The following is a 115,343-nucleotide window of genomic DNA, read 5'->3' on the forward strand; positions in this document are numbered from 1 at the left end:
ACCCGTGATCATGTTCTTGACATAATCAGCATGGCCCGGCGCATCCACGTGGGCGTAATGCCGATTGTCGGTCTCATACTCCACATGCGACACATTGATCGTGATGCCACGCTCCTTCTCCTCCGGAGCCTTATCAATGGCATCAAACGCCGAGGCCGTCACATTCGGGTTGTGCTTGGCCAACACCGTCGTGATCGCCGCCGTCAACGTCGTCTTCCCATGATCGACATGACCAATCGTGCCGATATTCATATGCGGCTTCGTACGCTCGAACTTTTCCTTACCCATGGTTCTCTCCTGTGGTGAAACGCGTAATCGTTGAGTCGTTGGGGGTTACTCGCCGCGAACCTTCGCGACGATCTCGGTTGCCAGTGCGCTCGGGACCTGTTCGAACCCGGAGAACTGCATCGTGTAGGTCGCACGACCTTGGGTCTTCGACCGCAGATCCCCGACGTAGCCGAACATCTCACTGAGGGGCACGGTTGCGTTGACGACCTGGCTGTTGCCGCGGGCGGTCATCGACGAGACCTGTCCGCGACGGGAGTTGAGGTCACCGATGACGTCTCCCATGTAGTCCTCGGGCGTGACGACCTCGACGTCCATCACGGGCTCGAGCAGGACGGGCTTGCCCTGCTTTGCGGCGGCCTTGAGGGCCATCGAGGCGGCGATCTTGAACGCCATCTCGGAGGAGTCGACGTCGTGGTAGGAGCCGTCGGTCAGTTCGGCGCGGATGTCGACCAGCGGGTAGCCGGCCATCACACCGCCCTCCATGGCCTCCTGGATGCCCTTGTCGACCGACCCGATGTACTCGCGCGGGATGGATCCACCCTTGATCGAGTCGTCGAAGCGGTAGCCGCCGACCTCGCCGGTCTCCTTGCCGTCCTCGTCCTCGACCTTGATCTGGTCCTCTTCCGAGGCGAACGCGCCGGTCGGGTACAGGCTGATGACGAGTTCGGCGAACATGCCGGACCCACCGGTCTGGCGCTTGAGGCGCTCGAGGTGACCCTCGACCGGTCGGGAGATGGTCTCGCGGTAGGCGACCTCGGGCTTGCCGACGTTGGCGTCGACCTTGAACTCACGCATCAGACGGCTCACGATGATCTCCAGGTGGAGCTCGCCCATGCCGCCGATGATGGTCTGGCCGGTCTCGTCGTCGGTGCGGACGGTGAAGGTCGGGTCCTCCTCGGCCAACTTCTGCAGGCCGGAGCCCATCTTCTGCTGGTCGGCCTTGGTCTTCGGCTCGATCGCGATGTGGATCACGGGCTTGGGGAAGTCCATGGTCTCGAGAATCACCGGGTGGTCGGGATCGCAGAGCGTGTCACCGGTGGTGGTGTGCTTCATCCCGACGGCGGCTGCGATGTCGCCGGTGAAGGCGGCTTCGCGGTCCTCCTGGGAGTTGGCGTGCATCTGCAGGATGCGGCCGAACCGCTCCTTCTTGTCCTTCGTGGAGTTGATCGCCGACGAGCCCTGCTCCACCTGACCGGAGTAGACCCGGAAGTAGGTGAGCTTCCCCACGTAGGGATCGGTCATGATCTTGAACGCCAGGGCACTGAACGGTGCGTCCTCGGAGGCCTCGCGCTCCATGGCATCGCCCGACTTGGGGTCGACGCCCTGGACCGGCGGGACGTCCTTGGGGGACGGCAGGTAGTTCACGACGGCGTCCAGGAGCATCTGGACGCCCTTGTTCTTGAACGCCGACCCGCAGAGCACCGGAGTGATGGCGCCGGAGATCGTGGCGTTGCGGATCCCCATCTGGAGGTCCATGCCGTCGAGATCGCCATCCTCGAAGTACTTCTCCATGAGGGACTCGTCGGTCTCGGCGACTGCCTCGACCATCTTGTCCCGGTACTCCTGGCAGAGGTCCTTGAGGTTCTCGGGGATGTCGGTGACGTTCCAGGTGGCGCCCATGTCGTCGCCGGTGCCGTCCCAAACGCGGGCCTGCATGTCGAGCAGGTCGACGATGCCGACGAAGGTCGACTCGGCGCCGATCGGGATCTGGAGCGGGACGGGGTTGGCGCCGAGGCGCTCCTCGATGGTCCCGGAGGCCATCAGGAAGTCGGCACCGATCTTGTCCATCTTGTTGATGAAGCAGATGCGGGGGACGCCGTACTTGTCCGCCTGACGCCACACGGTCTCGGACTGTGGCTCGACGCCGGTACCGGCATCGAAGACCGCAACCGCACCATCGAGGACGCGGAGGGACCGCTCCACCTCGACGGTGAAGTCGACGTGCCCCGGGGTGTCGATGATGTTGATGACGTGTTCGTTCCAGGAACAGGTCGTCGCGGCGGAGGTGATCGTGATGCCACGCTCCTGCTCGTCGACCATCCAGTCCATGGTGGCGCCGCCGTCGTGGACCTCACCGATCTTGTAGTTGACCCCGGTGTAGTACAGGATCCGCTCGGTGGTCGTGGTCTTCCCGGCGTCGATGTGGGCCATGATCCCGATGTTCCGGACCTTGCCCAAGGGGTGCGTGCGCTTAGCCAATGTCAGTCACCTACCAGCGGTAGTGCGCGAACGCCTTGTTGGCGTCGGCCATCTTGTGGGTGTCTTCGCGCCGCTTGACGGCGTTGCCGATGTTGTTGGAGGCGTCGAGGAGCTCGTTGGCGAGCCGCTCGGCCATGCTCTTCTCACGGCGGTTTCGTGCGAACTGGACCAGCCAGCGCAGAGCGAGGGTGGTGGCCCGGCTGGGCTTGACCTCGATCGGGACCTGGTAGGTGGCACCACCCACGCGGCGGGACTTCACCTCGAGAGCCGGCGAGACGTTCTCCAGGGCCTTCTTGAACACCTGGACCGGGTCGGCGCCGGTGCGGGCACCGATGGTCTCGAACGCGTCGTAGACGATGCGCTCGGCGGTCGAGCGCTTGCCATCGCTCATGATCCGGTTGATCAGCTGGGTGACCTGGACGTCGTGGTACTTCGGGTCCAGGACCTGCTTGCGCTTGGGCGCGGGGCCTTTGCGTGGCATGCGTTCCTACCCTTCCTTCTTCGCGCCGTACTTCGAGCGCGCCTGCTTGCGGTCACGGACGCCGCTGGCGTCGAGCGCCGCGCGGATCACCTTGTAGCGAACACCGGGGAGGTCCTTCACACGACCACCACGGACCAGCACGATCGAGTGCTCCTGCAGGTTGTGGCCCTCACCAGGGATGTAGGCGGTGACCTCGATGCCGGAGCTCAGGCGGACACGGCACACCTTGCGAAGCGCGGAGTTCGGCTTCTTCGGCGTGGTGGTGTACACACGGGTGCAGACCCCGCGACGCTGGGGGGATCCCTTGAGCGCAGGAGTCTTGGCCTTGACCGTCTTGGCTTGCCGCCCCTTGCGGACAAGCTGCTGGATGGTTGGCATGTGGTTCCTCTTGGTGGTGGCTTGCGGGCTGGATGGGCCCATCTCATGTGGCTCGCGTCCGACACACGGTGTCGGGCGTTTCGCCTCAGGTTCTGGATGGCACGCGTCTGGCTGGTGCGGCGGTCGGCATACAGCTTGGGTGCTGCACCAGCAGTGGTTCTGCCAGTTACGCCTGTGGGGGAGCTGATGTGCGCAGTCACACACGAATGCGCCCGTAAGCACGGACGCGGACCCAAGAGAGTAGGTGGAGGGTGCCGAGGTGTCAACGTCGGACGCGCAGCCCACACGGCCAGGTGGACAGCCAGTGTCACCGGCTGTTGCCATGATGGGGGCATGCATCACGAGGGCCGGCACACAACCGCCGACGCATGTCCCCACCCAGAGGCCCATCGCCGAACCGGTCCTCGGACGAGCGATCCAGCGCCACGGGCCAGCGTCGCTCTGGATGATGACGGCGTCTGGCGGGTCCGCGGCGTCGACCCGGCCCGTCAGGTGCTGCGGAGCACCGCCACCACCCAGGCAGGGTTCCAGGCGGACTCGATCCGGGCGAGTCTGACCATGATCGATGACCCGATGCTCTTCCTGGAGGGGCCGGCGCACCGGGAACTGCGAACGGCAACGGCGCGCTTCTTCACCCCGAAGGCCGTCGCGTCCTACGAGGACATGATCGCGGCATACGCGGAGGAGCTGATCGAGGATCTGAGAGCGGCCGGCAGCGCGGACCTGTCGGACCTCTCCATGCGACTCTCCGTCCGGGTCGCGGCTGAGGTGGTGGGCCTCACCAACTCCCCCACCGCCGGCCTGGCCCGGCGTCTGGACGCCTTCTTCTCGCTCGAGCCGATCAATCCGCGCACCCGGCTGCGACCGAGCAGTCTCAAGGCGCTGGCCGTCGCCCAACTCCACACCGCACGCTTCTTCATCCAGGACGTCCTGCCGGCCATCCGGGCTCGACGCCGCCAACCGCAGGACGACCTGATCTCCCACCTCATCAGTCGGGAGTACTCCAACCTTGCGATCCTGACCGAGTGCATCACCTTCGCGGCCGCCGGCATGGTGACGACCCGCGAGTTCATCTGTGCAGCGGCCTGGCACCTCCTGGAGGACCCCGAACTCCACGCGACCTACACCGGCGGCGACCAGGCAGCTCGGACCCGACTGCTGCACGAGATCCTGCGCGTCGAGCCGGTTGTGGGCACGCTGCATCGTCGGACGACCGCGCCGCTGTCAATCACGCTGGAGGGGTACTCGGTCACCATTCCAGCCGGTGATCTGGTGGAGGTCGACATCCACGCCTCAAACGACGACCCGACCTGCGTCGCGGCCCCGGCGGACGTGGTCTGGCCCGACCGCGCTCGCACGTCGGGCGTGAAGCCGTACGGGCTCAGCTTCGGCGACGGCATCCACATGTGCCCTGGCGCCTTCATCGCGATCGAGGAGACCGACATCTTCCTGACGCGGCTGCTCAGCCTCGAGCAGTTGCAGTTGGTCCAAGAGCCCGAACTCGGACGCAACGAGGTCGTCCAGGGGTATGAGATCCGAGACCTCCGCGTCATGGTCTGAGCTTCTGGCATCCCCGCAATGACGGAGAGTAGTCAGGTCGCGATTGCGACGACGTCGCCCTCCCGTTGCCCTCAGCAGGCATTTCTGTAACGTCCCGTTTACACAGCGGAACGCTGAGTGTCTTCTCGATGACAGTGTTGGCGGATTGTTATCGCAGGGGTTGTGACGCTGCGTGAATGGAGGTAGAAGTGTTTTCACGTCACCCCACCACGGCGGGAAGCGCAGTGCGTGTGTGCGGGAGACGTTGGGCCCTGCGGTCACCAGACCGAGAGGGGGCAGTCCCAGAACGTCCAGATTGAGGGATCATGGAGAACATAGAGGTTCGACTCTTCGGGTCGATGCGCGTCCGGCGGGCCGACGGCTCGTACGTCGAAACGGCTGATTGGCGAACGTCGATGACCCGGTCGCTGCTGGTGCTGCTCTCACTTGCGGCACCGGCACCCATTCCGGCCGAGCGGGCGCTCGAGGCCATCTGGCCCAACGTGGACCCGAAGAAATCGCGGGCACGACTGCGAACGGCGGCATCGCAGATTCGCAAGACGATCAACAGCGACTGCATCGACCGAGAGGGCGACTCGTTGGTCCTCAAAGACGTGTGGGTCGACACCCGCGCCTTCGAGTCGCTGGTCGGGCTGGCGCGCCGACAGTTCATGCTCGGCCACACCGAGCGGGGCATCAAGGCAGCACACGACGCGCTGGGCCTGTACGCAGGAGACCTCTACGACGACGGCTCATCCGCAGAGTGGATCACCCCCCGGCGCGCCCACTTCCGGCGGCTCCACCGGGACATCCTCATCGAGACGGCTGAGGCCGCACTGAGCGTCGGACGACACCAGGACGCCGTGGACGCCGCTGTACAGGTGGCTCGCACCGCGCCGGCCGACGAGCGCGCCTGCCGGGCACTGATGCGGGGCTACAGGCTCCTCGGTGAGACGCAGGCGGCCTTCGCCACCTACGACACGTGCAAGACGGCCCTGGCGGAGTTGGTCGGCGCCGACCCGTCCGCCGAGACGCAGGCCGTCCACATGAACCTGTTGGGCTCGTCCCGACGACGGCCGGCACCGCCGGCATTCACCGGACGGGACGACGTGATGGCCCGGCTGACCGACATCACCGATGATGTCTTCGACAGGGCTGACGCCTGCCTGGTGCAACTGGTCGGCCCCGATGGCTCGGGGAAGAGCCGGGTCCTCGACGAGCTGATGCAGACCACTGCAGGTCAGACGTCGCTCATCCGGGTCGGAACCACGACCGGCGACCACGATCACACCCTGCTGGAGCGGGTGTCGGCGGCACTCAGCCCGTCCGAGGACAGCGGCACCATCGCCGTCGACCGACCAACGCTCCTCTGCCTGGACGAGATGCAGTGGGCCCCCGCAGCACAGATCAAGGAACTCGGCGGCCGCATCGCGAAGCTGCAGGCCCCATTGGTGCTGGTGGCCGCGACAACCGCTCCGACCGAGGCGAAGTCGAAGGTCGTCGAGCTCCGCTCCTTGGACACCGCCAGCGTGACCGCCGTCACCGAGCACGTCGCGGGCGGCCGGCTGGCCCCCGAGACCATCGCCTACCTGGTCGACCATGCCGGCGGCCAACCCGGCCCGCTGATCGACGAGGCAGCGCGGCTGCGCGATGGGGGCCTCCTGCGCCGCACCAGTGCTGGTCTGGTGCGGGTGGACAGCCAGTGGGGTGTGGTCAACACCACCACACCTCACGCCCAGGTAGAGGCGGCACGCTCGACCCTGCCAACCACGGCGCTGGACGTGTTGGACGTCCTCGCCGTCCTCGACGAGCCGATCAGCCTGGCGAAGCTGGAGCAGCTCCACGTCGTCGACGGCCCCGCGGCTGCACTCGATACGCTCCTCGACGTCGGGCTGCTCGTCCTCGAGGAGAACCGCTACGCCTTCTGCAGCCAAGAGGTGCGAGACGCGGCGTACCACTGGCTGCGCGAGAGCACACGACGACGGTTGCACGAGCACATCGGGAACGAGACGTCGGGGATGCTGTCCCACGCCAGTCGACTGCGCCACTGGGTGGCCGCCGGCTCGCCTCGTTCCGAGCAGCCCGGCCCGACGCCGATCACCCCCGTCAGCGCGGACACTCCCCTGGAGCTCGAGGTCCAGCTCGACGAGTTCGCCGCACCCCTCGACGCCGTCAACCAGGTGACCGCCTTCGTCGACCGTCTCTCCACGCTGGTCACGATCATGCAGCAGGCCAGGGGCAACGGTGAGGTCGAGACCGCCCGACACGCCTCGGACCTGGCGATCACGCTCGCCGAGACCCATCACCGTGGCAGCCTCCCCGAGCTGTACCGCTGGCGCGCCGAGATGTTGCTGTCCGACGAAGACGCGCTGTCCTGGTTGAGCAGAGCCGAGGAGGTCGTCGAGCCGAGCGATCTGATCGAGCGATCGGAGATCTCCAGCGCCCGAGGACGCGTGTGTTGTCAGTGGTCCACCCGACTGGCCGTCGAGGCCCACCGCAACGCGGTCAGCCTGGCGGATCAGTCCGAGCAGCTCGGGCGACGCGTGCGTGCCCGGGCGTGGCTGGTCGAATCCCTGCTCGCCGGCCGGGCCTTCGCCGAGGCGGACGAGGTCTCCCGGACCATGGCCGATCTGGCCGACACCGCCGACGACGACGTCCTGCGGGCGATCGCGCTCCGCACCATCACGAGGCCGCGACTGGCCATGCTCATGGGCTCGTCAACACGGCGGACGCTCAGTCGGGCCTGGCCAGCATCCCGAGAGGACCGGGACGTCCACGCCTCCATCGGCGCGGCCCTGGCCCATGCGGCGCACGATGCGGGTGACGAGGACGCGAGGGAGGCAGCCCATCTGGCTGAGGTGCTCTGCGAGGGCACACCCCGCGAGCCGTCGTGGCACCTGCTGGCCGCCCACCTGGCCATTGAACGAGGGGACATCACCGCCTGCCTCGGGAGCCTCGAGGCGATCGGCCCAGACCCGAAGTGGGCCGCCGTGCACGCCACCTGGCAACACCTGACCGCCGGCCGGTGCCTGGCCGCGCAGAACGACCACCAGGCCGCAGTCGAGCAGTTCCGGCACGCGGCCGAGTTGGCTCGCAACAGCGGTGCGACGCTCCACCTGGGCGAAATCACCGCGCGGCTGGCCCTCTCACTTTCCTCAACCGATTCGCAGGCGGCCCACCAACTGCTGGAGGAGGTCACGGCACGCATCGGCCCGGGCGGCCACCCCCGGGAGCAGGCGCTGCTGATGCTTGCCCGGGCACACCTCGTCGCCAGGGCCGGTCACGCCGCTCAAGCACGGGTGATCGCGCTGACCGCACGTCGTGTCGTCGACAAGGCAGGGCTCCCTCGCCTGGCGGACGAGATCAACGGCTTCGTCCGAGAACAGCTGACCCCCGAGCCACCCGACGCGATCATCGATCTGGCGAGTTTGCAGTCTTCTGACACCTCCGGGGCAGCGTCCACGCTATGGAATTCGAGGACCTTGTGACCTTAGACGTGCGATCGAGTGATGGGGAGGCACCACGCGCGACCGTGTACTTCAGCCCGGACCTGGCACTCGGCCCGGTCCCCCTCGCCAAAGTCGGAGCGATGATCGAGGACCTGGCCGCGGTCCGAGGCTCGCTCCGAGACGTCCCAGACGCCGATGCCAGCCCCGTTCCCGACACCCGTTTGCATTCCTTTGATACGCCGCTGGGACCATCCGATGGCATGAGGGACGCACGATTGCGATTGGTTCTTGAACTGACCGACGATGCCGGTGGAGGCACCTACGCCCGGCTCCGTCAATTCGATCAGACGGTCGACTACGGTCCGATCAACGTGCAGGACCTGCCGTTCCTGATCGAAGCGTTGCTCGACGAGCCGGTGCAGGTCGGCTCGCCGCTCGACGGGTGATCCGGCCGCTGGCGGCGGCACCAGCGGCCGTGGCCACGGCTCCGTCGACACGCCGCCTCGGCGTGGTCATCGTCACCTACAACAGCGCGGCCGTCATCGAGCAACTGCTCGACACGCTGCCGGCTGCGCTGTCGGGCATTGCGACGCATCGGGTCATGGTCGTCGACAACAACTCGGCCGATGCCACGCCCCACATCGTCGCCCGTCGTGACGACGTCACCCTCGTCCGCAACCCGCGCAACCTCGGCTACGCCGCTGCCTGCAACGTCGGCGCCGCCCACCTGGACGACGATGACGACCTCCTCCTCCTGAACGCCGACCTTCGCCCGGAGCCGGGATCGATTGCCCGAATGCTGGCGGTCGCCGACGAGCACGACCAGATCGCGGTCGTGGTACCGCGACTGGTTGACGACCACGGCGGGACCGCCCTGTCCCAGCGACGTGAACCCACGGTCAGCCGGGCCGTCGGCGAGGCCGTCCTGGGGCGCCGCGCCCGTCGCTTCTCACTGAGCAGCGAGGTGGTGGCCGATGCTGGACGCTACGAGACCTCCGGTCCGACGGACTGGGCCACCGGGGCGGCCATGCTCATCACGAGTGGCGGCCGTCGACGCGTAGGACGGTGGGACGAGCGCTTCTTCCTATACTCCGAGGAGACGGACTACTGCCTTCGGGTGGCAGACGCCGGAATGCTCACCTGGTACGAGCCGACCGCCACGATGCAGCACAGCGGGGGCGCCGCACACACCGATCCCCGTCTGTGGAGCCTGCTGACGGTCAACCGGGTGAAGCTGTTCGGCAAGCGCAACGGACCCGCAGCGGCCCGGCTGTTCTGGGCTGCGGCCTTCCTCGGCGAGGTCCTCCGACTGCCGCGGCACCCCCGTCACCGGGCTGCCTCCGGCGCCCTGCTGCGGCTGGCGCTGTCCCGCACGATCCCCTTCCGCACCGTGCGGTGGAGCTGATGGCCACCCGCCGGCCGCGCATCTGCCTGTTCGGCGCGTCGGACGACACCGGCAACCTCGGCGTCTCGGCGTTGATGACGGGCACGCTGCTGGGTCTGGCCAAGCGGCATCCCATGATGCACATGACCGTCTTCGATCACGGGCTTGGACACCGCGACGGCGAGTTGACCGCTCCCGATGGACAGACGGTGCCGTTCGACCGTCGCGGTGCGCGGATCGGACGCCGATACCACCGCGCGGAGAACCTGTGGACCATGAGCCTCGCCGCCCGGATCGGGGGGTGGGGGAACGCCGGGGCGCGGGCGGTGACCGACGCCGATGTCGTGCTGGACATCAGCGGCGGCGACAGCTTCACCGATCTCTATGGCCAACGTCGCTTCGATCAGGTGATCAAGTCAAAGCTGCTGGCCCTTCGGTGCGGCACGCCGCTGGTGCTGCTCCCCCAGACCTACGGGCCGTTCAGGCAGGAGCGCAACCGCAACGCAGCCGCAGACGTCCTGCGGCGCTCGACGCTGGCCTACGCCCGCGGCGCCGACGGGTTCCGGGCGCTGCAGGACCTGCTCGGCAACGACTTCGACCCGACCCGCCACCGCCAGGGCGTCGATGTTGCACTCACGATGCCGCCCCGACCGGTGAACAACGTCGTGGGCCAGCTGGTCCGCCGGGACGGTCGGCCGATCATCGGCCTGAACGTGAGCGGGCTGCTCTTCGGCAGGACGACCCGCCGCTACGACCTGACCATCGCCTACGACCGGGCCATCCTCGAGCTGGTCCAGCGTCTGCTGGCGAACTCAGACGCACGGATCGTGCTGATCCCGCACGTGACCGGTCAGGGGGAGTCCGATGCCGGAGCCAATCGACGCGTGGCCGACGTCATCGCCGATCCGGCCAGGGTGGTGGCTGCCCCGCCGGGCCTCGATGCCCAGTCCACCAAGTGGCTCATCAGCCAGACCGACTGGTTCTGCGGGACCCGGATGCATGCCACCATCGCAGCGCTGTCGACCGGCACCCCGGTCGCTGCGATCGCCTACAGCCACAAGACTCGCGAGGTCTTCGAGACCTGCGGAATCCCGGACGAGGTCGCCGACGCCCGTGAGCTGTCCACGACGGAGCTGGTGGACCAGTTGTGGGGGTCGTGGACGCGCCGGGACCTCGTGACGGCCCAACTCGCTGCGGCCCGCGCGACCCTCCTGGGGGCCGCCGAGCGTCAGCTGGACGAGATCGCGGCGGCGTGCGGCGTTCGGGTGTCCGGGTCTGCAGCCCTGCCGCGCTGAGACGGCCTGCCCGACAGAGAGTCCGCTGCCCCGCTGAGGGCTCCTACGCCGCAGCCGTGCGCTCTGCAGACGCGTGGGTCCGCGGAGTCCTACCAACGGCACGCTTGGCTACATCGACCAGGCTCCGCACGCCACGGTGCATCACCACGGGGACGGTCGTCACCATGATCACGAAGTCGAGCCGCAGCGACCAGTTGTCCACGTAGTACAGGTCCAGCATCTCGTAGCTGAAGAAGCTGGGGTTGTCACGGGCCTCGACCTGCCACAGACCAGTCAGCCCGGGCAAGACCCGATTGCGGTCGACCAGACGGCCTTCGAACGCCGCAGCTTCCTCGGGGAGGGCCGGGCGGGGCCCGACGAGGCTCATCTCACCGCGAAGGACGTTCACGAGCTGGGGCAGTTCGTCGATGCTCGACGCGCGGAGGAAGCGACCCAGACGCGTGACCCGTGGGTCGTGGGCGATCTTGAACAGTGGCCCCGTTCGCTCGTTCTGCTGCGCGAGCGTGGCCTTGCGCTGCTCCGCATCGCAGACCATGGTCCGGAACTTCAGCAAGGTGAACGATCGGCCGTCTTGGCCGATCCGGCTCTGCCGGAACAGGACCGGCCCGTCGCCACCTGCGCGGATCCCCACGGCGGCCAGGGCGATGAGCGGTGAGGCCAGAGCCAGCACAACGGCGGAACCGACGATGTCGACGGAACGCTTCACGGCCGCCTGCCAGGTGCGCGCATGGCGGGTTCGCACACGGACCATCGAGCCGACACCGAGCGTCGACAGCTTGATGGCGCTGGGATCAAGCCCGCCGAGACCAGCCGACACGTTGATGTCGACCCGCTCCGACTGCAACTCGCGGAGCGCGGTTCCGAGCGCATCCGGCCCCAACCCGCCGCCCGCGATCACGATCGAGGTGGCGCCAGCCGATTGCGTGATCCTGCGGATGTGGTGCAGGGTGCCGAGCCACGGCAGGCCGCGCAGGCCGGGGTGAATGTCGAGTGGGTGGCCGACCCGCCCGACGACGGTGAGCGCCAATTCGGGGTACTCGCTCATCAGTCGGTACAGCCAGGTGGCCTCTTCATCGTCACCAACCAGGACGACGCGCTGCGGGCTGGTCCAGTGCTCCGGCAGCCGTCGTGCCACAACCCGGGTGAGTGCACGTCCGATCGCCAAGCCGAACACCAGGACCACGCTGAACACCGCAACACGGGTCAGGTGGAGCGGAGGCAGCAAGGTCGCCTGCACCAGCAGGAGGGCCAGTCCGACCTCCAACGAAACCGCCGCGAGCTCCATGGTCTCGACGGTCCGGGCCTTGCCCAGGGAGACGCTCTGCCGGCGGCCGACACCCAAGCGGAGCAGCGCTACCGCGACGGCCACCCCGACGATCTGCAGGGTCTGCACTGCGGACTGACCGCTACCGAGGACGCCGAACCCGACCGCACCGACAGCGCTCAGGTCAACCAGACGAGCCACCACACGCCAGTGGCGAGGACTGCGTAGCCCCGCATCCGGCAGGGACGGCTCACGTGCTGCCGGCGACGTGGACTCGACGCGGACGTCGGTCTCGACGTTCCGTGTCGCCGAGCCGGTATCCCGCAGGTTGATGACGACGTGATTGCCCTGGGTCATGCTGCCCTCGTCAGCGGTCGCGTGCGCTCGGTGCTCCGCGGTTCCTCGTCCAGCTCGAATGGTTGGACACCGGAACGCATGCATCCGCGGCTCGCCGCCGCCGTCAGGGTGGCCCGGTCGAGCTGATCGGGGTCCGACACCGTCGCCAACCCGAGACGCTCGACCTCGGTTGCGGTGATCCGCTGGTGGTTGTCCACGTGTTCGTCGTGGTCGGGGTCGCGGGGTAGGACGACCGGATGCTTTCCCGCCTGGAGGCAGCTCAGGATCACGCCGGTCCCCGCGTGTGCAACGACCACGTCGGCCCACTCGAAGAGCATCGACATCTCGTCCGCCGGGATGAGTGCCTCGCAGCGACCCGGCAGCGACTCCTCTGACGTGGTCACACCGAGCTGCCAGACGACGGTGTCGGCTCGGCCGAGATTCCGCCGCACGGCCTGCACCAACCGAGGAAAGGTGTAGGAGGGGTGGGTTCCGAGGCTCACCAACACCTTCAGGCCCCTCGTGGGCTCAGGTCGTGGTCGCGAGGGCATGAAGCCCTCGTAGATCGACCCGACGAACTGCCAGCGCCCACCCGCCCAGTCTGGATACTGGGTGTACAGCTTGACGCCGGGAGCCAGGGCTTCGAGCAGTCGACCGCTCAGTGACGGCCCGGTCACCCGTGACGCGCTCTCGATGTAGTGCGTGGGGATGCCCAGCTGGGCCGACTGCATGAGATAGGGAACCGCGATGCCGGCGCCGGTGCTGATGACGCGTTCGATGTGACCACCTGCGAGGACTCGATTGGCTCCACGCCAGTTCCGGGCGGCGTTGCCCAGATGGCGGGTCGACGGCCCGTAGCCGCGGACGAAGTGATCGTGGGCCAGCGTGCTCTCGGCGTGGAGATCGTCGTAAGACACCCAACTCGATGGCCCGAGTGCCGGCTGCAGCCGCCGGGACAACATCCGAAGCTGTGTCAGGTGACCGCCGGCCGAGGCCACCATCAGGGTCGTTGCCTGTCTCATGTCAGACTCCTCCGATTGCTGTCGAACCCAGCATCGGAGCGGGCTGTCAAGACCTCGCAAAACGCAGCAATGGACCCAGCGGACCCCGTCCTCAGCCGCTCCTGGAACCTGCGACGTGTGGAGCCCAGCCCGAGAGGTCGAGTCCTGTCAGCGCTGCCAACTCACGATTGTCGGCGGCGAACTGATCGTCGATCTCTCGGAGGACGCTGCGATCGGACGGATCCAGGACCTCCTTCGAGGAGAACTGCCAGCGGTCGTAGAGGCGCTTCACAGGCCGGGCCATCGTTCGGTAGCCGGGCAGTCGCCTCAGTGATGGAAGCACCGACCGGAGCGCCGTGTCGCCTGCGGCGACTCGGGGTGCGCGACTGGTGTTGTGGGCTCGGAGTGAGTGGTTGTCGTAGAAGGCCGGATCGATGCCGACGTGTCTGGCTATGCCCGCGACCACAGCGATCGGGCTTTCGACCAGATCCTCGAAGAGCACCGTGTGGATGCGGTCGCGCCCAAGCCGGTCGTACCACGATGACAGGTAGGTGACGTACCGCGAGTGGTCGAGGGTGCCCGCGAGGATGGTCATGCTGCCCGGTATTTCCCGCCCTTGGAGCCGTTCGACGAATTCGGCGAAGGAGACGCGTCGATCCAGGGCTCCCTGGCGGTTGCGGGCGTAGTTGTACATCGAGTACACGCGGTCGGATGGGCGCCGGAGGCTGAAGACGACCTTGACGTCCTCGAGTCGCTCCAGCACCTGGAGAGGCGTGTGCTGATACATGTAGTCCGGCGTTGCGTCCATCACGACGCGGTGCCGGTCGGCCCGGTACTCGGGGAAGAACTGGCGGTAGCCCGCCATCCCGTGAACCGACACGTTCGCTGCCTGCCGGGCCAGCGAGTGGTCCCGATCGAACAGGAATCGGGTCTCCTTCGGCTGGGCCGGACAGACAGCAGGGTGCAGTGCCAGGTACTCGTACAGCGAGGTGGTGCCGCACCGTGCCGCGCCCGCGATGACGAGGTTCGGGTACAGGCTGTCGCGGTCACGGTGCATGTGCGTCCACCGTGTTGTGACGGGTGGGGGCGACGGTTGGGGGAACGGCGAGGGGTCTGATGCCCAGCTCTCGTTCACGCTGCCGCATCCGCTCCAGTCGAACGATCGTGTACAGGGCGCCCGCGCATCCCATCAGCACGAACAGCGTGCCGTACAGGATGCGGTAGAAGAAGGCGTCGAATGTCGCCAGGCTGCTGGTGATCGCCAGGATCGAACTGGCGAGTGCCTGCCCGAGATGGCGTGTCTCGGCAGCCTGGGAGAGCACGCCCGCTCGATGTGCCAGCGCGGCAGCGCCGAGCAGCAGCAGAAGGGTGAGGCCAAGACCCAGAAGCCCGTTCTGAATGGCAGTGCGATACAGCTCGTTGTCCAGCAGGAAGTAGTCCTCCTGGTTGTAGGTCCCGAACCCGATGCCAACCACGGGTGACTCCCGGACCAGCTCGACGACGCGCGGGAACCGCTCGGTGCGTGCCGTGATGCTCGGGTCGCTACCGGCATTGAGGATCAGGCTGCGGATGGTGCCGAGCAGGCCAGGAACCACTGCCCACATCGCACAACAGAAGACGCCACCCATCACCGCCATGTGGAGCCGTCGACGCGCGGACCACGCAAGGCTGAGCGTCAGCAGACCGACGACCGCGGCCACCATGGCAGAGCGGCTCAACGACATGGCGCCTCCAGCACCGAGGAGGAGGACGGCGGTGGTCGCCAGACGGCGTACACGCCGGGACGGCCCGTAGAAGGCGTGATGCAAGGCGATCGGGATCAAGCCGACGCACACGACGCCGTACTCGATGGGATGAAGCGCCGTACCGAAGGGGCGATTGAAGATGGACCGAGAACCGACGCCGAACAACTCGCTCTTGAGCGTCAAGCCAGGAACGCGGATGAACTGGACCGGGTCGAAGCCGGTGGTGAACTGGATAACGCCGATCAATGCCATCAGCGCGCCGACGGCTGTCAGCCGACGCGTGAAGGTGTCCAGACGATCACGCTCGCGGACACCCTCGGCGATCAGCATGGCGACGCCGCTGCCCGCGATGAGCGCGGCGAAGCTCCGGAGTGAACTGTTGGCCTCCACATCCGACAGATGGCGAAGCCAGGCAAAGCACAAGCTGACCCCGCAGAACCAGACGTAGGCACCCATCAGCCACCGCAGCGGCTGCGGCTCCTGGGGGAGCGCCAGCGCAGGGTTGATTCGTGAGAGGAACCACCACAGTGCGCAGACCAGCGCGAGCATCACGGCGGGTGTTCCGATGTCGCTCAGTGGGCCGACGACCAGCCGCGCCGGCAGGACGTAGAGGAAGCCGAGATAGACGGTGAGGACGGCTACCGGGTCCCGACGACTCATCTGGGACGCCAGGAAGAGACCGACCAAGCCCACCCCCGCGACTGCCAGGAGCAGCAGCAACGTGACCATCAGGCAGCGGCGTCGGTCCGGGGCCGGCGCCGCCGCAGGCGCTGGCGGGAAGCCTCTCGCGACTCCGGACGCTCTGTGTTCGTGGTCGGCGTCGTCTCAGCGTCCTTCACCGCAGGTGGGGGTGGAACGTTCGTGGCGACGAAGCCCGACGCACCCGCGTGCGAGGCCTGGTTCGAGCGACGCCGGGCGATCCCGTCGACTGCCAGCGCCAGCATGACGGACGCGAGGACGCCGAGTGCAGCCAGCGTGACCAGAGGCCGTGTCAGATTGGTCGAGAGCAGCGCTGCCTCGCGAGGCGTGACGAGCCCTAGGAGTTGCAGGCGTTCCGTCGAAGCCACGCCCGCGGCGTCCTGCAATTCGTCGAGTCGAGCAGACAGTGCCGAGTTCAGCCGTTCGTACACGGCGATGGTCTCGTCGGCCGATGTTCCGGTCACCTGGAGCGCGATGATGGGAGCGCTGTCGCGTCCCTCGGCACCGACCGCGAACTCGACCTCCTCCCCGAGGCCAAGCGCATCGATGAACCCCGGATCCTGCATGCCGGCGGTGAGGACTCGCACGGTGTAGGCATTGGCCCCGTACGGGTTGCTGCCCACAGCGAAGTTGGAGATGATGGCAGACCCACGGGCAACGTAGTGGATGAGCGCTGGAGACTCGGCTGTCGTGATGGTGAGGTACTCGGCCGCAGCCATGGTTGGTTCGGACAGGACCACGAATGCATCGGAGCCGGTGCCGAGGTCATCTGCCTGCTGACGTTGCAGCAGCTCAGCCTCAGCACGTTCGAGGAGGACCGCCACCGTGTCGGACAGACCGTCAGGGGCCGTGCCTGAGGCCTCGATGTTGATGATGCCACCGTTCTCCTGAGGCTGGATGCTGTACTGCGTCGGCAGACCACGGGCCTCCAGATCTTGGACGACCTCGTCGCTGCGGAGGATCTCCGCAACAATGAAGTTGTTGACGGTGCGCGCCTGGCTGGATGCCCCCTCTTCCTGACCGACAGCCCGCTGCAGGAGGACCGAGCCAACAGCCTCATACTCGGGTTCGATGCGCTCCGACAGTTGCCACAGCCCGACGCCTGTGAGCACGAGGACAGGCAGGACGATCATCCAACGGCGAAGGGTGATCTTGGCCACGGTGAAGATGTCCATCCCCATGGTCTGGTCTTGCGTGGTCATACCGTCTCCTGAGTGATGAGGGACTCGCTCTTGGTGGTCCTGCGTCCTGGGCGACCAACGGCCACCAGAGTCGGGTGGGTCAGGTCGAATGCGGGTCGTCGCAGATGCGTGCCGAGGCGACGCAGCCGTCTGCCATCGACCCGCTCGATGTCAAGGCCGGCCAGCTCCATCCACGCCGACAGCCGTCTCCAGTTCGACCGATGAATCCCACAGCGCGCGAACCCTGCCCGAGCGGGCGGGAGCGGATGCGACGTTCGGCGGAGGCGCAGTTGCAGCGCGTGCTGGCGCATGTTGGGGGCCGTCACGATGATCTGGCCGTCCGCCGAGAGCAGTCCGCGGAGCTCGGCCAGCAACGCCGGCGGATTGGGCACCCGATGGATCAGGTCGTGGATCCAGATGGCGTCAAAGCGCTCGCCGGCCAGCCGAGCCAGTGCATCGTCGAAGTTGGGGGCGACGGTCTGCAGGCCTCGATGCCGTGCGAGGGCGCCGACGATGTCATCGACGGGAACGCCGACGACTCGGGCCGCATCGGGAAACAGTGCAAGCTCGACCTCACCCGTCGTACTCCCGACGCTCAGGACCTGTCCGGTGGTCATGGCGGCATGGCGCCAGAGATGCTCAGGGATCTCCTGGTCGAAGTACCGGCGATTCCACCGCGTCGTTTCAACGTCGGTCTCGGTCTGTACCAGGGTCCGACCGTCGAGTTGCCCATCGCGAAGGCGACGGAGCGCGCTGACCTGCAACCGGAAGTCCTCGGCACCGATCCCGTCACCGCCACGATTGCTGTCGGACAGGTGGCAGACGACGAACTCGTCCACCCGATCGAGGCAGATCAGCCACTCGAGGCCACCACGTGTGTAGAAGTTGCTGGTTGCCGAGGCGCCCTCAGCCACCTCATCGACTGGCAGCGTCGTCAGACGACCGGCATCGATTGCGCAGGTCAATTGCTTCGCCGACACCACGTACATCGCCGAGTGCATGTCGGTGAAGGCCGCGAACCCCAGCCCGTCGATGGTACGGAGCGAGGAGGGCTGCCAGTGGTGGACCGTACGAAAGGACCGGTGCGTGCAGTCGCCGGAGGGCCGGGGCTGGCACCGGAGAAAGCCTGGCACGATCTCGACGGGGAGTCGCTCGTTCAGCTCGCTGAAGGACGACAGGTTCTGCTCAGTCACGAGTATGTCGCCCGCGCTGTAGACGAACAGGTCATAGCGGTCGACTCGCTCGGCGAAGAGCTGTGCGTGGCCAAGCGGAAGCGATCCCACACCATGCAGCGGCACCACCGTTGCGTTCAAGCCCGATGTGAGGCCTGGCTCGTTCGATAGCACGACCACATCGACATCGAAGTCGGTCATCGCCTCGTACGACCGAATGATCCGGTCGAGGAACGCCGCCTCGGGTCTTCCGGGGCTGGCAATCGCCACTAGCACTCGCAACGATCAATCCTCCGCGGTGTCGTCTGCTGAGTCGCCACAGTGCGGTCGTCCCGTCAATCGGGCGCAAAATGGCGCGCGCTCCATGTCCCGACCGACTTGACCCGTCCGCGGCCGCCATGATCAGATGAGGCGGTGTCTGATCACAGACCGCCAGGGCACGCAGTCGCCCTCACGGTGGGGCTATCCCGCCATTCAGGAGTCTCCCTCGACCGGTGGACGCGCGTCATCGATCAGTTGGGCGACCTCCTGCGGTCACTGGGGGGAGCCGATACCGAGGTGCAACGGTCGATCGGAGCCACCTCGGCACTGCTCGATCTCGGTCCTGGACTGATTCGGCATGGAACGGACCGCAACGGGCAGGCTCTGGCTGCGTCGGTGGATCCCATGGTGGGCGGGGACGGGACCGTGGTCAGCCATGCCTCCGTCCTCGGAGGTAGTCCCGCAGTGGCTCGGCGGCGACTGGGCGCGGTCGTGCCGCCGTTTCGATACGTGTTGCACGACCGCGCGAGCGACACCGTCTCGGCTGGGGCCGACGGGCTCGGCCTTGCGCACATCTATGTCGCCAAGGCTGACGGCATCGTGCTGGCCTCCACCTCGGCGACGCTTCTGGCGCTGGCGACGGCCACCAGCGTCGACCAGTCGGCGCTCAAGGTCTACTCGCTGCTGGGCTGCTTCTTGGGCGAGCAGACGTTGTACTCCGGTGTCCGGAAGCTCGCTGCGGGGGAGCACGTCGAGCTGAACTCGGGGAAGCTCCTATTCCACCAGCAACCCGATTCTGTCCCCGTCGCCGTTCGTGAGGAGGGCTTCTTCCCCGACCTGGCCACCGCCGCTCAGGCCGGAGTCGAGGTGCTGGACGAGGTGTTCGCGGGCTACGCCATCACCCACCCATCACCTCTCTTCGAGCTGAGCGGCGGCATGGACAGCAGGTTGTTGCTGGCCTTCTCGTCCCGTCACGAATGGCGTGATCGGCGGGGACTGACCATCGGTCCGCAGGCATCGGCTGACGTCCAGCTGGCAGTCCAACTGGCCGAACGGCGGGACGTGCCGCTCACCGTCGTCCCATACGCCGTCTTCGGCGACTGGGACCCTGCGGCGACCCTTCACCGCGTGACGACGGCGGCCCGACATCGCGACTTTGCCTCGAACGGGTTGACCGGCGCCATCTTCGATGATGTCTCGGCACGCACCGAGGCCTCTGCGCAGATCAGCGGACAGGGTGGCGAGCTGGGCCGTGGGAGCTACTACGCCGGACAGGCCGAGCGACGCGGTGTCACAGCGCAGGATGCCCTTCGGATCGTGCAGTGGCGTCTCGCTGTGAACCAGGCCGCCGCGGCTGATGTGCTGAGTGCCAGCGTCCTGGAGGACCGCGAGGCTGTGCTCCGCGATGCATCATGGGGCTACGTCAGGGATCTGCCGGACGTCTGGCCGGGTGCAACTGACCAGATCTACCTCTTCGGGCGCATGCAGCGCTGGGCCGGGATCGCCTACTCCAAGTGGACGAGCGATCGTCCTCGCCTACTGCCCTTCTTCCATCCCGCGTACGTCGAGTGGGCGGCTCAGGTGCCAGTCCACCTGAAACGCGAGTCACGGACGTTCGTCGAGATGATGTCCCGCGTTGACTTGGAGCTCGCGAAGACGCCGTTGACCTCGGGGCTGACACCACAACAGACGGTCAGCCCATCACTGGCCGGACGCGTTCGACGGGCGCGTCGCGATACCCGTCGTGCAGCGCGCAAGATCGGCCAACGACTCGGCGGCGGCCGACACGCTCCCGCGGGAGCGGCGCAGTTGGCGGCGACGGTGCAAAGCGCGTGGCGGCAGGAGTGGCCCGAGTCGCTGGACGAATCGGGGTTCTTCGACGAGCAGGCTTTGGCCGAGGTCAGGTCCGGCGCTCGGGCATTGGACGCGGTCACCGTGGCGTTCATGGTCAACGTCAGCCAGGCGACGGCGATGCTACAAGCCGGCCACCCTCACGGTGCGGCCGCGTGACCGGCTAGTCGATGACCTCGCCGTCCAGGTAGCTGTTGTTCGACCAGACGTTGCCGGGGCAGTCGTCGCACCAGTTGGTGACCGGGCCGAACGAGTGGTTCCTGGTGAAGCGGTTGTCGGTGAAGCGGATGTTGTTGAGTGAGTCGCCGGCGGCCTTGTTGTCCCCTCCGTTGAAGCTGTAGCCACCGCCATCGAACACCACCTCGGACACATCGACGTAGGAGATGGTTGCGTCGGAGTAGAGGGCGAGTGCACTCGAGGTCGACCCTTCGAGGAAGCTCCGCGAGATGGCGTAGTCGGTGCCGCCCCGGGTGGACATCGCCGTGTTGTGGCTTCCGGCGTAGGTCTGGATGTCCTGGACGGAGGTGTAGGTGATGCGAGCCCCGCCGTTGAGCCTGATGCCTCCGGAGTGGCCTCGGATGTTCACTCGGTCAGCGGTCAGCTGGTTGCCAGGCCACGTGAGAATCGCCGTCTCGCACTTGGGGTCTGACCCACCAGCACAGCCGAAGCCCTCGATCGACACGTTCTCGACGGTCAGTGAGTTGACGAGTTCGCGGTCTGCGGCCGCGACGTAGATCGCGTACCAGTCACCGGATCCGGTGATCTTGGTGTTGCGGATCGTCACGTCGTCGTGCATCACGCGGATGTTGCCGCGCACGAGCATGCCGTCGATCACCTGGCCGTCACGGCTGGTCGTCATCGTCGACGTGAGCGTGAGGTCGGCTTCGGTCAGCCCGGCGTGGGCGATACCCGTGTTCTGGCCGAACCACGCCCGGATCACGTCCAGATCGCCTGACTGGTAGGCCTCCTCCCAGGTCGCGTCCAGCGGCGGCGGAGGGGCCGGGTCGCCTCCGGGCGGGGGCTCGGTCGCGGGCGGGGGCTCCGTCGGCGCGGCGGTCTGGGGGGGTGTCGACTCACCGCTGTCGGCCGCGACGAGCGACGCGTTGTCGACCAGGTGCACGTCGCCATATGACGCCCCCTGGATGAAGACACGCAGACCGACGTGGGTCGTGTCCGAGGGCGCCACCCCCGAGCAGGTGTGGGTGGTCCACCCCGTGTCCGCCTGCTGGGTCAGTGGGCCGGAGTCGTTCGTCGCCAGGATGGAGCCATCGGCTGCATACCACCGCAACTCACACCGAACGGTTGTGGCGGTGCCGAGCGGTGTCGTCTGCACGGAGCCGCTGTACTCGACCCCTGCGGTGGCGGAGGGACTACCCGACCCGGCAGCCGTTCCGACTCGTGCGGTGCCCGACGCGTCGGGGAAGGGACCGTCCGCTGAGACGTCCACGCGAAGCACGCGGTCGCCCACGACCGCTGGACCGTCGCTGGTTCGTATCTCGGTGTTGCCCTGCGGTATCCAGCCGCTGGTACCGGCTCCGTCGAACCGGTGCTGCTCCTGACTGAGCAGGTTGTCGTCCGCCGTGACCAGTGCCTGACGGACGAAGTGCGTGGTCTGATCGGCTTCCGGGAGCGGTTGCCGCGCCGGTGCGGGCCGACTGAACACGACCGCGGCCGCGACGAGCAGGACGACCATTATCCCGTAGAGCGCCCAGCGCTCACTCGCCCCCTGCTTGTCAGCCGCCGTGGCTGACGCTGGAACGCGTGTCACGGGATTCGATCCTGACACGTCGTGCTCGTCAGTCATGTTGTCCCTTCGGGCGGTATGGGACGACCGGTCTCCGCCGCCGAAGCTGCTTGCGGCGCACCCGTGAGATCGTGCCGACGGTCGATCGAAGCTTCCCGCGGACGTCCAGCGCCCCCCACCAGGCGGCCACCGTCGGCATCCCCTCGAACCGTGGTGCTGGGAGGCCGAGCAGCCGGAGGGAGGTGATGCGGCCGCCAACCGATCCTCGGACCCGCTCCAATCCCGGCTGGGAGGCAGGGAGCAGTTGCGGATCCACCACTTCGGCGACGATCGCGCCGGACGCCACCGCTGCGTGCATGATCCTGCGACCACGTTCGGTCCTGACCACGATCAGGCTGCGGCCGGGCTCGCCCTCCTCGATCTCGCGGTACCACGGGTCGCCGACGGCGATGTCTGCAATCTCGCCCGTGTGGTCCGCGCAGACGTAGCAGCGCCACTGCCGGTGGCGCTGGAGGATGGCACCCCACGACTCCTCGTAGGAGAGCGCCGGAGGTGACTCCGACGGTTTCGACGTGGTGGCGATTGCCTGGCCGGGCCAGCCATCCCCGCGATACCGGACACCGGTCAGGTCCGCGGGATCAACGCCCATGACCTCGAGCATCTCGAGCGTTCCGCGCGTCGTCGGGGTGCCAGCGCAGAAGATGCCGATCGTCAGGCCCAGGTTCCGGTCGAGCGCGGGATCGCGTCGCCGCGCCTTCGCCGTGGCTGCCACGTCGCACGGCTTGCCGATGAAGACACACGGAGCGGGCGCGCTGACGACCTTGTCGAGTCCGTCGCAGGGGCTTGCCGGCGCGTAGCGCGACCCGGTGGCAGCGGCCACCTCCTCCGGCGTGGTGCTCAACACGGTCTCGTTCAGGTACGGCACGTCGGCTCGACCGCGGATGTGCAGCGCCCCGTGCATGCCCTCGTGCTCGAGACAGTGGATCGCCAGGGCAGTGGCCGCTCCGCCGCTGGAGCCGGCAACGCGCACATCGTGGTCACCTGCCCACCCCTCCCAGACCTCGAGGACCGGGCCCCAGGTATTGCGAAGCGCCGGAATCAAGCCATCCGTGGGCCCGTCCTCGTGCGCAACCCCGATCCCCGGACAGACCGCCAGGGCGGCTTCCGTCGGCGCCTCGACGCCATCGACCATCTTCACGAGTGGCCGGCGGCCCTGGTCCAGGTCGTCAACCATCTGGACCACGTCAGGTTGGGCGAAGGCGCACGCACCACAGCCGGCGCACAGCTGTCGTTCGGCGACGTCGGTGATGCTGGCGATCAACCGAGCGGCCACGGCTAGTCGACCTCCGAGGACGTCAGAGCGAGGAGGATGATGATCATCGGTGCGCCTCTCCGGCCAGTGATGTTGACCGCGTTGACATCATCGACTGAGATCCTGTGGTCTTGAGGCCTCGCGCCACGAGTTCGCGCAGTTCCGGGAGGAGGAGGCCACCCAACACCACGGCAACAACGCCGGCCGTGAGACCCACCAGTGGCAGCTGTGCCAGCGCAGGGAGGCCGAGCGCGACCCTGTCGACACCGGCGCCGATCAGCCCGGCGGCGACGCCGACCACAGCGGGCCGGACCAGCGGCCGGACCTGGTCGGCAAGGCGTCGGATTCCTCCGAACCGTCGGAGGATGAAGACGTGGAGCGCGCAGATGATGAGGCCGTAGACCAGCGCCCGCGCCGCGGCCATCCCGACCGCCTGCTGCGACGGGTCCAGTGCCCCGAGCGTCAGGCCTGCGGCGACGAAGCTGCCGGCGCTCACCAGCGCAGCCACGATCGAGAGTCCCGCCTGGACGAAGGGTCTGCCGACCGCCTGCAGGAGCGGCCCGTCGAGGAGGATCACCACCCGGATCGCGCCGACGACACAGAGCACCTGCGCCACGCGAGCAGCGCTCTCCCAGTCTCCACCGAGCAGTTGGGTCAGCGGGTCGGCAACGGCGACGAGGATCCCCAACAGCGGCAGCCCGGCCACGCCGGCCAGGCGCATGAGTCGGATGAGACGTCGCGTGAGCTCAACGGGATCACGCTGGTGCGGAGACAGCTCCGGAAGCGCCAGCGAGCGGATCGGCCCAACGGCACCAGCGATCACGGTCTCGACCAGTCGGGCTCCCAACCGATAGATGCCGACGACCGTCGGCCCGAAGAAGAGACCGATGAGGAGGGCATCCGCTCGGTTGTTGACGAAGACCGCGATGCTGGTCAGGAAGGCCCCCGATGAGAAGCCGAGCAGATCTCTCGCAGCCCCCCGGGAGAAGCGGAGTGTCGGCCGCCAGGAGCTGACGGACCACAGCACCACCATGGAGGTCGCCCCCACGACGAGTTGCTGGGCGACCAGTGCGTAGACCCCCCAGCCGTTGAGGGCACCGACGAGGCCGACCGCCGCCCCGGCGATCTGGGCGCCGAGCGTGCGGTGGGCCAGCGTCTTGAACGCCATCTGCCGGCGCAGCAGGGCTTCCTGCACGACGGAGAGGCCCTTGATCACCACCAGCGGCGACAGGGCGATGATGACCCCGCGCAGTTGCGGCGTGCTGTTCGCATCGGCCCACCACCCGGCTCCGGCGACGCCGATGCCGGTGACCACGAGGCTCGTGCCCATGACCAGCCAGAATCCGGAGTCCCGATGGGCGTCCGTCAGGTCATCACGCTGGATGAGCGCGGACACCATCCCCTGGCGTTGGAGCAGGTCGATGAACGTCACGTACACGCTGGCCATGGCCGCGACCCCGAATGCCTCGGGCCCGAGCAGCGCGGCCAGCACGAACATGACCACCACGGTGAGAAGCTGCTGCCCACCGTCCATGACGTACGTCCACACGGTCATGAGGATGAAGCCACGCCGTGTGGCGGTGACGCGACCCCGAGCCGCGTCGCGCTCGTCTGCCGTCACAGCCCCTTCTCCGCGGTCGCGGATGGATCAGTCATCGTGGCCGACCGGCGAGGCTCGGCGTGGACCGCGACGAGTCGTCTCGGTCCCATCCGGCGCTGCGGCCCGTGAGTTGCCGCAGCCGTGTCACCAATCGGGCATGGGCATTCACCAGGACGTACACCGGCACGGCCGGCAACAGCGAGAGGTCGTTGCGCACGACCGTCAGCCACTGACGGCCTCGACGCGTCGAGCGATCCCGACCCTCGGGACCTGCCTGGTCCAACTCCCGGTTGCCCGCGACCGTCCGTGGCTTGCGGCGGAGCAGTCCCCGGAGATTGCCCGATGCAGCCACCGTTGATTGCGCTCCGTCGACGACGACCCGGCGATGGCTCGGGACCAGATCACGGACGAAGTGATCGTCGCCCGTGATGTCAGGGAACCGCGTGAACGACGCTCGCGCAGTTCGTGACAGCGCATAGACCCCCCTGCCGACTGTGTCATCGCGGACGGATGGAAGCTGGGACCAGATCCTCATGTACAGCCGGACGGATCGCGTGGCTCCACGGGTGTCGATCAGCAACCGGGGTGAGGCCACGTCGACGTCTCCGCTCGCCAGTGCGTGTGCGATCGCGTCGATCGATCCCGGTGACAGCACGACGTCGGAGTCGATGTAGAGCCGGGGAAAGGCGGTGACCATCCCGTCGCCGTGGTTGAGCGCCGCGATCTTCGAGGGCTCCTCGAGCTCGGCGACCATGACGCGATCGCCGAACGTGGTCCGGGCGACGTGGGCCGTGTCGTCCGTGCAGCCATTGCAGACCACCACGATCTGGTCCGTGACGTGCAGCTGCGACACGATCGATCGCAGCGTGTCCTCGATGCCGCGCTCCTCGTTGTGAGCGGGCACGATGACGGCCACGGGATCACGATGGCCGCCACTCGCGGAATCCGACTGGACGCTTGACACCTGTTCTCGCTTCTGCTGACGTGGGGTGCTCGGGTGGACCCACACGGTCCGCGTGTGGTGTCAACGCGTCGCAAAAGCGCAACGCGTCACCGGTGGGCCGCAAGTTGACGAAGCGTTGACGGCACCATGCCTCCATGGAGCGTGGCAACGTCTGTCAATGCAACTCACGGCGACCAAGGAATCCTCTCCGTGCACCTCTCCACCCGCAGTCGGCGACTTGCGCCTGCGCATCGAATCCTCGTCCTGCTCATGGGCCTCGCGCTCGTGCTCGCCACACTGCCCGCGGCGATGGCGCAGACGACGACGTTCACCTCCGATGACTTCCACGATGGCATCGACAGCAACCGGTGGCGGACAGCGGACCTGATCGGAGACGGATCGGTCCAAGCGGTCGGCACCGGGACCAGTTCAGCGCAGGCGGCACTGTCGGTTCCGGCCGGTGTGTCACACGATCCATGGGACGTCAACCGGGCCGTGCGGCTGCTCCAGGACGTCGCCGACACGGACCTCACGGTGGACGTGGGCTTCGACTCGATCCCCTCCGAGCAGTTCCAGATGCAGGGTTTGATGCTCGAACAGGACGCGGACAACTGGCTCCGGATCGAGGTCTACTCCGACGGGTCGACCCTGAACCTTCTCGCTGTCGCGACGATCGCTGGACAGAGCTCGGTCGAGATGACCTCAGCCATCGCCGCCGAGCAGACGGTCGCCTTGCGCGTCGAACGCGACGGCGACGTCTGGGCGCTGTGGTGGGCGGGCGACGGCAATGCGTTCCAGGAGATCGGCACCTTCACCGCTGCGCTGACCCTCGCCGAGGCAGGACCGTACGTGGCCAACCACGGGCCGTCGCCGGCCTACACGGCGTTGGTGGACTACGTGTTCGACACGGCGAACCCGATCGATCCCGAGGATACGCCGGTACCCGCTGCAGGCGTCATCGTGCCGGACGACTTCTCCGACGGCCTGGATCCGGTCTGGACGGTGGTCGACCCACTCGGTGACGGCAACGTCGCCACGAACGGTCAGGGCAGCGCCGATGCCACGCTTGATCTGTCGGTGCCGGCGGGTGTGTCGCACGATCCGTGGGACACCAACCTTGGGCTTCGGGTGACCCAGCCAGTGGACGACGTGGACGTCGACATCGAGGTGAAGTTCGAGTCGGTGCCGTCTTCCAGGTACCAGATCCAGGGGCTGCTCTTCGAGCAGGACGAGCAGAACTGGCTGCGCTTCGATGTGTACTCGAGCGGTTCGAAGCTCTGGGCGTTCGCTGCAGAGACAATCGCCGGGGACTCCGATCAGCGCATTCGGCGGAGGGTCGCCCTCGACGGCCCCATGTGGCTCCGCGTGTCGCGACTCGGGAACGTCTTCACGCTGTCCTACAGCGACGATGGGGTCGAGTTCTTCGAGGCCGGCAGCTTCGCCAGCGACCTGTCGATCACGGCGATGGGGCCGGTGGTCGGCAATCACACACCGTCGCCCGCCTTCACATCCTCGGTGGACTACGTCGCGCTGAGTGCCGATCCGATCGATCCAGAAGACCCCATAGCCGTCGACCCCACCCCGACCCCGACGCCCACACCCACTCCGACACCCACCCCGACACCCACGCCAACCCCAACTCCGACACCCACGCCAACCCCAACTCCGACACCCACGCCAACCCCAACTCCGACACCCACGCCCACCCCCACTCCGACACCCACCCCCACGCCGACACCCACCCCCACGCCGACACCCACCCCCACGTCGACACCCACCCCCACGCCGACACCGACACCCACGCCGACTCCGACACCCGCGTCGTTCCTGGTCCGCGACGACTTCTCCGATGGCGTTGATCCGGTGTGGACCGTCGTGGATCACGTCGGCGATGGCATAGCAGCCGAAGCCGGGCAGGGCACGGCCGATGCAAGCCTCGATCTGACCGTCCCGGCGGGTGTGTCCCATGACCCCTGGCAGGTCAACCGGTCACTGCGGCTCGTCCAACCAGTTGCCGACACCGACTTCGACGTGGAGGTCAAGTTCGACTCCATTCCAACTGAGCGCTATCAGGCCCAGGGCTTGCTGGTGGAGCAGGATGCGGACAACTGGTTGCGCTTCGACGTGTACTCCAGCGGGTCGGCCGAACGGATCTTCGCTGCTGCCACCACCGATGGGCAGAGCAGGGTGAAGATCTCGGCCGCGATCGACCTCGACGGCCCCATCTGGCTGCGGGTCGCCCGGGCAGGGGATGATTACACGCTCTCCTACAGCCACGACGGCGTCGACTTCTCGATTGCGGGGACGTTTGCAGCCGACTTGGACGTCTCGTGGATCGGCCCGTTCGCCTCGAACCACGACCCGGCGCCGGAGTTCACGGCAGTCGTCGACTACGTGACCGACACGCTTCGCCCCTTCGACCCCGAGGACCCCATCGATCCGGGTGCAACACCGACACCGACGCCCACACCCACACCGACACCGACACCGACACCAACATCCACCCCGACACCGACCCCGACGCCCACGCCCACGGAACCGTGGACCCCGACGTCTGACGGTTCTTGGTGGAGCACCGAACACGACTATCGGATCCCGCTCTCGGTGACCGTGCAGTCGCCGGGCGTCGACGATCTCGTCACCGAGGTCGCGGTCGACCTGGATGCCGCACTCCAGGCCGCAGGTGCCGACCCCATCGATGTCGACCTGTCGTCGCTCCGCGTGGTCGAGGTCGACTCGAACGACCTCGTCATCGACGACGACGTGGCCTTCCAGTTCGATGCATTGACCCAGCCCACGGCCGGAGAGTTGGTGCTGCGCGTGACCGGCGCGACCCCGCAGGACACGACCCGCGACTACCACCTCTACGTCAGCAGTGGACCCTCCCAGATCCCGGCTGCCGACATACCCGTGATGGTGACGACGTCGACCGCGACGGATGAGGGTCAGTCAAGTGCCGAGATCTCGACCCCCAACGGAGCGTGGTCCTACCAGCTGGATGCCGGTGCTTTCTCAAGCCTCGTCGACGCCGACCAGAGCGACTGGATCAACTACAGCACCGCTCCTGGAGCGGCCGGGGCGTACCGCGGCATCCCGAACCTGGTCTTCCCGGAGCAGCACTTCCACCCGGGCGCCACGAGCGCCACGACCACCATCGAGGCGTCCGGCCCCATCCGCACGACCTTGCTGTCCACGACCGCCGATGGCTGGCAGGCCCGGTGGGACCTGACACCAACACACGCGACCATGACGGTGCTGTCGGCACCGGATGACTACTGGTTCCTCTACGAGGGGACCCCCGGCGGCGAGTTGGACCTGACGGAGGACACCGTGACCAGGGCGGGCGGCGTCACCACTGACGCGGGAACCGCCTGGACGGAGGACTTGCCGGACCAGGAGTGGGTCGTCGTCACCGACGGGCCCACAGATCGCTCGCTCTTCGTCGTCTCGCACGAGGGCGACGCCGCCATTGACTCCTATCGGGACATGAACGGCCAGATGACGGTGCTCGGCCTCGGGCGGGATGGGCTGTCCACAGGCCTGGAGGGCGCGCCCCGGTCCTTCTCCGTCGGACTGGCCGACGCCGACCCGGCCACACGCATCTCAACGGCCGTGGCGGTGGTCAGCTCAACGGCGGGGGCCGCGGTCCCCCAGAACCCGGATCCGTCGGACACCGAACCTCCCTCGATCTCAGACCTGACCGCCATCGTTCAGGGCAGCGAGGCCGTGGTCACCTGGACCACCGACGAACCCGCCACCTCCGCCGTCTCCTACGGCGAGACGACTGCCTACGAACTGGGGACAGTGTCGAGCTCCGCCTTGGTGACCACGCACGACGTCCGAATAGACGGGCTGTCGCCGGGGACGACGTATCACCTGCAGGCGGCGTCGTCGGACGCCGCGGGCAACTCGACCACGTCGGCCGACCAGACGGTTGCGGTCCCTGCCGGCACCGGCGGCCCCACCATCGACGTCTGGTACGGCGACACACAACAGATCGGTGCCCAGGGCACCCCGCAGCCGATATTCAATCTTCTCGGCAACGTCGACGACCCCGATGGCGTCTCTGCGCTCTCCTATCAGGTCAACGGCGGCGCCTCGCGTCAGCTGAGCGTGGGACCGAACCTCCGGAGACTGCAGTTCGCCGGCGACTTCAACGCCGACATCCCACTGGACCAATTGGACGTCGGAGCCAATGATGTCGCCCTCACGGCCACCGACGGCCTCGGCAACACCTCGACGCACACGGTCGTCGTGACCCGGTCGAACGGAAGCGGCCCAGGCGTGCCGCAGGTGATCGACTGGTCCGAGCCTTCGGCCGCAGATCTTCACCAGCCGGTTGATGGCCTGTGGTCCGTCGGCGACGTCCTCCGGACCGTCGAGGTGGGCTATGACCGGATCATCGCGGTCGGAGATGACTCGTGGACCGACGTCGATGTCACGGTTCCCTTCACCGTCCATGCGATGGGTCCGGACAGCGGAACGCCGCAGAGCGGGGCTCCGCTCGTCGGTCTTGGCTTGCGCTGGCAGGGACATACGGCGATCAATAGCCAGCAGCCGAGCTACGGCTACTACCCGATCGGCGCCTACGGCTGGTACCGCTGGCAGAACGGCGGACGTCTGGAGTTGAGCGGAACCGACTTCACTCCACTCGACCGGCAGGGGAACGTGCCACTGGTCCTCGGGACCGAGTACGTCATGCGCGCCTCCGCCGAGACGCTCACCTCCGGCACGCGGTATCGGTACAAGATGTGGCCTGCCGGCACGGCCGAGCCTGACTGGCAGATGGAGATCAACACAGCGACCGGGCTGCAGTCGGGCGGCGTCGTACTCATCGCCCACCACGTCGATGTGTCCTTCGGCGACGTCCAGGTCACCACTCCCTGATCCTGCGGCGCCACGAAACGACCCGGCCCACCTCGCGGCGGGCCGGGTCGTCGGTAGACTGGGTCAGTTTGTGCGCAACTGAGCGCGGTGGGTGATCAGCGCTCGCAACTCCCGCTTCTTCCGACCGCCGAACACGCGGAGTCTCCTGCTGTAGTGCGCGGCAAGCGCCGCAGCTGTGACCTGACCCTTCTGGGCCACCGCCAGCTCGCTCCGAGTTATCGCCTTCAGCAGTCCCCACACCATCTGTTCCCAGATGGGAAGCACCAGTGCCGCGCGAACCGCATCCGGGTTGTACCAAGCGGTGCGGTCGCGGGTCGACGTGTTGGCCGTGTTCGAGCGCTGCGCGTGCTTCCGGAGTCGGAAGAGCGGTTCCTCCACCTCCCGGATCTTGCCCATCATGGCCATCTCGGCCATCAGCACGTAATCAGCGCCGCAGAAGCTTCCGATGAGTCCGGACTGGCGAAGAGCGTCCGTTCGATAGACACCGAATACCGGATCACACATGCTGAGCGACCGCAAGAGCTTCTGGATCCGCTTGGCCGGCCGCGGATCGTCAGAGGCGATCCGGTCCAGCGGGGACCGGACGCTCAGACCCCGATCATCGATCAGTTCGCCGAGTGGATAGACCATCACGACATCGTCGTCTGATTCCTGGAACGCCTGCAGGCAAGCCTCCAGCATCCTCGGGTGACACTCGTCGTCGTGAGCCGCCCACTTGAAGAATTCGCCCCGGGCCAGTTCGAAAGCTCGGTTGTAGTTCCTGGAAGCGCCGATGTTGCGTTCGTTTCGGTGATAGGACACGCGGTCATCGCGCCTGGCCAGCGACCGGCAGATCTCTTCCGTGCGATCCGTAGACGCGTTGTCGACGATGATCAATTCGAAATCGGTGAAGGTCTGCTCCAGCAACGACATGGCGGAGCTCTCGAGGTAGTTCTCGCCGTTGTACACGGGCAGGCCGATGCTGAGGACGGGCGGCATGATCAGTCCACAAGCCCTGCACACTGGAGGTAGTCGGGGGATGCGAACAGGAACCCCTGATCCAGCAGGTCCTCCGCGGCGTCGAACTCGCGGGCCGTGTCCGTCCGTATCCGGTGATCCGGCTTGGACTCGATCAGCTTCATGAGGTCCTCGTATCCCTGTCGGGTTGCGGGGAATGCCTCGTGATTGAGCACCGATGTCTCGTAGCAGTTGCTGACGAGTTTGTAGTGGAGGATGGCTGCTGAGACGTCAGCGACGGATGCCCTGTTGACGAAGTGCACCTGACTGAAGAGCTCCAGGTCCCGGTCCGTTCGGAACAGCGAGTGCTTGGTCAACAGGCAGTCGAGACCGAAGAGTTCACCACGGATCCCACCGAAGAAGAGTTCTGATTCCGGGTTGCCCAACTGATTCCTGGCGGCAAAGCGCTCAGCGAGGGTGCTCGCGCGATACGGCTCGGATCGGGCAGCGGACAGATCGTAGTAGCGATACCTGGTCTGGAAGTCATCGTTCGACGAGGACGCCGCAAGGCTCGCGATCCGCTCGTCGGAGAACATGTCGACCATCTGGGTGAGTACTGCCGTGAAGTCGCGCTCGTCCAGATAGCGGAGGAACTCGTCCAGCTTCAAGCGATTGCTGTGCGGATACTCGAAGAACTCGTCGATATCAACATCGAGGCACCACCCGCCGTGCACTGCCCGCTGCGCGATCGCACGCTTGAGAGCGCCCTGATAGCTCCCGACTGGCAGGAGGCAGCGGTAGACGGAGACGTCCTCGAAGCCGCGTGCGATGTCGACCGTTGCATCATCCGAGCCGTTGTCGAGCAGGAATATGTGTCGGAATCCAGCACTGAGATAGTGCTCGATGAACGCCTGCGCGTAGTAGTCACCGTTCTTGACCAGACACGTGACCGCCGCCTGCCCTGCTTCGAGTTCCACGTCCGGCGCCCCATGGAGAAGCTCGAACGCCTGCCGGACCCGTGTGGTGCTGATCCGTTGCCGGACGGTCCGTGGCATCAGCTGCCGGGCCTTGGACCGAACGCTCACCCGAGGAGGGGTCAACGGGCCACCACGATCTCTGCGTCCACACCGAGCCGCTCGAGCGACCCGCGGATCTCGCCCTCGTAGTTGCCGTTCATGATCACGACCAGCGAGGCGTCGAGGCCGATGAGCGCCTGCGGCGGCAACACGCTCTGACCGGTCACCGGCAGGCGCTTGCCGGCCTTCTTCTCGCTGACGTCGACGACCTGCGCCTGCATGGCGTGGGGGACGAGGTTGCAGTAGGTGACACCCTTCGAGCCGGCTCCCCAGATCACGATCGGGCCCGCATCCCGATGCTGATCCAACAGCTCGGCCTGCCGCTCGATCGCAGCGTTGAAGCGACGACCGAAGCCCCGGCAGGCGGTGACGAGGGCTTCCAGCTCCTCGCTCGATCGGATGCCCGGCGCCCCGTCCAGGTCCGTGACACCGCCCGTCGTGAACCCCTCGATCCAGGCGAACTGGTCACCGAAGGTCCGGCCGGTGCGCGTCACCTCGAAGCCGGCCTCGTCGAAGGTGGACCGCAGCGCGCTCTGATCGAAGTACAGCGGGTGTTCGTAGATGACGTCCCAGAAGGCGTCCCTCGTCACCATGTACGCGGCGTCCGGGACCTCGAGGTAGATCGGGACTCGCGAGCCGGGCTGACGCGGCCGGGTCCGGTCGGCGATGCTGCGCAGGAGCGCAACCGGGTCGGCGACGTGCTCCAGGACATGCCGGCAGACGACCAGATCCGCCGTCTCCTCACCCCACCCCAGGCCTGTCTCGACCCGCTCACCACCAGCCCGCTGTTCGTCGGGATCGTGGCTCGGGTCGAAGCCGACCCCGTCGCAGCCCGCCGCCTCGCACAGCAGCGCCAGGAACTCGCCGCTGCCAGCCCCGACCTCGAGGACCCGGCCGCCGGCCAGGTCGTGGTCGCCGGCCAGCCGGGCCGCCAGCCCCTCCGCCCAGACACCGAACACTCCGGAGCCGTGCAGGGAGTTCTCGTAGGCGGGGCTGTACTCCACCAGCCGCTCGTCGAACTGGGCATTGGCGATGAGCCCGCAGTGGTGACACACCACGAGGTCGATCTGGGCGGTGGGAGCAGCCCGCGCGGCGGAGTGATCGGTGTAGAGCACGTTGTTGAAGACCGGGACGGCGTCCAACTGCAGGAAGCTCTCCCGCTCGGTTCCACCACAGGCCGGGCAGCTCGCGTTCGACGCCGCGGGAGCCCACGGCGCAGGCCGTGTCAGCAGCTGGGCCATCAGACCGCGACCAGCCGCGCCGAGGACCCCATCGCGTCCAGCTCGGCCTGGATCTCCGCGGTGTAGACCGGGTTCATCGCGATCACCAGCGCGGGGTCGTACTCGCGGAGGAAGTCGGGAGCGACGATCTCCTGCCCGCCGCCGGCGATGAACTTGCCGTGCTTGTGGGGGTTGATGTCGACGGCGTAGCGGATCGGTGTGTCCTCGCCCAGGGCGCCCAGGTAGGACACCCCCTTGGACCCGGAGCCCCAGATGACCGTCCGACCACCCGTGGCTGCAACCTCATCCACCAGCGCTCGGGTCTCCTCCATTCGGGTCTCGAATGCCTCGGTGAACCCCCGGACGGCCTTGCGCAGCACATCGACGTCGTCCTCCAGTGGGAGCGCCGCGGGCGCGGCGACATCCGAGCCCGACGGGCGCGCCTCAAGCAGGATGTACTGGTCGTCGTACGCCAGGCTCACGTCGGTGACCTCGAAGCCGGTCTCACGGAACAGCCGCACCAGCGAGCCGGCGGTGAAGTAGGCGCAGTGCTCGTAGTAGAGGTCCCAGAAGGCCCCCTCCTCGAGCACGCGCAGCACGTCGGGGACCTCCCAGAGCACGGGGATGTCACGATCGCCGATGGCAGTACGTACGTCCTGCATGAACGCACGGACGTCGTGGATGTGCTCCAGCGTATGCCGGCACACGACCGCGTCCTCGGTGATCTGCCCATAGGTGTCGTCGAAGAACGCGCGCTGCCAACGGATCCGGTCGGTGTCCCGCCGCTCGGGGCGGACGCCAGGATCGATCCCGGTACCTCCCTCCAGGCCGGCTCGGACCATGAACTCGAGGAACTCGCCCTTGCCACAGCCGATCTCGATGGCCGTCTTGCCGGCCAGGTCGTGGTCAGCGACCCACCGAGCAGCCAACTCCTCGGCCCACCCCACGAAGCACTCCGAGAACGCCTGGGTCTCCTCGTACCGCTCGGAGTACTCCGTCAGCGTCGGGTCGAAGGCCCGGTTGGTGATGAAGCCGCAGGTCTCACACATGGCGAGCTGCAGGCGACCGGTGGGCAGCGCCTCCACGTCGGCCATGTCGTCGAGGAGCAGGCATGAGTTGGTCGGGACCGACTCCACCGCGTGGAAGTCGGTCAGAGACGATCCAAGACACGCCGGGCAGTGGTTGATCACGGGTGACCCGGTCACGACAGAGCCTCCGTCTGGGTGTCCTCAGCCGCGCCACCGACGTTCGAGCCGCCAGGGCTCTGGACCGCCTGCTGGAGCTCCGCCGGAGTCGGCACCGGCACGAGGAACGTCCCGCCGCGTCGGACGTACTCGGCCTGCTGAGCCACGATCTCGTCGGCGAAGTTCCACGCCAGGATCAGGACGTCGTCAGGCTGCTCCTCGAGCAGCGCCTCGGTGGGACGGACCGGGACGTGAACCCCGGGCATCATCAGCCCGTGCTTGTGGACGTTGCGGTCGACGACGAAGTCGAGCAGGTCGGTCCCGATGCCGGAGGCGTTGAGCAGGGTGCTCCCCTTCGCAGCGGCCCCATAGGCAGCGATGGTCCGCCCCGCGGCCCGTCGCTCGATCAGCAGTGCCCGGAGTGCGTCGATGTTGGCCTGCACCCGCTCGCCGAAGTCGGCGTAGTAGGCAAACCCGGTGACCCCCTCGGCCTCCTCGAGCGCCGTGAACTCCCGCACCCGGTCGCTGACATCCTCGACCGGGCCGCAGTGCCACCGCAGCGTTCCGCCGTGGAGGTCGGGGAAGTACTCGACGTCGTTGAGGAAGAGGCCGTGCCGTCGCATCAGGTTGTGGACCGACGTGCAGGAGTAGTAGCTGAAGTGCTCGTGGTAGATCGTGTCGAACTCGGCGTGTTGGACCAGATCGTGCACCCAGGGGTTCTCGACCGTGATCAGCCCGTCGTCCGCGATGAGCTCGGCCATGCCGCCGACGAAGCTGTCGAGGTCGGGCACGTGCGCCATCACGTTGTTGGCGATGATGACGTCGGCCTGCTTGCCCTCGGCGCGCAGCCGCTGTGCGACCTCGACGCCGAAGAACTCCACCAGGGTCGGGATGCCGTTCTCGATGGCCACCGCAGCCTGATCGGGCGCCGGGTCGATGCCGAGCACGGGGATCCCCTGCTCGGCGAAGTTCTTCAGCAGGTAGCCGTCGTTGCTGGCCAGTTCGACGACCAGGGAGTCCTCACCCAGTCCGCGACTGGTGATCAGGTTGGTCGCGTGCGCCCGGCTGTGCTCCAGCAGATGATCGCTGAAGGAGGAGAAGTACAGGTAGTTGTCCACGAACAACGTCTGCGGTGGGACGTCGTGCAGGATCTGGACCAGGGTGCACTCCTCGCAGAAGGCCACCTCGAGGGGAAAGCGCTGCTCCGCTGCGTCGATGTCGTCGGGGCGGACCAGGGCATCGGCCAGTGGCGTCTTGCCCAGTGACAGGAACGGCCGCAGGGTCTCGCCACCGCAGGCCCGGCAGGCCGTGATGGCGGCGGTCATGACGCCACCCTGCTCGCGCGGCTCAGCACCCAGCGCAAGGAGTCATCCAGTCGTCCTGCGCCCATCTCGGCTCGGACGTGCTTGAGCCGTTGCAGGCCGCCGCCCTCGAGCTGTTCGCGGGTCAGCCCGACCGCCTGGAAGAGGTCACGCAGCTGCTCAGCACCGGTCTCGACCGTCCACTGGGGGACGGCGTGCGGCAGCAGGGACGCCAACTTGTCGCAGTCCACGCGGTAGTTCCGCTTGTCGGGCCCGGCGTTCGGACCGAAGCCGATGATCGAGTCGGGCACGACGCCGTGGACGATCTCGGCGACGTCACGGATCCGGTAGTTCTCCGCGGTTGCGCCGACGTTGAACGCTTCGTTGTGCACCAGTTGGGTGGGCGCCTCCAGGATGGCGAGCGCCACCCGGGAGATGTCCTCGATGTGGACCAGCGGGCGCCACGGGGTGCCGTCGCTCTTCAGCAACACCTCGCCGATGGCGACGGCGTACCCGGTCAGGTTGTTGACCACCAGGTCCCCACGCAGCCGCGGCGAGACGCCGTAGGCCGTTGCGTTGCGCATGAACGTCGGGCTGAAGTTGTCATCCGCGAGGGCGGAGATGTCACGCTCGGAGAGGACCTTGGACTCACCGTACGGCGTCACGGGAAGGAAGTCGGCGGACTCGTCGATGTAGCTGTCGCCGTGGGCGCCGTAGAGGCTGCAGGAGGAGGAGTAGACGAACTTCGAGACGCCTGCCTCCTTCGCCAGAGCTGCCAACCGCGCCGGGGCACGGTGATTGATGGCATAGGTGGTGTCGGGGTTGAGGTCGCCCAAGGGGTCGTTGGAGATGGCGGCCAGGTCGACGACGGCGTCGAAGCCGCGCAGATCCTCCACCGTGACGTCCCGCGTGTCCTTGCGGATCGCGGGCGGCTCCGACGGGGCCGGCCCGATGCCGCAGTCCTCGTACAGGAACGAGTCGAGCCCGGTGACCTCGTGGCCTGCCCGCTGCAGCATCGGAACCAGGACGGTGCCGATGTAGCCGGCGTGGCCGGTGACCAGAACGCGCATCGTCACCACACCTTCCAGACGGGCCCGTCGACCCACAGCTGTTCGAGGCGCTTCTTGTCCCGGATCGTGTCCATGCACTGCCAGAACCCGTAGTGGCGGTAGGCCATCAGCTCGCCGTCCTTGGCCAGCTTGATCATGGGCTCGAGCTCGAACTGCGTGTCGTCCCCGTCGATGTAGTTGGCCACCTCGGGCTCCATCACGAAGAAGGCGCCGTTGATCCACCCCTCACCGGTCTGGGGCTTCTCGGAGAACTCGCTGACCGCGTCACCGTCGAAGGTCATGTGTCCGAAGCGGGCCGGTGGTCGGACGGCCGTCATGGTCACGAGCTTCCCGTGGGACCGGTGGAAGGCCAGCAGGTCGTCCAGGTCCACATCGCTGACACCATCACCCCAGGTGAGCATGAACGTGCCGTCCTGTGCCAGGTACGGCACCAGCTGCTTGATCCGGCCGCCGGTTGCCGTCGGGAGGCCGGTGTCGACCAAGGTGACCTCCCAGTCCTCGATCTCTCCCTCGTGTCGGGTCACCTTGCCGGCACCCAGGTTGACGGTCAGGTTGGAGGCCAGCGAGGCGTACTCGAGCAGCCACCGCTTGATCACGTCGCCCTTGTACCCCAGTGCCACGGCGAACTCGGTGTGATCGAAGGAGGCGTAGTACTTCATGATGTGCCACATGATCGGCCGGCCCCCGATCTCAACCATCGGCTTCGGCTTGACCTCGGTCTCCTCAGCCAGCCGGGTCCCGAGACCTCCGGCCAGAATGCCTACTCTCATGGATGTGCTCTCCCTCTAGATGACTCGCACGATGTTCGGCCCTCGCCGCTGCTGACGAGGTGTCGCCACCTTCGTGTCGGCCTGTCAAGGCGCCGTCAAATGGGAGAGCGCGCGCCTGGTGGCCTTACCGCGAGAGGGGGTTGCTGAGGAAGGTGGCGTCCTCGACCGGTGAGCCACCGACCAGGTGCTCGGCGACGATGCGCTTCGCCAAGCCGGTGTCCACGCCGCCGTACCAGACGCCGTCGGGGTAGACCACGACCACCGAGCCGCCACCCTTGCAGATGTTCATGCACGTGGTCTTGGTGACCGTGAGTTCCGCGCGAAGCCCGGCGTTGGCGATGCCGTGCTTCAGCGTCTTCGCGACGTCCTTGCCGGACTTGCAGTCAGACGCCGTGCACACGAAGACGTGCTGCTGCATGGTGGCCATCTTGGCCTTCTCGGCGCGCTTGCGAAGGCGCTTCAGGTCCGTTCCCACGGGTTGTCGTCCTGCTCGTCGGTGGTGCGGGGGTTCGCCTCGTCGGTCAGTACCGAAGGTGAGGTTAAGTGAAATCCAGCCCCGCACTGTAGTGCTCACCGATCCAGCCTGCGACCACCAATCGAGGACGACGTGTCGGGACGTGACGACGGCCGCCCTCCGGGGAGACGGAGGGTGGCCGCGGTGATGGTCGATGGCGTCAGTGAACAGCCCTAGTCGTCGTCCCCATCGTCATCGTCGTCATCCCCATCGTCGTCGTCCTCGTCGTCATCGTCATCGTCCTCGTCGTCATCGTCATCGTCGTCACGGTCGTCGTCATCGTGTGCCGCGGCGTCGGCGAGGACCTGGTCGCAGATGGCCCCTGGGCCTCCGAGCGCGACGACACGGTCCGGGTCGAGGCGATCGATCTCCTCGAGCACGACGCCCGGGATCTCGCCGCATGATGGCACCAGGAGGATCGGGCCGTCGGTCAGCACCCCGCCGGCGACGGCATCCGCGGAGTCATCGGCCCGCGCGAGGTAGGCGGTGTCGGCACCGTCGGAGAACTGGTCTGCGGAGATGGCCACTGCCGTGTGGAAGCGGGTGTCGCCGAACAGGCGGGCGGTGACGCGCGAGTCGTCGTCCCCGTTGTCGTCATCGTCGTCGCCTGGACCGTCGTCATCGCCCGGACCCTCATCATCGTCATCATCCCCCGGGCCGTCGTCGTCCCCGTTGTCGTCATCGTCGTCGCCAGGGCCGTCATCGTCGCCCGGGCCATCGTCCTCATCGTCGTCATCATCATCCCCCGGACCGTCGTCATCGTCGTCGCCCTCGCCATCGAAGGTGGGAAGTGCCGGCGCCTGGACGGTGGCCAGGGCTGCTGACGCGAGCCCCAGGCTCATCAGGACGGCCAAGACCATCGCCAGGTAGGTGTGTCTGCGCACGGTGTTCTCCTCGGTGTGATCGGTGCGGTTCGTGGCTCGAGCCGCGGTGATGTCACTGTGCGAGCCGGTCCTTGGACAGACGTGAGCCCTCCATGAGAGAACCCTTATGTATCAACCGCGGACGGCGACGGTCTCCACGTATGCCGGCGGGTGTCGAAACCTTGACGCGACCCCGCCGGCCGTTGATAGTCCATGGTCCAGCCAACGGCCCACTTTGTGAGGGAGTGCGATGCCGAATCCGTCAGAACTGCCGCCGCCATCTTTCGCGTTCGGACGCAGACGACTGCTGCAAGGCGGTCTCGTCCTGTTCTCCGCGACCATGCTCGACGCCACGCTACCGACCTCGGCATCGGGACAGGAGTTCGCTGGCTTCCAACTGCTGCGCCTGCGTCGGCGTGAGGACCAGCTCAACCTGAATCTGCAGCTCTTCGGTCTGAACTTCGACGGGCAGCAGCTGACGCGAGGCTCGGGCCGGGCATTCATCGTCGTGGAGTTCCCGCCGCAGCACGTGCTGGAGGAGGCGTTCCTCGAGAGCGACCCCGCTCTGGAACCGATCACGCCTGAGACCCGCGGCGGTCAGCAGGTGGGGCTGGGCGTGCGAGCTCGCCTCTCCGGTACCAGCCGACTGGCCTTCCGGATCCCCGACGACATCGACGCAATACCGCTGACACCGGAGGGCCTGTTCAACTGGGCGGCGTGGACCGCCTCCCTCGTCGGCGCCGCACAGGCGCCGGGGGCGGCACCGAGCCAGCCCTCCGGCACGCAGACGGCGATCGAGCTGCCCTGGTGGCTGCTGCTCAGTCCGGATGACACCTCCGGTTGGGCGCACTCGGCGACCCCGGTCGATCTGGGCGGACCGCGGACGGAGCTGTGGCACACCCGACTCGCGCGCCTGCAGGGCGGCGAGCTGAGCGAGGACTCCCCTCGCCCGGTCCGCGCGGTCTGGGCGCGTGATCAGGGGTTGGACGAGCACCTCCAGGGTGAGGAGCGGTTGACCGACAGCGGTGTCCCCTTCGCCGATGGTGGCCTGGTCCCCATGTACCCGGTGGATCGCGGGGACATCGTGATGTCGACCGCGGGCTGGCCCGGGACGACGGCCTACCGGCTGGACCCCGAGCCGGTCGAGGCCCACCGGTTGGCGCTGTCGCCCTTCGGTGGGTGGCTCGACTCCACGGGGAACTGGGCGGAGGAGCCCGAGGGGCAGCCGGCATCGACCTCGCTCGAGTCGTGGCGCCACATCGCCGCCGTGGGCCGCGACAACTACGTCCGTATCGTCCGTCGCGGGTTCCTGTTCCCCTTCGGTCACCGCGCCTCTCTGGTCCGAGTGACCGAGCGCCGCTTCACCCCCGTCCAGATCGACGGCCAGACGCGGCAGGTCGCCCTCCTGCGGCAGAAGTTCTTCATCATCGTCCGCGAGCCGGTGCAGACGTACGGCACCGGAGTGCCCTTCGGCGGTGCCGCCACACCGTTCGATCGGATCGAGGTGCTCACCCTCACGACACCATCCCTCGACGCGCCCCCGAACGACGTGGCTCCGGATGTCGGTGTGATCGATCTCCAGGGCGAGGGTCCTGGGGCACCGCCGGAGAACGCATCGGAGGTCTTCGTCCCGGCCATTGATGGAGAACCGTTCCGGTTCGTCGTGGATGCCCGTGACTACGACGGGGTCCATCACACCTTCACCAGCGCCGTCGCGTTCGTCGAGCTGACCTCCGCGGAGAACGCGGCAGTGATCGATCGGCTGATCGACCGGTGGGAGTCGCAGAACCCCGACGGACCACTGCGGCGCTCAGACCTGCAGGGACGCCGCGTCATGCTGAGCGAACCGTCGACCGACAAGCCCGGCAACTCCGAGGCCATCACGAACTCGCTGTCGTGGAGCGGCGTTCCCTTCCCCGGACAGCGCCCTGCCTTCTCCCCCTTCCTCTCGTTTGCCCGCATCGTCCCGGAAGCGGCGGAGGCGATGCTCGGCGGCGCCGTCGGCAGCGACATCCCGATGAGCTACACCGCCGCCTACCTCGACGCCGGCGGTTTCCTGGGCGGGCCACTGGAGGACGCGGGGGCGTTCATGGCCTTCGCCGACGATCTCGTCGACGAGGTCGCACCCGGGTTGGACTTCGCGGGCAGCGGCAAGTCCGACCGGAGCGGTGGCTCGGTCAGCCCGGGTCTTGTCATCAGGTCGCTGTCCCGGGCGGTCGGCATCGCCGGCGACCCATCGACGTTGCTGCCCACGGGTGGCATCGACCTCGCCGCGCTCTTCTCCGACCTGGGCGGCTTCCTCGGCAACATCCTGCTGGAGAACGTGCTCCCGACGGATGTGTCCTTGGAGGAGGGGCCGTTCGCCCTCGAGAGCCGCCGCGAGGGCGACATCGTGACCAGTCGGATGACGGTGAACTCCGGCCTGGTCGATTGGCCCAGCGACGATCCGGTCTTCCTGGCATCGGAGGGCACACCCGCCAAGCTGCTGATCGAGGTCACCAACGTCGTCCCGCTGACCAACCCGCAGGCGGCCACCACCGACATCGTCGGCGAGGTCACGAACTTCTCGATCATCCTCTTCGGCCCCGTCCCGTTCATCCAGGTCGACTTCTCCGCGCTGACCTTCGAGGCTCGGCCGGGCCAGAGCCCCACCGTCGATCCGGGCATCATCGACGTCTTCCCGCCGGACAACAGTCCGCTCAACTTCATCGATCAGGTCCTCAGCCTGCTGCCCACCGACACCTTCGGGTTCGACGTCGACATCTCCGCGGCCGGCGTCACGGCAGGGCTCGACACCACCTTCCCGACCATCACCATCGGGGCCCTGCAGATCCACCAGCCCAATCTGGGCGTGGCGGTCACGATCCCGTTCAACGGCGACCCGTTCGCTCTGCGCTTCAACCTGGGCCGGCGGGACCTGCCCATCGCGGTGACCTACCTCGCCCTGGGCGGCGGGTTCTGGTTCGAGGTCGAGGTCACGGGCAGCACCGTCATCCTGCTCACCGTCGGCATCGAGGTCCGCGCGTCCGCCGAGGTCGGGGTCGGCCCGTTCAAGGCCAAGGGCAGCATCGCCGTCGGCATCTTCTTCTCGATCGAGAACAAGGACGGCCAGGAATCGGCCATCCTCGGCGGCTACATCCGCGCCGAGGTCGAGGTCAACGTCCTGATCCTCGGTGTCCACATCACCTTCGAGCTGGTGATGACCTACGACTTCAACAGCAACCAGGCCACCGGCCGCGCAACCGTGGAGATCGAAGTCGAGATCGCCTTCATCGGCTTCTCCTGGTCGATCGAGGTGGAACGCAAGATCGGCGGCGGTGGCGGCGGAGGCGGCGGCCTCCGCCAAGGCCAGGCCGCGGGCTTCCTGGGACCCACCGCAACACCCCGGTTCGGTGACACCCTTGCCGAGGGGGACTGGGCGGCGTACTGCGACGCCTTCGCACCAGTGGCGTAGCACGGACACACGCAAGCAAAGGACAGAGGGATCCACCATGAGTCAACTGACCTGGACCGTCCTCCCGAACGGGATCACCGACGACGGCACCATCGCCCGGCTGAGCGTGCACCTCGACATCACCACCGTCGAGGGGAGCCTGGTCGACCACGAGGAGTTCCTGACGGGCGACTCCCCGTCCTGGCCCCCGGATGACATCACCTTCGATGTCGTGATCGGCCCACTCGGCGGTGCCGAGTCCGAGATCACGCGCCTGACGGCCACACCGGTGGAGCTGGCCGACTCCGCCACCTGGGGTGAGCTGTTCGAGCCGGACTCGCCGAGCAGTGACGAGCCGTTCGTGGACCGGACCGACGTCCCGATCCACACCTATCCCTCCGCCCAGTTGGCCGACTTCATCCGTGACGCCTACGTGGACGCGGCCGTGCGTGCGCCGGAGACCGGGCCCAAGCGCTGCGATCTGCTGGCGCGGGGATGGCGGAACCTGGCCTTCACCACGCCCGCCGGCAACCGGCTGGAACAGCCAGTCCGGGACGCGCTGGACACCATCCACGCCGGGGAGGCTGACGGCCCGCCGGTCGTCGACACCAGGTCCGGACAGACGTTCTCGCAGATCGACGCGCTGGTGGCGGCACCCCTCGAGACGGTGGCGTTCGCCCAACTGCGGGACTACTACACGCCGCCAGACCTGAACGACGAGCTCGTGGCTGCGGCGTACGCCCAGCCACTGGCGCCTCTGGGGCTCAACCTGCGGCGAGCCATCTCGGCCATCAACGCCCAACCCTTCCTCCAACGGCTCTTCGGGCTCGTGTTCGATCTGGAGATTCCACTGCCGGCGCCGCGGGGCGACCAGCCGGTGTACGTCGTGCCGCGCTCCTCCCGCCTGGCGACCTCACGGAACCGCCTCCCCGCGACCATGACGGACACCACCACGTGGCTGGCCCGGCCACGAGCGGGCAGCGACTACGCCGACGGCTACTTGCGGCTCGAGGAGCCCGAGACCGGCAAGGTCATCGACTTCGACCTGGACGGCGGCGCCCTGGGTGCCACCATCTTCGCCGGGACGCTGCTGACCGTCGAGCAGAACCTGACCATCGACACGCCGGAGACCACGAACCTCCCCGCCCTCCGCAATCAGGGACTGATGGTCACCCGGCCCGGCAACGCCGCGACACTCCACGCCGTGCTCGTGGCCGGATTGGCGGCCCAGGAGCCGTTGAACAACGGCCAGCTGATCCTGTTCGCGGACGACCTCGTCCGGGGCTTGCGGTTCGACGTCCGCCGGGACGAGGGTTCCTGGCAGTCGCTGATGCGTCGCTCCTCGACGTACGTCTTCCCCGGGACGCTGGGCGAGGTGACCATCGACGACGAAGAGGGGTACATCCCCCGGACGCCGAGTGCCAGGCCCGGCAGCCCGGACTGGTATCTATCGGAGACGCTCCTGTGGTGGGATGGCTGGAGCCCCATCCTTCCCAGGCCGGGTCGTGTCCTGAACGCCGACCTCGAGGACGCCGACGTGGCGGTGGAGCCGCCGACCAATGACGAGCCCGATCCGGACTTCCCGGTCTTGACCAGCCACGGCCTCGTTCCTGGGTCTCAGACGGCGCTGCGGGCCGGGAGTCAGTACACCTTCCGTGCCCGGATCGTCGACCTGGCCGGCAACTCCGTCCCGGTCGACGACAACGCAAGCCACGCCACCGAGCCGGTCATCTACCGCCGCTTCCAGCCTCTCAACCCGCCCGACCTTGCGCTGCGGACCTCTCCAGGTGCAGGCGAGGACGTCACCACGGTCGTCCTGCGAAGCGACGTGGACACCGACCCGAGCCCGGCGACGTCACAGCGGCACCTCGTTCCGCCGCGGTCGGAGTACACCCAAGCTGAGATCCTGGGTCTGCTGGATCGGCCGGACGGCACACCTGACCCGGCGCGGTACGCCGAGCTGGCCCAGCGGGATGCGGCAGACCTGTCAACCGTGCCCGGCGCCACCCCAGACCCTGACCGCCCCGGCGTCCTGCTGTACGGCCAGGAGACCATCACCATCGACTGGTTGGCCGACCCCTGGATCGGTGACATGAACCTGCGGGTGCTCGACGGCCCCTACGCCGACGCCATCGCCCAACTGCCCATCACGGGGATCAGCCGGCGCCTGATCGTCAACCAGGGGGATGCTGAGCCGACCGCCGGGGCCGCCGGCTTCACCGTGCCGCTCCGGAAGGCCGACATCGTTCACGTCAGGCTGACCTCGGTGCCGGTGGATGAGACCGTCGACCTCCTCGGCATCCAGGGGTGGATGCGGGACGACCTCGACCCCGCGCAGATCCAGGACACGCTGGCACTGATCGCAACCGGTCGACACGTGATGGTGTCCCCGCCCCGTGACCTGACGTTGGTGCACGCCGTCAGGCGTCCGCTGCTCGTGCCCGGCTTCGCCGACGGCTCGCCGACGATCTTTCGTCGTCCAGACGCCACCTGGGCGGGGCTGGGCGGCACCATCGAGTTCCACCGTCGCTCCACGGTGCAGTTGGAGATCGGGGCCTCATGGGAGGAGTACACCGACGCAGGGCCCGGGGGACCGCCACCCACGGACCCCGACGGCCCGGACGGCGTGGCGCCGATCGCCACGCGCGATGGGTCGGCGGTGGTGCTGGGCCAACTCGACTACGACGGGACCGACGAGATCGATCTGGCCTTCGACACCCGCCAGGAGTTCGGCGACACCCGTCATCGACAGGTCGCCTACGACATCACCGCCACCAGCCGATTCGTGGAGTACTTCGCCGAGCGCGTCAGCCCAGATCCCACCTGGCAGCCGGGAACGGAGATCGCCGATCTCGGTCCGCAACTCCAGGCGGATGAGGAAGTCGTGCCCGGGTCGATCACGGTCATCGCGCAGTTGCCCGGCGGGGCACCTGACCAGCCGCTTCGCGAGGTGAAGCTGGTCGAGCGCCGCGAACGCAGCGACGGCAGCGGCCCCACGCCAGGACACTATGTGGTCGATCGGGAGGACTGGATCGTGTCAGCGGTCAGCGCCGGGGAGGCAGCCGCACCGACCCTGGCAGCAATCCCCGACGGCACCCCGCTGAAGGTCCTCTACACCCTCCCTCCCGTGGTGCAGGAGTCGGGCCAGACGGAGCTCATCTCGGTGCCCGCCTCGGCCCGGCCACAGAGTCCGGTGGTCAAGTGGGTCGTCCCGGCCTTCGATCTGACTCACCAGCAGTCGGACAGCACGGTGGCCTCCGTCCGTGAGGGCGGCTGGCTTCGGGTCTATCTCGACCGACCGTGGTGGACCTCTGGCGAAAGCGAGATGCTCGGCGTGCTGACCTACCCCGCCGCCGAGCTGCAGGGCACGGCAGCAGTCGACCTCCCTGCTGACGACCCCCTACGGCCCTACGTGACCCAGTGGGGCGAGGACCCGGTCCTGTCCGGCGAGCCACTCCCACTGCGGTATCCGCCCATGGGTGCCTTTCCCGAGGCCCAGGTGACCGAGTACGGGGTGCGACTCGCCGAGGACCCCGGAGCCGCACCCCGGCCGCGTGGCCCGATTGCCTCCCTCGCGGCCCAGAGCCCCCCGCCACTGGCCGTGAACGTCGCCGGCCACGCTCCTGTCTATGACGCAGACCGAGATCTGTGGGCGGTCGACGTCAAGGTCCTCGGGGGACGGGCGTACCGGCCGTTCACCCGACTGGCGTTGGCCCGGTACCAGCCGGAGTCCCTCACGGGTCTGGAGCTCTCCGAGGTGGTCCTCGCCGACCTCATCCAGCTGGACCCCGACCGGTTCGTCAGCGTGACCCTACTCGAGGACTTCCGGTTGGCGGTTGCCCTCAGCGGCATCACCTACACCGAGGCCGCGCCGGGCACGCCGCTGATCGGGCGTGCCTACGCAACCGTCGAGGTCCTTCGGGACGGCTTCACGACCGAGGACCCCCAAGAGGTGGCGTACGACTCGCTGGCCGGATCCGGCCGTCAACTGCTGGAGAGCGGCCCAGCCGTAGATGGGGTTGCGGCGTGGACGGGGCAGCTCGGTGTTGCTGCCGGACAAGACATCCGGGTTGTCTTCGAGCAGTACGAGCTCATCCCGGTCCAAACATCGGCGGGCGGAATCGCCGAATTTCCTGGCGAACGGCTGGTGCACACCGACACCATCCGGCTGCGCATACCTGACGACGCCAGCGACCTGGTGATCGTCACACCGGACACACTGGAGGGACCCATCACTGGGCTGCCGGAGATCGTGGACCCCGTTCCGGCCCCGCCGCCCGCGACGGTTGTCCTGGTCGCGTTGGACTTCGGCCCCGATCCGTCGCAGCAACTCGTCGTGCCGCGCCAGGGATCGACATCGGGTGAGGGCGCCGGAAGCACCGGGCAGTTCGCGGGGCCCGCCGACGGCGCGGTGGCTGCGGTGCGGTTCAGCGACGCCTCTGGAGCCGGGAGCCTGACCGTCCGAACCATCGAGGAACGCCCCGGCGGCCTGGGCCTCGGGATCACACCCATCGGCCCGGCCGTGACCGTGATCGCCTCCGGGGTCACGCACGGCACCGTGGAGGTCGACCTGCCCGCGCCGGGCAACGGTCCCGAACGGGTCTACCAACAAGTCGGCCGCACCTGGGTTGACGTCACCCTCGCTCGTTCGGACGGCGTCGTCACGGCCTCGAGCAACTCCCTGTCGACCTTCGTGGTGGGCCTCCCCACCGGGTATCGCCGCTTCGCCGGGCCCGACCGGATCGCCACGGCCATCGCCATCTCCGAGGCGACGTTCGCACCGGGTGTGCGGCGCGCATATCTGGCGACGGCCGGCAACTTCCCGGATGCCCTGGCTGCCGGTCCTCCCGCGTCCATGGCCAACTCGCCGGTGCTGCTGGTCGGCGACTCGCTCTCGCCGCTCACGGGGGAGGAGCTGGTGCGCCTGGACCCCTGCGAGGTCGTGATCCTGGGCAGCACGGCGGCTGTCTCCGAGACGGTGGCCGAGCAGGTCCGCGCACTCGGCTTCGGCGTCCGGCGGGTCGCCGGCCCCGAGCGCTTCTCCACCGCGGCGGCCATCTCAGAGGACGCCTTCCCGAACGGGGCCAGCATCGCCTACATCGCCACGGGCGAGGCGTTCCCGGATGCGCTGGCCGGTGGCACAGCCGCAGCTCGCGATCGTGCCCCGATGCTGCTGGTCCAGCGCGATGGCCTCCCGGCCCCGACTGAGGCCGAGCTGAGGCGACTGTCTCCCTCCCGGATCGTGATCCTGGGCGGGGAGGCAGCCGTCTCGGCTGCCGTGGCCGACCAACTCGGGGCGCTGGGTGGGGCTCGGGTCGAGCGCTACGCCGGGCCTGACCGCTTCTCGACAGCCGCCGCGGTGGCGGCGTCGTTCGGGACCGCGAAGACCGTCTTCGTGGCGACTGGCAACGAGTTCCCCGATGCGCTGGCCGGTGTGCCGGCCGCTGGGATCGAGCGGGCCGCGCTGGTGCTGGTCCAGCCAGACGCCGTGCCCGATGTGGCCGCCACCCAGCTGTCGCGGCTGCGCCCGGACCAGATCGTGGTGTTGGGCGGGACCGCCGCCGTCGGTGCGGAGCTCGACGGCATCCTGCAGCAGTACTTGGCCACGGCCTAGTCCGCGAGCGTCCCAACGAGCAACGGTGTCCTCGGGCGCGTCCCGGCACACGCGGCGGTCATGCTCCGCGAATCCGGCCGAACCTAGGCGCTCTGGACGGTCTGGTTGCGGCCGCGCTCCTTGGCCTCGTAGAGCGCTCGATCGACCCGCTCGAGGCACTGCCCCACCGACTCGTCGGTCCCGAGGGTGCCGAATCCGATGGAGGCGGTGATGCCCAGGTCCGCCTCGGCCAGGGCCGTTCGCAGCCGCTCTGCCACGGCGTAGCCCCCGGTGTCGAGTTGCGGCAGCACGATCAGGAACTCCTCCCCACCCCAGCGGGCGGCCAGGTCGTGGCCGCGCAGCTTCTGCTGCAGCACGTCGGCGGTGCGCCGCAGGGTCTGATCACCGACGGCATGACCGTAGGTGTCGTTGATCCGCTTGAAGTGGTCGAGGTCGACCAGCATCAGCCCCGTACCCGGCGTCGCTGCCTGGATCAGCTGGGCGATCCCCCGACGGTTGAGCAGGCCGGTGAGCTCGTCCTTGCCCGCCAGGTCGCCTTGGACGACCGCCAGCTGTCGATCCTCCTGCTTGATGGACACGATGATGTCGACGCAGAGCACGACGCCGAGCAGGCAGCCGACGATCGAGGCACCATTGACCGACGGTACGTCCGATTGGGCAAGGACGATCACGAGCCCTGCGGCCGAGGACGCAGCCAGCGCACGTGCCGCACGGCGCTCGAACGCGACGTAGAACGCCGCCACGATGCCGACCGCACCAAAGGCGGCGGTTGACTGATCGACGGCGGGCGCATCCCGCCCCACCACGTCGAGCACCTGAGCTCCGACGGCCAGGCCCGCCACGGCAACCATCAGGCGGCCCGCTGTCTCGTGGGTGATCCGCTCGAGCATCAGCAGCACCGCGCCGGCGGCGATGACGAAAGCCACCACGCCGAAGAGCGTGGCCGCGCGGGCATCGCCGGTCACGGCAAAGGCAACTGCGACACCACCCACGAGTGCACAGGCATACCACGCGGCCACCTTGATGTAGCGCCGGTCCAGTGAGGCAAGCGTAGACCGGGTGCTCTCTTGGCGCGTGCGTGATCTCTCCACACACATCAGATCGTCAGATTGTCGGGATACTTGACCGGCCCCGCGAGATCGATCGGGTCAGCCGGTGGGAGCGAAGGCCGAGGGATCGGCGCTGAACGCCGCGCGGCACCCGGCCGCGCAGAAGACGTAGGTCCGACCGTCGTGATCGTGACGGTGGTGGGCCTCCTCGACGACCACGGTCATCCCGCACACCGGGTCGGTCGCCTCGGTCCGGACGCGTGGAGCCGTGACGATGCGCTGGAGGTCGCCGCGCGCCCGTCGTGCAACGAGGTCCGCGAGGATCGCGACCGCGATCTCGGTGTGGGTGGTCGAGCCCAGATCCAGCCCGGCGGGACCGATGATCCGGTCGCCACCGCCGGGGTCGTCGAGGAGTTCGATCGTGGCGGCGCAGCGCTTCTTGGACCCGACCAACCCGATGTAGCCGGCATCGGTGGCGAGCGCGGCCCGGAGCGCCAGGTCGTCGTACTGACCTTGCGATGCCACAACAACGGCGGTGGAGGGATCGGGGGCTGGCAGCCCCAGGTCGGGTGAGGCGACCGCTCGCGCATCCCAGCCGATGGCCTGCGCCATGGTGATCAGCGCCTCGACCGCGGGGGTGTCGCCGACGGCGACGATGGCGGGGGGTGGGAGGTGGGGCTCCAGGTACATCTGCAGGGCTCCTTCGCTCTCGCACGCCATGGGGATCACCCGCACGCCGGGCGCCGGGGTGGCCTCCTCGTCGTCGAACTCACCGAGGAACAGCAGTCGGGGCTCGCCGTCCTGCAGGCTCTCGAGCGCCTCGCTGATCACGGACGGCTGAGCACACGCGCCGCCGACGAACCCCTCGATGGAGCCGTCGGGCCAGACGATGGCGGCCCCGCCGAGCGGCCCGGACGTGGGCCCCTGGCGCCAGACGACCTTCGCGAGCACGAAGGCAGCCCGGTCGCGGGCCGCCCGGACGGCCTGCTCCATCATCTGGACGTCGGGCGTCATGACCGCCCCAGCCCCTCCCTTACTGGTCCACGATCGTGCAGGAAGCCGCGCATGTGTGGGTCAGACCCCGATCGTGTCGAATTATCCGGCCGACTGGGCGGCGTCGATGGCCTCCCAGACCCGGTGGGGCATGACCGGCATGTCGATGTTGGTGACGCCGAGATGCTGGACCGCATCGATCACCGCGTTGACGAAGGCCGCCGGGGACCCGACCGTCGGCGACTCGCCCACACCCTTCGCGCCGATGGGGTGATGGGGCGAGGGCACGACCGTCTCGAGCAGCTCGAACTTCGGGGTCTCCCAGGCCGTGGGGATCATGTAGTCCATGTAGTTGGACCCGATGCAGTTGCCGTCCTCGTCGAAGGTGATCCACTGCATCGAGGACATCGCGTAGCCCTCGGTCAGACCGCCGTGGATCTGCCCCTCCACGATCATGGGGTTGATCCGGACGCCGCAGTCATCGAGTGCGACCATGCGGTCCACCGTCCACTCGCCGGTGTCGAGGTCGACCTCCACCACCACGATGTAGCTGCCGTAGGGGTAGGTCAGGTTGGGCGGGTCGTAGTAGTGGACGCCCTCGAGGCCAGGCTCCATGCCCTCCGGCAGATCGGTGTAGGCCGCCAGCGAGACGTCCTGGATCGACACCGTCCGGTCCGGCGAGCCGGCGACGTTGAACTGCCCGTTGGACAGCTCGATGTCACCCTCTGCCGCCTCCAGCAGGTGCGCCGCGATCTTCCGTGCCTTGTCAGCCAACTTGCGGGCGACCACCGCAGTGGCGGCTCCGCCGACCGGGGTGGATCGTGAGGCATAGGTGCCCAGGCCGTAAGGGGTGTTGTCGGTGTCGCCGTGCACCACCTTCACATCGGTGGCGGGGATGCCCAGCTCACTGGCCACGATCTGGGCGAAGGTGGTCTCGTGGCCCTGCCCCTGGGTCTTCACGCCGACCTTCAGGACAGCCTTGCCCGTCGGGTGGACACGCAGCTCTGCCGAGTCGAACATCTTGATGCCGGCGATGTCGTAGTCCTTGGACGGACCGGCGCCGACGGCCTCGGTGAAGTGGGCGACGCCGATGCCGAGCAGGCGACCGTCCTCGCGGGCCTGGCGCTGCTCCTCGCGCAGGGCCTCGTAGCCCACGTGATCCATGGCCTTGCGGAGCGCGGTCGGGTAGTCACCTGAGTCGTACACGAAGCCGGTGGGGGTCGTGTAGGGGAACTGCTCCGGTTGGATGAAGTTCTTGAGGCGGAACTCCGCCGGGTCCATGCCAACCTCGAACGCCGCGTTGTGGACCAGCCGCTCGATGAGGAAGGAGGCCTCGGTGATCCGGAAGGAGCACCGATACGCGACCCCACCCGGCGCCTTGTTGGTGTAGGCGCCGTCGCAGACGACGTGGGCCGCCGGATAGTCGTAGGACCCGGTCACGACGTGGAAGAGGCCGGCCTTGAACTTCGTCGGCTGGGCGTCGGCGAAGAACGCGCCTTGGTCCGACAACATGTTGACGCGCAGGCCGAGGATCTTGCCCTCGTCGGTGACCGCCAGCTCACCCTTCATGTGGTAGTCGCGGGCGAAGCCGGTCGAGATCAGGTTGTCGCTGCGCGACTCGACCCACTTGACGGGCTTGCCGATCAGCAGTGACGCCGCCGTAGCCACGACGTAGCCCGGGTAGATCGGCACCTTGTTGCCGAACCCGCCGCCGAGATCGGCGGGCGAGATGATCCGGATCTTGTGCTCCGGCAATCCGGCGACCATCGCGAAGAGGGTCCGATGGGCGTGCGGGGCCTGCGAGGTGACGTAGATGGTGGCCTGACCGGTCACCGGGTCGACATCGGCTACCGCACCACAGGTCTCGAGCGGCGAGGGGTGCGACCGCGGGTAGTGGGTCTCCAGCGTGACGATCCTGTCGGCCGCCTCGAACGCTGCGTCCGTCGCCTCGGCGTCGCCGGACTCCCAGTGGTACACCCGGTTGTCGGTCTGCCCCTCCTTCTCGTCGCGGATCATCACCGCGTCATCCTCGATCGCCTGCTGCGGCGTGGTGATCGCCGGCAGCTGCTCGTACTCGACGTTGATGTACTCCAGCGCGTCGGCGGCGATGTAGGGGTCGGTGGCGATGACCGCGGCGACCTCCTGACCCTGGAACCGCACCTTGTCAGTGACGAGGACGGCTTGGGTGTCACCGGACAGGGTTGGCATCCACGCCAGGTCGTGCTGGGCCATCAGCTCGCCGGTGACGACGGCCACGACGCCGTCCATGGCCTCAGCAGCCGAGGCGTCGATGGAGATCAGCTTGGCGTGCGCCATCGGAGCCCGGAGGATCGACATGTGGAGCATGCCGGGCAGGACCACGTCGTCGAGGTAGGTCCCCTGGCCGACGATCAGGCGGTCATCCTCCTGTCGCTTGATGGCGTGGCCGATGCCGCCGACGTCCGGTGTGGTGTCCAGTTCGGGCTGGTCCTCGATGGCGGTCACTCTGCAACCTCCTGCATCGTTGCCTCCTTGGGGCGGTCCGCGTCAGTCTGCTCGTCCTGCAGTTCCATGTCGTCGGCTTCGACGCCGTTGGAACCGGCCCGCATCTGGGCGCCGGCCTCCTGGATGGACTCGACGATGTTCATGTAGCCGGTGCAGCGGCACAGGTTGCCGCTGATGGCCCAGCGGACCTCGTCGTCGCCCGGGTCGTCGTTCTCCTCCAGCAGCGCTGCGCCGACCAGCATCATGGCCGGCGTGCAGTAGCCGCACTGGAGACCGTGCTTCTCCTTGAACGCTGCCTGGACCGGGTGGAGCTCCCCGTTCTGCTTCAATCCCTCGACGGTCATGATCTCGGCGCCGTCAGCCATCACGGCGAACATCGTGCAGGCCTTGATCGGCTTGCCGTCCAGCAAGACCGTGCAGACACCACACGAGGTCGTGTCACAGCCGATGTGGGTGCCCGTGAGCCCGAGACCCGTCCGGATGTGATCGACCAGCAGGGTCCTCGGGTCGAGCTCGCTGCTGTGCTCGACGCCGTTGACGGTCATGGTCACTGTCACGGCGGTCGAGGTGGTCAGGTCCGTCATGCGGTACTCCCGGTGGTCGGCTCGCTGGCGTGAGCTTGGTCGAGGGCGGAGGCCAGGCCCCGCCTGGTGTAGACGTCGACGATGTTCCGCTTCCACTTCTCGGTGCCGCGGACATCGGTGTGGGGGTTGGATGCGGCCGCGGTGGCTGAAGCGGCGTCGGCGAACAGCTCCTCGGTGGGCATCTGGCCGACCAGCATCTCCTCGGCCTCGGTCACCTTCGTGGCGTAGGGCACCACACTGGTCAGGCCGATCCCCGCGGCGGCGATGGTGCCGTCGTCGGCGAGTTCGAGGTGGGTAGCTACTCCGACGGTGGCGTAGTCGCCGATCTTCCGCTCGAGTTTGTTGTAGACACCCCCGCTGGGTCCGCTCGGGACCGGGATCCGCACCTCGACGACCATCTCACCCTCGTCCAGGCTGTTCTCGAACAGGCCGACGATGAAGTCGGTGATGTCGATCTCACGGCGACCGTTCGGGCCCTGGGCGACCACGGTGGCTCCGGTGGCGAGCAGGACGGAGTTCCAATCACCTTCGGGGTCGCAGTGGGCCACCGAGCCGACCAACGTCCCACGGTTTCGCACCAGTGGATCGGCCACCCAGGGGGCGGCGCTTGCGACGGCGCCGGTCACGTCGTCGGAGGCGACGATGTCGGCGTGCCGGGCCAGTGCCCCGACGGCGACGTGGCCGTTCTCGCGCCGGACGTAGGCCAGCTCGTGCAGGCCGTTGATGTCCACCAGTCGCTCGGGGTAGGCGAAGCGCAGCTTCATCATCGGGATGAGCGACTGGCCGCCGGCCAGGATCCGGGTCTCGTCCGGATCCTCCGCGAGGGCCGCGACGGCCTCATCGATTGACCCCGCACGGAGGTACTCGTAGGTGGCTGGGAACACTCGCGACTCCGATCTCCAACGGACCAATTCATGGAGGACGCTATCCCACGGCGATGCCCGGCGGTAGGCGAATTGTCGATTCCCAAGACCTCGCTCGAAACCCCACTCACGCAGACCTGGCAGTGGTCGTCGCTCGGGTTCTGGCTGTGATGGGCGCAGGCTCCAGCTGAAAGATCGACGCGGCTGATCTCACCGAAGGGTGGGGATGTGCGATGGGAGGTCACGACCGGTGAGTGCGGTGGCGATGCGCCGGCCGGCCTCCCGGTGGCCGAACAGGTTCCCTGCCACCGGTCCGATCTGCAACGCCGCCACGGCACCCGCAACCCAGACGGGGACGCTCCCCCACCGCAGATCCGCAGACAGTGCTGGCAAGCCACCGTGCAGAGGAAGGGGTGATTGGTCCGCTATGTCGCCCAGCACGCCGTCCACCCGAATATCGCTCAGCCCGCCGAAGGCCGGCCACACCTCGTCGATCGGCAGGGCCCGTCCGGCCCGCGAGCGGACGATCGTCTGACCGTCGACGTCCAGCACCATGTCGACCTGATCATCCTCGTACAGGCGAACTGCTCCCTCGCGGCTCATCACTCGGAGTTGCTTGGCCGCCCACGCAGGCATCGACCCCCCGCCGCGTGCCTCGTCCGCCAGTTCGTGCCTCGTCGCAAAGTCTGCGGCATCGAACGCACCCATTCGAATGGGGCCGAGCCAGGTCGGATGGACGTCCATCCGTCGCTCGACGAACGGCCGTCGTGCCAAGAGCGCCACGTCAGCACCGCCGGCAGCCGCCCCGAACGTGAGGTGGGCAGCGGACAACCCGCCCCCGACGATGAGGATTCGGCGCCCCGAGAGGTTCTCGCCCAGTCGACCGTTGGGGTGGACGTGCTCCGGGGGCACCTGCTCGAGCCACTGCGGCAACACCTGGCGGCGGGGGTTGGTGGCGACCACAACCCTCTCAGCCCGGATCGTCACGTCGTTCGCGAGGCGCACTGCCACGGCGTCGGACTCCAGTTGGGCTCCGACGGCGCGAACACCGATGACGGCGTTGGTCAGCCGACACTCCTCCAGCACATCGGTGCAGAATCGAGCGAAGGCCGTGGTCGTCGGCACGTGCAGTCCGTCCGAGCGGCGTAGGTCGCGGTCCTGGTCCACGGACCGTACGAGCGCAAACGGGCTTGGATGCGGGTGATGCACGACCGGTGACCGCAGGTGCTCGATTCGCTGGGCAGCCATCTGGGCGTCCCACGTCGCCAGCCATCGTCCGGCCGGGTCGATGACGGCGAACTCATCCCGCCTGACGGCATCCGGGTCGGTCAACGCGAGGTGAACGGCCACCGACATGCCAGCAGGCCCGGCACCGACGACGAGGGTCCTGAGTCGTCCCATGACTGCCAGCATAGACGACAATGGTTGTCATTCGTATCCATACGGATGGCCAATGACGAACTGGACGACGACATGGCGGAGAAGGAGCGGTGCTACCTCTCCGGGCGCTGACCTGGAAGTCCGTCCTCAATGCACGTCGTGCGCCAGCGACCGGAGCTACGGTCCGGCGGTCGTCGCCGTGGCATCGGTGATGCGCCACTCGCGTGCCGACTGCTGGGCACGCCACATCTCGGCGTAGCGACCATCAGCCGCGACGAGGTCGGCATGGACACCTCGTTCGGCGACCTCCCCATCCTCCAGCACGATGATCTGGTCGGCTGCCGCGACCGTCGACAGCCGGTGGGCGATCACGACCACGGTGCGGTCACGAACCAGGGTGTCGACGGCTTGTTGGACCGCCACCTCGCTCTCGGTGTCCAGTGCGGACGTGGGTTCGTCGAGAACCACGATCGGAGCGTTCTTCAAGATCGCTCGGGCGATGGAGATCCGCTGGCGTTCACCGCCGGAGAGTGCCCCGCCGATCTCGCCGACCGTCGTGTCGTAGCCCTGCGGCAGCCGTTCGATGAACGAATGGCAGTTCGCCGCTCGTGCCGCCGCTTCGATCTCGGTCCTGGTTGCCTGCGGTCTGGCCAGTCGGATGTTCTCCGCGATGGTGTCGTCGAAGAGGTAGACGTCCTGGAAGACGACCGAGATGTGCCGCATCAGCTCAGTCGGCTCAAGCGTCCGGATGTCGACACCGCCGAGCGTCACGGTGCCAGACTGCGGGTCGGCGAACCTCGTGAGCATCCGTGTCACCGTCGTCTTGCCGCTGCCCGACGAACCGACCAGCGCGGTCAGGCTGCGGGCTGGGAAGGTGATGGAGAGGTCTCGGAGCACCGGCTCGTCGGTCCCCTCGTAGGCAAACGTCACGTCGTGCAGTGCCATCCCGCTCTCGTTGGAGGGGCTGATCTCGTCTGCCGCCCCGGCCTGCAGCACGGGGAGTGGCTCGGCAGCCATCAGCTCGGTGATCCGGTCCAATGCGGCTTCCATGAAGTCGAACATCGTGGCGAGGTTCGCGAACAGCGCGAGCGGCTCCGAGAAGCGCACCGAGACGGCGATGAGGGCCACGACCACGGAGGTCTCGAGGGTTGCGTCGAGCACGAACGACACCGCCAGCGCGGTCACGGCAACCGTGCCGACCTGGACGATGGTCGACATGCCGATGCTCGGCCACGTCCCCAACTGGAGGCCGTGCGTCTGCGCCTCCCGAAGGTGCGCGAGGGAGGCCTGCAGGCGGTCGGAGCGCGGACCGACCTGCCGGGTGGCACGCAGGACGGGTAGTCCCTGGGCGTACTCGACCAACTGCGATGCGACCTCAGCGTGTGCCCGTGAGGAGATTCGGTTCTCCTTCGCGCCGATGCGCCGCACCAGTCCGTAGACCGGGACGGCCAGGGGGAAGACCAGCAGCAGCGCGAGCGCAAGACGCCAGTCGACGACGACCATCGCGAGGATCGTGACGGCGGGGGCCACAATGGTGGTGATCACCACGGCGTACAGGCCACCGGCGATCGACACCACGTCCTGGACACCCGAGGTCAGCACCATGTTGAGGTCGCCGGTCCGCCGCGCCAATAGCGTCTGCAGCGGCATGCGCTGCAGTTGCGCCCCCAGATCTTCCCGGACCTCGTCGGCGACATCGATGTAGACCTGCCACTCGGCGCGCCCCGATCCGAACCGGAGCGCCGCATCGAGCAGGATCAAGGCGCCGATGCCGCCGATCCAGAACCAGACGCTCTCATCGCGGGCGAAGAGCGCGTCGAAGAATCCGAAGAGCCCGGCATACGCCAGCCCCTGGCACACTGCGGCCAATGTGGCCAGCACCAGTGCTCGCCGCATCAGGGAGGCGTGTGAGCCGCAGACCTCGATCATGGCCCGGAACGTCGCGATCATCGCTGCCCCTCCAAGCTGGTTGCTGCGTCAGGGGCCATCGCGCCGCCGGACCGCAACTCCCAGTCCTGTGCACGGCGATAGTGGTCCCACAGCGCGGCGTAGCGGCCAGCGGCCGCGACCAGCTGGCCGTGGGTCCCGCTCTCCACGACCTCGCCATGGTCGAGCACCACGATCTGGTCGGCATCCCTGATCGTCGAGAGTCGGTGCGCCACGACGATGAGGGTCCGGCCGACCGCCAGCCGCGCCAACGCCGCATGGATCTTCGCCTCGTTGTCGGGGTCGGCGAAGGCAGTGGCCTCATCCAGCACGACGACCGGGCTATCCTGCAGGATCGCCCGTGCGATGGTGATGCGCTGTCGCTGGCCGCCGGAGAGGCTCGCGCCCCGTTCGCCGACGACGGTGTCGTAGCCGTGCGGCAGGTCGTCGGTGATGAAGTCGTGGGCCTGGGCGGCTCGCGCGGCGGACACCACCTGCTCATGGGTTGCATCCGTGCGCCCCAGGCGGATGTTGGCCACGACGGTGTCGTGCAGCAGGAACGGCGACTGGAACACGAAGGACACGTGGCCGAGCAGGGTGTCGGCTGACAGCTCACGGACGTCGACGCCGCCAACGAGTACCGAGCCCTGGTCGACGTCCCAGAAGCGAGGGATCAGCTGGGCGATCGTGGACTTGCCGGCGCCCGACGGTCCGACCAGCGCGGTCACCGTCCCGGCCGGCATCCAAATGCTGACATCACGAAGGGCATCGGTGTCACGCCCGGCGTAGCGAAACGTGACGTTGCGCAGTTCGACGGATGCGTCGGCGGGTTCGCGGCTGGCGTCGGCCTGCGGTAGCGCGGGGACGGCGCGCAGCCCACCCAGGCGCTTCACCGCGGCGTCGGCGTTGTTGATCAGCTGTTGCAGCCAGATGATGGGGATGACCGCATCCGTGATCGCCGGCGCGATGATCAACACGCCCAGGAAGGTGGCGACGTCGAGGGTGCCGGCATCCACGAACAGCCATCCGGTGGGCAACAGCACGAGAACGGTAGGCAGGGCCGCGAAGAGGGTCCTGGCGATGTAGCCCCCGGTCTGGCTCTTGGCCGTCCACTCCCGGAGACGCTCGGTCGAGTCGTGCAGTGCGTCGCGGTACCGGCGGAACGAACCCGTCCCGTCATCGAAGGTCCGAACGACCTGCATCCCCTGGACGTACTCGTTGATGACCGCGTTGATCCGCTCGTTGGCATCATCAACTTCCCGCCGCGCCACGTCGTAGTCGCGAAACGCGAAGAACAGCCCGATCGCCCCGATTGGCACGATGGCGAGGGCGATGAGCGCCATCCGCCAGTCCAACACGAACAGCGCTATGACCCCAACCACTGGCGCAGCAAAGGACCGTGCGAAGAGTGGGGTCGAGTCTGCGACGAACGCGTGCAGGGCGCGTACGTCATCCAGGACGATCTTCTTCAGCGCTCCCGATCCGGCGGTGACCACGTAGCCGAGGGGCACCCGCGCGAGGTGATCGGTCAGCTCGGTTCGCAGGATCTGCTCGAGGCGGAACGCGCCAAGGTGAGAGATGTGGAACGCGGCGACGCGTGCCACGAACGCCACGACGACGGCCGCTGCACTGACGCCGACGAAGGTCCACACGCGTCCCGTGTCGGGGTTGGTGGCGACCAGTTCGGACACGACGGGGAGCAGCGCGAAGAGCGCGACGAACCACGCCACCATGCCCAGCGCCGCGAGGGCCATGGCCGTGCGGATCTGACTGTTGACCGGCGCGATGACCTGCCAGAGCCCGAGCTCTTGGATCGACCCGTCGACGGCGCGGTCGGCCGCTGACCCCGGCGGCTCGGCCTTCATGGTGGGGGGTGGCGCGTGGGTCGTCGACATCAGCGGCTCCCGCTAGCTGTCGCGTCGGTCAGGACCAGGTCGCGTTCGCGTTCGAGCATCTGCTGCCGAAGGAGATTCTCGTGACCCCGCAAGTGGCGGGCGTACACCCCGACCCCGACAACCAGGAGCACCGCCGAGCCGATGACGACCGGTACGTAGCCGACGGCACCGGCGATGCCGAGACCGACGCCACCCGCGATGAAGCTCCAGATCATGCCGATCGAACTCATCAGCGTGTAGTCGCTGCCGGCGCTGTCGGTTCGCGAGTAGTCCATGTTCACCGTGTAGATCACCGACGTCGTGGCTGAGTATGACGTCAGGTACACGCAGATGGCCGTGATGATCAGCGCGTCGTTGCGGGAGCCACCGAACATCGGCAGCAGCGCCAACGTCGCCGCCACCTTTATCGCCGAGCCAGCGAGCACGGGCACCAACCGGCCGTACCGGCTCACGAGTGCCCCACCGACGAAGCCGCCGATCGCGGCCGGCACCGACGCGACCAGGCTGAGGACGACGCCGATGCGCGTGAGCGACCAGCCGATGTCGACCAACGCGGGCGTCAGCAGGCCGTAGCTGACCGCGACGCCGAGGTAGAGGAGCGGCACGACGACGAGTGCCCAGCGGCCCGCCCCAGGCTGGTGGAAGACGGTGCGCAGCGACCGGTAGGCGACGCCGAGTGATGCGGGTGTGGCGAGTGGTGGTGTGTCCTGCTCGCGGAAGCGAATGACAACGACCAGGGCGGTTGCTGTCATCGCAGCCAGCAGCAGCATTGCAGCGGTCCAGCCGAACGGGTCGAAGACCACCACGGTGAGTCCTCCGCCGAGGAGGTTGCCGACGTACCCAGCGGCAACCTGGACACCGTTGGCCGTTCCGCGATCCTCCACGGCGATCAGTCGAACGGCCAGAGCATCGGCGGCGATGTCCTGGGTGGCCGAGAAGAACACGAGCAGCGCCGCCAGCGCCATGAGCGCGCCGAAGTCGTCTGGATCCGGCGACACGCCGAGCATGGTCAACAACGTCAGGACCATCGCGGTCTGGAGGACCAACAGGCAGGGCCGGTAGTGCCCGGACCGCCTTCCGCCGAAGCGATCGACCACCGGTGACCACAGGAACTTCACAGCCCATACCAGGCCCAGCCCCTGGATGATGCCGAGGCTCTCCAGCGACGCCCCGTTCTCCCGCAGGATCCCGGTCAGGCCGACGAGCAGGAAGCCGACACCGATGAACTGCGTGATGTACAGGGCCGACAGCAGTCGGTAGAGAGGGGCGCGTTCCATGGCAAGACCTTACCTGTTAATGAGAACGGTTCCTATCCGCATTGCATGATAGTGCGAGTCCCTCCTGCATCGGTCGCTGGAGTCGCTGCTGTTCTGAACGCATCCACCAGAGCCGGCCTCGATACTCAGTCGGTGTGGCTCGCGATGTAGAGCACGTCGAACTCCTCACCCAACCCACTCGACCAACCGTCGAACGACGCGGCCGCTTGACGCCGCCGAAGTCCGATCACGTAGCGCGTGCCCGCCAGGTCGACCTCCACCCAGGCCTGCCCATCACCAATCGGGCGCGTGTCAATGACCTGCGAGACCTGATCGCGGGATGCACCTCGGGTGCGGCGCAGCCACTCCATCGCGAACGAACTTGCATCACCAGACATACTAGTTAGGTTAACCTTACCTCGTGCCGTAGGTCATAGCCGAGGACAGGGCAGCCATGGATGACCTCAGCGCATTCGCGTTTCGCGCCTGGACCACTCGAGCGAGCTAGGACCCCCATCACATGACCGACATCACCATCACCGGCTTCGACGACCGTGCGGCTGGAGAGTTGCAGGAGTTGACCCTGCACCTCAACGACGAGCACACCGACACACTCGCTCTGGTCGCCGGTCTGCCGGATCCCTCCGACGGTGCGTCCGTTGTCGCAGTGTCGCCGGACGTGGTCACCTTCGTCGACACCAACGGCGGTCGCCACAACATCGCCTTCGCCGCAGATGTGTCATCGCTGGAGACCCTCCAAGGGGAGTTCATGCGGCTGCTCGGCGAAGCGCGGGCTTCTGCGCCGCCCGATCTGGCGCTGACCTCGCTGGAAGAGGAGTTCGCAGCCACGGCTGGTCTGCCGACCCTGCACACCACCGTCGTCGCAATCGAGGACGTCTCAGCCGGGATGCGTCAACTGACCCTACGGGGAGGGCTTGAGGAGTACGAGCCGGGTTCCCCCGACCAGTTCGTGTTCCTGATGACGGGTGGGGCGGACGGCGGAGCCCTGACCGACGAGCAGACCTTCGAGTCCTACGTCGAGGCTGACGCGGAGACCCGTGCCGCTGGCGCGTACTACACGGTGCGAGGTGTTAGGACCGATGCCCACGGGCGACCGGCGGAACTCGATCTATGGATCGTGCGCCATGACCACCCCGGCACCGTTGCGGCGTGGGCCGACGGCGTCGAGCGAGGCACACCCGTCGCGATCTGGGGGCCCCGCAGCAACTACAAGCCGCCCGAACCAACCACGCAGGTCGCCCTGCTTGGAGACGAGACGGCCCTACCGGCCATCGGGGCCATCCTCGACGATCTGCCTGCTGACCGGTCGGCCACTGCTGTCGTTGAGGTTGCCGACCCCACCCACGTCGTTCCGCTGCCGGCAAGCGCGCGCATCGATGTGACCTGGTTCTTCCGCGACGGAGAACCTGCCGGCGCAACCGAGCGCCTGCTCGGGGCTCTCGAACAGATTGACGCTCCCGCGGATCAGACCAGTTGGTTCGGAGCGGCCGAGGTGCGGGTCGCGGGCGCGCTTCGACGCCACCTTCGACACGACCGCGACCTTCCCCGTGACCGGGTGATGGTCACCGGCTACTGGCGTCGCTGAGCCTGCTCTGACTCAGCCGTCAAGGCCGCCCGGAGCACCGGCAGCGCAAGGTGGTCCTTGGGCCTGGCGAGAGCCTCCTTCGACCGCACAACGTCGGCCAAACGAGCCACCTGGAACCGGCGCCCCTGCAGTTCCAACGTCACCACCTGATCCCCAAGATCCTCGTACCGGCCAACGCCTGCAAGTTCGGGAAGAAGACGGCGAACGTCGAGGGTCACGATGAGACGACCTCGACCTCATCGACGAGTCGCACCCATCCCTCCCACGCATCGATCCGCTCCTCGACCGTCAAACCCCGGAACCAGCGTGCCAGTGCCAAGTCATGACACTGGTCGTCCATCGTGCGCCGAGGCACCAGTTCAAGTTCATGACCCAACGCCGTGAGGATTCTCTCCATGGTGTCGAAGCGCGGCACGACCGTCCCTGACTCGTACCGTGCGATCGCCGACTGGGAGGTACCCACCAAAGCCGCCACTGCGCGCTGGGAGAGCCCACATCGTTGGCGAGCCGTGCGGAGCAGTTGCGAAGCTGACATGTCGGATCCGTGACCCTGGGCGATGCTCGAAATGGTATCACCCTGAGCATGGTGCTCATCAGAGCCTTACTCGCTCTGCTCAGGCGGTGCTTGTTGAGGCCAAGGACCTCAACATGCGCTCCAAACTCCACTCGAAGACCGAGTCTGGGTCTTCCGGCATGGCCAGAAAGCCGTCCTGCATGGCCGCGAGGCTTGGGTACTCCTCGACATCGAGTGCGGCCATGAACGCCATCGTGTCCGCCACGCCCTCGGCACCGCCACGCTGCATGAACCGATCGGTCTTGCCGATGGCCGCGGTGAGCCAGGTGAGGAACAGGTTGTAGGCCTGAGCCAACTCGTCGCCAACGTGCCCCAAGTCATGCAGGCGGGCCGCGATGCCATCGCCAAGAGCCAGGCCATGTGGTCCTGTCGCGCCGGCCTCCATCAAGTACGCCGCCAAGCCCGGGTTGGCAAGGCCAACGCGTCGCATGTCCCAGGCCATGGCTCGCAACCACTCGATGGGCTCGACCGTCTCGGGCGGCGTCACGACGGTGCTCATGATCGTGTCGGCGATCGCCTCGCCGACCTGCTGCCGATCGGGTAGGTAGTGGTAGATCGCGGTTGGCCACACACCCAGACGGCTGGCCAGGCGGCGCATCGACAGGCGCTGAAAGCCCTCTTCGGCGACAATCTCAACGCCGGCCGCGAGGACGGCCTCCCGAGTGAGACCGTCCTCGCCCGATAGCTCGTCAGAGCGATCAGCGGAACGGGCAGCAGCGCGTGGCATTGGACCTGAGCCTACTGGTGATCAGCTGAGTCCCTGAACCAGCAACAGCACTCCGAAGACGGCGAACAGCGCCGCCGACGCAAGTCGAACGGGTCGCTCGGGAAGCGCCCGCCCCGCCACACGACCGATCACGACCCCGACGGCGCCGGCCGCGAGGATGCCGATGCTGGCTCCGACCCAGACCGCCACAGCACTACGCGCGTCCGCCGCCAGCGTGGCCGTTGCAAACATCGTCTTGTCACCGAGTTCGGCGACGAACAGCGCGATGGCGGAGCGCAGGACGATGGCTCCGGTGCCGTTCGAAGCTGCGCCTGGCTCACCATCGTCCCGTGCTGCGCCGTCGTCACTGCCGCGAAGTGTCCAGAGCGCGAAGCCCAGAAAGGCCAGCCCACCGCCGATCTGCACCGCGGTCGTGGGCAGAGCAGCCCCAAGCACCGCTCCGATGGCGACTGACAGCGTGGTGGCGACGAGGTAGCCGATCGCCACCCCGGTCAGCACGGGGCCTAGCCGGTTCCGAGCACCGAGTCCGAGTGCCACCAGCTGTGTCTTGTCACCGAGTTCGGCGAGGAAGACCACCCCAATGGCGGTGAGGACGCTCTCCATGAGCCGCCTAGCGGCCGGTGGCCGAGATGGGAACCACCAGCGGAGTGGCCGACACCGGATCGGCGATGATCTGGGACTGCAGGGCGAACACCGCCTGCACCAGTTGCTCGGTGACGATCTCCGTCAGCGGGCCCTCCGCGACGATCTTGCCCTCGCGCAGGGCGATCTGATTGTGGGCGTATCGGCAAACCAGGAGGAGGTCGTGGAGCACGATGACCAGGGTGCGATCGTCCGCCTCGTTGAACTCGGCCAGCGCGTCCAGTGCGTCGCCCTGATGGGCGACGTCGAGGTGCGTCGTGAGCTCGTCCAGCAGCATGACCGGGGTCTCCTGAGTTAGTGTCATCGCAATCCAGACGCGCTGCCGTTGCCCGCCGGAGAGCTGATCGACGGAGCGCCCTGCCAGCTCACGGCTACCGGTGGCATCCATCGCTCCTGTAACGGCGTCGTGGCCCTCCCGTCCCCACTGCGACAGCCACGACTGGTGGACGAGGCAGGCGCCGCCCAGCATGGCCAGCACGAGGGCGGTGCCGCCAGTGGCGCACAGGCTCGTAGCGATCGGCGGCGCCCTCTACGCCAACGGGTTGATCCACTGGACATCAAACCTTGCAAAGTCCGCATCTGTCGACACCACGGCGACACCGTGATGCCGGGCCAGTGCGGCGAGAAGGGCGTCGGTCGTCAGCGGACCCCTGACCTCGTGCTTGGTCAACACGTCCAGAAAGACCTCATCGAAGCCGGCTCCGGCTGACGGTGTCCACGCCCGAGGAGCCGACCGCCACGCGCGAATCTGATCAGCGGCACTCGCGGGTGAGAGCGGATGCTGCAGGGCCCTCGGGTTGGTGGCGATCCGGTAGAAGGCCGAGAGGGACAGCCACGGCAGGCCCACTCGAGCCTCGCCGTTGAGCGCCGACTCGAGCCATCGTCGCGCACGGTCGTGGCTCGGGTCGTCAGCGTTGCGTGCGTACAGCAGCACGTTCGCGTCGACGATCACCGCTGGGCGGGACCCTCGAGGTGCTCCAGCGCTGCCGCGATGTCGTCCATCGGCACCAACGCCGCACCCATGCTGCTGACCTCCTGACGAAAGGGAGCAGGATCGGGCTGGTCGGCCAGCGCGACGGCCCGCCGTACGAGCTCATTGACGGCTTCGCTGAGCCGAAGGCCACGTTCGGCGCGTAAGGCCTCCACAGCTTGAAGGACATCGTCATCGAGGTTGACCGTCGTGCGCACGGGCTGCATTCTAGCATCGGCCTATGATGCAGTGATGCAACCCGCCTGGCGGTCACTCCGATCGAGTGGCGTCCACCAGTTCGGTAGCCACGGTGCTTGGCAGCGCCGCGGTGCCGCCCAGGACCACCACGCGGTTCGGGTCGAACTCCCCGATCACGTCTGTGGTGAGGCTGGCGCGCTCGACGTCGGCCAGTAGCAGCAGGCCCCCCTGCGCCGCGACGGCCGGACCGGATACCAGGGCGTCAGGCCAATCGGCCCCTGTCGCGACCCAGACCTGGTCCGACGGCACGCCATCGGCCACGGCACGCTCAGCCATTGCAGCGGCCGTCTCCACGCGGCCGACCCCGGCGACGCGCTCGACCACCGGGACCAGATCACCGATCTGGCCGGCCACGGCTTCTGACACGGCCGCGGTGCCACCGACGACCAGCGCCGATGTGGCTCCCAGATCGCTGATGGCGCTTGCGGTCGCGGCCGGCAGCGCGTCCGTCTCCACCAGCAGGACCGGCACACCCGTCGACCCGGCGTACGTGGCAGCCGCCAGGGCATCCGGCCAACCACGTGACGGGTCGCCGTCGGCACCCTCCGCGATGACGACGGTCTCGCCCCCGACCCGCTCCGCAACAGCCGCCGCCGTCGCGAAGCGGTCATCTCCGGCCACTCGGTCGATGCTCAGGCCGGCGTCGGTCAGGGCGTCGGCCACCTCGGTACTGAGTGCGGCCTCACCACCGAGGAGCACCGCCGTTGAGGCACCGAGCTCCTCGATGACGTCGGTGGTGGCCTGCGGAACGCCATCGGTGTCGGCCAGGAGGATCGGAGCCTCGAGTTGTGCGGCCAGCGGCGCTCCTGATAGGGCATCGGCGTACTCGTCGGCTCGAGCGATGACCACCGTGTCGACCGGCGTGTCGAAGGTGTCGCGGGCAACCTGTGCTGCCGTCGTTACGCGGCTGTCGCCAGCCACGCGGACGACCTCGGTCAGGGCCATGGGCTTGTACTGCCAGGTGGCGTACAGCTCCAGCTGATCGGCTGCGTGCGGCGATCGGGGGTCTCCGGACTGACCGGGGGCGATCACGTTGACGGCTGAGCGGATCTCGCCCCCGCCCAGGGCGACGATCTGGTTGTAGGTGCCTCGATTGTGGTACGGCGTGTCGGGAACCTGCAGGGCACCCACCGAGCTCCACGACAGCACCGGTGCGTCGATGGTCCAGGTCGTCGGGTCATCGCTGCCGTACTCGGCCGTCAGCGCATCGAGCGTGGCGACCAGGGTGGCCGTCAGCGCCTCGCCGAGGTCAGCCCCGTCCAGCCAGTCGTGGGCCAACGGGAGCCCTGCATCCTCACCCTGGAGCAGCCGGGCGATGACCTGGGACCGCGTCACCGCGTTGCCGACGATGTCGTCGAGCTCGTCGGCGACCACAGCCTGGTCGACCGCGGCGACCCAAGCGTGGAACAGCGTGGCGGTTCCGTCATCGGTGGTGCCGTCGCCGTCGGCATCGGTTTCGAGCCGGTCCCAACCCTCCAGCCGTGCAACCGTGTCTGCCAGTCGAGGATCGGCCGAGACGTCGACCAGGGCCAGCATGCCCTCCAGCAGGTTCGGCGCGAACACCGCACCCGCGGAGCCCTGCGTGCTGTAGTCCGCGGCAGCGGTCAGACCAGCCGTCCGGTTGATGTCCTCCAGAGTCGCAGTCGTCGCGGTGCCGGTGTCCAGGTCCTCCAGCAGGTCCAGCAGCGTTCGGACCCGGTGGACCGGACCGAACCCGGAGGTCCCACCCCCGTTGTTCTGCCAGCCGGGCGCGGGCTTGTTGTTCCACTGCGCAATCCAGCCCTGCTCAGGGTTGACGGCGCGGGGGAGGTCGGCGGGGTCCACGAAGCCGTCCCACTCGGCCGAACCGTCACCCGGAACGGGCAGGAACGACAGGCCGGCGGGACGCACGGGGAAGCGACCCGAGTGGTAGTACGCGATGTTGCCCTCGACGTCGGCGTACATGACGTTGAAGTTGTAGGCGTTGCGGTCCACGGCCTCGCCGAAGCTATCGACGTCATCAGCGGCCGCGTAGTCCAGCCATGCCTCCATGCTGTCGAGCTCGGCACCGCGCGCGGGGTTGGCGAAGGTGAAGACCGTGCCGTCGGCCTGGCCGATGACCGGACCGTGGACGCCCTCGCAGATCTGCTGCTCGACCGGATCACCACCGGCGACGCTGATCGTCTCGATCCGACAGTCCAGTGGCACGTCCTCGCCATCGAAGTCGACGGCGGTGGGGTCGTCTTCAGATAACGGCTCGGCGAAGATGTCGGCTGAGGGGCCGGCGCCGGTGGTGAGCGTCCACGCGTGGGTGTCGGTGACGCCGATGGTGACCAACGGCACGCCGGGCAGGGCCATGCCGGTGACGTCGTAGTTCGGGCCGTGCAGGGCCAACTCGAGGTTGATCTGCGGCGCCGTGTAGCCCATCTGCGGACCGCCGAGCAGCAGTGCCGAGCCGTCGGCCGACCACTCCGGTCCCAGGACGACGGCGTTGGAGGCCGGCGGCGGAGCGACCCCGGACTGCCGGGCAGCTTCGGCCATGGCCTGCCCGAACGGCTCACCCGCCGGCAACGGCGGCAGGTCTGCGGGGACCTGGGTCACCGGACCTGTGGTCCCGGCCCCCGTGGCACCGGCGAACCCGATCGGGGTGGCGGTCGCGGCCGTGTCGATGGTCGTCGGCGACGTGGGATCATCCAAGAAGTGGGTGTCGGCGAACGCCTCCGCGCCCTCCTCCTCCCCCAGCGACTGCTGCAGCGCCATCAACTCCGCCAGATCGTCCAGCTGATCGGGGAAGCGGATGCCGAAGTTGTCCGCGATCACCACCATCTGACCGATCACGTCCTCGACGGTCCACGGCTGTGGCGTGATGCCCTGCGCCAGGTACTCCGGCGGCAGCGCCCCGGTGGCCGTCGCCTCATCGATCCAGGCGTTGAAGCCCTCCACATAACCGTCGAGGATCGTGCGAACGCGTTCCGAGGCCGCGTCGTACAGCTCGGTGTACCGCGCCTGACCGCCGTAGACGGTGCGGATCTCCACGTCGGAGGCGACGAAATCGGCACCGAGCACCTCAGCCTGCCGGCCTGACCCCAGCCGCCGCAGCACGTCCGCCTGCCACAGGCGGTCCTGGGCCGTTGCGTAGCCGGCGCCGCGCCACAAGGAGCGCTCATCGTCGGCCGTGACGACCGGCACGCCGTAGGAGTCGCGGAGCACGGACACCCCATCGGGTTCGGGCAGCGGATCCGGCAGCGGAGGCAGGTCCTGCCCGGTGGCAGGGACGGCCGCTACTGCGAGGACCAGGGCCAGGACCAGGAGAAGGCGGACAGGCGTGGTGATGACTGGCATCGACGGCTCTCTGCGCCGAGCGTGTCGGATGGGTCGCCCGGCGTGCACGGCATGGTCGGTCACCGATCGCCCCCGGGTCCAGAGGGCGTCGGCCCTGGGTAGAGTGTGCAGATGCACACCGATGCTGACTCGGTTGCGCTGGTCGCAGCCCTCGAAGCACGCATCCCTGTCATCGCCGAACGGACGATCGTCCTGCTGACGACGGAGATCGAGGCGTACGCAGACCTGTCAGCCGAGCGCGCCAGCGACGTGATGGCCGTCATCGAAGGCAACCTGCTGGTCTGGTGCCGGGCGGCACGACTCGGTCGACTGCCCGTTGATGCGGAGCTGCGGCCGTTCCTCGACGGGGCCAGACGACGAGCCCGACAGGGAATCGGAATCGATGCGCTCCTCTCGGCCTACGGACGAGGCGCGGCGGTGGCGTGGGAGACGCTCGCATCACTGGTCGACCCGGCAGATCCAGCCTCGCTCGGCGCAGCACTGGAGGTCTCGGGCTGGATCGTCCGCTACACGGATCGGGTCTCGACGGAGGTCGCCAGAGCGCACGCCGAGGAACTGGACCGACTAGCGGGCCACGACCCAACAGCGGTCCAACGACTGCTGGACCGCGGCGCCTCCGACAGCTCCGCCTGGTGGGCCATCGTCGGGCGGCCGGAGGCGGTTCGAGCACACCGCGCGGCCGGAACGGTCGTCATCCACCATGTCGACCACGGCCTGTCGCTTGACCCCTACGTCGCAGCGCTTCTCCAGCTCGACCCCATCCCCCGGGCAGACGCCACGATAGGTGTGAGTGGTCCATCCTCCGGACCCCTACGACCAGCCCTGGTCGACGCTGCAACGGCAGCCTCCCTGGCTGATCGCCACGGACGGGTTGGTCAGGTCACGCTGGATGACGTGCTGTTCGAAGGCGTGATCGAAGGGGCCGCTGGGGCCGTCGTGCAACGTCTCGCCATGATCGGCCGTACCATCTCCGAGCACGACCGGTTGCATCGCACGCAGTTGACCGACACGGTCACGGCCCTGGTCGCGGCCGACGGCAGTCGTCGTCTCGCGGCCGGTGCGCTCGAGGTGCACCGCAACACCCTCGGCCAGCGCCTCGATCGGCTGGCGCAGATCACCACGCACGATCCTGCGGGCCCCCGTGGCTTGACGGTACTTGCGGCGGCCTTGTCCTTGCTCACCTCACCTCCGAGCGGCTCCGGCGAGCCCTGAGGTTGGGTCTGCATCGGAATCCTCGCGGCTGACTCCTCGAGTGCCGAATTGCAGCGACCGAAGGCACGAGGTTAAGCTAACCTTAGGCCCAAACCGACTGACACCTCCGAGGCTCCAAACCATGACCAACAGCGCCAGTCCTGGCGGCACCCCGTCGGGTGCGCTTGCCGACCTCGACCTGACACCGTGCCCTGGCTGCGGCACGGTCGCCGAGGTGAGCGGCGGGTTCGAGATGCCGGGGCTGGACGGGACCGAGCGCTACGTCCGCACCCGCTGCATGGTCGGACACGTCTTCGTCGGTCCGGAGTTCGCCCTTCGAACGGGCTTCGCCTAGGTGTAGCGACCTAGGCGCAGTCCTGGCACGTCCCCTTCAGGATGAGGACGGCGTGATCGACCATCGCGATGCCGGCCGACGTGCTGGGCTCAGCGAGGTCCGGGGGGATGGGCGTGTCCCGGTCGTCACGAGGGACGTCGATGACCACCTCGCAGGTCTGGCAGACGAAGTGATCGTGCGCGCGGGCAGCGGTTTCGTACAGCACCCCTCCCGAGCCCGTCTCCGCGACGAGGACCAACCCGGCCTCGCGCAACTGGGCGAGCACGTGATAGACGGTCGCCTTCGGCAGGCCGGTGCCCTCGACGATCCCCTCCGCGGCGTGGTGCCCCGCGGTGGCATCAAGCCAGTCGAGCAGGGCCCGTCGAGGCTGCGTTGCCCGGAGTCCGGCCTCGCGCAGGCGGCCAGCCGTCGGGGCGGGTTGGACCTGCTCTGACGGCGTCCGAGTGTGGGCCACGACCTACCGTTGGGCCGACGTCATCCACAGCTGCTTGTCGAGGACTCGCGTGATCTCGATGAGGAGGTCCTCCGCGGCGCTGTCCGCGTCTGCGACCTGAGCTGACCGCTGCCGCAGGCTGGTCGCCACACCCTTGATCCGAGCCGTCATGAGGTCGATCACCGCATCATCGGTCATGAACGTCGCGTCCACCGGGTCCATGGGGGTGTCGCCGGCGACTCGGACAGCCCGGCCATCGGGCACGACGCCGATGGTCGAGAGGTACTCGGCGACGGTGTCGCTGTACTCGCGGTACTCCTCGATCAGCTCGTCCAGGTGCTCATGGACCGGCTTGAAGCGCGGCCCGACGACGGCCCAGTGCAGCTGCTTGCCGGTCAGGGCGAGATCGATGAGATCGGTGACGGTCGGCTGCATCACCGCGGCCACAGCCGCCACAGCCTGCGGTGTGAGGCTGGTCTCGATCTGGGTTCCGGGCGTGGTGTCGGGGCTGACGGTGCTCATGGCGTCTCCTGATTCGCGTGGCAAGACGTACGTTGGACCAGGTCCAATCTGGCGTGAGCGCACACTACCCCTGCCGCTCGCGGTGGCAAACACGCGGCATCGCCCACCCGACAGGCGGAGGCGGTCGAGGTAAGGGTTCCCTAAGATGGACGAGGTGCCTGCCACGAGGGAGGCGCCAGGTTCGACGAGTGGAGGTACCGGTGTACGGCGTGGTGCGGGAGAAGGAGTGGCTGACGCCGTCGATCGTGCGACTCCGGCTGAGTGGTGATGGCCTTGAGGGGTTCACGATGGTCGCGGCCACGGACGCATACGTGAACGTGGCGATCCCGCCTGACGGGGCACCGTATGCGGCCCCCTTCGACGTTCAGGAGGTCCGCGAAGCCCACCCCAAGCCGCTGTGGCCCGCACGACGGCGGTACACCGTTCGCCGCTGGGACGATGAGACCCGCGAACTCCTGATCGATGTCGTCGTCCACGGCGACGAGGGCGTTGCCGGACCCTGGGCGGCAGGTGCCGCGCCTGGTGATGTGCTCGTCTTCGAGGGGCCGGGTGGTGGCTACCGTCCTGACCGGGCCGCCGACTGGCACCTGCTCGTCGGCGACGAGTCTGCGCTGCCCGCCATCGCCGCGTCGCTGGAGGCAGTCCCGGAGGGGGCGCACACCGTCGCGCGACTGGTGTGCGATGGCCCCGAACACGAGATCGCCCTGGACTGTCCCGGCGACCTGGACCTCGAGTGGCTGCACCGGAGCGGCAGAGCGGCCGATGCCACCCTGCTGCTCGACGCCGTGCGGCGCCTGGACTGGCCGCAGGGATCGGTGCTCGCGTTCGTCCACGGTGAGGCCACGGAGATCCGGGAGATCCGCCGTCACCTGCTGGCAGACCGGGGCCTGGATCGATCCTCGATGTCGTGCTCCCCCTACTGGCGTCGCGAGATGACCGACGAGCAGTGGCGTGCGGTCAAGGCGGCCTTCGTTGCCGAGATGGAGTCAGACGTCTCCTCCCCCGACGGGTGAGCCTGGTCGGGGTGCTGCTATGCGCGTGAGGTCACGGCGGGTGGGTTCAACTGCCGCCACACGGTCGGGACGACCCGGCGCAGGTAGCGGCTCAGCCGCACGAAGGAGCGACCCGACTCGCGGAACCGGTAGGTGATCGGCACCTCGGCGTACACGAATCCGCGGGCGATCAGGTCGATCGTGAGGACCTGGGCGTAGTTGTAGTCGTGCGGGAGGTCCACGGCGGCGGCCGCTGTTGGTGACAGCGCCCGGTAGCCGGTCTGGCCGTCCGTCACCGGTCGGCGGACGATCCATCGCACCCAACGGGACAACACGATGTTCCCCAGGCGACGGTGCGGTCGCATGTGCTGGATCCGGCCGGCGAAGCGGCTACCGGCAACGTAGTCGGCCGCTCCGGCCAGGATCGGGGCAACCACCTGGTCCAGTTCGCCGGGGTCGTACTCACCGTCAGCATCGCAGAAGACCACCGCGGCGGCGCCAGTCTCGACCCCGTGTTCGAAGCCGGTCCGAACCGCTGCTCCCAGGCCCCGGTTGACCGTGTGCTCGATGACGGTGGCGCCGGCAGCCTCAGCCACCGCAACCGTGTCGTCGGCACTGCCGTCGTCCACGACGACGACCTCGACCGGGTGGCTCCCGATCGACGACGGTGCCCGGCCGATCACCTGCGCGACTCGTGGTGCCTCGTTGTGGGCGGGAAGGAACAGCACGATCGGCGCGCCAGGATCAGCCGGCATCTGCGGGCTCGGTCGGGCCGGCAGCGCACGCGGCAGTCGCAGTCGGCCCCACAGCGGTGGCGATGGGACCATGAGCGCGACGACCCCTGCGACCAGGCTGTACACCGTCTTGATCCCGTGCAGCGCCAGGGCGGCGGCGAAGGCGACCCCCGGATCCGCCCCGACGGCGACGAGTGCGGCGGCGGCCGCGGCTTCGTAGGTCCCCAGCCCACCGGGAGCGATGGCGACGAGCTGCGCGGCCACCGCGGCCGCCAGGACTCCCATGACCTGGGCAGGCGTCACCGCGATGTCGAACCACCGCAGCACCTGCCAGACCAGGACGGCCTCGCCCAGCCACGCCAGCGTCGTCAGCAGCACGACGGTTGCGTCAGGAACACGTATCCCGCCGCGTCGGCGGGCACGTCGGACCATCACACGCACGGCGATCGCCGCCACGAGCCCGAGCACCACGGTCAGGGCAAGACCGACGCCACCCAGGCTCGGGGCGACCAGGCCCGGCACGGCCAACGTCCCGAGCGCCAGGAGCGAGAGCAGATCGGCGGAGCGGAGGGCCACGGTGGACGCCGTGGCGTCGCCGGGATCGACGCCAGCCCGCCTGACGACGGACACGATCCGCAACGGCTCCCCCAGGCGAAGGGGCAGTACGTGGTTGCCGCCCAGCGCCAGGTGGATGCCCGCCACGGCCTGGCGGTTCGACAGACCAGGCATGGTGCGGGTCCACGCGTTCGCCCGGAGGACGAACGCCAGCCCGAAGCCGAGCACGCCGACCGCAAGGCCGAGCGGGTCCCCCGCGGCACGCTGCAGGCCCGCGCGCAGCGACCCGCCGTCGACGACGCCGACCAGACCGCCGATGGCCACGGTCGCCGCACCGACGACGACGAGGACGATGGCAGCGGTGGGCAGGCGCCGCAGCTGGTGGGTGAGCATCATGACAGGGCTACCTCTTCCTCGTCCGGATGGTGCGACGGTGTGGCGCGGGCAGTGACCGGCGGGGGGCGCCGGTCCACGCTCTCCAGGTGGGTTCCGGGGGCAGGGTCGGGTGCGACGCTGGAGCGTCGGTGACCGAGCACCCGCCCTGCGACGACGGCGGTCAGGACCAATCCGACGAACCAGGCCAGGAGCAGCGCGTCGGCCGACAGACCACCGACGACGCCGTCGGGGAGCAGTGGAGCCAGCAGGCGCCTGACCGGTGCAGCGGACTCCTCGAAGTCGACGATCAGCACCGGGCCACCGGTCGCTGCCTCGACCGCCGAGGTCGCCCAGTTGACCGCCCCCGCCAGTCCGGCCAGGAGGACCACAGCGTGTGCGGTCCGGCGAGATCGGACGGCGTCCACTGCCACGGCAAGGGCAACGACGATCAGCGGTGCGACGACGACGACCTGGCGGCCCGGCGACCACCAGCCGTGCATGGTCAGCGCCACCCAGGTTGCGACCGACCAGCCGACCGCGATGGGGACGAGCAGCCAGGTGCGGGACCGATGTCGGCGGAGACCGGCCACGGTCACCGCTGCGGGCGCCAGCAACCACAGGGGTGACCACGCGGCCAGCCCGTAGCCTCGGTCAACCAGCAGCCCGACCAGCCGGCGGGTCCGCCCGGCATAGTCGGCCTCCACGCCGACCACCGAGAACTCGCCGTCGGCCACGAAGTGGTCGCCCGCGGCGTAGACCGTCCAGCCGCCGTACCACAGCTGGTGGGCGACCAAATAGAGCACGCCGGCCACGGCGAGGAACCCCACCACCGCCCCTGCGTCGCGGCGTCGTCCGTCGCGCCATAGCCGCCACAGGAGGGTTAGTATGAGCACGCCCGCCACGGGCGTGAACTTGACCGAGAGCCAGGGCAGCGCGACGACGGCGGCGGCGATCGCGGCCAGGTGCCCCCAGCGGAGCGACGGAGCGGTCCCGGTCGCCACGATGGCCACCACCAGGAGTGCGGCGGGCATCTCCGGATAGACCTGGCTGCCGTAGTTGGCCAGCGGTATGCCGCCGAAGGCCGCTCCGACGACGATGCCGGCTGTGACCGCGGAGACGTCGAAGCGCCGGACCGCCGTCCAGCAGGTCAGCCCGGCCGTGAGCCCCGCAACGATGGCCAGCAGCCCCTTGGCGGCCGGCCAGGCGGCTGCCGCGGGCAACGCCATCGCCGGCGCGAGGAGCACCGACAGCAGCGGATCGTGGGGACTGACCCGGCGACCGCTGGTGTCGAGCGACACCGTCTGTTCGTCCAGCGCCAGGTCGTGGTAGGCACGGTAGGCCCCTGACGCGATCTGGTCGCTGATGTCGAGGTCGCCGTCGCTGATCAGGCTCTGCGCGGTGAGCAGGTAGTACGGCTCGTCGCCGGAGACCTGCGCCCCATAGGTCGCGCGGGCGGGGATACCGACCGCACTGATCACCGCGGCCAGCAGCCCGACCAGAACCACCCAGCGCCACACCGACGCACGAGTTTGGCGTTCGGGGGCTGGCGTGCCCGTGCTCACGAGGCGGGTCCGTCTGCCATCAGGACGGCGGGAGCGTGACCATGCTCGAGGGAGACCGACACCCGGTCGCCGGTGCCCATCGCCTCGGTGTGCGGCACCAGGGCCCGCAGCCGACGTCCAGACGGCAACTGCATCACCAGCAGGACGTGACCGCCACGGAACTCCGTGCTGCTGACCATCACGTCCCCATCGCGGTCAGGGGTCACCACCACCTCGTGCGGACGAACCATGATCGTGGTCAAGGTGCCGGGGTCCCCGACCAGGTGGGCGTCCGGTGACCGGCATACCCCCACCTCGGTCATGGTGGTGCCGTCGCTCTGCAGCCACGCAGGCAGGAAGTCGGCCTCACCCAGGAACTCGGCGACGAAGCGGCTGGTCGGGCTGGTGAACACCGTGTCCGGCGAGCCCACCTGCATCAACCGGCCGTCCTTCATGACCGCAACGCGGTCACCCATGGCCATGGCCTCGATCTGGTCGTGGGTCACCAGCAGTGCCGCGGCTCCGGCGTCGCGAAGGATCTCCACGACATCGGAGCGAACGCGTTGCCGCAGGGCCGGGTCGAGGCTTGCGAAGGGCTCGTCCAGGCAGATCAGGTCGGGCTGGGGCGCCAGCGCGCGGGCCAGGCCGATCCGCTGACGCTCACCGCCGGATAGCTCGTGCGGGTACCGCTCCCCCACGCCGGGGAGGTCGACCAACGCCAGGACCTCCTGGACCCGTGAGCGACGCTCCGCAGCCGACCGCCGGTGCAGGCCGAAGGCGATGTTGGCGGCGATGTCGAGGTGTGGGAACAGGCTGTGGTCCTGGAAGACGACGCCGATCCCTCGGCCCTCGGGTGGTCGACTGCCGGAGCGCCCGTGCACCTCCTCGCCAGCCAGCACGACCGTGCCGGCATCAGGCTCGACCAACCCGGTGATGAGCCGGATCATCGTCGACTTGCCGCAGCCGCTGGGTCCGACGAGGGCGACGATCTCCCCGTGCTCCAGGGTCAGGTCGACCTCGTCCACGGCGGCGACCCCGCCGTACCACTTGGACAGGCCACGAACCTCGAGCGCGGCCGTCATGCGAACACCCGCAGGTCGTCGGCCGCGGCCCCCTGGGCAGCAGGGTCCTCCGTACCCTGATCAGGGACCAGACGACGGAACAGCAGGGCCACCGGAATCAGGCTCACCGCGATGATGGCGAGCGCCGGCAGAGCGGCCGCGGACCAGCGTGAGTCAGACGCCAGTTGCCACACCCAGACGCTCAGGGTGTCGAACCCGAACGGCCGCAGCAGCAGGACGATGGGCAGCTCCTTGAGGGCCTCGACGACGATCAGCAGCAGCCCGACCAACAGGCCGCTGGACGTGAGCGGCAGGTGGATGCGGCGGAGGACCCGGCCTGAGCCGGCCCCGAGCACCCGGGCCGAATCGGTCAGATCGCGCGGCACCTTCTGCAGCGACGCGCCGACGCTGTTCACACCCAGAGCCAGGAACCGGACGGCGTAGGCGTACACCAGGCCGAGGATCGAGCCGGTCACGACGACCCCCGGCAGATCGATGCCGACACCGCGCAGCACTGCGTCGAGCCCCGCCAGGAGGACCAGCACGCCGATGGCGACGACCGGGCCGGGCAGGGCGTAGCCCACCGTCGTCAGCTGCGCTGCCGTGTCGGCCGTCCGACTGGACGCGAAGCGTGCCGCGTTCACCACGAGCGCTGCCACGCCGACGGCCAGGATCGCGGCCGCGACGGCCAGGCCGGCACTGTTCAGCGTGAAGCTGGCGAAGCGACCGTCAACGCCGGGTCCGCCGAGCCCGTCACCGATCGCCCACACCAGCAGTTGCCCGGCCGGTGCAACGAACGCGAAGAGCAGCACGGTGGCGCACACACCGGTGGCGGCGATGGCCGACCACCCCGTCAGGCGCGTCGGCTCGAGCGGCTGGCCCGTGCCGGGCTGGTCGTAGCGACGCCGGCCCCGGAGGAGTCGTTCGGCACCGAGGATCAGCAGCGCCACCAGGAGCACCAGGGCAGCCACCTCGCTGGCAGCCTGCCGGTCGAACATGCCCTTCCAGATGTCGTAGACGCCGACCGTCAGGGTTCGCACGTTGAAGTACTGGACGGTTGCGAAGTCCGTCAACGTCTCCATCATCACCAGCGTCACCCCGGCGGCCAGCGACGGTCTGGCCAGCGGGAGCACCACCCGGCGAGCGGCGGCGAGCGGCCCATGACCGAACGCCCGGGCGACCTGGTAGCCGGTCGCCGCCTGCTCACGGAGGGCGGCTCTGGCCAACAGGTACACGTAGGGGTACAGGGTCAGGACGAACACGATCGCCGCGCCGCCGACCGAGCGGAGTTCGGGGACGGGTACGTCCGAGCCGAAGGCGGAGCGGAGTGCGCCCTGGATGGGGCCGGTGAACCCGAACAGCGACAGGGTCACGAAGCCGAGGATGTAGCCCGGCATCGCCAAGGGCAGGACCAGCAGCCAGCCGAGCAGACGGCTCCCGGGGAAGGTGTAGGCGAACGTCAGCCAGGCCAGTCCCGCACCGAGCACGAGGGTGCCGGTCGCCACCAGCACCAGCAGGCCGGCGGTGTCGAGGGCCATCCGTCGCAGTTGGCCGGTCTCGAGCAGCTGCGACCACACGGCCGTCGATGGGCTGAGGACGCTGGAGAGGATCACCAGCACGGGTGCGACGACAACCACGGTGACCGCGACCAGGCCGACGACCCAGCCGCCGGACCCTCCAGCTCTCCTGACGATGGTGGACACGAGCTACTCGAAGCCGGCCTCGGCCATGAGGCGGACGGCGTCGGCGTTGAAGCTGCCGTACTCCGCGGCGTTCAGCGGATCGGCGGAGAAGTCGGAACCGAACTCCTCGACCACGAGTTCGTCCGGCTCGACAGCATCGTTGACCGGGTACTCGTGATTGCTGTTCGCGAACAGGTCCTGTCCGTCGTCAGCCAGCCACTCCAGCAGCTGCTGGGCCAGGTCCGGGTTGTCGGCGAACCGGGTCACACCGGCACCGCTGACGTTGACGTGCACGCCCTCGGCGTCCTGACCCGCGAAGGCCAGGTCGACGCCGAAGTCAGGGTCGTCCTCGAGCAGTCGAGCCAGGTAGTAGTGGTTCGTCAGGCCCACATCGCATCCACCCTGGGCGATGGTCTCCAGCACGAGGATGTCCGACCCCAGGATCTGCACATCGTTGGCCACCCAGCCCTCGACGATCTCGAGGGCACGCTCGTAGCCGTGATTCGCGATCAGGCTCGCGACCAGCGACTGCTGGTACACGTTGGAGGCGTTGCGCATGCACAGCCGGCCATCCCAGGCAGGATCGGCCAGGTCGGCATACGTCCCGAGCTCGGACGGGTCGACGTCATCGGGGTCGTAGACGAAGGTGCGCACCCGCTGCGAGAGGCCGTACCACAGCCCGTCGGGGTGGCGGATGTTCTCGGGGACGACCTCGTCCAGCACCGCAGAGTCGAGTGGCTGGAACAAGCCCTCCTCCGCCGCCAGCGAGAGGTTACCGGCATCGACGGTCAGGTAGACGTCAGCCTCGGTGTCCTCGCCCTCCGCCTGGATCCGCTCCCGCAGCTCGGCGTCGGAGCCGAAGAGGAACTCGACGTTGATGCCGGTCTCCTCGGCGAAGCGCTCGAAGGCGACCTCGAGGTCGTAGTGCCGACCGGAGTAGACCCGGACGGCGTCCTCGTCGCCTCCACCGACGGCGCAGCCGGTGATGAGGAGTGTGAGGAGGCTCATGGTGGCGAGCAGCAGTCGAGGGCGGGTCATGCCAGCAGTCCCTCGCCGAGATGGCCGGCGGCATCGGTGACGCCCGGCAGCGCGAAGAAGAAGCCGCCGCCGACGGTGACGATGTACTCCTCCAACGGCTCGCCGGACAGTCGGCCCTGGACGGTCAGGAAGCCCTTCTCGAGGCTCCGCTGGTAGCACACGAAGGCCAACCCCTGATCGAGCTGTCCGGCGCGGTCGAAGCCGCGTGAGAAGTTGAAGCCACGACGCAGGATCAGGCTCTCCTCCGACTCCGGTGTGCGCGGGTTCGCCAGACGGATGTGAGCATCCAGGGCGATGACCTCGCCATCGGGGTCGTCGCTGTAGTCGGGTTCGACGTCTTCGGCATCCTCCCCGAGGGGCGCCCCGGAGAGCTTGTGACGCCCGATCAGTGCCTCCTGCTCGGCCAGCTGGGTGCGGTCCCAGAACTCCACGAACATCCGGATCTGCCGGACGACGTGATAGCTGCCGCCGACCGCCCAGGCCGGTTGGTCATCCTCCTCGGCAAGCCAGACGAAGCGGTCCATCAACTCCTCGTCGCTCGCGTCCAGGTTGGCCGTCCCGTCCTTGAAGCCCAGCAGGTTGCGGGGTGCGCCGGCTCCGGATCTCGGGTTCGTCCCGCGGGTGTAGCCGTCGACCATCCAGCGCAGCACCATCTCGCGGCGAGTTGCGCGCATGAGCTGGCGCAGGGCGAACTGGATGGTGTCGGCGTGCTCGGCCTCGATGCTGATCAGGATGTCGCCGTGGCTGCGCTCCGGATCGAGGCGGTCATTGGCGAGGAACGGCATCCGACGCAGCTCGACCGGCTTTCGATCGGCCAGCCCGAACCGGTCGTCGAACAGCGAATCGCCGACGGACACCACGATCGTGAGGTTGTCCGGTGGGGGTTGTTCGCCCAGGAGGCCGGAGTCCACGGGCGGGAAGGCTGGGTCGCGCTGCGGGATCTCCTCGCCGGCCATCAGGGCGCGGCTCTCCGTCGTGAGGTTCTGCATGAGGGTGCGCAGGCCATCCCGCTCGGTGGCGGTCACGTCGAAGGCGGCCACGAGCCCCTGCGCGGCGACCGGCGTGTGGGTGATGCCGGTCTGGTGCACGCCCTCGAAGGGCAGGTACTGCGCCTCCCTCGTGGGCTGCGTCTCGGCCAGGGTGTCGCTGGACCCGGTGGGCTGATCGCTGGGCGGGGCGTCGCCAGCGGCGTCCTCGCGGGCGGCCGTGCAGCCAGCCGCCAGGCCAGCGAGGACCACGGTACCGGTGCTGCCGGCGCGGAGGAGTCGCCGACGGCTGATCCCCGGCTGGGCGGACGCGTTCACTGGAGGCCGAGCGCCCCGGCGACCTGCGACATGTCCTCGCTCAGACCGGCCAACTGCGACTGGAGCTGATCCACGGTGTCGGCGCCCACCGTCGGCTCGTCGGGGCACCGGTCGGAGGGGAACTCGTCGTCGGGGAGGCAGTACAGCACCCAGCCGTCGCCATCGCGCAGTGGGTCGAGCGTCGCGTTCAACTCCTCGAGGCCGGCATCGATGTCGGCCAGGAGGTCGGGATCGGCCTCCTCGAGCGCCGGGGTCAGCAACTCGACGACCTGCGTCGCACCCTCGACGTTCGCATTGAAGTCCCAGAGGTCGGTCTTGGCGTACCGGTTCTCCTCACCGGTGATCTTGCCGAGGGAGACCTCCTCGATGAGCTCGGCACCACCCACGGCGACCGCCGCCGGGGGGAACTCGAGGGTCTCGATCTGCTCGTCGAGGATCTGGAGGTCTGCATCGAGCTGGTCGGCGAACTCTGCGGCGCCGTCGGTGGTGTCCTCCTCGAACAGGATGTACTCGAGGCGGTGCCAGCCGGTGAACTCGGGGTCGTCCACGCCGTCGAAGTCGTCCACGCGGGCGTCCACGGCACCGTCGATCTCCTCGATCAGGCCGGCGATGGGCTCGATGCGCTCCCACGGGACACGTGAGGGTGCGTAGGCGTCCTGTGCGCCCTCGAGGTCGCCAGCACGAACGGCGTCGGTGAAGACGGTGGTCAGCTCGATCATCTCGTCGACCTGCTCGCCGACGTAGGTCCGGTACTCCTCCACTGCCTCGAGGACGAGTTCGTTGTCGGTCTCCCCCGAGAGGTCCTCCGCAGCAAGGCCGGTGGCGCTGCCGGAGGCCGAGCCGCTGGCGGACCCACTTCCCGACGCGCTGCCGCTCGCGTCCTCGCTGGCTGCACCGGTCGCGCTGCCCGAACCGCTGGCACTTGCGGACCCGCTGGCACTGGCAGACTCACTGGCACTGGCAGACCCAGTGGCACTCGCTGAGCCGCTGGCCGAGCCCGAGCCACTCCCCGAACCTGACGCACTGCCCGATTCGGACCCGCCGCCCTCCTCGGAGTTGAGGTTCGTGACAGTGGCGCCGTCGTCGGTCGTCCCACAGGCAGCCAGGCCGAGGACGAGGACGACGAGAACGGCGTGTACACTGCTCCGCGCTCTCATGGAGTGCTTCCTTTCGTGGGACGGCAACGTTGCCACTAGATTTGGTAAGCCTCACCTTAGCGGCAGGCCTGATGGAGTGCCAAACCGGGAACAGACGTGGTGAGCGGCGCTGGAGGACCCGCACGCGGCGGCCCCGAGGGGTGACGCTCAGCGGCCGGTGACGTCGGCCAGCAGATCGGCCAGGCGCTGCAGCGACGCCACCGACTCGCCCGGTCGAAGGTCGTCGACGTGGGGCAGAGCGGCCGCCATGCCCGACGCGACCGGCGCGAAGCGCGGATCGGCCGCCAGCGGGTTGACCCAGACGACCCGGTGGGCGACGCGGTGGAGGCGCTGCATCTGCTCCGCGATCTGGCCCGGATCACCACGGTCCCAGCCGTCGCTCGCGATCACGACGACGGCCCCGCGCGCGATGCCTCGAAGGCCCCAGCCATCGTTGAAGGCCGCCAGCGCCTCTCCCAGTCGCGTCCCGCCGGCCCAGTCCGGCGTCGCAGCGGCCGCCGCCGCCAATGCCACGTCCGGATCGTGGGTGCCCAGGCTGCGGGTGAGCCGGGACAGCCGGGTGCCGACCGCGAACACCTCGACGCGTGAGCGCACGGTCATGGCCACGTGGGCGAAGCGCACGAGGGCTGTCGCGTACGGCTCCATGGACCCGCTGACGTCGAGCACGAACACCAGCCGGCGCAGGGTTGGCGCAGGCGCGGTCCTCGCCAGCCGCACCATCTCCCCGCTGGTGGCCAGGGCGTGTCCGACGGTCCGGCGCAGATCGAGCGTCGGGCCGCGGCGGGCAGGTCGGTGTCGTCGTCCCCGCCGCCAGGGGCCGTCCAGCCGCAGCTGGGCGATCAGTCGCTGCGCCTCGGCTCGGTCGGCCTCATCCAGCGTCGCCAGGTCAGCCCGCCGGAGCACCTCGGTCGCGCTGAAGCGCAGCGTCAGGTCCTCCCCGCGGTTGTCCACCTCCCAACCGCCGTCGCGGTCCTGGGTGTCAGGGTCGTCGTGGTTCAGGGTGATTCGGAGCGGTGGGGGTTCGAGGGGCGGGAGCGGGCGGGCCACGGGGCGGGCGAACACCAGGGCGAACGCCCGGTTGTAGGCCGGGATGTCCTCCGGGTCGTGGATCAGGGCGGCTCGTCCCGCGATGTAGAGGCGGTCGGCGTCTGCGATACCGACCGTGCTGACGGCCTCGGTTGCCAGCAGTTCGCTGGTGATCGCGACGTCGACGCCCTCCTCGCGGAGCGCGCGGGCCAGATCGGTCACGACCCGAGCGCCGTCCAGCGGCCCCTCCGCGGTGGGGAGGGCTGCGGTCATCGCCGCCCGAAGGAGGCTTCGAGCATCGCAGCGACCCCGTGTCCGACGACGCGCTCGGTGTCCTCCCGGTACTTCAGCAGCGCACCGAGGGTCACCTCGGCCAACCGGGGATCCAACTCGGTGGCCCCCATGACGGTCAGGGCATGCGCCCAGTCGATCGTCTCAGCGATCCCCGGGGGCTTGTACAGCCCGTGCTCTCGCAGCGTCGCGGCGACGTCAGCGACCTGCTGTGCGATGGTCGCGCTGGCCTGGGGCACTCGTAGTCGGATTATGGCGGTCTCGCGCTCACGGGAGGGGTGCTCGACCCAGTGGTAGAGGCACCGCCGCTTCAGCGCGTCGTGGAGGTCACGGGTGCGGTTCGACGTGAGGATGACCAGCGGCGGCTGATCGGTGGAGAAGGTCCCGAGCTCGGGGATCGTGATGGCGTACTCGCTCAGGATCTCGAGGAGGAAGGCCTCGAACTCGTCATCGGCTCGGTCGACCTCATCGATCAGCAGCACCGGCGGGTCACCGCCGTGATCGATGGCGTGCAGGAGCGGCCGTCGGATCAGGAAGTCCCCGCCGTAGAGGCCGTCCCGCAGCTCGGTCGCCCCGGCTGCGGCAGCCTCCCCCGTGGCCTCCGCGGCCCGCAGGTGCAGCAGTTGGCGGGCATGGTCCCAGTCGTAGGCCGCCTGGGCCAGGTCAAGACCTTCGTGGCACTGCAGACGGATCAGGTCGGTCTCCAGCAGCGCCGCCATGACGTGGGCGATGGCGGTCTTGCCGACGCCGGCCTCGCCCTCGAGCAGGATCGGGCGTTCCATGCGGAGGGCCAGGAACATGGCCGTCGCCAGGTCGTCGTCAGCCAGGTAGCTGTGCTCGGCCAGCCCGGTGACCAACCCGTCGACATCGACCACGTCCATCAACCGGCATCCTACGCATCGAGTGACCGGTGATTCGCGCGTGCCGGCACTTGCGAGTGGCATCAGACCGTGCTTATCATAAGCCATGGCTGATGTAGCGATGGTATTGGAGGCGTTGAACAGCCCGACGCGCCGGCAGATCCTCGACCTTCTCCGCGAGGACGAGCGCAGCGTGCGATCGCTGACGGACGCGCTCGAGGTCAGCCAGCCAGCGGTGTCGCAGCACCTCCGTGTGCTCCGGGACGCCCGCCTCGTCACCCACCGACCACAGGGCGCCAGCAATCTCTACCGCCTGGACCGAGACGGACTGCACCTGGTCCGACGCTGGGTCGAGAGCTTCTGGGACGACGCCCTCGCAGCCTTCGTCGCCCACACCGAAACGGTCGAGACTGAACGAAACGAGCAGCCATGAGCACGACCGCACTGCCCCCTGTCGTCCGCTCCGCCACGGTCAACACCACCGTCGCCGAAGCCTTTCGCGTGTTCACCGAGGAGATCGGAGCCTGGTGGCCGCTGCCGACCCACGGGCTCTACGGCGAGCAGTCGGGTGGTCTGTCCTTTCGGGACGGCCAACTGATCGAGACCAGCGTCGACGGATCCGAGACCGTGTGGGGCGCCGTGCAGCGCTGGGACGCGCCACGCCGACTGGAGATTCGGTGGAACCCCGGGGGTGAGGCCCGTCAGGCCACCAGGGTCGCGGTGTCGTTCGAGTCCGAAGGAGACCTCACTCGTGTGACCATCACCCATGACGGCTGGGAGATCTTGGGTGAGGAGGCCATCGAACGGCGTCGCGGGTACGACGGGCCGGATGCGTGGGGGGCGATCCTCGACTTCTTCGCCGACGGGACCGAGAGGCGGCTCACCGCGGAGGCGCTGGACGTGTTGATGTCCGCGCAGGCGGCCTTCTTCGAACTGGCCGAGCGCGGCACCTTCGTCGCTCCCCCGCAGGGCGAGTTCACCGCCGATGAGGTGATCGCCCACGTTGCGCTGAACGACGCTGCGATGACGGCGGTCTGCAATGCGATCCTGCACGACCGGGAGGCTCGGTTCGAGAACGGGACGAGCCAGGACCGGGAGGCGCTGGCGCGATGGATCAGCCACTCAGACGACCGGGACGGCTTGGTCGCGCGTGGTCGGATGCACGCTCGGGCACTCGCTGGTGCGCTCTCACACATGACCGACGCGCAGCGCCAGACACTCGTTCACTGCCGACTGAGCAGCAACGAGGAGGTGGCCCTCGATGAGCCACGACCGTGGGAGGCCGTGGCCATTGAGATCCAGTCGGCCCACCACCTACCCGCCCACATCAGCCAACTTGAGTCACTGCTCGCGTGACTTGTCGGTCAGGGTTCGCCGACGTGACCTCGGAGCGCCCATGCGGGAACGCATGCGTGAGTTGACCCGCTCCTGGCGGGCGAAGTCACGCATGCGTCAACGCAACCAGGCACACGCCCGGACCCCAGCGCCGGAGTCGGCTCAGCTGGGGATACGACGACGGCCGACCCCTCGCGTGGGGCCGGCCGTCGATGGTCGGATGAGAACCAGGGGCTAGTAGACGCCCTCGGACCAGCTCTCCTCAGCGTCCCAGTCGCCACCTTCACCGAAGGAGTCGAGCAGGTCGGCCGGCATCAGCTGGGTCGGCATCTCCGTCGGCACCGCAGCGATGTCGCGGTACTTCCGCAGACCCGTCCCGGCCGGGATGAGCTTGCCGATGATCACGTTCTCCTTCAGGCCGTTGAGGGCGTCTGACTTGCCCTCGATGGCGGCCTCGGTGAGGACCCGGGTGGTCTCCTGGAACGACGCGGCCGACAGCCACGAGTCCGTTGCCAGCGAGGCCTTGGTGATCCCCATGAGGACCTGCCGGCCGTTGGCTGGCTGATGACCCTCGTCGAGGGCCAGTCGGTTGCCCTTGGAGAACTTCAGGCGGTCGACCAGCTCCCCGGGCAGGAAGTCGGTGTCGCCGGGCTCGATGATGTTCACGCGTCGCAGCATCTGCCGGATGATCAGCTCGATGTGCTTGTCGTGGATCGACACACCCTGGGCGCCGTAGACCTTCTGGACTTCCTCGACGAGGAGCTTCTGGGTCTCACGAGCACCGAGGATCTCGAGCTTCTCGTGCGGGTCGATCGACCCGACGGTCAGCTGCTGGCCGACGCGAACCTCGTCGCCGGTCTCGAGCTCACGGTCGCCGGATGCGGTCGAGTCGTCCGGCACCCGGATCAGCCGTGCACGGGAGGTGACGCTGATGGTGACGATGTCCTCGTCGTTGCCCGGGTCGATGTTGAGGTCCATGCCCTTGTCGGTCTGCTCGATCGAGATGACACCGGACACCGGTGCGATCTCGGCCTTCCCCTTGGGGGAGCGAGCTTCGAAGAGCTCGACGACACGCGGCAGACCATGGGTGATGTCCTCACCCGCGACCCCACCGGAGTGGAAGGTCCGCATGGTCAGCTGGGTACCGGGCTCACCGATCGACTGGGCGGCGACGATGCCGACCGCCTCGCCGATCTGGACCATCCGGCCCTCGGCGAGCGCGCGGCCGTAGCACTTGGCGCAGACGCCGACCTCGGCCTCGCAGTTGAGGACGGAGAAGACGCGGATCGTCCGGTCGACCTCCGTGGCCTTGGTCTCGAGCTCCTCGCCCGTCTCCGGGTGCAGGCCCTTGACCAGCACCGAGCGCAGCGCGCGGATCTCACCGTCGGCGATCTCCGTCCCCGCCTCGATCAGCAGGTCGTCGCTGCCCGGGTAGTACACGTCCTGGGCCAGGATGCGTCCGAAGAGGGTCTGGGAGTCCCGCTGCCCGACCTCGATCGGGATGCCACGCGTGACGCCGCAGTCCTCGCTGCGGATGATCAGGTCCTGGGCGATGTCGACCAGGCGACGGGTGAGGTATCCCGAGTCGGCCGTCCGCAACGCGGTGTCGGCCAGACCCTTCCGAGCACCATGGGTGGAGAAGAAGTACTCGAGGACGCTCAGGCCCTCACGGAAGTTGGACTTGATCGGCCGCTCGATGATCTCACCGCGCGGGTTGGCGACCAGACCACGCATGCCGGCGATCTGCACCAGCTGACCCATCGAACCACGGGCACCGGAGTGGGCCATCATCCAGATGGGGTTGGTCCGCTCCTCGGTCTCGAAGTTCTCGGCCATCGCGTCCTGGACCTTGTCCTTGGTGGTGGTCCAGATCTCGATCAGCGCGTCACGACGCTCGGTCGGGGACAGACGGCCCTTCTCGAACTTGGACTCCACCGAGGCGGCGTCCTTGTCGGCCTGGGCGACCAGTTCCTCCTTGACCGGCGGCGGGGTGACGTCGTCGATCGAGACGGTCACACCGGCGCGCGAGCTGTAGTTGAACCCGATGTCCTTCATCCGGTCCAGGACCTCGGCGGCTTCCCACGACGGGAAGTCGTCGGCGCAGCGATTGACCAGGTTGGCCAACCCCTTCTTGGTCACCAACTCGTTCTTGTACGGCATCCGTGGCGGGAAGATCTCGTTGAACAGGACCCGCCCGACGGTGGTCATGACGCGGACACCCTTGGCGGTGTCCTGCACGAGCCGCAGACCGTCCTCCTCTCCGATGACCAGCTCCTCGGACACGCCGTCCTCACCGATCGGGTCGAACAGGGCGTCCTCGCGGACGACCCGACCCTTCAGCCGGACCAGGCACCAGTCCTGCAGGGTGACCTCGCGGCGGTCCAGGGCCATGACGGCCTCGGCCGGTCCGCTGAACGCGGCGACCTTGACCTTGCCCTCGCGGACCTCCTCGGCGAAGCCCTCCGCCGGCTTGGACGCGAACTCGTCGGACCCCTCGGCGTACGTCATGTAGTACGCACCGAGCACCATGTCCTGGGTCGGGGTGGCCAGCGGACGACCGTTGGCCGGCGAGAGGATGTTGTTGGCGGACAGCATCAGGATCCGGGCCTCGGCCTGCGCCTCGGCACTCAGCGGCACGTGGACCGCCATCTGGTCGCCGTCGAAGTCGGCGTTGAACGCCGAGCAGACGAGCGGGTGGATCTGGATGGCCTTGCCCTCGACCAGCTTCGGGATGAAGGCCTGGATGCCGAGGCGGTGCAGCGTCGGTGCGCGGTTGAGCAGCACCGGATGGTCGCCGATGACCTCTTCGAGCACGTCCCAGACCTGCGGGCGCTGCCGCTCGACCATCCGCTTGGCGGACTTGATGTTCTGTGCGAAGTTGAGGTCGACCAGGCGCTTCATGACGAAGGGCTTGAACAGCTCCAGCGCCATCTTCTTCGGCAGGCCGCACTCGTGCAGCTTCAGGTGCGGACCGACCACGATCACCGATCGACCGGAGTAGTCCACGCGCTTGCCGAGCAGGTTCTGGCGGAACCGGCCCTGCTTCCCCTTCAGCATGTCGGAGAGGGACTTGAGCGCACGGTTGCCGGGCCCGGTGACGGGACGGCCACGACGGCCGTTGTCGAACAGGGCGTCGACGGCCTCCTGCAGCATCCGCTTCTCGTTGTTGACGATGATCTCGGGGGCGCCGAGGTCGATCAGTCGCTTGAGGCGGTTGTTGCGGTTGATGACACGCCGGTACAGGTCGTTCAGGTCGGACGTCGCGAAGCGGCCACCGTCCAGCTGCACCATGGGGCGCAGGTCCGGCGGGATGACCGGGACGGCCTTCAGCACCATCGAGGTGGGGTCGTTGCCGGTGGTCCGGAACGCCTCGACGACCTTGAGCCGCTTCACGGCACGGGTGGCCTTCTGCGAGCGGGTCTTGCGCTTGCCGGCTTTGATCTTCTCGGCCTCGTCGGCCAGGATCTGGCGCAGCGTGTCGGCCTCGCCCTCGAAGTCGACCTGACCCAACAGGTCGCGGATGGCTTCCGCACCCATGCCGCCGGTGAAGAACTCACCGAACCGGTCGCGCAGGTCACGGTAGAGCATCTCGTCCATGACGAGCTGCTTGACGCCGAGGCCGCGGAAGAGCTCGAGGACGTCGTCCAGCCGCTCGGCCCGGTCGGCCGCGCGCTCGGTGACCCCCTTGATCAGCTTCTCGATCTCGCGACGCTTCTTCTTGATGGCGTCGGCCTTGGCGCCCTCGGCCTCCATCTCGGCGAGGGTGGTCTCGAGCTCCTGCAGCAGCTGCTCGCGCTCGTTCTCGAGCTGGGACTCCAGGTGCTTCTTGTCGGCCGCGATCTCCTTCTCGAGCTCGGGCAGGGCCTCCTGCCGTCCTTCGTCGTCGACCGAGGTGATGATGTAGGAGGCGAAGTAGATGACCTTCTCGAGGTCCTTCGGCGCCATGTCCAGGAGGTATCCGAGGCGTGAGGGCACGCCCTTGAAGTACCAGATGTGGGTCACCGGCGCGGCCAGCTCGATGTGTCCCATCCGCTCGCGGCGGACCTTCGAGCGGGTGATCTCGACTCCGCACCGCTCGCAGATGATGCCCTTGAAGCGGACACGCTTGTACTTCCCGCAGGGGCACTCCCAGTCGCGGGTCGGCCCGAAGATCTTCTCGCAGAACAGCCCGTCCTTCTCGGGACGGAGCGTCCGGTAGTTGATCGTCTCGGGCTTGCGGACCTCGCCGTTGGACCACATGCGGATCTGGTCTTCGGTGGCCAGCGAGATCTTCAGTTCGTCGAAGTTGTTGACGTCAAGCATTCGTGTGCTGCTCTCTTTCGTCTTGCGTAGTGGTTCGCTGGCCTCGGCTAGGAGGCGTAGGTGTCGTCGGTCTGGCGCTCCGGGCGGGACAGGTTGATGCCCAGCTCCTCGGCGGCCCGGAAGGCGTCCTCGTCGGAGTCCTTGAACTGGATCTCCTCACCCGAGGCACTCAGCACCTCTACGTTGAGGCACAGGGACTGCATCTCCTTGACCAGCACCTTGAAGGACTCGGGGATGCCCGGCTCGGGGATGTTCTCGCCCTTGACGATGGCCTCGTAGACCTTCACGCGGCCCACGACGTCGTCGGACTTGACGGTCAGCAGCTCCTGCAAGGCGTAGGCGGCGCCGTACGCCTCGAGGGCCCAGACCTCCATCTCACCGAAGCGCTGACCACCGAACTGCGCCTTACCGCCCAGCGGCTGCTGGGTTATCATGGAGTACGGACCGGTCGAGCGGGCGTGGATCTTGTCGTCGACCAGGTGCAGCAGCTTCAGGATGTACATGTAGCCGACGGTGATCGGCTGGTCGATCGGCTCACCGGAGCGGCCGTCGTAGACGATGGCCTTGCCGGCACGGTTGACGATGCGCTCGCCGCCCGCGCCCTCCTTCGTGTGCTCCAGCAGGTCCTGCAGTTCGTCCTCGCGGCACCCGTCGAAGACCGGCGTCGCCAGCTTCTGGGGGTTGTGGTCGAGCATGTCATCGCCCCAGTTCATGCGGTCGAACCACTCGGGACGCTCATCGAACCGCCACCCGTTGGAGGCGACCCAGCCGAGGTGGGTCTCGAGGACCTGCCCGACGTTCATGCGGGACGGGACACCCAGCGGGTTGAGCACGACGTCGACGGGGGTGCCGTCGGCCAGGAACGGCATGTCCTCGACCGGGAGGATCGTGGAGATCACACCCTTGTTGCCGTGGCGGCCGGCCAGCTTGTCGCCGTCGGAGATCTTCCGCTTCTGGGCCACGTAGACGCGGACCAGGTCGTTGACGCCCGGCTGCATCTCGTCGCCGTCGTCGCGGGACTGGGTGCGGACACCGATGACGATGCCGGTGTCACCGTGCGGGACCTTCAGGGAGGTGTCACGGACCTCGCGGGCCTTCTCACCGAAGATGGCGCGCAGCAGGCGCTCCTCCGGGGTCAGCTCGGTCTCCCCCTTCGGGGTGACCTTGCCGACCAGGATGTCGCCCGGGTTGACCTCGGCGCCGATGCGGACGATGCCGCGCTCGTCGAGGTGGGCCAGGACGTCCTCGCTGACGTTGGGGATGTCGCGGGTGATCTCCTCTGCGCCCAGCTTGGTGTCGCGGGCGTCGACCTCGAACTTCTCGATGTGGATGGACGTCAGGACGTCCTCCCGCACGAGGCGCTCGGAGAGGATGATCGCGTCCTCGTAGTTGAAGCCCTCCCAGGTCATGAAGGCGACCAGCAGGTTCTGCCCCAGGGCCATCTCACCGGTGTCGGTGCAGGGGCCGTCGGCGATGATCTGGCCCGGCAGGACCTCGTCACCCTCGTCGACCAGCGGCCGCTGGTTGTAGCAGGTCCCCTGGTTGGTGCGCTCGAACTTGGAGAGGAACTTCTTCTCCAGCGTCCCCTCGGGGGTCTTGAGGATGATGCGGTCCGCGGCCACCTCGACCACGGTCCCACCCTTGTCGCTGATCACGACGTCACCGGCGTCGCGAGCCGCCTTGGACTCGAGGCCCGTGCCCACGTAGGGGCTGTCGCTGCGCAGCAGCGGCACGGCCTGGCGCTGCATGTTGGTACCCATCAGCGCGCGGTTGGCGTCGTCGTGCTCGAGGAACGGGATCATGGCCGCAGCCACCGAGACGATCTGCCGCGGCGAGACGTCCATGTAGTGGACCTGCGCCGGCGGGATCTCACGCGGTGAGCCACCGGGCAGGCGGACCAGGACCCGCTCGTTCAGGAAGTTGCCGTCACGGTCGATCGGCGCGTTGGCCTGGGCGACGTTGTAGCGGTACTCCTCATCAGCGGTCAGGTAGTCGATCCGCTCGGTCACGACACCGTCGACGACCTTGCGGTACGGGGTCTGGATGAACCCGAACTCGTTCAGCTTGGCGTAGGTGGCCAGCGACCCGATCAGACCGATGTTCGGGCCTTCAGGCGTCTCGATGGGGCACATGCGGCCGTAGTGGGAGGGGTGGACGTCCCGGACCTCGAAGCCGGCACGCTCACGCGACAGACCACCCGGGCCGAGCGCGGAGAGACGCCGCTTGTGCGTCAGACCACTCAGCGGGTTGGTCTGGTCCATGAACTGCGACAGCTGCGAGGCGCCGAAGAACTCCTTGAGCGACGCCACGACCGGCCGGATGTTGATCAGCGTCTGCGGCGTGATCGTCTCGATGTCCTGGGTGGTCATGCGCTCGCGCACGACCCGCTCCATGCGGGACAGGCCGATCCGGATCTGGTTCTGGATCAGCTCGCCGACGCTGCGCAGACGACGGTTGCCGAAGTGGTCGATGTCGTCGGTCTGGTAGCGCGGCTGGCCGTTCGGATCCGTGACCCGGGTCGCGAGCCCCAGGAGGTAGTGCATGGTGGCCAGCACGTCCTCCTTGGTGAGGACGTGGCCGATCGGGGTCGAGCCCTCGTCGCCCAGGGCGATGGTGCGGATGTCCCGCTTCGGGGCGTCGTCGGCAGCGAGCAGGGCCTCCGGGGCCTCGCCGTCAACCCGCGGCTTGGCCTCCTCGGGGGTGCGCAGACCGAGGTAGACCTGCTCCTCACCCAGCTTCTTGTTGACCTTGTACCGGCCCACCCGGGCCAGGTCGTACCGCTTGCCGCTGAAGAAGTAGTTGATCATCAGCTGACCGGCGGAGTCCGGTGTCGGCGGCTCACCCGGGCGGAGCTTGCGGTAGATGTCCATCAGCGCCTCGGCGGGCGTGGCGATGGAGTCCTTGGCCAGCGTGCGGTCCAGGATCTCGCGCATCTCCTGGTGCGCCTCGTCGAGCTTCTCGGGGTCACCGAGGACACCGAAGAACTCGCGGATCTCGTCGTCGGAGACGGGCTCGTCGAGGACCTCCTTGGGGGCCAGCTCGTACTCGCCGCTCTCCTCGCTCCAGACGATGGCCTTCAGCGCGCGGTACAGCACCGAGAGGTGCTGACGCCGCTTGCGGTCGACCCGGACGCCGGCGAAGCCACGCTTGTCGATCTCGAACTCGAGCCACGCGCCCCGCGACGGGATCATCTTGCAGCCGAACACGTCCCGGCCGGTCGTCTTATCGATGGACTCGTCGAAGTAGACGCCCGGCGAGCGGACGAGTTGGGAGACCACGATCCGCTCGGTCCCGTTGATGATGAAGGTCCCCTTCTCCGTCATCATCGGGAAGTCGCCCATGAAGACCTTCTGCTGCTTGATCTCGCCGGTCTGGGCATTCACGAACTCGGCGGTGACGAACAGAGGTGCGGAGTAGGTGAGGTCCTTCTCGCGGCACTCCTCCGTGGAGTGCTTCGGGGCCTCGAACTGGTGCTCGGTGAGGGACAAGGCCATCTGGCCGGTGAAGTCCTCGATGGGGGACAGCTCGGTGAGGACATCACCGAGGCCCTCCTCCTTCAGCCAGTCGAAGCTGTCCCGCTGGATGGCGACGAGGTCGAGCTCGTCGATGGGCAGCGGCTCGTCGATCTTGGCGAACGACAGGCGCGAGGCCAGCGGGGGGGAGGTCACGTCGGGGCGGTCTTCAAGCGTCGACAAAGCTTGCTCCTTGATGCACGTCGATTTGTGAGGGGTGCTGGTGGGCGCAGGTGGGGTGCTGCTGGCTGCGTGCGCACGCCATGGCCGGGTGGGGCGAGGCGGTCACGCGAAGGCGGATTCGCGGAGAATCCCGTGGGTCACGCGAGCTGTGGAACAGGCGGCGCGTGTGGTCCATGGCTGCGGTGGGACCTGGGGATCGCGTGACCTCGGAGCATCGTCGAATCCGCCTGGCGACGGACCTTGCAGCAGAGAACATCCCGGAAGGTGTTCGTGACGACTCCCTCGTCCGGTGCGAAACCCGGAAATAGACGAACCCACATCGTACATGGGCACGCCAAGCGCGCAAGGCCTCCGCTCGTCAGATGGCCCGAACGGGCCCGATCATACACCATCGGGACGAGCGAACGGGTGCGGACCTCCGAAGAGATCCGCACCCGTAGCGGCTCGTCTGGCTGGCTGGTGTGCCAGGCGGTTCGACGCCTGGCCGCCGGACTACTTCAGCTCGACGCTGGCACCGGCTTCCTCGAGGGCCTCCTTGGCCTTCTCGGCGTCTTCCTTGTTGGCGCCCTCCAGGACGGCGCCGGGGGCGCTGTCCACGAGCTCCTTGGCCTCCTTGAGGCCGAGGCTGGTGAGGGCACGAACCTCCTTGATGACCTGGATCTTCTTGTCGCCGGCAGAGGTCAGGACGACGTCGAAGCTGTCCTTCTCCTCCTCGGCAGCGGCCTCGCCGCCACCGCCACCGGGGGCGGCAACCGCAACAGCTGCGGCCGCCTGGACATCGAAGTGCTCCTTGAACTGGTCGCGGAACTCCTTCAGCTCGAGGAGCGTCATCTCCTCGAACGCGCTGATGAGGTCCTCGGTTGCGATCTTCGCCATGGTGTTTCTCTCCTTGTGAGGGTCTGTCGGGTGTGGTCGGGGTGGAATTGGTGTGGTCGTGGGTGGCTCGGGTGGTCTCTGTCCTGGGTGTGGACCCCGGGGTGGGGCGGGGCGGTCCGTCAGGTCCGCGGCCGGTCGGGCTGCGCGTCCGTCTGCTACTCGGCGTCGGCCTTCTTGGCCTCGAGCGCGTCCAACAGGCCGCCGGTCTCGCTGAGCAGGTCGTCAGCCATGCTGGGCATGTAGGCCAACATCGACTCGAACATGCCGGCGAAGCTGGACAGCAGCTCCTCCTGGCTCTCGAGGTCGGCCAGCTTGATGGCGTCCTCGGCGCCCATGAACTCGCCCTCGAGGATGGCGCCCTTGACCACCAGCGACGGGTGGTCCTTGGCAAACGCCTTGAGCGCCTTGGCCGCCCCGGCGATGTCCTCGCCGGTGTAGGCCAGGGCCGTCGGACCGGTCAAGGTCTCCCGCGGCACATCGAAGCCGAGCTCGGCGGCAGCCAGGCGGATGAGGGTGTTCTTGGCCACCGTGTAAGTGGCGCCGCTCTCGCGCAGTGCGGTGCGCAGGTCGGCCATGTCCTGGACGGACAGGCCGCGATACTCGGTGAGCATGGTGGCGGCGGCGCCGTCGAGGTCGGTGCGGACCTTCTCGACGACCGCGGTCTTCTCGGATCGTGCGCCCATGGGCAGGGACTCCTGTCTGGTCTGTGCTGGCCAGCGGAGCTGGCGGAATCAGTTCGGGGAACAAGTAACGCCCTGGCCATCGGGAGGCGCAGGGCGTGGACACACGTGCTCGGGTGGAGCGGGCGGCACGACCTACGTGGGGATTACGTGGCGCTCCCAGTGCGGGGCGGACGACCGACGGTCTCTGGCGTGGACCCGCCAGCATAGGCGCGGTGCCGGGGGCTGCAAACCAGACCTTGTGATGGCCGTCCTTCGGAGGACATCGTGGCCATCACGCGTCTGGGATGGGCCTGGCGTCATCGTCGTGGCCGGCCGGAGCGGACTTTGGGTACACAAGCGTTCTGAGTACACGAGCACTCTCGGTACACGAGCACTCTCGGTACACGAGCAAGGCCGTGCGCGCCTCGCGGGTGTACTGAGAGTCGCGTCGTGCCTGGTCGCAGCCCACCATCGGTACACCGCCGGACCAACGACGGCGCGACGTGAACCGAAAGTCTCATCCCTCCCCCGGCCCCGCGAACTCTCAGTAGAGTCTCATCCCTGGCCCGGCCCCGCGAACTCTCAGTACAGCGTCGGACCGACAGCCCCGCCGCGTGAACCCAAAGTCGCGTTGGCGGCCAGAGCTGGCCGGGCTAACGACTGGCTAACGACGCGCTGAACGGGGCTGTCCCGTCGGGTCGACCGACCGTACAGTCCGGCCATGCGCAGTCGTTTGCTCCTGGTCGTGCTCGCTCTTGCCGTCGTGGCGCCGGTCGTGCCGGCCAGCGCCGCCTACCCGGGTCCGAATGGTGGGGTCGTGTTCAGCCTCGCCTCCGGCGACCTCGGGTACATCGCCCAGCCCGGAGCCCAACCGGTTCCGCTGCCACGGGTGACCAGTCAGAACGCCAACGACGCACCCCACTTCTCGCCGGACGGCAACGAGGTGGCCTTCGTCTTCAACGGGCCGTTCAACTCCCAGATCTGGAGCTACAGCTTCGCCGAGCAGCGGCTCATCCAGTACACGACCGACCAGATGTCGATCGGCCAGGCCCGGAGCCCCTCATGGCTGCCGGACGGGTCGGCTGTCGTCTTCGTGGCGGTGGATCAGCTGACGCTGAACGCCAACCTGTACACGGTCCCTCGTGGAGGGGGTCTCGCGACCCAACTGAGTTCGACCATCGCCCCGAGCGAGCCGCACGTCTCCCCCGCCGGCGACCAGGTCCTGTTCTGGGACGAGGTCGAGGACCGGGTCATGTACTACGACCTTCGGACCGGGCAGGTCCGAGAGGTCTTCCGCTCCGACGTGAACGGGATCTGGCTGGGTCAGAACCCGCTGCCGCAGGACTCGCAGGGGCGGACGATCATCAACTTCATCGAGCCCGACTGGGCCCCGGACGGGCAGTCCTTCGTCGTCAACTGCCTGGGTGTGGCGCTGTGTCGCGTCAGCGCCGACGGACAGCAGGCGGAGGTGCTGACACCGGTACGGCAGGACGCCTCCTACGTCAGCGGCGCGTTCACCCCCTCGGGCGAGGAGATCCTGTACAGCCACGTCGACCTTCCGCTGAGCCAGCAGACACAGGACTTCGTGCCTCGCATCTGGGCCATGCCGGCCACGGGTTTGGGACCGGGCGGCCAGGGTGGCTCGCAAGTCACGTTCCCCTTCCAGGGCGACGCGAACGCCAACAACCAGCCGACTGTCGGTGTTGCCGCGGGCACGACTCCGCCGCCGGTCGGGTCCCTCACCACACCCCTCCCACCCGGCGCCGACCCCGGACCAGGCGACCCCGGACCAGGCGACCCCGGACCAGGCGACCCCGGACCAGGTGACCCCGGGCCAGGCGGTGCGGGTGAGGGCGCTGGGGCCAGCCTCTTCGCCACCGACCCGTCGGCAACACCATCGGTGTCGGCATCCTCCCCGAACGATGCCGCGATCCAGCTGTCGCAGGCCCGCTTCCCTGACGGCGGCCCCTCGGCCCGCTGGGCCGTGCTCTCACGCGACGACGACTTCCCCGACTCCCTGGCGGGCACGGCCCTGACGTCGCAAGCCCCGATGCTGCTGACGGAGCGCACCAGCCTCGACCCCCCGGTGGAAGCGGAGCTGACTCGACTGCTGGGCAACTCGGGGACGGTGTACCTGCTCGGCGGCGTCGCCGCCCTGTCAGAGGAGGTGGAGGAGGCCATCAGCGACCTCGGGCTGACACCGGTCCGCCTCGCCGGCCCGGGCCGCGTCCAAACCGCCCTGGCGGTAGCGTCGGAGGTGAAGCGGGTCTACCCCGACGCGCCCGACGTGGCACTGCTCGCCCGCGCGGGCGGGCCGCCCGAGAACCCCACGGCTGGTTGGGCCGACTCGGTGTCCGCGGGCAGCCTGGCCGCAGACCGACGAGTGCCCATCGTCCTGACCGACTCGGCGTCGCTGCTCCCTGAGGTGAGCTCGTGGCTGACCGACAACGGTGTCCAGAACACCGTCCTGCTGGGCGGCAGCGCCGCGCTGGCCGCCGGCATCGAGGGCCAGGTCCCCGGTGGCACCCGTGTCTCCGGCGGGGAGCGCACCGAGACGGCCGCCAACCTCGCCTCCAGCCTGTGGCTCAGCCCCGCGGAGGGGCCACGCAGCTACGTGGTCATCAATGGCGGCATCACCAACGGCTGGGCCTTCGGATTGGTGGCCGCCGGTGTGGGTGCTGACGCGGATGCCCCCACCGTCGTTGTGGTGGGCGACAGCGCGTCGCCGGCGACCCGTGATCTCGTCACCGAGTGCGGAGCGAAGGCCGTCCGGACGCTCACGATCGGCGACAGCTCCATCGTGGCCCAGTCCGTGGTGGAGCAGATCGAGGCGCTGGACGGCGCAGCCTGCTGACCGTCCCCCGTCCCCCAAGCGGTGCTCGTCGCACTCGGGGTGGGTGGACGTAACCCACCTGTGGACCAGGAAGTCCACCCACCAGGTCCGTCGAGCAGCGACTCGGCAGAACGGGAACGGCCAGGTGGCTCAGGGCGGGACTCTGCTTGCCCCCGCGACCTGACACTCAGGGCAGCGTCGCCAGGATCTCCCGGAAGACCAACTCCAAGGTCTCACTGGCGTACGCATGCGACGGGCTGTTGGTCGTGGTCACCGCAAGGGCGACCACCGCCCCGTCGCGGTGCTCGAGCCGGACCGACTGGTGATTGACCGATCCGGTCGCGCTGCCCCAGCCGCCCTTGAAGCGGACGGTCCACCCCGGCAGCTCCAACTGCCCGATGCCCCACCGCTGCTCGGGCACGATCCGGGTCAGCAGATCCAGCGCGTACGCGCGGTGACGATCCGGCAGGAGTCGCGGCAGCTCCGCCATCAACCGCACCTGGTCCCGTGCCGACGTGCGCGTGTTGCCCCACGGCGTCGGGACGTGCTGGAAGTCCTGCATCCCCACCTCGGTGGCGATCTCGACCAGCGGTGCCGTGCCGAGTTCACGGTTGATGGTCGAGGCGGTCGTGTTGTCCGATGCGGTGATCATGGGCTCGAGGAGGGCCCGGTCGGCCTCGGTGAGCTCGCGACCCGCAACGTCCGGCTGCCGCAGATACGCAGCCATGAACATGACCTTGAGGGTGCTGACGGCGGCGACGACCCGATCCTCGGCGAATCCGATCGTGCGCCCGTCAGTTCCCATCACCTGGATGCTGACCTCGCCGGCTCGAGCATCCGCCACAGCAATCGCGGCGGACAGGTCCGGCGGCGGGAACCGCACGGTCGTATCCAGCACCAGGAGCCGCGCATCCGCCTGGGCCACGGCAGGTCCGACGGCGAGGGCGTCCCGCCAGTCGTTGCCGTCGACGGCGTAGGACACCTCGGGGACCGCTCCGCGCCGACGACTGGTGTACCCGTCGATGACTGCGGCCGTGTCGTACCGCGTCGGCCCGGCAAGGCGGAGCGGCGTGGCTCGCACCGCCGCATCGATGGCCTCGAGGGTGACGTCCTCGATCGCCGCCTCGCCACCCATCACGAGCAGCCGTGATGGATCCAGTCGTTGCAGCGCAGCCACCGTCTCGGGCGGCAAACGCCCACCGTCGGTGAGCAGGACGGCGGCGCCGTCGACATCCACGGCTGGGAGGGCGGCCAGGGCATCGGCGAAGCCCTCACCGCTGGCGACGACGACCGTCTCGGTCGTGCCGGGGAAGACCTCCCGGGCTATGGCGGCAGCCGTGTCATACCGATTCGTCCCGGCAACGCGGGTGATCGGCGCGGTGACGGCCCCCGCTGCCGCCTCGGCCACCTGATCGGAGACTGCCGCCGGCCCGCCCAGGATCACCACGGCGCTCGGGTCCAGCCGCTGGAGCTCAGCACGGATCGGCTCCGCCAGTTCCGCAGGATCGGTGAGCAGCAACGCCGCCCCGTCCCGGACCAACAGTGGACCGGCCGCCAGTGCGTCGGCGAAGGTCGCGTTGCTGGCCAGGTACACGGTGTCTGCGCCCTCCGGGTGGGCGTGCTGGGACAACTCGACGACCCTGGCCTCCTGGTCGAAGGCGGTGGCCAACCGATCCGACGACGTCCCGACTCGCTCCTCCACCCTGGCCACGACCTGCCGGTGCATGATGATCGGATCCCCGACGACACGGGCGACCGCACCCTCCGGTCCCACCTCTGCGATGGCAGGCGACCCCGGCAGAATCGGCAGGAGCAAGACGACGAGCAGCAGCAGAGCCAAGGGGCGGCGCACCCGCACCGTTCTATCAAGGGGCCCCAGGCCGCGCACACCGGAGGCAACCCCTGGGGCCGGCTCGGTCGAGGGGGTGGTTACGTGCCACCGGGCTCACGGCTCCTCATCGCGGCTGGGCTGTCGCTCGCTCACGTGACCTCGTCCAGCCGCTCCTGCCGGACCAGGGCGATGAGGGCTCGGGCGAGGACGCGGTGTTCCCCGGTCGCCTCGTCCTCCGTGGCGAGCCAGCGGAACAGCCCGTCGACATGGACGCGAGTCCGACCGTCGAGGACCAGCGCTGCCGGTGCCTCCTCGGGCCAGGGAATGCCGCCGGCGTGGAGGACGGCACGCGGGGGCAGCTCCGCGAGCAGCGCGAGGACTTGGCCGACCCGGTACTCGGGGACGGACTCGAAGCTCGCATCGGCGCCCAGGCGGGCCTCGATGAACTGCCAGACCTCCTCATACGGCGCCCAGGCGGCCTGTGAACCGAGCTCTTCGATGTCGGCACCGGTCTCGATCCGTATCCCGTCAACCACCGATCGGTGGACCGCCTCGACCCACTCCGCCTCGGCGTCATCGGGGGTCACGACCGCGGCGGCGAGGATTCCCACGCGAAAGGCGAAGTCCGCACGCACCCGATCGATCACGGCCTCGCGGACGAGCTCACCCCAGCCATCGACGAGGATCTCGTGCCAGCCGCTGCTGTCGTCCACCCGGTCGGGTTAGGCCTCGTGATCGCGCATGGCCCGGCGACAGGCTTCGCCGATCACAGCGGAGTAGGAGGGGTAGGCGTACTCCACCCGCGCAAGCGTCGCCGGAGCGACGTCTGCGGCCATCGAGGTCGCCACGGCCGTGACCACCTCCACGGCGTTCTCCCCGGCCGCGTGTGCCCCCAGGATGAGCTCGCGACGGGGATCCAGCACGACCTTCAGGAACCCATTGGTTCGTCCATCGATGATGGGCCGTTCCATCTCCGCGTAGCTGACCTGCCCGACGACGCAGCTGCCGTGCGCGATTCGGGCCTCGTCTTCGGTGAGACCGACGCCGGCGATATCAGGATCGGTGAAGCCACCCCAGGGCAGGAGGCCGTGCGTCGCAGTGCGGCGAGGACCCAGCACGGCGTTGATCGCTGCCGCCTCACCCTCCGCCATCGCGGCCTGCACGAGCATCGCCCGTCCATTGACATCTCCCACCGCGTAGATGTGGGGCAGGTTCGTGCGGAGGTAGTCATCGACGACGATCGCGTCCCGCTGGACATCGATGCCGAGGTCACCCAGGCCCAGGCCGGAGACCGATGCGGGCCACCCGGCGCACATGATGACCACGTCCGCCTCCAGGCTGCCGGATGCCGGCTGGGCCGGGCCCAGGCGGCTGTCGAGGTGAACACGGCGACCGCCGTCCTGGTCACCGCCGAGTGCTTCGATGGCCGTCACCGACGTGGCGGTTCGGACATCGATGCCCGAGTCGCTGAACGCCCGGCTCAGCGTCGCGGAGATGTCGGGGTCGGCCGTCGGCATGATCCGGTCAGCCACCTCGACCAGGGCGACGTCACAGCCGAAGGCACGGAGCACGGTCGCCAGCTGGACGCCCGTGGACCCGGATCCGATGATGAGTGCCCGGTCGGGAAGTCGCTCGAGTTCCAGCACGTGCTCGCCCAGAACGGCCAGCTCGGCACCGGGGATGGGCAGCCTTCGTGAGTGGCCCCCGACGGCGATGATCGCCGAGCCGAAGTCCAACTCGACATCGCGCTCCGCGGGCCCGACGGTGACGGCTGGAGTGATGTGCAGCGTGTGTTGATCGCTGAAGCGACCGCGGCCGTGGAGGAACGCGACCCCCGCGTCGGCGAACTGCTTGGGGATGGCCTTGGCCTCGTGGACGTCTTCGATCACTCGAGCGACGCGGGTGCGAAGCTGGTCCCAGTCGACGGAGACCGCACCGACGTCCACCCCGAACTGGGCCGCAGAGCGCGCGTCCCGGGCCAGCCGCGCCGTTCGGGCGAGAACCCGGACCGGCGTGCAGCCGGTGTTGGTGCAGACGCCGCCGACCCGATCGGCTTCCACGATGGTGACGTCGGCGCCAAGGGCCGCGCCGCGAAGCGCAGCCGCCGTCCCCGCCGGTCCGGCACCGATCACGACCAGGTCGGCGTCCAATCGAGCAACTCCGTCATCCAGATCAGCCATGGCCGCAACCTTCCCACCGGCAGGGAATGTGACGCCTGGGTGATCAGTAGTGCACGCAGCTGTGGGCGACGGCGCCCAGCTTGGCCAGTCGGGCGTCCGCAACCGGCGTGGTGGCCGCTGACAGGCGGTTCGTCACGAAGCCGAGAGAGAGCCCGGTGTCGGGATCAGCCCAACCGCCCGACCCGCCGAGGCCGTAGTGGCCGAAGGCCCGCCGCGGCTGGTCGGACCCGGCCACGAACCCCTGGTGGTAGCCGAGCCGCCAGCGCATCCGCAGGCCGAGTACGACATCGCGGCTGCGCGTCTGGACCCTCCCGGCCTCGCCCAGCACCTCGGGCTGCAGGAACTGCTGCCCCTCGATCCAGCCGCCGGCCGCCAGCGGTGCATACATCCGGGCCAGGGATCGGGCGGTGAACACCCCATTGGCCGCGGGGATCACGGCCTCCCACATGGCGGGCGTGTTGGCGAACTGGTCGAGGCCGTGGGGCAGCAGGGCATTGACGGCTGGGCGGAACCGCCGGAGCGTCTTGGCGTAGTGGCCGATCGTGTCCATGCTGATGCCGAGGGGTGCCAGCCGTTGGTAGAAGGGGGCGATCCGGTGCTGCTGGTCAGCCGGGGTGGAGATGAAGCACCCGTCAAGGCCGAGTGGTGTCGTCACCTCCTCGGCCAGCACTGCGGGGAAGTCACGCCCCGTCGCCGCCTCGATGACGGCAGCCAGCAGGTACCCGAAGGTCATCGCGTGATAGGCCGGTCGTCCTCGCAGTGAGGAGGGGCGCCTCGCCGCCAGCTGCTTGGCCATGACGCGGTGGTCGAGCAGGTCGCCGGGGGTGTCGGCCACCCCTCGGATGCGGTGCATGCCGGCCTGATGGCTCAGGAGTTCGCGCAGCGTGATGTCGTCCTTGCCACGCTGACCGAACGCGGGCCAGTAGTGGGCGATCGGCTGCTCGACATCGAGGACACCGCGCTGGATCAACCGGTGGACGAGGGTGGCCGTCACCCCCTTGGAGGTGGAGTACGACATCGCCATGGTGTCCGCCCGCCAGGGCGTTCGTGCCTCGACGTCCTGATACCCCGCCCAGACGTCGACGACCGGCTCGCCGTGCCGATACACCGCCAGGGCTCCTCCCCCGTCCTTGCGGCGGCTGAACAGGTCGCGGAAGGCGTCGACCAACGGACGGAAGGCTGCGGCGGTGAACGGCTCGGTGACGGGGCTGGTGGTCGGCGCGCTGCTCGGGGTGGTCGGCGCGCTGCTCGGGGTGGTCACCAACTGACTGTAGTCACTCCCACTCCGGACTGCGTGCCATCCGGGTTCCACATACGCGACCTGGACACCCCGCAAGGCGTCGTCAGCGTGGCTGCAGGGTCACCGCCAAGGTCTTCAGTGGTGAGACGAACTTGCCCCAACGGGACCGCATCATCGCCTCGGCCCGCGGCTGGTCCGCCGGCAGCGGAAAGGCCGCCTCGCCGTCGTCACTCCGCACAAGAACCTCGAGGTGCAGGTCGAGGTCGACGGCCAGGCCCCGGAGCCGTCGCAGGCTCATGTTCTGCGTTCGGATGTCGGCGAGTTCCCGGAACTTGAAGCGCCGTTCGTCCGAGAGGCCGGGCAGACGTGCCGCTGCCGCGAAGACCCGGTCGGCAAACCCGACCGGCAGCCACGGCGGCCCTGCGATGCCGAGGTGCTGCTCCACAGGCCACAGCCGATTCGGGGTGACCACCAGGATCAGGCCACTGGGCGCCAACACCCGGAGCAGCTCCGCCAGGTAGGCCCGTGGGTCGGGGACGTGTTCGATGACGTCCATCGACTCGATCAAGTCGAAGCGGCCGTCCTCGAACGGCAGCGGCGGGTCCGGTGGGACCTGCTGCACCGAAGCGTCCGCCAGATCGGCCGTTCGCAGCGTCGCCATGCGGACGTACAGCGGGTCGACCTCGACGCCGGTCACACTGGCTGCTCCAGCGTCGTGGTAGGCCAGCAGGGAACCGCCCATGCCGCAGCCGGAGGAGAGGAAGCGAGAGCCCTCGACCGGGTGGTGGCGATCGACCTGCGCAGCCCAGCGGTGGAAGCGATCGTTGTCCAGGAAGGTGTGCCGCATCGCGTCGTAGTTGAACTGTTCGCGGTGCGGCTCGAGGTACTCGGTGATCGCGTCGACGAAGGGCGCCGGGTTCGCCGTCCTCGGCCGCCGGTCGGTGTCACTCATCGGTCGAGGAGCCGCTTGACCGCACGACGGACCCGGACCGCAGGATGCTGCATGATGCGGTCGAGATCGGCTTGGAGCGCATCCCGCTGCGCCTGCACCTCTTGGATCTGGGCCGCCAGGTTCACCCGCTCGGCCTCCGCCACCGCCAGTGCCTGCTCCAAGCCCTCGGCGTTCTTGCGGGTCTGTCGCTCGGCTTCGGCGGTCAGGTCGAGTCGAGCCTGCAGATCAGCCTGTGAGGCGCTCGAGTCGATCAACTCCTCGGTGAGGACCAACCTGAGCAGGTCCAGATCGGCCTCGGCGTGCGGGTCGGCGATCGCGCGCTCCAGCAGCGCATCCGCAATCGACTGCGGGTCCGGGCCGTCATCGGTCAGGCGCAGCAGCAGCCCGTGCCGATAGGCGGGTCCCTGCAGGTCGGCCTCGTAGAGATTGCGGTTGAGGAACCGCTGCACCACCTCCACGGGCTCATCGTCGCCCAGTGAGAGCAGGTGGAAGAAGGTGATCATCCCGGCCAGCCACCGGTCCAGACGTCCGCTGGGGATGGTGGCGACGAGACCGAAAGCGGCCAGGCGGTCGCGACTTGCGGCCAGGTTCGGGTGGCCGTAGTTGATGTGCTCGTTGAGGATGCCGATGGTCGGGAGGTCATCGGCGAACCGGTTGCGGACGTAGGCCCGCAGTGCGATGTCGGCGTCGGGAACGCCGGGCGTGCCGAAGGGGCAGACGACGAGAGCCCATCGGGCGGCCACCCGGCCGATCTCGTCCAGGAAGGACGACCGCGAGGCCGGGACGACGTGCTCCAGCGTGTCGAGCGTCACCACGGCATCGAAGGCGTCGTCGGCGAACGGCAGCTGAGCACCGTCAGCCAGCACCAGGTCAGGCGCCTGCTCGTGCCAGCTGGACGGCGCGACGATGTCGGTGGCGGTGACGTCGGCCTCTGGCAGGAACGCCGCGAGGGTGCCCGGTCCGCCACCCAGATCGAGCACGCGGGCGTCCGGCCCGACGGTTCGCTCGACGACCTCCGCGGCAAGGCGATACCGCGCAAAATGGTCGAACGGCCGCCGCAGGAGGTGGTCCTGCTCGGCGGCCGTCAACGTCTCCCAGCTCATGGCGGGGATCCTATGGGTTGGGCAGCACCCGGGTTGGAGGTGCTAGACCGACACCTCGTCCGGGGCGGCCTCCATGGCCTCCTCGAACTCGTCGCGGGTCCGCGCCTCGACCTTGATCGAGGGGCCCTGCGACGTCGACATGGCGATCGACCGCATGTACCGACCCTTGGCCGAGGCGGGCTTCAGCCGGTGGAGCTCCTCCATCACGGCGTTGTAGTTGGCCCACAGCTGAGTTGGTGTGAACGAGGCCTTGCCGATCACCAGGTGCACGTTGCCCTGGCGGTCGACGCGGAAGTCGATCTTGCCGCCCTTGGCATCGCCGACGGCCTTGGCGACGTCCATCGTCACCGTGCCGGTCTTGGGGTTGGGCATCAGCCCACGGGGACCGAGGACCTTCCCGAACCGACCGATCTTGCCCATCTGATTCGGTGTGGCGATGAGAACGTCGAAGTCCAGATCGCCGGAGTCGATCATCTCGATGAGGGTGTCGACCCCGACGATGTCGGCGCCGGCCTCCTCCGCCTCGGTGGCCTTCGGGCCGTCCGCGAACACGGCGACCCGGTTGGTCTTGCCGGTGCCGGAGGGGAGGATGACCGAGCCACGGACCATCTGATCGGCCTTGCGGGGGTCGACGCCCAGTCGAACGGCGACCTCGACGCTCGGGTCGTAGGAGACCGTGCTGGTCTCGCGGACCAGTCGGGAGGCGTCAGAGGGGCTGTACAACCGCTCCGCGTCGATCTTTGCTGCTGCGGCCTGATACCGCTTTCCACGCTTTGCCATGGTTTCGCTCCCCTCTAGTCCACAACCACAAGACCCATCGAGCGGGCTGTGCCCTCGATGATCTTGGTGGCGGCGTCGACGTCGTTGGCGTTGAGGTCGGGCATCTTCATCTCGGCGATCTCCCGGACGGCGTCGCGGTTGATCTGGCCGACCTTGTTGCGGTTCGGCTCGCCGGAGCCCTTCTCGAGCTTGGCGGCCTTCAGCAGCAGCTTGGCCGCTGGCGGCGTCTTGGTGATGAAGGTGAACGAGCGGTCCTCGTACACCGTGATCTCGACCGGGATGACATTGCCGGCTTGCGCCTGGGTGCGCTCGTTGTAGGCCTTGCAGAACTCCATGATGTTGACGCCGTGCTGGCCGAGGGCCGGACCGACGGGCGGGGCAGGGGTTGCCTGACCCGCAGGGATCTGCAGCTTGATGAGGCCGGAGACTTTCTTGGCCATTAGATGTTCGCTCCTTCGTGGTGCAAGTGGACTCGCTGTCGCGAGCCCTCCCACAGTGAGGTGGTGGTCATGTCAGGGACTTACAGCTTGGCGACCTGTTCGAAGGTCAGCTCGACCGGCGTCTCGCGGCCGAAGATGGAGACCAGGACCTTGAGCTTCTCCTGGTCGGCGTTGATCTCGGAGATCGTTCCGGTGAAGTCGGCGAACGGGCCGGAGGTCACGCGGACGTTCTCGTCGACGTCGAAGTCGATCGTCGGCTTCTTGGCCTTGCCCTCGCCGTCGCCGGCCTCGTCTTCCTCCGGCTCGGCCAGGATCTTCTCGACCTCGTCGATCGAGAGCGGCACCGGCCGGGCGCCCGGCGGACCGACGAACCCGGTGACGGCTGGCGTGTTGCGGACGACGTACCACGACTCGTCGTCGAGGTCCATGCGGACCAGGACGTACCCGGGGAAGACCTTCTTCTGGACCTGCTGCTTCTTCCCGGCCTTGATCTCGACGGCCTCTTCGGTCGGGATGATGATGTCGTAGATCCGGTCGTCCATGTTCATGGACTGGATCCGGCTCAGCAGGTTCTCCTTCACCTTGGCCTCGTAGCCGGCGTAGGTGTGCACGACGTAGAACTCGCCTGGCAGGAACAGCGGGTTGATCCGCCGCTTCTTGGCGGGTGCCGCGGGGGTCTCGTCGTCGGCGTCATCAGCGCCGTCATCGGCGGCGTCATCGGCCTCGACGATCTCCGCCGCAGCGTCGTCGTCGGACTCCGCCGTGGTGTCCTCACGGGCCTCGGACGTGTCCTCGACGTCGGCGCCCGCCGCGCTCAGCAGGTCGTCCAGGTCGTCGGTCGGATCGTCGGTGGCGACGCCGCCGTCGTTGGTGGTGTCGTCGCTCATCCGAAGATCCAGAAGACGATCTGTCCGAACAACTGGTCCAGCCCGAAGATGAAGCCGCCCAGCACCAGCGTGGCGGCGAGCACGATCAGGGAGTACTGGACGACCTCGGTGCGAGAGGGCCAGGCGACCCGTCGAAGCTCGGTGCGAACTTCTCGGAGGAACTGGGCTGGCCCGACGCGGGTGTCGCTGGTGGGGCCGCTGTTGGTTGTGTCGCTCATTCGTGAACCGGTCGTTGGAATGGTCGGCGGCAGGATCAGATGCTGTGCTGTGAAACGCAGGGGCGGAGGGAATCGAACCCACGACCTTCGGTTTTGGAGACCGACGCTCTGCCAATTGAGCTACGCCCCTCGGACGCACCCGGCGGTTGCTGGAGTGCACTCCAAACAGACCCCGTGGGTGGGATGGGATCCACGAGTGTAGGGGTGTCGTGGCGCCGCGTCCATCGCGGACCACTGAGCAACATGTTGCATGAAGCCGCTGCGATCCAGGGTTCGTGCACCATGTCACATCATGGCGTCGCGACGTTGCCCGAACGGTTCAGGTGCCGAGCAGCCCGCCGGTCACATCAACCACCGCTCCTGTGATGTAGTCCGCCCCCTCGGAGGCCAGGAAGCCGTACACGGCCGCGGCCTCCTGGACGGTCCCGAAGCGACCCAAGGCCGTCGTGGCTGCGGCCATCTCGCGGACCGGTGTGGCCATGGCCGCGGCCCCCTCATCCTCCAGATGGCCGACCCGCACGGCGTTGACGCGGATCCCGTAGCCACCCAACTCTCGGGCCAGCGTCCGGGTGAGAGCGACGACGGCGCCGCCGGCAGCGGCGCTGGCGGAGCCGCCTGCCGTCGCGGTTGCCGTGGTCGCCGGGACGGTGAGGACGATCCGTCGAGGGGCTGGCCGGGCAAGCGGTCCGGGCTCCATCTCGGCTGCCGCGGCCGCCTGCATTGCGGGTGCCACACCACGGCAGAACGTGCGGCTGCTGGTCAGCAGCGAGTCGAGGACCAGGTCCCACTCCCGGTCGTCCTGGCTGACGAACGCCCGGTCCAGCGGGTGGAGGCTGGCGACGACGAGGACGGACAGATCCCCCTGCCGGGCCGCCAGTTCCGTGGCCGTGGCGGCGGTCTCCGGATCGGCAAGGTCCCCGGTCACCGATGCCCCGGCGTGCTCCTCAGCCGCAGCGGTGTGCCCGGAGGCCGGACGGCCGACGCCGACGACCTGCAGACCACGCCGCGTCAGCTCCTCGCCGACGGCCGCGCCGAGACCGGTCTCGATCCCGACCACGACGGCAACGGCCTGACCTATGAGCCGGCCCCAGCCTTCGGTGAGAGGACCATCGTCGCGAAGCGACCCTGCAAACCCGTTCGGCTGTCGACCTGGGCGACGTCGTCGAGCTCCTCGACGACCTTGTCGAGCAGGGCCAGGCCCATCTCAGGCCGGCGGAGCTCACGCATGCGGAACATGACCTGGAAGCGAACGGAGTAGCCGCTGGTCAGGAACTTCCGTGCCTGGCGGACCTTGGTGTCGAAGTCGTGGTCATCGGTCTTCGGCCGCAGACGGAGTGCCTTCTGACCTGTCGACTTCTGCTTCTTCCGAGCCTCGCGGGCGGCCCGCTCCTGCTCATACTGGTACTTGCCGTAGTCCATGACCTTGGCGACGGGCGGCTTGGCGTTGGGCGCCACCTCGACCAGGTCCAGATCGGCCTCTCGGGCGGCGTCGATGGCGATCTTCAGTGGTACGACGCCGATCTGATCGCCGGTCGGCCCGATGAGGCGCACTTCCTTGGCACGAATCTCCTGATTCGTCGCGAGTCGTTCAGCCACGTGTCTCCTTGCTCGGTGGGGATGTGTTGTGTTCGTCTCAGCCGGACGGGCCCCATCGTGACGTCTTGAACGCCCGACGTAAAGACCGACCCTGCCAGGGGTCGGTTGGCCGTACGACCGGAGTCGTACCAGAGCCTAGCCGTCGATCCCGCTGCTCACGTTCCAAGATGTTGACCAGATGGGCTCTCTCGCCCGGCGGGCGCTGCAGCTCGTGACCTCACCTGTCAAGACCTCACCTGCTGCGGAGTCGCGGATCTGGATGCGGCGCTGTCCCGTGCGTCTGCGCCGTAGCGCTGCGAGAGCCGGCGCAGACGCGACGCCAGGTCGCTGCGGCCCCGTTCGGTGGCGGCGTCAGCGGCAGCCGCCGCGCGACGGGACAGGGCGTCGAGTGTGCGTGCCCTGCGGGCGTGCACGAGCCTGTTGACCAACTCGTCCGCAGAGGGGGTGGGCAGCCGGACGCTGGCCGCCTGCCGCTGCCACTTCGTCATCTCCGCCTCGACGACCTGGTCGACCACCTCGTCGTCGTGGTCGCTGCGAAGCACCGCGATCACGACCGGCTGGGCGTGGGACCAGCGTCGCCAGCGGTGCTCGACCCGCTCCGCCATCGTCGTCCCGCTCCAGACCGGCACGATCACCGGGACGGCGACGACGACGGCCAGCAACCCCACGAAGAGCAGGGTGTTGCTGAGGCCCCACAGCTGCCCCGCGGAGAGGACCGCCACGCTGGTCGGCGCTGCGGTGACGACTGTCGTCAGGTCGACGACGTCCCGGCCAGGCCGAACGAGGCCCTGCCGCTGCAGCCACTGCAGTGGGCCGCGCACCGCCATGCCGACACCCAGCATCAGCGCACCCACCAGTGCCGTGAGGGCCCCTGCCGAGACCCACTCGCCGACGGGAACGCCCTCGGGGAGCGTGACCCAGGGAGCGACCACCACGCACACCGTCGCCACCGCCAGCGCGACGACGAAGAACACGAACGTCGTACCCAGCGCAGCGTAGGGGTGTCGGCGGACCAACAGCCGGCGTTCGCTGGCGTCCCAGACGTTCCAGATCAGCGTGACGAGCCACAGTCCGGCCAGCACGGCGGCGGCCAGCATCAGGACCCCGACGCCCTCAGCAGCGGCGCCGCTCACGTCCGGCGGGGACCACGACACCAACGGCAGCACGCCGAGAGCGGTCGCGATCACGTCGGTCCCACGAGCGGCGACGCTGTCCAGCCGATCACCGAACGCGAGGATCAGTCGGGCTGCGCCGGCGAGGGCGAGCCACCGGGACACGATGAGCCAGCGAACCCGCCAGCGTCTGCGGGGGACAGCCAGGTTCAGGCGCACCCCGTCCCACACGCTGCCCGCGTGGATCCGGGTGCCCACTGCCTCTGCCAGGACGTCGGCGACGAAGGGCACGAAACCATCGGTGTTGGACCAGTACGACCCATGGTCGGTCAGGAAGGCGCCCCGATTGACGACCTCGGACTCGATCAGATCCTCGCGACGTGTCCCATCCGGACGAAGCGGACCGTTGGAGACGGGGTCGTGACTGGCGTGTAAGTTCAGCCATCCCTGTGCGGCACCGACGGCGTTCGGCCATGAGTCCGGGACGTCGATGCGGACCTCCTTCAGCGCAGCCCAGATCAGCGCCCCACCCAGGACGACCAACGCCACGACGCCGATCAATTGGTCGCTGATGTCGCTCATCGAGCCGGCCGCGAGACGAACGGCGCCGGCCAGTACGAGGATGCCGAAGGTCGCGAGCCAGGACAGGTGCTGCTTCCCGTGGGCGAACATGGTCCTGATGCCGTGGAGCTTCCGCAGTCCCGACCCGAAGGTGACGAAGCGATGCAGGTTCGGGATGTTGGCTGATGTTGCAGCTTCATAGGCCACGGCCGCCCCCTGGGAGTGGGCGACGATCACGACTCGGTCGTAGGCCGCGGAGAGTTGGTGGAGGGAGCGTCGGACGCTTGCGGTGATCGCGGCTGCCCGCGTCGGGGATCCCAGGAGGACGAAGCTGTCGCCGACGGATCCGGCGAGGGCCGCCTGGACGCGGACCGCGATGGTCCTGATCCAGGGGATCGGCACGGCGCCGAGCACCAGCACCACGCCCATCAGCGCGACGAGCAGGGGCGTTGCGAGCAGACCGCACAGCAGCACCAGAAGAGCGACCACGGACTGTCCCAGCCCGAGGACCAGCCGGCTGGCACCAGCCGACCGCACAACTCGGCCGCGGGCACGGTCATAGACGGTGCGAAGATGGGTGAGCAGGACCCACGGCAGCACGGTCGTCGACCAGTGCACCACCTCGGCGAAGGAGGGAGGGGCGAAGGCTCGTGCCCACCAGCCCTCCTGGAACCGGACATCGGCCACTGCATCGCCGATCGACACGCGAGCGTCGACGTAGGACACGGCCCTGCTGGCGTCGTCGTCGTCCCGAAGGTGCGCGTCAAGCACGACGACGGGCTGATCGTCGGGCGCGGCGGTGTGGAGCCACTCGGTGAGGAAGGCGAGCAGCGCGTCCGCCCAACTGGTCACCGTGCGGCCGCGTTGCTGCTCGCCGATGCCGTGCACGAGCAGGACACCGACGGACGTGGTCGGCGGGGTCGCTCCCTCAACCTCGTCGGGCATGGACGCGCGCTCCTCTCTCCTCTGTGGAGGAAGAGGGGCGCGACCGCAGCGGTGATACAGCCGGCCCATCTCTGTGGCGTCGCACGGCGCCGATCTCAGATTCGCGCCGCGACGCGCAGCGTCCCATCGTCTATTCCTTGGGCAAGCGCGGGCGTTCCGAGGGCGAGCGCGGGCGCGAGTCTAGGTGGCTTGGACTCTGGCCTTGCGTGAGGTCCGGTACACACCTGGCGTAACGCCGACGTGGCGGACGAAGTGGCGGGTGAGGTGTGACTGGTCGAAGAAGCCCGCGTCGACGGCAGCGGTTGCGACGGGGACGCCGTCCAGCAGACGCTGACGGGCCAACTCGACCCGCCGGCCGATGACGTAGGCGTGTGGGGTGACGCCGAACGTCGCACGGAACCTCCGGATGAGGTGGGCCCGGCTGACACCGAGCGATCCCGCGATGGTCGCGAGCGGCACGCCTGACCGGATCGACCGATCCAGTCGCGCCCGGGCATCCTCCGCCAGGGCGTGGCTGGACCATCCTGGCGGAGGAGGTCCCCCGCCCGGCGCGAGCACGGCATCCAGACGACTCAGCATCGTGGCCACGGCCTCCTCTGCTGCCAACGCCTCGCGCGGGTCCGCCAGTGCCGCGAAGGCCCTCCCGAGGAGGAGCCGCAGCGAGCGATCAGGGATCGCACCGCCGTCGACCGCCAGGCCGACGTGGTCATCGCTCAGGACCGGAGCATCGAGGTACAGCGCCCGCTTCTTGAACGGGGCTCCCCGACCGGCCTGCCCATCGTGGGCCACGCCTGGCGGCAGCACCGTGACCGCCCCTGGTGCGGCAGTCCGGGAGCGACCGTCGATGCGGTACTCGACAACGCCCTCCTCCACCTCCAAGATCGTCCACCCGGTGTGCACGTGTGGCGGATAGGCGTGCGTCCGAAAGCGTGCCTGCAGCGCCTCGCGAACGCCGGGGACGTCAGGGCGCCATGCCGTGACCCACTCGCCCTCGGTCATGTCACAAACGTACAAGCGCCACGGATGGTCGAGGCGGCACGGTGCCCGCCATGGACTCAACTGACCCTCCCAAGATCGCCGTCGCCGTTCGTGAGGACCTGCCGGTCTGGCAGAAGCTCAACGTGGTCGCCTTCCTGACCAGCGGCATCGGCACCAGTGATGCTGAGCTGATCGGAGAGCCGTACGTCGACGGCGATGAGCGGACGCACCTGTGCATGCTGGCCCACCCAGTCATCGTGCTGTCCGGCGACGCCGCAGCGCTCGCCCGGGGCCTGCGACGCGCGACGGAGCGCGGCCTGGCCACGGCGATCTACGTGGAGGAGATGTTCGCGACGGGCAATGACGCGGACAACCGGGCGACGGTCAGGGAGGTGCCGACGGCCGAACTCCCGCTGGTCGGCCTGGCCGTCGTCGGCTCGCGACGTGAGGTCGACAGGTCGCTCGACCGACTGCGTCCGCATCGCTGAACAAGTCAGGCCGATCGCCGGCGTGCCCGATGGGCCGCATCACGGAACCAGCACGAGCTTGCCCACGAAGTCCTTCTCGAGGAAGCGTGCCTGGGCCCGAGCGATGTCGGTCAGAGAGAAGGACTCGGCGACGACCGGGGCGATGCCCCCCTGGACCGCGATCCGGGCCAACTCCGCGAAGTCGGCCGGAGTGTGCATGGTCGAGCCGATCAGGGTCCGATGGTGGAGATAGAGCCGCCGGAGGTCCAGCGGTACAACCGGCCCCGCGATGGCGCCCGCCGTGACCAGGCGGCCACCGTCTCGCAGACGATCGACCGCAGCCCCGAACTCCTCCCCACCGACGACATCGACCACCACGTCCACGAGTTCAACGGCGGCGAGTGAGTCGGCGCCCCGGAGTGAGACTTCGTCGGCCCCGGCCGCTTTGACCACGTCCTGCTTGCCATCACTGGTCCGGGCGACGACCCGGCAGCCCCGGTCGGCCAGGAGTTGGACCGCGGCCATTCCGACACCACCGGATGCGCCCGTGACCAGCACCCGCTCACCGGCGGCACAGCCGGCCCGGTTGATCATGCCCAACGCGGTTCCGTAGGCGGTGGGCACACATGACAGTTGGGCATCCGACAGGGGGGAGCCGGTCATGTCGTGCAGTTGCGCCTCAGCGCAGGCGTGGAACTCCGCGAAGCCCCCGTCGACCTCGCTGCCGACGATCTCGGCAGGCCGGTCGTCCTCGTAGCGGACCGCGGAGTCGACCAGGACCCGCCGGTCCAGCCAACGCTCAGGCACGTCCTGGCCGACGCTGTCGATGTAGCCCACGACATCGATCCCCTGGATGCGCGGGAAGTCCAACGGCACGCCACGCCATCCCGCGACCGCATCCGGATCCCCGGCCGTCCCGTAGGCGCCTTCTCTCGACCAGATGTCGGTGTTGTTGATGGCGGCTGCGGCGACCCGGACCACGACGTGACCTGGTTCCGCGACAGGGCGGGGCCAGTCCGTGCGAACCTCGATCTGGTCAGGGCCGCCGTGCCCCATGGTGACGGCTGCGGTCATCGTCCCGGTCTGCTTGGCCATGCGGCAACCCTCGCACACGGGCGCCGCCCGATCACGCCACGTGCCGGGGTTACGCTGATCCGCGCGCATGGCTACCTATCACGTCAACAGACCCGCGGTTGACAAGGCGCGTGCCATGATCGATGCCCGCCAGTACGTCCTCGAGTCGGACTGGGGTCGATCGCAGCCCGAGGCGGAGGCGGAGAACGAGTTCCTCGACCGTCACGACTGGGACAGCTACGCCGCGTGGCACTTGGGCCTCACCGAGGGAGCGACCGAGCAGACCAAGGCACGGTACGGCTTCGTCTACGGGGACTTCAGGCGTGTGCACCGCATGGGATTGGTGGCCTGCCGCTACCGCGCCGCCCAGTGGCACCACAAGTCGATCGAACTGGCCGCCCACGACCTGCTGCAGCACCTGGACGCCACGGCGTACGGCGCCTGACCGGAGCCTTCTCTCTCCCCGGCCGGTTTGGAACTTCGTGAGCCCCGACCGGCCGGTGCCCGACTGAGCGGGAGTGGAGGGTCTGGCGGAGGGAGGGACCGGTGGTCCTCAAGGCGCGGAAGCTCAAAAGCCCATGCTGGAGCGCCCAGGATCACCGGGCCCGACCGCAGCCAGACCCGGAACCAGAGCTACTCCA

The 115,343-nt window shown here is 68.2% G+C and carries 89 protein-coding genes and 1 tRNA gene (1 of these 90 running past the window's edge); 18 read left to right on the forward strand and 72 right to left on the reverse strand.

The annotated features are described in order from the left end of the window. The 4 genes from C1746_RS21285 to rpsL form a co-directional block, all read right to left on the reverse strand. Positions 1–288: GTP-binding protein (locus C1746_RS21285; protein ID WP_240598812.1), on the reverse strand; the 288-nt coding region annotated here is incomplete at its 3' end. A 45-nt stretch (positions 289–333) separates the two neighbouring features. After that, positions 334–2,439 carry an elongation factor G gene (fusA, locus tag C1746_RS21290; protein ID WP_116716888.1) on the reverse strand — a complete coding sequence of 702 codons (2,106 nt, stop codon included), beginning with the start codon at positions 2,437–2,439 and terminating at the stop codon, positions 334–336. A 58-nt stretch (positions 2,440–2,497) separates the two neighbouring features. After that, complete coding sequence (gene rpsG, locus C1746_RS21295) at positions 2,498–2,968, reverse strand: 30S ribosomal protein S7 (RefSeq protein ID WP_116716808.1); 471 nt, start codon at positions 2,966–2,968, stop codon at positions 2,498–2,500. Between the two features lie 6 nt (positions 2,969–2,974). Continuing rightward, on the reverse strand, positions 2,975–3,346 hold the full coding sequence (gene rpsL, locus C1746_RS21300; protein ID WP_116716809.1) for a 30S ribosomal protein S12: 372 nt from the start codon (positions 3,344–3,346) through the stop codon (positions 2,975–2,977). 333 nt (positions 3,347–3,679) lie between these two features. On the opposite strand from rpsL, the gene C1746_RS21305 reads away from it, so the two are divergent. From C1746_RS21305 to C1746_RS21325, 5 genes are all read left to right on the forward strand, one after another. Continuing rightward, positions 3,680–4,906, forward strand: a complete 1,227-nt coding sequence (locus C1746_RS21305) for a cytochrome P450 (protein WP_162868066.1) — start codon at positions 3,680–3,682, stop codon at positions 4,904–4,906. Between the two features lie 305 nt (positions 4,907–5,211). After that, positions 5,212–8,373 (forward strand): ATP-binding protein, encoded by a 3,162-nt coding sequence (locus C1746_RS21310; protein ID WP_116716811.1) that lies wholly within the window; start codon positions 5,212–5,214, stop codon positions 8,371–8,373. Between the two features lie 101 nt (positions 8,374–8,474). Further along, positions 8,475–8,780 carry a hypothetical protein gene (locus C1746_RS22305; RefSeq protein ID WP_162868067.1) on the forward strand — a complete coding sequence of 102 codons (306 nt, stop codon included), beginning with the start codon at positions 8,475–8,477 and terminating at the stop codon, positions 8,778–8,780. After that, positions 8,777–9,739 carry a glycosyltransferase gene (locus C1746_RS21320; RefSeq protein WP_162868068.1) on the forward strand — a complete coding sequence of 321 codons (963 nt, stop codon included), beginning with the start codon at positions 8,777–8,779 and terminating at the stop codon, positions 9,737–9,739. The genes C1746_RS22305 and C1746_RS21320 overlap by 4 nt, the downstream gene beginning before the upstream one ends. Continuing rightward, positions 9,739–11,013, forward strand: coding sequence for a polysaccharide pyruvyl transferase family protein (locus C1746_RS21325; protein ID WP_162868069.1), 1,275 nt, complete (start codon positions 9,739–9,741; stop codon positions 11,011–11,013). The genes C1746_RS21320 and C1746_RS21325 overlap by 1 nt, the downstream gene beginning before the upstream one ends. A gap of 43 nt (positions 11,014–11,056) precedes the next feature. Here C1746_RS21325 and C1746_RS21330 read toward each other — a convergent pair whose 3' ends face one another. The 6 genes from C1746_RS21330 to C1746_RS21355 form a co-directional block, all read right to left on the reverse strand. Further along, a complete protein-coding gene (locus C1746_RS21330) occupies positions 11,057–12,634 on the reverse strand; it encodes a sugar transferase (RefSeq protein ID WP_162868070.1) in 1,578 nt (525 codons plus the stop codon). Continuing rightward, on the reverse strand, positions 12,631–13,635 hold the full coding sequence (locus C1746_RS21335) for a glycosyltransferase (RefSeq protein WP_116716816.1): 1,005 nt from the start codon (positions 13,633–13,635) through the stop codon (positions 12,631–12,633). The genes C1746_RS21330 and C1746_RS21335 overlap by 4 nt, the downstream gene beginning before the upstream one ends. Before the next feature lie 91 nt (positions 13,636–13,726). Then, positions 13,727–14,671, reverse strand: coding sequence for a sulfotransferase domain-containing protein (locus C1746_RS21340; RefSeq protein WP_116716817.1), 945 nt, complete (start codon positions 14,669–14,671; stop codon positions 13,727–13,729). Continuing rightward, a complete protein-coding gene (locus tag C1746_RS21345; RefSeq protein ID WP_116716818.1) occupies positions 14,661–16,088 on the reverse strand; it encodes an O-antigen ligase family protein in 1,428 nt (475 codons plus the stop codon). The genes C1746_RS21340 and C1746_RS21345 overlap by 11 nt, the downstream gene beginning before the upstream one ends. Next, a complete protein-coding gene (locus tag C1746_RS21350; protein WP_116716819.1) occupies positions 16,088–17,260 on the reverse strand; it encodes a YveK family protein in 1,173 nt (390 codons plus the stop codon). Before C1746_RS21350 ends, C1746_RS21345 begins: the two co-directional genes overlap by 1 nt. Continuing rightward, positions 17,257–18,612: a class I SAM-dependent methyltransferase gene (locus C1746_RS21355; RefSeq protein WP_162868071.1), complete on the reverse strand. Its 1,356-nt coding sequence runs from the start codon at positions 18,610–18,612 to the stop codon at positions 17,257–17,259. The genes C1746_RS21350 and C1746_RS21355 overlap by 4 nt, the downstream gene beginning before the upstream one ends. A 357-nt stretch (positions 18,613–18,969) precedes the next feature. On the opposite strand from C1746_RS21355, the gene C1746_RS21360 reads away from it, so the two are divergent. Then, positions 18,970–20,682, forward strand: a complete 1,713-nt coding sequence (locus C1746_RS21360) for a hypothetical protein (RefSeq protein ID WP_162868072.1) — start codon at positions 18,970–18,972, stop codon at positions 20,680–20,682. 4 nt (positions 20,683–20,686) lie between these two features. On the opposite strand, the gene C1746_RS21365 is transcribed toward C1746_RS21360, so the two are convergent. The 4 genes from C1746_RS21365 to C1746_RS21380 are packed head-to-tail and all read right to left on the reverse strand — an operon-like array spanning position 20,687 to position 26,095. Then, positions 20,687–22,291, reverse strand: a complete 1,605-nt coding sequence (locus tag C1746_RS21365) for a right-handed parallel beta-helix repeat-containing protein (protein ID WP_162868073.1) — start codon at positions 22,289–22,291, stop codon at positions 20,687–20,689. 28 nt (positions 22,292–22,319) lie between these two features. Then, complete coding sequence (locus C1746_RS21370) at positions 22,320–23,600, reverse strand: Coenzyme F420 hydrogenase/dehydrogenase, beta subunit C-terminal domain (protein ID WP_205712045.1); 1,281 nt, start codon at positions 23,598–23,600, stop codon at positions 22,320–22,322. Between the two features lie 43 nt (positions 23,601–23,643). Further along, positions 23,644–25,200 carry a lipopolysaccharide biosynthesis protein gene (locus tag C1746_RS21375; protein WP_116716823.1) on the reverse strand — a complete coding sequence of 519 codons (1,557 nt, stop codon included), beginning with the start codon at positions 25,198–25,200 and terminating at the stop codon, positions 23,644–23,646. A gap of 31 nt (positions 25,201–25,231) precedes the next feature. Beyond that, positions 25,232–26,095, reverse strand: coding sequence for a glycosyltransferase (locus C1746_RS21380; protein ID WP_162868074.1), 864 nt, complete (start codon positions 26,093–26,095; stop codon positions 25,232–25,234). 237 nt (positions 26,096–26,332) lie between these two features. Between C1746_RS21380 and C1746_RS21385 the strand changes: the two genes are divergently transcribed. Then, on the forward strand, positions 26,333–31,009 hold the full coding sequence (locus tag C1746_RS21385; protein ID WP_162868075.1) for a DUF1349 domain-containing protein: 4,677 nt from the start codon (positions 26,333–26,335) through the stop codon (positions 31,007–31,009). Positions 31,010–31,072: 63 nt separating this feature from the next. Here the strand turns inward: C1746_RS21385 and C1746_RS21390 are convergent, their stop codons facing one another. From C1746_RS21390 to C1746_RS21430, 9 genes are all read right to left on the reverse strand, one after another. Continuing rightward, positions 31,073–31,987, reverse strand: a complete 915-nt coding sequence (locus tag C1746_RS21390) for a glycosyltransferase family 2 protein (protein WP_116716826.1) — start codon at positions 31,985–31,987, stop codon at positions 31,073–31,075. Positions 31,988–31,989: 2 nt separating this feature from the next. Continuing rightward, positions 31,990–33,030 carry a glycosyltransferase family 2 protein gene (locus tag C1746_RS21395; protein WP_116716827.1) on the reverse strand — a complete coding sequence of 347 codons (1,041 nt, stop codon included), beginning with the start codon at positions 33,028–33,030 and terminating at the stop codon, positions 31,990–31,992. A gap of 11 nt (positions 33,031–33,041) precedes the next feature. After that, a complete protein-coding gene (locus C1746_RS21400) occupies positions 33,042–34,262 on the reverse strand; it encodes a class I SAM-dependent methyltransferase (RefSeq protein ID WP_116716828.1) in 1,221 nt (406 codons plus the stop codon). Beyond that, complete coding sequence (locus C1746_RS21405; RefSeq protein WP_116716829.1) at positions 34,262–35,446, reverse strand: class I SAM-dependent methyltransferase; 1,185 nt, start codon at positions 35,444–35,446, stop codon at positions 34,262–34,264. The genes C1746_RS21400 and C1746_RS21405 overlap by 1 nt, the downstream gene beginning before the upstream one ends. Next, positions 35,443–36,750: a class I SAM-dependent methyltransferase gene (locus C1746_RS21410; RefSeq protein WP_116716830.1), complete on the reverse strand. Its 1,308-nt coding sequence runs from the start codon at positions 36,748–36,750 to the stop codon at positions 35,443–35,445. Before C1746_RS21410 ends, C1746_RS21405 begins: the two co-directional genes overlap by 4 nt. Further along, positions 36,747–37,796, reverse strand: a complete 1,050-nt coding sequence (locus tag C1746_RS21415; RefSeq protein WP_116716890.1) for an NAD-dependent epimerase/dehydratase family protein — start codon at positions 37,794–37,796, stop codon at positions 36,747–36,749. The genes C1746_RS21410 and C1746_RS21415 overlap by 4 nt, the downstream gene beginning before the upstream one ends. A gap of 2 nt (positions 37,797–37,798) precedes the next feature. Continuing rightward, the gene (gene rfbF / locus C1746_RS21420) at positions 37,799–38,566 is read right to left on the reverse strand and encodes a glucose-1-phosphate cytidylyltransferase (RefSeq protein WP_116716831.1); all 768 of its coding nucleotides are present in this window, start codon (positions 38,564–38,566) and stop codon (positions 37,799–37,801) included. 124 nt (positions 38,567–38,690) lie between these two features. Beyond that, positions 38,691–39,041, reverse strand: a complete 351-nt coding sequence (locus C1746_RS21425; protein ID WP_116716832.1) for a (2Fe-2S) ferredoxin domain-containing protein — start codon at positions 39,039–39,041, stop codon at positions 38,691–38,693. A 212-nt stretch (positions 39,042–39,253) separates the two neighbouring features. Further along, positions 39,254–39,964, reverse strand: a complete 711-nt coding sequence (locus tag C1746_RS21430) for a cell wall-binding repeat-containing protein (RefSeq protein WP_116716833.1) — start codon at positions 39,962–39,964, stop codon at positions 39,254–39,256. Positions 39,965–40,193: 229 nt separating this feature from the next. Between C1746_RS21430 and C1746_RS21435 the strand changes: the two genes are divergently transcribed. Next, positions 40,194–43,397 (forward strand): hypothetical protein, encoded by a 3,204-nt coding sequence (locus C1746_RS21435; protein WP_116716834.1) that lies wholly within the window; start codon positions 40,194–40,196, stop codon positions 43,395–43,397. Between the two features lie 37 nt (positions 43,398–43,434). Continuing rightward, the gene (locus C1746_RS21440) at positions 43,435–48,990 is read left to right on the forward strand and encodes a cell wall-binding repeat-containing protein (RefSeq protein WP_116716835.1); all 5,556 of its coding nucleotides are present in this window, start codon (positions 43,435–43,437) and stop codon (positions 48,988–48,990) included. Between the two features lie 83 nt (positions 48,991–49,073). On the opposite strand, the gene C1746_RS21445 is transcribed toward C1746_RS21440, so the two are convergent. From C1746_RS21445 to C1746_RS21490, 10 genes are all read right to left on the reverse strand, one after another. After that, positions 49,074–50,081, reverse strand: coding sequence for a GGDEF domain-containing protein (locus C1746_RS21445; protein ID WP_162868076.1), 1,008 nt, complete (start codon positions 50,079–50,081; stop codon positions 49,074–49,076). A gap of 57 nt (positions 50,082–50,138) precedes the next feature. Beyond that, positions 50,139–51,053, reverse strand: a complete 915-nt coding sequence (locus C1746_RS21450; RefSeq protein ID WP_116716837.1) for an XdhC family protein — start codon at positions 51,051–51,053, stop codon at positions 50,139–50,141. Between the two features lie 81 nt (positions 51,054–51,134). Next, complete coding sequence (locus C1746_RS21455; protein WP_116716838.1) at positions 51,135–53,516, reverse strand: aerobic carbon-monoxide dehydrogenase large subunit; 2,382 nt, start codon at positions 53,514–53,516, stop codon at positions 51,135–51,137. Continuing rightward, the gene (locus C1746_RS21460) at positions 53,513–54,100 is read right to left on the reverse strand and encodes a (2Fe-2S)-binding protein (protein ID WP_116716839.1); all 588 of its coding nucleotides are present in this window, start codon (positions 54,098–54,100) and stop codon (positions 53,513–53,515) included. The genes C1746_RS21455 and C1746_RS21460 overlap by 4 nt, the downstream gene beginning before the upstream one ends. After that, positions 54,097–54,984, reverse strand: a complete 888-nt coding sequence (locus tag C1746_RS21465; protein WP_162868077.1) for an FAD binding domain-containing protein — start codon at positions 54,982–54,984, stop codon at positions 54,097–54,099. Before C1746_RS21465 ends, C1746_RS21460 begins: the two co-directional genes overlap by 4 nt. A 189-nt stretch (positions 54,985–55,173) precedes the next feature. Continuing rightward, a complete protein-coding gene (locus tag C1746_RS21470; protein WP_162868078.1) occupies positions 55,174–56,364 on the reverse strand; it encodes an FAD-dependent oxidoreductase in 1,191 nt (396 codons plus the stop codon). Positions 56,365–56,520: 156 nt separating this feature from the next. Continuing rightward, entirely contained in the window at positions 56,521–58,293 is a 1,773-nt protein-coding gene (locus C1746_RS21475) for an ABC transporter ATP-binding protein (protein WP_116716842.1), read from the reverse strand. Further along, positions 58,290–60,164, reverse strand: a complete 1,875-nt coding sequence (locus C1746_RS21480) for an ABC transporter ATP-binding protein (protein ID WP_205712046.1) — start codon at positions 60,162–60,164, stop codon at positions 58,290–58,292. The genes C1746_RS21475 and C1746_RS21480 overlap by 4 nt, the downstream gene beginning before the upstream one ends. After that, positions 60,164–61,441, reverse strand: coding sequence for an MFS transporter (locus tag C1746_RS21485; protein WP_116716843.1), 1,278 nt, complete (start codon positions 61,439–61,441; stop codon positions 60,164–60,166). Before C1746_RS21485 ends, C1746_RS21480 begins: the two co-directional genes overlap by 1 nt. Before the next feature lie 125 nt (positions 61,442–61,566). Next, positions 61,567–61,818, reverse strand: a complete 252-nt coding sequence (locus C1746_RS21490; protein ID WP_162868079.1) for a hypothetical protein — start codon at positions 61,816–61,818, stop codon at positions 61,567–61,569. A gap of 122 nt (positions 61,819–61,940) precedes the next feature. Here C1746_RS21490 and C1746_RS21495 point away from each other — a divergent pair, with 122 nt between their 5' ends. Then, positions 61,941–63,026 carry a siderophore-interacting protein gene (locus C1746_RS21495; RefSeq protein ID WP_116716845.1) on the forward strand — a complete coding sequence of 362 codons (1,086 nt, stop codon included), beginning with the start codon at positions 61,941–61,943 and terminating at the stop codon, positions 63,024–63,026. Between the two features lie 214 nt (positions 63,027–63,240). Here the strand turns inward: C1746_RS21495 and C1746_RS21505 are convergent, their stop codons facing one another. From C1746_RS21505 to C1746_RS21535, 7 genes are all read right to left on the reverse strand, one after another. Then, the gene (locus C1746_RS21505) at positions 63,241–63,561 is read right to left on the reverse strand and encodes a helix-turn-helix domain-containing protein (RefSeq protein WP_116716847.1); all 321 of its coding nucleotides are present in this window, start codon (positions 63,559–63,561) and stop codon (positions 63,241–63,243) included. Between the two features lie 79 nt (positions 63,562–63,640). Then, on the reverse strand, positions 63,641–64,327 hold the full coding sequence (locus C1746_RS21510; protein WP_116716848.1) for a TetR/AcrR family transcriptional regulator: 687 nt from the start codon (positions 64,325–64,327) through the stop codon (positions 63,641–63,643). 21 nt (positions 64,328–64,348) lie between these two features. Further along, positions 64,349–64,930 (reverse strand): TMEM165/GDT1 family protein, encoded by a 582-nt coding sequence (locus C1746_RS21515; protein ID WP_116716849.1) that lies wholly within the window; start codon positions 64,928–64,930, stop codon positions 64,349–64,351. Positions 64,931–64,937: 7 nt separating this feature from the next. Next, on the reverse strand, positions 64,938–65,357 hold the full coding sequence (locus tag C1746_RS21520) for an ABC transporter ATP-binding protein (RefSeq protein WP_205712047.1): 420 nt from the start codon (positions 65,355–65,357) through the stop codon (positions 64,938–64,940). A 141-nt stretch (positions 65,358–65,498) separates the two neighbouring features. Next, a complete protein-coding gene (locus tag C1746_RS21525) occupies positions 65,499–65,921 on the reverse strand; it encodes a TA system VapC family ribonuclease toxin (protein ID WP_116716850.1) in 423 nt (140 codons plus the stop codon). Then, on the reverse strand, positions 65,918–66,157 hold the full coding sequence (locus tag C1746_RS21530) for a ribbon-helix-helix domain-containing protein (RefSeq protein ID WP_162868080.1): 240 nt from the start codon (positions 66,155–66,157) through the stop codon (positions 65,918–65,920). Before C1746_RS21530 ends, C1746_RS21525 begins: the two co-directional genes overlap by 4 nt. Positions 66,158–66,209: 52 nt before the next feature. Beyond that, a complete protein-coding gene (locus C1746_RS21535; protein ID WP_116716852.1) occupies positions 66,210–69,518 on the reverse strand; it encodes a penicillin acylase family protein in 3,309 nt (1,102 codons plus the stop codon). Positions 69,519–69,629: 111 nt separating this feature from the next. On the opposite strand from C1746_RS21535, the gene C1746_RS21540 reads away from it, so the two are divergent. Both C1746_RS21540 and C1746_RS21545 read left to right on the forward strand, forming a co-directional pair. Next, complete coding sequence (locus C1746_RS21540) at positions 69,630–70,730, forward strand: RsbRD N-terminal domain-containing protein (RefSeq protein WP_116716853.1); 1,101 nt, start codon at positions 69,630–69,632, stop codon at positions 70,728–70,730. Between the two features lie 121 nt (positions 70,731–70,851). Next, positions 70,852–71,064, forward strand: a complete 213-nt coding sequence (locus C1746_RS21545) for a hypothetical protein (protein ID WP_116716854.1) — start codon at positions 70,852–70,854, stop codon at positions 71,062–71,064. Positions 71,065–71,074: 10 nt separating this feature from the next. Here C1746_RS21545 and C1746_RS21550 read toward each other — a convergent pair whose 3' ends face one another. Together C1746_RS21550 and C1746_RS21555 are read right to left on the reverse strand one after the other, a co-directional pair. Next, on the reverse strand, positions 71,075–71,518 hold the full coding sequence (locus tag C1746_RS21550; protein WP_116716855.1) for a Fur family transcriptional regulator: 444 nt from the start codon (positions 71,516–71,518) through the stop codon (positions 71,075–71,077). A gap of 3 nt (positions 71,519–71,521) precedes the next feature. Then, on the reverse strand, positions 71,522–72,019 hold the full coding sequence (locus C1746_RS21555; protein ID WP_116716856.1) for a Dps family protein: 498 nt from the start codon (positions 72,017–72,019) through the stop codon (positions 71,522–71,524). Positions 72,020–72,207: 188 nt separating this feature from the next. Between C1746_RS21555 and C1746_RS21560 the strand changes: the two genes are divergently transcribed. Further along, a complete protein-coding gene (locus C1746_RS21560) occupies positions 72,208–73,032 on the forward strand; it encodes a siderophore-interacting protein (protein WP_240599093.1) in 825 nt (274 codons plus the stop codon). A gap of 17 nt (positions 73,033–73,049) precedes the next feature. On the opposite strand, the gene C1746_RS21565 is transcribed toward C1746_RS21560, so the two are convergent. The 9 genes from C1746_RS21565 to C1746_RS21605 form a co-directional block, all read right to left on the reverse strand. Then, positions 73,050–74,696: a lysylphosphatidylglycerol synthase domain-containing protein gene (locus tag C1746_RS21565; RefSeq protein WP_116716857.1), complete on the reverse strand. Its 1,647-nt coding sequence runs from the start codon at positions 74,694–74,696 to the stop codon at positions 73,050–73,052. Next, the gene (locus C1746_RS21570; RefSeq protein WP_162868081.1) at positions 74,693–76,237 is read right to left on the reverse strand and encodes a hypothetical protein; all 1,545 of its coding nucleotides are present in this window, start codon (positions 76,235–76,237) and stop codon (positions 74,693–74,695) included. The genes C1746_RS21565 and C1746_RS21570 overlap by 4 nt, the downstream gene beginning before the upstream one ends. After that, positions 76,234–77,298, reverse strand: coding sequence for an ABC transporter ATP-binding protein (locus C1746_RS21575; protein WP_116716859.1), 1,065 nt, complete (start codon positions 77,296–77,298; stop codon positions 76,234–76,236). The genes C1746_RS21570 and C1746_RS21575 overlap by 4 nt, the downstream gene beginning before the upstream one ends. Continuing rightward, positions 77,295–78,980, reverse strand: a complete 1,686-nt coding sequence (locus C1746_RS21580; protein WP_116716860.1) for an ABC transporter permease — start codon at positions 78,978–78,980, stop codon at positions 77,295–77,297. The genes C1746_RS21575 and C1746_RS21580 overlap by 4 nt, the downstream gene beginning before the upstream one ends. Positions 78,981–78,983: 3 nt before the next feature. Next, positions 78,984–79,997 (reverse strand): extracellular solute-binding protein, encoded by a 1,014-nt coding sequence (locus tag C1746_RS21585; protein ID WP_116716861.1) that lies wholly within the window; start codon positions 79,995–79,997, stop codon positions 78,984–78,986. Continuing rightward, positions 79,994–81,301, reverse strand: a complete 1,308-nt coding sequence (efeB, locus tag C1746_RS21590) for an iron uptake transporter deferrochelatase/peroxidase subunit (RefSeq protein WP_116716862.1) — start codon at positions 81,299–81,301, stop codon at positions 79,994–79,996. The genes C1746_RS21585 and efeB overlap by 4 nt, the downstream gene beginning before the upstream one ends. Then, positions 81,298–82,458, reverse strand: a complete 1,161-nt coding sequence (locus C1746_RS21595; protein WP_116716863.1) for an EfeM/EfeO family lipoprotein — start codon at positions 82,456–82,458, stop codon at positions 81,298–81,300. Before C1746_RS21595 ends, efeB begins: the two co-directional genes overlap by 4 nt. Positions 82,459–82,605: 147 nt before the next feature. Then, the gene (locus tag C1746_RS21600) at positions 82,606–83,757 is read right to left on the reverse strand and encodes a vWA domain-containing protein (protein ID WP_116716864.1); all 1,152 of its coding nucleotides are present in this window, start codon (positions 83,755–83,757) and stop codon (positions 82,606–82,608) included. Next, complete coding sequence (locus C1746_RS21605; protein ID WP_116716865.1) at positions 83,754–84,656, reverse strand: AAA family ATPase; 903 nt, start codon at positions 84,654–84,656, stop codon at positions 83,754–83,756. The genes C1746_RS21600 and C1746_RS21605 overlap by 4 nt, the downstream gene beginning before the upstream one ends. Positions 84,657–84,741: 85 nt before the next feature. Here C1746_RS21605 and C1746_RS21610 point away from each other — a divergent pair, with 85 nt between their 5' ends. Together C1746_RS21610 and C1746_RS21615 are read left to right on the forward strand one after the other, a co-directional pair. Further along, positions 84,742–85,068, forward strand: coding sequence for an ArsR/SmtB family transcription factor (locus tag C1746_RS21610; protein ID WP_116716866.1), 327 nt, complete (start codon positions 84,742–84,744; stop codon positions 85,066–85,068). Then, positions 85,065–85,991, forward strand: coding sequence for an SRPBCC domain-containing protein (locus tag C1746_RS21615; protein ID WP_116716867.1), 927 nt, complete (start codon positions 85,065–85,067; stop codon positions 85,989–85,991). The genes C1746_RS21610 and C1746_RS21615 overlap by 4 nt, the downstream gene beginning before the upstream one ends. A gap of 213 nt (positions 85,992–86,204) precedes the next feature. On the opposite strand, the gene C1746_RS21620 is transcribed toward C1746_RS21615, so the two are convergent. The 4 genes from C1746_RS21620 to rplJ form a co-directional block, all read right to left on the reverse strand. Further along, positions 86,205–90,272, reverse strand: coding sequence for a DNA-directed RNA polymerase subunit beta' (locus tag C1746_RS21620; protein WP_116716868.1), 4,068 nt, complete (start codon positions 90,270–90,272; stop codon positions 86,205–86,207). Positions 90,273–90,319: 47 nt separating this feature from the next. Beyond that, positions 90,320–93,940 carry a DNA-directed RNA polymerase subunit beta gene (gene rpoB / locus C1746_RS21625; protein WP_116716894.1) on the reverse strand — a complete coding sequence of 1,207 codons (3,621 nt, stop codon included), beginning with the start codon at positions 93,938–93,940 and terminating at the stop codon, positions 90,320–90,322. Positions 93,941–94,459: 519 nt separating this feature from the next. Then, the gene (gene rplL / locus C1746_RS21630) at positions 94,460–94,843 is read right to left on the reverse strand and encodes a 50S ribosomal protein L7/L12 (protein WP_116716869.1); all 384 of its coding nucleotides are present in this window, start codon (positions 94,841–94,843) and stop codon (positions 94,460–94,462) included. 155 nt (positions 94,844–94,998) lie between these two features. Beyond that, positions 94,999–95,526 carry a 50S ribosomal protein L10 gene (gene rplJ / locus C1746_RS21635; RefSeq protein WP_116716870.1) on the reverse strand — a complete coding sequence of 176 codons (528 nt, stop codon included), beginning with the start codon at positions 95,524–95,526 and terminating at the stop codon, positions 94,999–95,001. 700 nt (positions 95,527–96,226) lie between these two features. Here rplJ and C1746_RS21640 point away from each other — a divergent pair. Beyond that, complete coding sequence (locus tag C1746_RS21640) at positions 96,227–98,359, forward strand: cell wall-binding repeat-containing protein (RefSeq protein WP_116716871.1); 2,133 nt, start codon at positions 96,227–96,229, stop codon at positions 98,357–98,359. A 166-nt stretch (positions 98,360–98,525) separates the two neighbouring features. Here C1746_RS21640 and C1746_RS21645 read toward each other — a convergent pair whose 3' ends face one another. The 15 genes from C1746_RS21645 to C1746_RS21715 form a co-directional block, all read right to left on the reverse strand. Then, on the reverse strand, positions 98,526–100,190 hold the full coding sequence (locus C1746_RS21645; protein ID WP_162868082.1) for a cell wall-binding repeat-containing protein: 1,665 nt from the start codon (positions 100,188–100,190) through the stop codon (positions 98,526–98,528). A gap of 128 nt (positions 100,191–100,318) precedes the next feature. Beyond that, positions 100,319–100,882 (reverse strand): hypothetical protein, encoded by a 564-nt coding sequence (locus C1746_RS21650; RefSeq protein WP_116716873.1) that lies wholly within the window; start codon positions 100,880–100,882, stop codon positions 100,319–100,321. A gap of 9 nt (positions 100,883–100,891) precedes the next feature. Continuing rightward, entirely contained in the window at positions 100,892–102,349 is a 1,458-nt protein-coding gene (locus tag C1746_RS21655; RefSeq protein ID WP_116716874.1) for a dihydrolipoyl dehydrogenase family protein, read from the reverse strand. 43 nt (positions 102,350–102,392) lie between these two features. After that, positions 102,393–103,610: a serine hydrolase domain-containing protein gene (locus tag C1746_RS21660; RefSeq protein ID WP_162868083.1), complete on the reverse strand. Its 1,218-nt coding sequence runs from the start codon at positions 103,608–103,610 to the stop codon at positions 102,393–102,395. 82 nt (positions 103,611–103,692) lie between these two features. Further along, positions 103,693–104,541, reverse strand: coding sequence for a class I SAM-dependent methyltransferase (locus C1746_RS21665; protein ID WP_116716876.1), 849 nt, complete (start codon positions 104,539–104,541; stop codon positions 103,693–103,695). Further along, entirely contained in the window at positions 104,538–105,644 is a 1,107-nt protein-coding gene (locus C1746_RS22650) for a class I SAM-dependent methyltransferase (RefSeq protein WP_116716877.1), read from the reverse strand. The genes C1746_RS21665 and C1746_RS22650 overlap by 4 nt, the downstream gene beginning before the upstream one ends. A 42-nt stretch (positions 105,645–105,686) precedes the next feature. Continuing rightward, a complete protein-coding gene (gene rplA, locus C1746_RS21675) occupies positions 105,687–106,424 on the reverse strand; it encodes a 50S ribosomal protein L1 (protein WP_116716878.1) in 738 nt (245 codons plus the stop codon). A gap of 14 nt (positions 106,425–106,438) precedes the next feature. Beyond that, complete coding sequence (rplK, locus tag C1746_RS21680; protein ID WP_116716879.1) at positions 106,439–106,864, reverse strand: 50S ribosomal protein L11; 426 nt, start codon at positions 106,862–106,864, stop codon at positions 106,439–106,441. A gap of 80 nt (positions 106,865–106,944) precedes the next feature. Next, positions 106,945–107,751, reverse strand: a complete 807-nt coding sequence (gene nusG, locus C1746_RS21685) for a transcription termination/antitermination protein NusG (protein WP_116716880.1) — start codon at positions 107,749–107,751, stop codon at positions 106,945–106,947. Further along, positions 107,748–107,969 (reverse strand): preprotein translocase subunit SecE, encoded by a 222-nt coding sequence (secE, locus tag C1746_RS21690; RefSeq protein WP_116716881.1) that lies wholly within the window; start codon positions 107,967–107,969, stop codon positions 107,748–107,750. Before secE ends, nusG begins: the two co-directional genes overlap by 4 nt. Positions 107,970–108,026: 57 nt before the next feature. Then, a tRNA-Trp gene (locus C1746_RS21695) sits at positions 108,027–108,099 on the reverse strand. Between the two features lie 189 nt (positions 108,100–108,288). Continuing rightward, on the reverse strand, positions 108,289–109,026 hold the full coding sequence (locus tag C1746_RS21700; protein ID WP_162868084.1) for an SDR family NAD(P)-dependent oxidoreductase: 738 nt from the start codon (positions 109,024–109,026) through the stop codon (positions 108,289–108,291). A 17-nt stretch (positions 109,027–109,043) separates the two neighbouring features. Beyond that, complete coding sequence (infC, locus tag C1746_RS21705; RefSeq protein WP_162868085.1) at positions 109,044–109,565, reverse strand: translation initiation factor IF-3; 522 nt, start codon at positions 109,563–109,565, stop codon at positions 109,044–109,046. A 224-nt stretch (positions 109,566–109,789) separates the two neighbouring features. Next, positions 109,790–112,183: a hypothetical protein gene (locus tag C1746_RS21710; RefSeq protein WP_116716884.1), complete on the reverse strand. Its 2,394-nt coding sequence runs from the start codon at positions 112,181–112,183 to the stop codon at positions 109,790–109,792. Positions 112,184–112,363: 180 nt separating this feature from the next. Next, positions 112,364–113,182 carry a helix-turn-helix transcriptional regulator gene (locus C1746_RS21715; protein WP_116716885.1) on the reverse strand — a complete coding sequence of 273 codons (819 nt, stop codon included), beginning with the start codon at positions 113,180–113,182 and terminating at the stop codon, positions 112,364–112,366. A 50-nt stretch (positions 113,183–113,232) separates the two neighbouring features. On the opposite strand from C1746_RS21715, the gene C1746_RS21720 reads away from it, so the two are divergent. Then, entirely contained in the window at positions 113,233–113,649 is a 417-nt protein-coding gene (locus tag C1746_RS21720) for a DUF2000 domain-containing protein (RefSeq protein ID WP_116716886.1), read from the forward strand. Positions 113,650–113,688: 39 nt separating this feature from the next. Here C1746_RS21720 and C1746_RS21725 read toward each other — a convergent pair whose 3' ends face one another. Beyond that, entirely contained in the window at positions 113,689–114,723 is a 1,035-nt protein-coding gene (locus C1746_RS21725; RefSeq protein ID WP_205712048.1) for a zinc-binding dehydrogenase, read from the reverse strand. Between the two features lie 67 nt (positions 114,724–114,790). Here C1746_RS21725 and C1746_RS21730 point away from each other — a divergent pair, with 67 nt between their 5' ends. Continuing rightward, positions 114,791–115,147 carry a hypothetical protein gene (locus tag C1746_RS21730; protein ID WP_116716887.1) on the forward strand — a complete coding sequence of 119 codons (357 nt, stop codon included), beginning with the start codon at positions 114,791–114,793 and terminating at the stop codon, positions 115,145–115,147. Positions 115,148–115,335: 188 nt separating this feature from the next. Here C1746_RS21730 and C1746_RS21735 read toward each other — a convergent pair. Continuing rightward, the coding region annotated (locus C1746_RS21735; RefSeq protein ID WP_476702727.1) for an EF-Tu C-terminal domain-related protein crosses the window boundary (this coding region is incomplete at its 5' end): on the reverse strand, positions 115,336–115,343 show 8 of its 157 nt. 149 nt of the annotated region lie beyond the right edge of the window.

Source organism: Euzebya tangerina, assembly GCF_003074135.1.
GTDB lineage: Bacteria > Actinomycetota > Nitriliruptoria > Euzebyales > Euzebyaceae > Euzebya > Euzebya tangerina.

Coding starts and splice junctions, on each gene's coding strand:
- fusA (WP_116716888.1), bottom strand. CDS start 2,439: ATGGCCCACATCGACGCCGGGAAGACCACGACCACCGAGCGGATCCTG.
- rpsG (WP_116716808.1), bottom strand. CDS start 2,968: ATGCCACGCAAAGGCCCCGCGCCCAAGCGCAAGCAGGTCCTGGACCCG.
- rpsL (WP_116716809.1), bottom strand. CDS start 3,346: ATGCCAACCATCCAGCAGCTTGTCCGCAAGGGGCGGCAAGCCAAGACG.
- C1746_RS21305 (WP_162868066.1), top strand. CDS start 3,680: ATGCATCACGAGGGCCGGCACACAACCGCCGACGCATGTCCCCACCCA.
- C1746_RS21310 (WP_116716811.1), top strand. CDS start 5,212: ATGGAGAACATAGAGGTTCGACTCTTCGGGTCGATGCGCGTCCGGCGG.
- C1746_RS22305 (WP_162868067.1), top strand. CDS start 8,475: ATGATCGAGGACCTGGCCGCGGTCCGAGGCTCGCTCCGAGACGTCCCA.
- C1746_RS21325 (WP_162868069.1), top strand. CDS start 9,739: ATGGCCACCCGCCGGCCGCGCATCTGCCTGTTCGGCGCGTCGGACGAC.
- C1746_RS21330 (WP_162868070.1), bottom strand. CDS start 12,634: ATGACCCAGGGCAATCACGTCGTCATCAACCTGCGGGATACCGGCTCG.
- C1746_RS21335 (WP_116716816.1), bottom strand. CDS start 13,635: ATGAGACAGGCAACGACCCTGATGGTGGCCTCGGCCGGCGGTCACCTG.
- C1746_RS21340 (WP_116716817.1), bottom strand. CDS start 14,671: ATGCACCGTGACCGCGACAGCCTGTACCCGAACCTCGTCATCGCGGGC.
- C1746_RS21345 (WP_116716818.1), bottom strand. CDS start 16,088: ATGGTCACGTTGCTGCTGCTCCTGGCAGTCGCGGGGGTGGGCTTGGTC.
- C1746_RS21350 (WP_116716819.1), bottom strand. CDS start 17,260: ATGACCACGCAAGACCAGACCATGGGGATGGACATCTTCACCGTGGCC.
- C1746_RS21355 (WP_162868071.1), bottom strand. CDS start 18,612: ATGACCGACTTCGATGTCGATGTGGTCGTGCTATCGAACGAGCCAGGC.
- C1746_RS21390 (WP_116716826.1), bottom strand. CDS start 31,987: ATGCCGCCCGTCCTCAGCATCGGCCTGCCCGTGTACAACGGCGAGAAC.
- C1746_RS21400 (WP_116716828.1), bottom strand. CDS start 34,262: ATGGCCCAGCTGCTGACACGGCCTGCGCCGTGGGCTCCCGCGGCGTCG.
- C1746_RS21410 (WP_116716830.1), bottom strand. CDS start 36,750: ATGACCGCCGCCATCACGGCCTGCCGGGCCTGCGGTGGCGAGACCCTG.
- C1746_RS21415 (WP_116716890.1), bottom strand. CDS start 37,796: ATGCGCGTTCTGGTCACCGGCCACGCCGGCTACATCGGCACCGTCCTG.
- rfbF (WP_116716831.1), bottom strand. CDS start 38,566: ATGAGAGTAGGCATTCTGGCCGGAGGTCTCGGGACCCGGCTGGCTGAG.
- C1746_RS21435 (WP_116716834.1), top strand. CDS start 40,194: ATGCCGAATCCGTCAGAACTGCCGCCGCCATCTTTCGCGTTCGGACGC.
- C1746_RS21440 (WP_116716835.1), top strand. CDS start 43,435: ATGAGTCAACTGACCTGGACCGTCCTCCCGAACGGGATCACCGACGAC.
- C1746_RS21450 (WP_116716837.1), bottom strand. CDS start 51,053: ATGACGCCCGACGTCCAGATGATGGAGCAGGCCGTCCGGGCGGCCCGC.
- C1746_RS21460 (WP_116716839.1), bottom strand. CDS start 54,100: ATGACGGACCTGACCACCTCGACCGCCGTGACAGTGACCATGACCGTC.
- C1746_RS21470 (WP_162868078.1), bottom strand. CDS start 56,364: ATGGGACGACTCAGGACCCTCGTCGTCGGTGCCGGGCCTGCTGGCATG.
- C1746_RS21475 (WP_116716842.1), bottom strand. CDS start 58,293: ATGATCGCGACGTTCCGGGCCATGATCGAGGTCTGCGGCTCACACGCC.
- C1746_RS21480 (WP_205712046.1), bottom strand. CDS start 60,164: ATGTCGACGACCCACGCGCCACCCCCCACCATGAAGGCCGAGCCGCCG.
- C1746_RS21485 (WP_116716843.1), bottom strand. CDS start 61,441: ATGGAACGCGCCCCTCTCTACCGACTGCTGTCGGCCCTGTACATCACG.
- C1746_RS21490 (WP_162868079.1), bottom strand. CDS start 61,818: ATGTCTGGTGATGCAAGTTCGTTCGCGATGGAGTGGCTGCGCCGCACC.
- C1746_RS21495 (WP_116716845.1), top strand. CDS start 61,941: ATGACCGACATCACCATCACCGGCTTCGACGACCGTGCGGCTGGAGAG.
- C1746_RS21505 (WP_116716847.1), bottom strand. CDS start 63,561: ATGTCAGCTTCGCAACTGCTCCGCACGGCTCGCCAACGATGTGGGCTC.
- C1746_RS21510 (WP_116716848.1), bottom strand. CDS start 64,327: ATGCCACGCGCTGCTGCCCGTTCCGCTGATCGCTCTGACGAGCTATCG.
- C1746_RS21515 (WP_116716849.1), bottom strand. CDS start 64,930: ATGGAGAGCGTCCTCACCGCCATTGGGGTGGTCTTCCTCGCCGAACTC.
- C1746_RS21520 (WP_205712047.1), bottom strand. CDS start 65,357: ATGGATGCCACCGGTAGCCGTGAGCTGGCAGGGCGCTCCGTCGATCAG.
- C1746_RS21535 (WP_116716852.1), bottom strand. CDS start 69,518: ATGCCAGTCATCACCACGCCTGTCCGCCTTCTCCTGGTCCTGGCCCTG.
- C1746_RS21540 (WP_116716853.1), top strand. CDS start 69,630: ATGCACACCGATGCTGACTCGGTTGCGCTGGTCGCAGCCCTCGAAGCA.
- C1746_RS21545 (WP_116716854.1), top strand. CDS start 70,852: ATGACCAACAGCGCCAGTCCTGGCGGCACCCCGTCGGGTGCGCTTGCC.
- C1746_RS21555 (WP_116716856.1), bottom strand. CDS start 72,019: ATGAGCACCGTCAGCCCCGACACCACGCCCGGAACCCAGATCGAGACC.
- C1746_RS21565 (WP_116716857.1), bottom strand. CDS start 74,696: ATGATGCTCACCCACCAGCTGCGGCGCCTGCCCACCGCTGCCATCGTC.
- C1746_RS21575 (WP_116716859.1), bottom strand. CDS start 77,298: ATGACGGCCGCGCTCGAGGTTCGTGGCCTGTCCAAGTGGTACGGCGGG.
- C1746_RS21585 (WP_116716861.1), bottom strand. CDS start 79,997: ATGACCCGCCCTCGACTGCTGCTCGCCACCATGAGCCTCCTCACACTC.
- C1746_RS21595 (WP_116716863.1), bottom strand. CDS start 82,458: ATGAGAGCGCGGAGCAGTGTACACGCCGTTCTCGTCGTCCTCGTCCTC.
- C1746_RS21600 (WP_116716864.1), bottom strand. CDS start 83,757: ATGACCGCAGCCCTCCCCACCGCGGAGGGGCCGCTGGACGGCGCTCGG.
- C1746_RS21605 (WP_116716865.1), bottom strand. CDS start 84,656: ATGGACGTGGTCGATGTCGACGGGTTGGTCACCGGGCTGGCCGAGCAC.
- C1746_RS21610 (WP_116716866.1), top strand. CDS start 84,742: ATGGCTGATGTAGCGATGGTATTGGAGGCGTTGAACAGCCCGACGCGC.
- C1746_RS21615 (WP_116716867.1), top strand. CDS start 85,065: ATGAGCACGACCGCACTGCCCCCTGTCGTCCGCTCCGCCACGGTCAAC.
- C1746_RS21620 (WP_116716868.1), bottom strand. CDS start 90,272: ATGCTTGACGTCAACAACTTCGACGAACTGAAGATCTCGCTGGCCACC.
- rplL (WP_116716869.1), bottom strand. CDS start 94,843: ATGGCGAAGATCGCAACCGAGGACCTCATCAGCGCGTTCGAGGAGATG.
- rplJ (WP_116716870.1), bottom strand. CDS start 95,526: ATGGGCGCACGATCCGAGAAGACCGCGGTCGTCGAGAAGGTCCGCACC.
- C1746_RS21640 (WP_116716871.1), top strand. CDS start 96,227: ATGCGCAGTCGTTTGCTCCTGGTCGTGCTCGCTCTTGCCGTCGTGGCG.
- C1746_RS21655 (WP_116716874.1), bottom strand. CDS start 102,349: ATGGCTGATCTGGATGACGGAGTTGCTCGATTGGACGCCGACCTGGTC.
- C1746_RS21665 (WP_116716876.1), bottom strand. CDS start 104,541: ATGAGTGACACCGACCGGCGGCCGAGGACGGCGAACCCGGCGCCCTTC.
- C1746_RS22650 (WP_116716877.1), bottom strand. CDS start 105,644: ATGAGCTGGGAGACGTTGACGGCCGCCGAGCAGGACCACCTCCTGCGG.
- rplA (WP_116716878.1), bottom strand. CDS start 106,424: ATGGCAAAGCGTGGAAAGCGGTATCAGGCCGCAGCAGCAAAGATCGAC.
- rplK (WP_116716879.1), bottom strand. CDS start 106,864: ATGGCCAAGAAAGTCTCCGGCCTCATCAAGCTGCAGATCCCTGCGGGT.
- nusG (WP_116716880.1), bottom strand. CDS start 107,751: ATGAGCGACGACACCACCAACGACGGCGGCGTCGCCACCGACGATCCG.
- secE (WP_116716881.1), bottom strand. CDS start 107,969: ATGAGCGACACAACCAACAGCGGCCCCACCAGCGACACCCGCGTCGGG.
- C1746_RS21710 (WP_116716884.1), bottom strand. CDS start 112,183: ATGCCCGACGAGGTTGAGGGAGCGACCCCGCCGACCACGTCCGTCGGT.
- C1746_RS21715 (WP_116716885.1), bottom strand. CDS start 113,182: ATGACCGAGGGCGAGTGGGTCACGGCATGGCGCCCTGACGTCCCCGGC.
- C1746_RS21720 (WP_116716886.1), top strand. CDS start 113,233: ATGGACTCAACTGACCCTCCCAAGATCGCCGTCGCCGTTCGTGAGGAC.
- C1746_RS21725 (WP_205712048.1), bottom strand. CDS start 114,723: ATGGCCAAGCAGACCGGGACGATGACCGCAGCCGTCACCATGGGGCAC.
- C1746_RS21730 (WP_116716887.1), top strand. CDS start 114,791: ATGGCTACCTATCACGTCAACAGACCCGCGGTTGACAAGGCGCGTGCC.